This is a genomic window from Mycobacterium colombiense (assembly GCF_001665835.1).
GTDB lineage: Bacteria > Actinomycetota > Actinomycetes > Mycobacteriales > Mycobacteriaceae > Mycobacterium > Mycobacterium colombiense_A.
In genome coordinates this window covers 1-114,054 of record NZ_LZSX01000089.1, presented here as the reverse complement: position 1 = coordinate 114,054, position 114,054 = coordinate 1, and the positions used below count along the sequence as shown (strand labels likewise).

Annotated in this window: 107 protein-coding genes and 1 tRNA gene (1 of these 108 only partly in view); 62 read left to right on the top strand and 46 right to left on the bottom strand. The window is 66.8% G+C overall.

Features of this window, described 5'->3' with window-relative positions; translation table 11 throughout:
* The 4 genes in view from A5760_RS22435 to A5760_RS22420 are tightly spaced (at most 7 nt apart) and all read left to right on the top strand, a layout consistent with a single transcriptional unit that may run on beyond the window.
* Nucleotides 1-2,149: the 3' portion of an MFS transporter gene (locus tag A5760_RS22435; RefSeq protein ID WP_082279575.1), read on the top strand. Its footprint begins 1,133 nt before the window's first position; the window shows 2,149 of its 3,282 coding nt (coding positions 1,134-3,282); the start codon falls outside the window, past its left edge; the stop codon is at nt 2,147-2,149.
* The gene (locus tag A5760_RS22430; RefSeq protein ID WP_064884872.1) at nt 2,142-3,044 is read left to right on the top strand and encodes a DegV family protein; all 903 of its coding nucleotides are present in this window, start codon (nt 2,142-2,144) and stop codon (nt 3,042-3,044) included. The genes A5760_RS22435 and A5760_RS22430 overlap by 8 nt, the downstream gene beginning before the upstream one ends.
* Nucleotides 3,037-3,900 (top strand): DegV family protein, encoded by an 864-nt coding sequence (locus tag A5760_RS22425; RefSeq protein WP_064884870.1) that lies wholly within the window; start codon nt 3,037-3,039, stop codon nt 3,898-3,900. Before A5760_RS22430 ends, A5760_RS22425 begins: the two co-directional genes overlap by 8 nt.
* A gap of 7 nt (nt 3,901-3,907) precedes the next feature.
* The gene (locus tag A5760_RS22420; RefSeq protein ID WP_082279573.1) at nt 3,908-8,347 is read left to right on the top strand and encodes a protein kinase domain-containing protein; all 4,440 of its coding nucleotides are present in this window, start codon (nt 3,908-3,910) and stop codon (nt 8,345-8,347) included.
* Between the two features lie 3 nt (nt 8,348-8,350).
* On the opposite strand, the gene A5760_RS22415 is transcribed toward A5760_RS22420, so the two are convergent.
* Complete coding sequence (locus A5760_RS22415; RefSeq protein ID WP_064884866.1) at nt 8,351-10,348, bottom strand: ATP-dependent DNA helicase; 1,998 nt, start codon at nt 10,346-10,348, stop codon at nt 8,351-8,353.
* A 72-nt stretch (nt 10,349-10,420) separates the two neighbouring features.
* Entirely contained in the window at nt 10,421-11,737 is a 1,317-nt protein-coding gene (locus tag A5760_RS22410) for a nicotinate phosphoribosyltransferase (protein WP_064884864.1), read from the bottom strand.
* A gap of 66 nt (nt 11,738-11,803) precedes the next feature.
* On the opposite strand from A5760_RS22410, the gene clpS reads away from it, so the two are divergent.
* The 7 genes from clpS to rph all read left to right on the top strand — a co-directional run bounded on the left by clpS (nt 11,804) and on the right by rph (nt 16,990).
* Nucleotides 11,804-12,109, top strand: coding sequence for an ATP-dependent Clp protease adapter ClpS (gene clpS, locus A5760_RS22405; RefSeq protein WP_064884862.1), 306 nt, complete (start codon nt 11,804-11,806; stop codon nt 12,107-12,109).
* A gap of 24 nt (nt 12,110-12,133) precedes the next feature.
* Nucleotides 12,134-12,715, top strand: a complete 582-nt coding sequence (locus A5760_RS22400) for a DUF2017 domain-containing protein (protein WP_064884860.1) — start codon at nt 12,134-12,136, stop codon at nt 12,713-12,715.
* 10 nt (nt 12,716-12,725) lie between these two features.
* Nucleotides 12,726-13,775, top strand: coding sequence for a P1 family peptidase (locus A5760_RS22395; RefSeq protein ID WP_064884858.1), 1,050 nt, complete (start codon nt 12,726-12,728; stop codon nt 13,773-13,775).
* A 60-nt stretch (nt 13,776-13,835) separates the two neighbouring features.
* Entirely contained in the window at nt 13,836-14,519 is a 684-nt protein-coding gene (locus A5760_RS22390; protein ID WP_064884856.1) for a rhomboid family intramembrane serine protease, read from the top strand.
* Complete coding sequence (gene murI / locus A5760_RS22385) at nt 14,516-15,331, top strand: glutamate racemase (RefSeq protein ID WP_064884854.1); 816 nt, start codon at nt 14,516-14,518, stop codon at nt 15,329-15,331. The genes A5760_RS22390 and murI overlap by 4 nt, the downstream gene beginning before the upstream one ends.
* Before the next feature lie 72 nt (nt 15,332-15,403).
* A complete protein-coding gene (locus tag A5760_RS22380; protein WP_064885056.1) occupies nt 15,404-16,186 on the top strand; it encodes a cyclic nucleotide-degrading phosphodiesterase in 783 nt (260 codons plus the stop codon).
* 24 nt (nt 16,187-16,210) lie between these two features.
* Nucleotides 16,211-16,990 (top strand): ribonuclease PH, encoded by a 780-nt coding sequence (gene rph / locus A5760_RS22375; protein ID WP_064884852.1) that lies wholly within the window; start codon nt 16,211-16,213, stop codon nt 16,988-16,990.
* 95 nt (nt 16,991-17,085) lie between these two features.
* Here rph and A5760_RS22370 read toward each other — a convergent pair whose 3' ends face one another.
* Nucleotides 17,086-17,529 carry a nitroreductase family deazaflavin-dependent oxidoreductase gene (locus A5760_RS22370; RefSeq protein ID WP_064884850.1) on the bottom strand — a complete coding sequence of 148 codons (444 nt, stop codon included), beginning with the start codon at nt 17,527-17,529 and terminating at the stop codon, nt 17,086-17,088.
* Between the two features lie 160 nt (nt 17,530-17,689).
* On the opposite strand from A5760_RS22370, the gene rdgB reads away from it, so the two are divergent.
* Nucleotides 17,690-18,304 (top strand): RdgB/HAM1 family non-canonical purine NTP pyrophosphatase, encoded by a 615-nt coding sequence (rdgB, locus tag A5760_RS22365; protein WP_196772176.1) that lies wholly within the window; start codon nt 17,690-17,692, stop codon nt 18,302-18,304.
* A gap of 46 nt (nt 18,305-18,350) precedes the next feature.
* Here the strand turns inward: rdgB and A5760_RS22360 are convergent, their stop codons facing one another.
* From A5760_RS22360 to A5760_RS22350, 3 genes are read right to left on the bottom strand one after another with little or no spacing between them, the layout of a single operon-like run.
* Nucleotides 18,351-18,701 carry a DUF3817 domain-containing protein gene (locus A5760_RS22360; protein ID WP_064884846.1) on the bottom strand — a complete coding sequence of 117 codons (351 nt, stop codon included), beginning with the start codon at nt 18,699-18,701 and terminating at the stop codon, nt 18,351-18,353.
* Entirely contained in the window at nt 18,698-19,078 is a 381-nt protein-coding gene (locus A5760_RS22355) for a hypothetical protein (protein WP_064884844.1), read from the bottom strand. Before A5760_RS22355 ends, A5760_RS22360 begins: the two co-directional genes overlap by 4 nt.
* A gap of 16 nt (nt 19,079-19,094) precedes the next feature.
* Nucleotides 19,095-19,832 carry an LAGLIDADG family homing endonuclease gene (locus A5760_RS22350; protein ID WP_064884842.1) on the bottom strand — a complete coding sequence of 246 codons (738 nt, stop codon included), beginning with the start codon at nt 19,830-19,832 and terminating at the stop codon, nt 19,095-19,097.
* An 87-nt stretch (nt 19,833-19,919) separates the two neighbouring features.
* Here A5760_RS22350 and A5760_RS22345 point away from each other — a divergent pair.
* Together A5760_RS22345 and A5760_RS22340 are read left to right on the top strand one after the other, a co-directional pair.
* Nucleotides 19,920-20,004 (top strand) — tRNA-Leu (locus A5760_RS22345).
* A gap of 60 nt (nt 20,005-20,064) precedes the next feature.
* Nucleotides 20,065-20,424 (top strand): hypothetical protein, encoded by a 360-nt coding sequence (locus A5760_RS22340; protein WP_196772175.1) that lies wholly within the window; start codon nt 20,065-20,067, stop codon nt 20,422-20,424.
* 6 nt (nt 20,425-20,430) lie between these two features.
* On the opposite strand, the gene A5760_RS22335 is transcribed toward A5760_RS22340, so the two are convergent.
* On the bottom strand, nt 20,431-20,856 hold the full coding sequence (locus A5760_RS22335; protein WP_064884838.1) for a thiol-disulfide oxidoreductase DCC family protein: 426 nt from the start codon (nt 20,854-20,856) through the stop codon (nt 20,431-20,433).
* 258 nt (nt 20,857-21,114) lie between these two features.
* Between A5760_RS22335 and A5760_RS22330 the strand changes: the two genes are divergently transcribed.
* The 3 genes from A5760_RS22330 to A5760_RS22320 all read left to right on the top strand — a co-directional run bounded on the left by A5760_RS22330 (nt 21,115) and on the right by A5760_RS22320 (nt 26,627).
* Nucleotides 21,115-23,730: an ABC transporter ATP-binding protein/permease gene (locus A5760_RS22330; protein ID WP_064884836.1), complete on the top strand. Its 2,616-nt coding sequence runs from the start codon at nt 21,115-21,117 to the stop codon at nt 23,728-23,730.
* Nucleotides 23,727-25,463, top strand: coding sequence for an ABC transporter ATP-binding protein (locus tag A5760_RS22325; RefSeq protein WP_064884834.1), 1,737 nt, complete (start codon nt 23,727-23,729; stop codon nt 25,461-25,463). Before A5760_RS22330 ends, A5760_RS22325 begins: the two co-directional genes overlap by 4 nt.
* A gap of 87 nt (nt 25,464-25,550) precedes the next feature.
* The gene (locus A5760_RS22320; RefSeq protein ID WP_064884832.1) at nt 25,551-26,627 is read left to right on the top strand and encodes a phosphotransferase family protein; all 1,077 of its coding nucleotides are present in this window, start codon (nt 25,551-25,553) and stop codon (nt 26,625-26,627) included.
* 4 nt (nt 26,628-26,631) lie between these two features.
* Here the strand turns inward: A5760_RS22320 and A5760_RS22315 are convergent, their stop codons facing one another.
* The 3 genes from A5760_RS22315 to A5760_RS22305 are packed head-to-tail and all read right to left on the bottom strand — an operon-like array spanning nt 26,632 to nt 29,133.
* Nucleotides 26,632-27,060 carry a pyridoxamine 5'-phosphate oxidase family protein gene (locus tag A5760_RS22315; RefSeq protein ID WP_064884830.1) on the bottom strand — a complete coding sequence of 143 codons (429 nt, stop codon included), beginning with the start codon at nt 27,058-27,060 and terminating at the stop codon, nt 26,632-26,634.
* A gap of 49 nt (nt 27,061-27,109) precedes the next feature.
* Nucleotides 27,110-27,931, bottom strand: coding sequence for a mycofactocin-coupled SDR family oxidoreductase (locus A5760_RS22310; protein ID WP_064884828.1), 822 nt, complete (start codon nt 27,929-27,931; stop codon nt 27,110-27,112).
* Between the two features lie 29 nt (nt 27,932-27,960).
* Nucleotides 27,961-29,133 carry an acyl-CoA dehydrogenase family protein gene (locus A5760_RS22305; RefSeq protein ID WP_064884826.1) on the bottom strand — a complete coding sequence of 391 codons (1,173 nt, stop codon included), beginning with the start codon at nt 29,131-29,133 and terminating at the stop codon, nt 27,961-27,963.
* Nucleotides 29,134-29,256: 123 nt separating this feature from the next.
* On the opposite strand from A5760_RS22305, the gene fabG reads away from it, so the two are divergent.
* The 6 genes from fabG (at nt 29,257) to A5760_RS22275 (ending at nt 34,776) form a co-directional block, all read left to right on the top strand.
* On the top strand, nt 29,257-29,997 hold the full coding sequence (gene fabG / locus A5760_RS22300) for a 3-oxoacyl-ACP reductase FabG (protein ID WP_064884824.1): 741 nt from the start codon (nt 29,257-29,259) through the stop codon (nt 29,995-29,997).
* Complete coding sequence (locus A5760_RS22295; RefSeq protein WP_064884822.1) at nt 29,994-31,214, top strand: acetyl-CoA C-acetyltransferase; 1,221 nt, start codon at nt 29,994-29,996, stop codon at nt 31,212-31,214. The genes fabG and A5760_RS22295 overlap by 4 nt, the downstream gene beginning before the upstream one ends.
* The gene (locus tag A5760_RS22290; RefSeq protein WP_064884820.1) at nt 31,211-32,410 is read left to right on the top strand and encodes a CoA transferase; all 1,200 of its coding nucleotides are present in this window, start codon (nt 31,211-31,213) and stop codon (nt 32,408-32,410) included. Before A5760_RS22295 ends, A5760_RS22290 begins: the two co-directional genes overlap by 4 nt.
* 24 nt (nt 32,411-32,434) lie before the next feature.
* Nucleotides 32,435-33,628, top strand: coding sequence for an acyl-CoA dehydrogenase family protein (locus tag A5760_RS22285; protein WP_064884818.1), 1,194 nt, complete (start codon nt 32,435-32,437; stop codon nt 33,626-33,628).
* Nucleotides 33,629-33,632: 4 nt separating this feature from the next.
* Entirely contained in the window at nt 33,633-34,325 is a 693-nt protein-coding gene (locus A5760_RS22280; RefSeq protein ID WP_064884815.1) for a GntR family transcriptional regulator, read from the top strand.
* An 88-nt stretch (nt 34,326-34,413) separates the two neighbouring features.
* On the top strand, nt 34,414-34,776 hold the full coding sequence (locus A5760_RS22275; protein ID WP_064884813.1) for a hypothetical protein: 363 nt from the start codon (nt 34,414-34,416) through the stop codon (nt 34,774-34,776).
* Here A5760_RS22275 and A5760_RS22270 read toward each other — a convergent pair.
* Genes A5760_RS22270 through A5760_RS22245 form a run of 6 tightly spaced genes read right to left on the bottom strand, consistent with a single transcriptional unit; the run spans nt 34,752 to nt 41,753 of the window.
* Complete coding sequence (locus tag A5760_RS22270; RefSeq protein ID WP_064884812.1) at nt 34,752-36,293, bottom strand: class I adenylate-forming enzyme family protein; 1,542 nt, start codon at nt 36,291-36,293, stop codon at nt 34,752-34,754. The two genes, A5760_RS22275 and A5760_RS22270, sit on opposite strands and share 25 nt — an antisense overlap.
* Complete coding sequence (locus tag A5760_RS22265; protein ID WP_064885053.1) at nt 36,286-37,854, bottom strand: class I adenylate-forming enzyme family protein; 1,569 nt, start codon at nt 37,852-37,854, stop codon at nt 36,286-36,288. The genes A5760_RS22270 and A5760_RS22265 overlap by 8 nt, the downstream gene beginning before the upstream one ends.
* Nucleotides 37,844-39,313, bottom strand: a complete 1,470-nt coding sequence (locus A5760_RS22260; protein ID WP_064884810.1) for a class I adenylate-forming enzyme family protein — start codon at nt 39,311-39,313, stop codon at nt 37,844-37,846. Before A5760_RS22260 ends, A5760_RS22265 begins: the two co-directional genes overlap by 11 nt.
* Nucleotides 39,313-40,113 carry an enoyl-CoA hydratase/isomerase family protein gene (locus A5760_RS22255; protein WP_196772169.1) on the bottom strand — a complete coding sequence of 267 codons (801 nt, stop codon included), beginning with the start codon at nt 40,111-40,113 and terminating at the stop codon, nt 39,313-39,315. The genes A5760_RS22260 and A5760_RS22255 overlap by 1 nt, the downstream gene beginning before the upstream one ends.
* Entirely contained in the window at nt 40,104-40,916 is an 813-nt protein-coding gene (locus A5760_RS22250) for an enoyl-CoA hydratase/isomerase family protein (RefSeq protein ID WP_064884808.1), read from the bottom strand. Before A5760_RS22250 ends, A5760_RS22255 begins: the two co-directional genes overlap by 10 nt.
* Nucleotides 40,917-40,931: 15 nt before the next feature.
* Complete coding sequence (locus A5760_RS22245; RefSeq protein ID WP_064885049.1) at nt 40,932-41,753, bottom strand: enoyl-CoA hydratase/isomerase family protein; 822 nt, start codon at nt 41,751-41,753, stop codon at nt 40,932-40,934.
* Between the two features lie 122 nt (nt 41,754-41,875).
* Here A5760_RS22245 and A5760_RS22240 point away from each other — a divergent pair, with 122 nt between their 5' ends.
* Nucleotides 41,876-42,571, top strand: a complete 696-nt coding sequence (locus A5760_RS22240; RefSeq protein WP_064884806.1) for a hypothetical protein — start codon at nt 41,876-41,878, stop codon at nt 42,569-42,571.
* Nucleotides 42,568-43,476, top strand: coding sequence for an enoyl-CoA hydratase/isomerase family protein (locus A5760_RS22235; protein ID WP_064884803.1), 909 nt, complete (start codon nt 42,568-42,570; stop codon nt 43,474-43,476). The genes A5760_RS22240 and A5760_RS22235 overlap by 4 nt, the downstream gene beginning before the upstream one ends.
* 18 nt (nt 43,477-43,494) lie before the next feature.
* Here the strand turns inward: A5760_RS22235 and A5760_RS22230 are convergent, their stop codons facing one another.
* A complete protein-coding gene (locus A5760_RS22230) occupies nt 43,495-44,307 on the bottom strand; it encodes a TetR/AcrR family transcriptional regulator (protein ID WP_064884801.1) in 813 nt (270 codons plus the stop codon).
* Between the two features lie 192 nt (nt 44,308-44,499).
* On the opposite strand from A5760_RS22230, the gene A5760_RS22225 reads away from it, so the two are divergent.
* A complete protein-coding gene (locus A5760_RS22225) occupies nt 44,500-45,297 on the top strand; it encodes an SDR family NAD(P)-dependent oxidoreductase (protein ID WP_064884799.1) in 798 nt (265 codons plus the stop codon).
* A gap of 43 nt (nt 45,298-45,340) precedes the next feature.
* Entirely contained in the window at nt 45,341-46,357 is a 1,017-nt protein-coding gene (locus A5760_RS22220) for a dihydrodipicolinate synthase family protein (RefSeq protein WP_064884797.1), read from the top strand.
* A 61-nt stretch (nt 46,358-46,418) separates the two neighbouring features.
* Here the strand turns inward: A5760_RS22220 and A5760_RS22215 are convergent, their stop codons facing one another.
* Entirely contained in the window at nt 46,419-46,658 is a 240-nt protein-coding gene (locus tag A5760_RS22215) for a CsbD family protein (protein WP_064884795.1), read from the bottom strand.
* Between the two features lie 343 nt (nt 46,659-47,001).
* On the opposite strand from A5760_RS22215, the gene A5760_RS22210 reads away from it, so the two are divergent.
* Genes A5760_RS22210 through A5760_RS22185 form a run of 6 tightly spaced genes read left to right on the top strand, consistent with a single transcriptional unit; the run spans nt 47,002 to nt 53,813 of the window.
* Nucleotides 47,002-47,847 carry an enoyl-CoA hydratase gene (locus tag A5760_RS22210; RefSeq protein WP_064884793.1) on the top strand — a complete coding sequence of 282 codons (846 nt, stop codon included), beginning with the start codon at nt 47,002-47,004 and terminating at the stop codon, nt 47,845-47,847.
* Between the two features lie 30 nt (nt 47,848-47,877).
* Nucleotides 47,878-49,080 (top strand): amidohydrolase family protein, encoded by a 1,203-nt coding sequence (locus A5760_RS22205; RefSeq protein WP_064885047.1) that lies wholly within the window; start codon nt 47,878-47,880, stop codon nt 49,078-49,080.
* Nucleotides 49,081-49,111: 31 nt separating this feature from the next.
* Nucleotides 49,112-50,737 (top strand): acyl-CoA synthetase, encoded by a 1,626-nt coding sequence (locus A5760_RS22200; RefSeq protein WP_064884791.1) that lies wholly within the window; start codon nt 49,112-49,114, stop codon nt 50,735-50,737.
* Complete coding sequence (locus A5760_RS22195; protein WP_064884789.1) at nt 50,734-51,564, top strand: amidohydrolase family protein; 831 nt, start codon at nt 50,734-50,736, stop codon at nt 51,562-51,564. The genes A5760_RS22200 and A5760_RS22195 overlap by 4 nt, the downstream gene beginning before the upstream one ends.
* Nucleotides 51,565-51,566: 2 nt before the next feature.
* Nucleotides 51,567-52,613: an acyl-CoA dehydrogenase family protein gene (locus A5760_RS22190; RefSeq protein WP_064884787.1), complete on the top strand. Its 1,047-nt coding sequence runs from the start codon at nt 51,567-51,569 to the stop codon at nt 52,611-52,613.
* Entirely contained in the window at nt 52,614-53,813 is a 1,200-nt protein-coding gene (locus A5760_RS22185) for an acyl-CoA dehydrogenase family protein (protein ID WP_064884785.1), read from the top strand.
* A gap of 9 nt (nt 53,814-53,822) precedes the next feature.
* Here A5760_RS22185 and A5760_RS22180 read toward each other — a convergent pair whose 3' ends face one another.
* The 3 genes from A5760_RS22180 to A5760_RS22170 are packed head-to-tail and all read right to left on the bottom strand — an operon-like array spanning nt 53,823 to nt 57,416.
* Entirely contained in the window at nt 53,823-54,977 is a 1,155-nt protein-coding gene (locus A5760_RS22180) for a thiolase family protein (protein ID WP_064884783.1), read from the bottom strand.
* On the bottom strand, nt 54,974-56,185 hold the full coding sequence (locus A5760_RS22175; RefSeq protein WP_064885045.1) for a CaiB/BaiF CoA transferase family protein: 1,212 nt from the start codon (nt 56,183-56,185) through the stop codon (nt 54,974-54,976). Before A5760_RS22175 ends, A5760_RS22180 begins: the two co-directional genes overlap by 4 nt.
* Before the next feature lie 22 nt (nt 56,186-56,207).
* Nucleotides 56,208-57,416, bottom strand: a complete 1,209-nt coding sequence (locus A5760_RS22170) for a cytochrome P450 (protein WP_064884781.1) — start codon at nt 57,414-57,416, stop codon at nt 56,208-56,210.
* 131 nt (nt 57,417-57,547) lie between these two features.
* Between A5760_RS22170 and A5760_RS22165 the strand changes: the two genes are divergently transcribed.
* Entirely contained in the window at nt 57,548-59,056 is a 1,509-nt protein-coding gene (locus A5760_RS22165; RefSeq protein ID WP_082279571.1) for a coniferyl aldehyde dehydrogenase, read from the top strand.
* On the opposite strand, the gene A5760_RS22160 is transcribed toward A5760_RS22165, so the two are convergent.
* Genes A5760_RS22160 through A5760_RS22135 form a run of 6 tightly spaced genes read right to left on the bottom strand, consistent with a single transcriptional unit; the run spans nt 59,025 to nt 64,285 of the window.
* Nucleotides 59,025-59,849 (bottom strand): SDR family NAD(P)-dependent oxidoreductase, encoded by an 825-nt coding sequence (locus A5760_RS22160; RefSeq protein WP_064884779.1) that lies wholly within the window; start codon nt 59,847-59,849, stop codon nt 59,025-59,027. The two genes, A5760_RS22165 and A5760_RS22160, sit on opposite strands and share 32 nt — an antisense overlap.
* Before the next feature lie 7 nt (nt 59,850-59,856).
* Nucleotides 59,857-60,333, bottom strand: a complete 477-nt coding sequence (locus tag A5760_RS22155; RefSeq protein ID WP_064884777.1) for an SRPBCC family protein — start codon at nt 60,331-60,333, stop codon at nt 59,857-59,859.
* Nucleotides 60,334-60,373: 40 nt separating this feature from the next.
* Nucleotides 60,374-62,026, bottom strand: a complete 1,653-nt coding sequence (locus A5760_RS22150) for an acyl-CoA synthetase (RefSeq protein ID WP_064884775.1) — start codon at nt 62,024-62,026, stop codon at nt 60,374-60,376.
* A gap of 8 nt (nt 62,027-62,034) precedes the next feature.
* Nucleotides 62,035-62,655: a PaaI family thioesterase gene (locus A5760_RS22145; protein WP_064884773.1), complete on the bottom strand. Its 621-nt coding sequence runs from the start codon at nt 62,653-62,655 to the stop codon at nt 62,035-62,037.
* Nucleotides 62,652-63,281 (bottom strand): cysteine hydrolase, encoded by a 630-nt coding sequence (locus A5760_RS22140; RefSeq protein ID WP_064884771.1) that lies wholly within the window; start codon nt 63,279-63,281, stop codon nt 62,652-62,654. The genes A5760_RS22145 and A5760_RS22140 overlap by 4 nt, the downstream gene beginning before the upstream one ends.
* Nucleotides 63,278-64,285, bottom strand: a complete 1,008-nt coding sequence (locus tag A5760_RS22135; protein WP_064884769.1) for a Rieske 2Fe-2S domain-containing protein — start codon at nt 64,283-64,285, stop codon at nt 63,278-63,280. Before A5760_RS22135 ends, A5760_RS22140 begins: the two co-directional genes overlap by 4 nt.
* Nucleotides 64,286-64,370: 85 nt before the next feature.
* Between A5760_RS22135 and A5760_RS26360 the strand changes: the two genes are divergently transcribed.
* Genes A5760_RS26360 through A5760_RS22120 form a run of 4 tightly spaced genes read left to right on the top strand, consistent with a single transcriptional unit; the run spans nt 64,371 to nt 67,092 of the window.
* The gene (locus A5760_RS26360) at nt 64,371-64,508 is read left to right on the top strand and encodes a nuclear transport factor 2 family protein (protein ID WP_269199204.1); all 138 of its coding nucleotides are present in this window, start codon (nt 64,371-64,373) and stop codon (nt 64,506-64,508) included.
* A gap of 18 nt (nt 64,509-64,526) precedes the next feature.
* Nucleotides 64,527-65,666: a PHB depolymerase family esterase gene (locus tag A5760_RS22130; protein ID WP_064885041.1), complete on the top strand. Its 1,140-nt coding sequence runs from the start codon at nt 64,527-64,529 to the stop codon at nt 65,664-65,666.
* Entirely contained in the window at nt 65,666-66,046 is a 381-nt protein-coding gene (locus tag A5760_RS22125) for a nuclear transport factor 2 family protein (protein WP_064884767.1), read from the top strand. Before A5760_RS22130 ends, A5760_RS22125 begins: the two co-directional genes overlap by 1 nt.
* Nucleotides 66,043-67,092: a TIGR03857 family LLM class F420-dependent oxidoreductase gene (locus A5760_RS22120; protein WP_064884765.1), complete on the top strand. Its 1,050-nt coding sequence runs from the start codon at nt 66,043-66,045 to the stop codon at nt 67,090-67,092. Before A5760_RS22125 ends, A5760_RS22120 begins: the two co-directional genes overlap by 4 nt.
* Nucleotides 67,093-67,108: 16 nt before the next feature.
* Here the strand turns inward: A5760_RS22120 and A5760_RS22115 are convergent, their stop codons facing one another.
* A complete protein-coding gene (locus A5760_RS22115; RefSeq protein WP_064884763.1) occupies nt 67,109-68,605 on the bottom strand; it encodes an acyl-CoA carboxylase subunit beta in 1,497 nt (498 codons plus the stop codon).
* A 158-nt stretch (nt 68,606-68,763) separates the two neighbouring features.
* On the opposite strand from A5760_RS22115, the gene A5760_RS22110 reads away from it, so the two are divergent.
* From A5760_RS22110 to A5760_RS22090, 5 genes are all read left to right on the top strand, one after another.
* Nucleotides 68,764-69,984, top strand: a complete 1,221-nt coding sequence (locus A5760_RS22110; protein WP_064884761.1) for a cytochrome P450 — start codon at nt 68,764-68,766, stop codon at nt 69,982-69,984.
* 57 nt (nt 69,985-70,041) lie between these two features.
* Nucleotides 70,042-70,863 carry an SDR family NAD(P)-dependent oxidoreductase gene (locus A5760_RS22105; protein WP_064885039.1) on the top strand — a complete coding sequence of 274 codons (822 nt, stop codon included), beginning with the start codon at nt 70,042-70,044 and terminating at the stop codon, nt 70,861-70,863.
* 152 nt (nt 70,864-71,015) lie between these two features.
* On the top strand, nt 71,016-71,660 hold the full coding sequence (locus tag A5760_RS22100) for a TetR/AcrR family transcriptional regulator (RefSeq protein WP_064885037.1): 645 nt from the start codon (nt 71,016-71,018) through the stop codon (nt 71,658-71,660).
* Entirely contained in the window at nt 71,647-72,324 is a 678-nt protein-coding gene (locus A5760_RS22095; RefSeq protein WP_064884759.1) for a hypothetical protein, read from the top strand. Before A5760_RS22100 ends, A5760_RS22095 begins: the two co-directional genes overlap by 14 nt.
* A gap of 2 nt (nt 72,325-72,326) precedes the next feature.
* The gene (locus A5760_RS22090; protein ID WP_064884757.1) at nt 72,327-74,231 is read left to right on the top strand and encodes a YhgE/Pip domain-containing protein; all 1,905 of its coding nucleotides are present in this window, start codon (nt 72,327-72,329) and stop codon (nt 74,229-74,231) included.
* Between the two features lie 9 nt (nt 74,232-74,240).
* Here A5760_RS22090 and A5760_RS22085 read toward each other — a convergent pair whose 3' ends face one another.
* Both A5760_RS22085 and A5760_RS22080 read right to left on the bottom strand, forming a co-directional pair.
* Nucleotides 74,241-75,398, bottom strand: a complete 1,158-nt coding sequence (locus tag A5760_RS22085; protein ID WP_064884756.1) for a Zn-dependent alcohol dehydrogenase — start codon at nt 75,396-75,398, stop codon at nt 74,241-74,243.
* Entirely contained in the window at nt 75,395-76,627 is a 1,233-nt protein-coding gene (locus A5760_RS22080; protein ID WP_064884754.1) for a cytochrome P450, read from the bottom strand. Before A5760_RS22080 ends, A5760_RS22085 begins: the two co-directional genes overlap by 4 nt.
* Before the next feature lie 357 nt (nt 76,628-76,984).
* On the opposite strand from A5760_RS22080, the gene A5760_RS22075 reads away from it, so the two are divergent.
* The 3 genes from A5760_RS22075 (at nt 76,985) to A5760_RS22065 (ending at nt 80,561) form a co-directional block, all read left to right on the top strand.
* Nucleotides 76,985-77,944 carry an alpha/beta hydrolase gene (locus tag A5760_RS22075; RefSeq protein ID WP_064884752.1) on the top strand — a complete coding sequence of 320 codons (960 nt, stop codon included), beginning with the start codon at nt 76,985-76,987 and terminating at the stop codon, nt 77,942-77,944.
* A gap of 213 nt (nt 77,945-78,157) precedes the next feature.
* Nucleotides 78,158-79,306 (top strand): acyl-CoA dehydrogenase family protein, encoded by a 1,149-nt coding sequence (locus tag A5760_RS22070; protein WP_064884750.1) that lies wholly within the window; start codon nt 78,158-78,160, stop codon nt 79,304-79,306.
* 10 nt (nt 79,307-79,316) lie between these two features.
* Nucleotides 79,317-80,561 (top strand): acyl-CoA dehydrogenase family protein, encoded by a 1,245-nt coding sequence (locus A5760_RS22065; protein ID WP_064884748.1) that lies wholly within the window; start codon nt 79,317-79,319, stop codon nt 80,559-80,561.
* Here the strand turns inward: A5760_RS22065 and A5760_RS22060 are convergent.
* Entirely contained in the window at nt 80,558-82,525 is a 1,968-nt protein-coding gene (locus tag A5760_RS22060; protein ID WP_064884746.1) for a SpoIIE family protein phosphatase, read from the bottom strand. The genes A5760_RS22065 and A5760_RS22060 overlap by 4 nt on opposite strands.
* 282 nt (nt 82,526-82,807) lie before the next feature.
* Here A5760_RS22060 and A5760_RS22055 point away from each other — a divergent pair, with 282 nt between their 5' ends.
* From A5760_RS22055 to A5760_RS22045, 3 genes are read left to right on the top strand one after another with little or no spacing between them, the layout of a single operon-like run.
* A complete protein-coding gene (locus A5760_RS22055; protein WP_155764428.1) occupies nt 82,808-83,284 on the top strand; it encodes an oxidoreductase in 477 nt (158 codons plus the stop codon).
* 12 nt (nt 83,285-83,296) lie between these two features.
* Nucleotides 83,297-84,787 carry a molybdopterin-dependent oxidoreductase gene (locus tag A5760_RS22050; RefSeq protein ID WP_064884741.1) on the top strand — a complete coding sequence of 497 codons (1,491 nt, stop codon included), beginning with the start codon at nt 83,297-83,299 and terminating at the stop codon, nt 84,785-84,787.
* A 1-nt stretch (nt 84,788) separates the two neighbouring features.
* Nucleotides 84,789-85,112, top strand: coding sequence for a hypothetical protein (locus A5760_RS22045; RefSeq protein ID WP_064884739.1), 324 nt, complete (start codon nt 84,789-84,791; stop codon nt 85,110-85,112).
* On the opposite strand, the gene A5760_RS22040 is transcribed toward A5760_RS22045, so the two are convergent.
* On the bottom strand, nt 85,060-85,428 hold the full coding sequence (locus A5760_RS22040; RefSeq protein ID WP_196772174.1) for a hypothetical protein: 369 nt from the start codon (nt 85,426-85,428) through the stop codon (nt 85,060-85,062). The genes A5760_RS22045 and A5760_RS22040 overlap by 53 nt on opposite strands.
* Nucleotides 85,429-85,728: 300 nt before the next feature.
* Here A5760_RS22040 and A5760_RS22035 point away from each other — a divergent pair, with 300 nt between their 5' ends.
* Entirely contained in the window at nt 85,729-86,919 is a 1,191-nt protein-coding gene (locus tag A5760_RS22035) for a phosphatidylserine decarboxylase (protein WP_064884735.1), read from the top strand.
* A 79-nt stretch (nt 86,920-86,998) separates the two neighbouring features.
* Here A5760_RS22035 and A5760_RS22030 read toward each other — a convergent pair whose 3' ends face one another.
* From A5760_RS22030 to A5760_RS21990, 9 genes are all read right to left on the bottom strand, one after another.
* A complete protein-coding gene (locus A5760_RS22030; RefSeq protein WP_064884733.1) occupies nt 86,999-88,204 on the bottom strand; it encodes an amidohydrolase family protein in 1,206 nt (401 codons plus the stop codon).
* A 99-nt stretch (nt 88,205-88,303) separates the two neighbouring features.
* The gene (locus tag A5760_RS22025) at nt 88,304-89,335 is read right to left on the bottom strand and encodes a hotdog fold thioesterase (RefSeq protein ID WP_064884731.1); all 1,032 of its coding nucleotides are present in this window, start codon (nt 89,333-89,335) and stop codon (nt 88,304-88,306) included.
* Nucleotides 89,336-89,414: 79 nt separating this feature from the next.
* On the bottom strand, nt 89,415-89,777 hold the full coding sequence (locus A5760_RS22020) for a hypothetical protein (RefSeq protein ID WP_155764422.1): 363 nt from the start codon (nt 89,775-89,777) through the stop codon (nt 89,415-89,417).
* 95 nt (nt 89,778-89,872) lie between these two features.
* Entirely contained in the window at nt 89,873-91,390 is a 1,518-nt protein-coding gene (locus A5760_RS22015) for an HNH endonuclease signature motif containing protein (protein ID WP_064884727.1), read from the bottom strand.
* A 40-nt stretch (nt 91,391-91,430) separates the two neighbouring features.
* Nucleotides 91,431-92,936, bottom strand: coding sequence for a class I adenylate-forming enzyme family protein (locus tag A5760_RS22010; protein ID WP_064884725.1), 1,506 nt, complete (start codon nt 92,934-92,936; stop codon nt 91,431-91,433).
* Nucleotides 92,933-93,868 carry an acyl-CoA dehydrogenase family protein gene (locus tag A5760_RS22005; RefSeq protein WP_064884723.1) on the bottom strand — a complete coding sequence of 312 codons (936 nt, stop codon included), beginning with the start codon at nt 93,866-93,868 and terminating at the stop codon, nt 92,933-92,935. The genes A5760_RS22010 and A5760_RS22005 overlap by 4 nt, the downstream gene beginning before the upstream one ends.
* A complete protein-coding gene (locus A5760_RS22000) occupies nt 93,865-95,022 on the bottom strand; it encodes an acyl-CoA dehydrogenase family protein (RefSeq protein WP_172826177.1) in 1,158 nt (385 codons plus the stop codon). Before A5760_RS22000 ends, A5760_RS22005 begins: the two co-directional genes overlap by 4 nt.
* Nucleotides 95,019-96,116 (bottom strand): acyl-CoA dehydrogenase family protein, encoded by a 1,098-nt coding sequence (locus A5760_RS21995; protein WP_196772173.1) that lies wholly within the window; start codon nt 96,114-96,116, stop codon nt 95,019-95,021. Before A5760_RS21995 ends, A5760_RS22000 begins: the two co-directional genes overlap by 4 nt.
* A gap of 5 nt (nt 96,117-96,121) precedes the next feature.
* Nucleotides 96,122-97,201, bottom strand: a complete 1,080-nt coding sequence (locus A5760_RS21990; protein ID WP_064884716.1) for an acyl-CoA dehydrogenase family protein — start codon at nt 97,199-97,201, stop codon at nt 96,122-96,124.
* Nucleotides 97,202-97,277: 76 nt separating this feature from the next.
* On the opposite strand from A5760_RS21990, the gene A5760_RS21985 reads away from it, so the two are divergent.
* On the top strand, nt 97,278-98,138 hold the full coding sequence (locus A5760_RS21985; protein ID WP_064884714.1) for an LLM class flavin-dependent oxidoreductase: 861 nt from the start codon (nt 97,278-97,280) through the stop codon (nt 98,136-98,138).
* 3 nt (nt 98,139-98,141) lie between these two features.
* On the opposite strand, the gene A5760_RS21980 is transcribed toward A5760_RS21985, so the two are convergent.
* Nucleotides 98,142-98,858, bottom strand: coding sequence for an SDR family oxidoreductase (locus A5760_RS21980; RefSeq protein WP_064884711.1), 717 nt, complete (start codon nt 98,856-98,858; stop codon nt 98,142-98,144).
* A gap of 19 nt (nt 98,859-98,877) precedes the next feature.
* Nucleotides 98,878-99,699: a FadR/GntR family transcriptional regulator gene (locus A5760_RS21975; RefSeq protein ID WP_064884709.1), complete on the bottom strand. Its 822-nt coding sequence runs from the start codon at nt 99,697-99,699 to the stop codon at nt 98,878-98,880.
* Between the two features lie 94 nt (nt 99,700-99,793).
* Here A5760_RS21975 and A5760_RS21970 point away from each other — a divergent pair, with 94 nt between their 5' ends.
* A complete protein-coding gene (locus A5760_RS21970) occupies nt 99,794-102,187 on the top strand; it encodes a CaiB/BaiF CoA-transferase family protein (RefSeq protein ID WP_064884707.1) in 2,394 nt (797 codons plus the stop codon).
* Between the two features lie 18 nt (nt 102,188-102,205).
* Nucleotides 102,206-102,397 carry a ferredoxin gene (locus A5760_RS21965; RefSeq protein WP_064884705.1) on the top strand — a complete coding sequence of 64 codons (192 nt, stop codon included), beginning with the start codon at nt 102,206-102,208 and terminating at the stop codon, nt 102,395-102,397.
* A gap of 16 nt (nt 102,398-102,413) precedes the next feature.
* Here A5760_RS21965 and A5760_RS21960 read toward each other — a convergent pair whose 3' ends face one another.
* Nucleotides 102,414-103,712 (bottom strand): cytochrome P450, encoded by a 1,299-nt coding sequence (locus A5760_RS21960; protein ID WP_419538269.1) that lies wholly within the window; start codon nt 103,710-103,712, stop codon nt 102,414-102,416.
* A gap of 94 nt (nt 103,713-103,806) precedes the next feature.
* Between A5760_RS21960 and A5760_RS21955 the strand changes: the two genes are divergently transcribed.
* The 6 genes from A5760_RS21955 to A5760_RS21930 all read left to right on the top strand — a co-directional run bounded on the left by A5760_RS21955 (nt 103,807) and on the right by A5760_RS21930 (nt 108,566).
* Nucleotides 103,807-104,916 carry an aromatic ring-hydroxylating oxygenase subunit alpha gene (locus A5760_RS21955; protein WP_196772168.1) on the top strand — a complete coding sequence of 370 codons (1,110 nt, stop codon included), beginning with the start codon at nt 103,807-103,809 and terminating at the stop codon, nt 104,914-104,916.
* 18 nt (nt 104,917-104,934) lie between these two features.
* The gene (locus A5760_RS21950) at nt 104,935-106,521 is read left to right on the top strand and encodes an AMP-binding protein (RefSeq protein WP_064884701.1); all 1,587 of its coding nucleotides are present in this window, start codon (nt 104,935-104,937) and stop codon (nt 106,519-106,521) included.
* A 91-nt stretch (nt 106,522-106,612) separates the two neighbouring features.
* Entirely contained in the window at nt 106,613-107,038 is a 426-nt protein-coding gene (locus tag A5760_RS21945) for a nuclear transport factor 2 family protein (protein ID WP_064884700.1), read from the top strand.
* A 13-nt stretch (nt 107,039-107,051) separates the two neighbouring features.
* Nucleotides 107,052-107,585, top strand: coding sequence for an FAS1-like dehydratase domain-containing protein (locus A5760_RS21940; protein ID WP_064884699.1), 534 nt, complete (start codon nt 107,052-107,054; stop codon nt 107,583-107,585).
* The gene (locus A5760_RS21935; protein ID WP_064884698.1) at nt 107,582-108,043 is read left to right on the top strand and encodes a MaoC/PaaZ C-terminal domain-containing protein; all 462 of its coding nucleotides are present in this window, start codon (nt 107,582-107,584) and stop codon (nt 108,041-108,043) included. The genes A5760_RS21940 and A5760_RS21935 overlap by 4 nt, the downstream gene beginning before the upstream one ends.
* On the top strand, nt 108,036-108,566 hold the full coding sequence (locus A5760_RS21930; protein ID WP_064884696.1) for a maleylpyruvate isomerase N-terminal domain-containing protein: 531 nt from the start codon (nt 108,036-108,038) through the stop codon (nt 108,564-108,566). Before A5760_RS21935 ends, A5760_RS21930 begins: the two co-directional genes overlap by 8 nt.
* On the opposite strand, the gene A5760_RS21925 is transcribed toward A5760_RS21930, so the two are convergent.
* The gene (locus A5760_RS21925; protein WP_064884695.1) at nt 108,561-110,027 is read right to left on the bottom strand and encodes an aldehyde dehydrogenase; all 1,467 of its coding nucleotides are present in this window, start codon (nt 110,025-110,027) and stop codon (nt 108,561-108,563) included. The two genes, A5760_RS21930 and A5760_RS21925, sit on opposite strands and share 6 nt — an antisense overlap.
* Nucleotides 110,028-110,109: 82 nt before the next feature.
* Here A5760_RS21925 and A5760_RS21920 point away from each other — a divergent pair, with 82 nt between their 5' ends.
* The gene (locus A5760_RS21920) at nt 110,110-111,459 is read left to right on the top strand and encodes a hypothetical protein (RefSeq protein WP_064884693.1); all 1,350 of its coding nucleotides are present in this window, start codon (nt 110,110-110,112) and stop codon (nt 111,457-111,459) included.
* On the opposite strand, the gene A5760_RS21915 is transcribed toward A5760_RS21920, so the two are convergent.
* Nucleotides 111,442-112,593, bottom strand: coding sequence for an aromatic ring-hydroxylating oxygenase subunit alpha (locus tag A5760_RS21915; protein ID WP_064884691.1), 1,152 nt, complete (start codon nt 112,591-112,593; stop codon nt 111,442-111,444). The genes A5760_RS21920 and A5760_RS21915 overlap by 18 nt on opposite strands.
* 40 nt (nt 112,594-112,633) lie before the next feature.
* Between A5760_RS21915 and A5760_RS21910 the strand changes: the two genes are divergently transcribed.
* Both A5760_RS21910 and A5760_RS21905 read left to right on the top strand, forming a co-directional pair.
* The gene (locus tag A5760_RS21910) at nt 112,634-113,527 is read left to right on the top strand and encodes a MerR family transcriptional regulator (protein WP_064884689.1); all 894 of its coding nucleotides are present in this window, start codon (nt 112,634-112,636) and stop codon (nt 113,525-113,527) included.
* A 60-nt stretch (nt 113,528-113,587) separates the two neighbouring features.
* Nucleotides 113,588-114,054: DUF1906 domain-containing protein (locus A5760_RS21905; protein WP_155764421.1), on the top strand; the 467-nt coding region annotated here is incomplete at its 3' end.

Sequence of the window (114,054 nt, the reverse complement as noted above, 5' to 3'; positions counted from 1 at the left end):
GCATGGTTACCGCCTCATCATCATCGCCGGCGCGCTGATCTGGACAGGCAGCCTGCTGTGGTACATCGAACGCGTCGGCTCCAAACCCGATTTCCTCGGGCAGTGGTTGCCCGGCCAAATGCTGCAGGGCATCGGGGTCGGGGCCACGCTGCCAATGCTTGGCAGCGCCGCACTGGGTGGCCTGGCCGCAGGCGGCAGCTACGCCACCGCATCGGCGGTGGTCAGCAGCACGCGGCAGCTCGGAGCCGTGATCGGCATCGCGCTGTTGGTGATTGTGGTCGGAACGCCGGCTCACGGCGCCACTGAAGCGACGTTGCGACGAGGTTGGGTGCTGGCCGCGGTCTGTTTTGCGTTGGTTGCTATCGGTGGGGTGTTGTTAGGCCGCACCCGCCACGTCGCGGCGATTGCAGGGGAGTCTGAACCGCCGCCGCGACTGGGTTCGCCGGGATCGCGGTCGGCGCCGGGGCTCGTGTCTTTGCCCGCTGAGATCCGGCAGACGGCAGACGGCGAGGCCGACCCGCTCGGCGCTCTGCCGCTGTTTGCCGGCCTTGACCCGAGCGCTCTGGCGGAGCTGCGAGAGCACGCCGAGCAGGTTGAGCTGGAGGCCGGGTCGTATCTCTTTCACGCGGGCGAGGCGTCCGATTCCCTGTACGTCGTGCGAAACGGCCGCCTGCAGGTGCTCCAGAATGACGTCGTAACAACGGAATTGGGCCGCGGCGAAGTCGTCGGCGAGTTGGGATTGCTCATCGATGCGCCCCGCTCCGCATCGATTCGCGCGGTGCGCGACTCGACGCTGGTGCGGCTCACCAAAACCCAATTTCAAAGCATTGCCGATTCAGGCGTCCTAGGAGCAATGGTCCGGGTGCTGGCCACGCGGTTACACCAGGCTCCGCCGCCTGCGGTGCCGCGGGCGGCAACACCGGAGGCGGTCGTTGCGATCGTCGGCGTCGACGCCGATGCGCCCGTATCACTGGTGGCCACCGAATTGGTCACCGCGCTGTCGGGCCGGCTACAGGTTGTGGACCCGGGCCGCGTGGACCGCGACGGGTTGGACCGCGCCGAGCGGGTGGCGGACAAGGTGGTGCTGCACGCGGCGGCCAATGATGCGGACTGGCGTGACTTCTGCGTGCGGTCGGCCGATCGCGTGGTTCTGGTGGCGACGCGTCCGGCGCCACCAGTGGCACCGCTGCCGGTGCGTGCGGCGGGAGCCGACCTAGTCCTCGCCGGACCACCCGCAGCCCGTGAACACCGGCACTTGTGGGAGGAATTGATAACGCCACGCTCGGTGCATACAGTCCGCGCCGGGCACGCGACCGCCGATCTGCGACCGCTCGCAGCGCGCATTGCGGGACGCTCGGTCGGGCTGATCCTCAGCGGTGGGGCCGCGCGAGCTTTTGCGCACCTTGGGGTGCTGGACGAGCTGGAAGCGGCGGGGGTGGCCGTCGACCGTTATGCCGGGACCAGTATGGGGGCGATCATCGCCGCGCTCGCAGCAACCGGTAAGGATGCGGCTGCCGTCGACGCGAACATGTATGAGTACTTCATCCGCAGCAACCCGACAAGTGACTACACGCTGCCGAGCAAGGGACTGATCCGCGGGCGACGCACCTTGGGTGCTCTCGACAGCGTCTTCGGGGGACAGCTAGTCGAGGAATTGCCGAAGGAATTCCGCTGTGTCAGCGTCGACCTGCTGGCGCGGCGGGCCGTCGTGCATCGACGAGGTCAGCTTGCCGATGTCGTCGGCTGTTCCCTGCGGGTCCCGGGTTTGTATGCACCGGTCGTCTACAACGGGGCGCTACACGTCGATGGCGGTGTGCTCGACAACCTGCCGGTAATGACGCTGGCTCGCCACGAGGGCCCACTGATCGCAGTGAGCATTGGCACCGGTCAGCAGGCGACCCCCGCCTCCGCTACGAGGCTGCCGCGCTCGCCACGGGTACCTAACGTCGTCGACACGCTCATGCGCACGATGACGATCGGTAGCGCGATGGCATCAACGGCGGTTCTGCAACGGGCCGATCTGGCGATCCACCCCGACACCAGCACTATCGGATTCCTGGAGTGGCATCAGATTGACCGCGCCCGCGAGGCGGGCCGGATCGCGACGCGTGAAGCCTTGCCGCGGATCATGGAGGTGGTCGGTGGCTGACGTTGCGGTGGTTACCGACAGCACCTGCGCGTTGCCGCGGGCGCTCGTCGAGAGCTTGGACATCACGGTGGTGTCGCTGTATTACGACATCACCGGCGCCGCGTCGCCCACCGGCGGTCACGAGCTGCCCGGCCGGGGGGAGCGCGAGTCGGACTTCGACGGCGATTGGGCACGGTTCTTTGCCGAGCTGGACGCGTCGAAGACCGTCGCGACGACCGGGCCGCCCAAGGTCGAAGAGTTCGTCGCAGCCTATGAACGCCTGCTGCAGCACCACAGCGCCGTGGTCGCCGTCATGCTTGGCTCAAACCTCTCCCCGACGTGCGAGTTCGCACGGGAAGCAGCGGCGCGGGTGGACAGCGAGCGGATAGTGGTCTTCGATTCCGCCGGCGTGGCCGGCCACCTGGGCTGTCAGGCGCTGGCGGCGGCGCGCGCCGCGGCGGCAGGAGCCGACCTACAGGGCGTGACCGAGCAGGCGCGCCGGGCGCGCCAGGAGGTCAGGCAATGGGTCCTTGTTGACACGCTCGAGTATCTGAGGCGCGGCGGCCGGGTCGGCACCGCGGCCGCATGGATCGGATCCGCGCTCGACCTCAAGCCGATCTTGATGATCGAATCAGAGATGAAGGCCGTCGAACGTGTGCGCACGTTCAAGCGCGGGGTCGAGCGGTTGGTCGAGTTGATGCGACAGCGCCGCGCGGTGGGTGCCGATCGATGGTTCGTCCAACACGCCTATGCGCACGAGGACGCGCGGCGACTGGCCGAGCGTCTCGCCGGGCTGTTCGGCACCGAGCCGGAGTTCATCTCCGAGGTCGGGCCGGTACTCGCAACTCATACCGGTCCAGGGATGGTGACGGTCGGTGGTCTTCCCGGCGCGGCGTTGGAGGGTGCGTATGGCTGATGTCGCGGTGGTTACCGACAGCACCGGCTACCTGCCGCGTGCTCTCGTCGACAAGTTCGAAATCACGGTTGTCTCACAGTATTACGACGTCGGTAGCGGACCGCTGCGTGAGTCGGAGTTCGACGGTGATTTCGGACGGTTCTATGCGGAGTTGGACGCGTCAAAGAACATCGCGACGACGTCGGCGCCGACCATCGACGATTTCGTCGCGGCCTTTGACCGGCTGCTGCAGCAGCACGCCGCCGTTGTCTCGGTGCTCATCTCCTCTGGCGTTTCCGAGACCTGCTCGATGGCTCGGCAGGCAGCCGCAAAGCTAGAGGGCGACGGAGGCGCGCGAATCACGGTGATCGACTCGGCCGGCTTCGGCGGCCACCTTGGACTCCAGGTGCTGGCGGCAGCGCGTGCCGCCGCCGGGGGAACCGACCCGGAGGGCGTTATCGACCGCGTACGCCAGGCGCGTCAGGACGTCAAGGGCTGGGGCCTGGTGGATACGCTCGAGTACCTTCGCCGAAGCAACAGGGTGGGCACTGTGGCCGCATGGGTCGGATCGGCGCTCGACCTCAAGCCAATCCTGTCGATCGAATCGGAGCTCAAGGCCGTCGAACGCGTGCGCACGCACCGGCGCGGCGTCGAGCGGCTGGTCGAGCTGATGCGCCAGCGACGCGCGGCGGGCGCCGACCGGTGGTTCGTCCAGCATGTCCACGCTCCTGATGATGCGCAGACTCTAGTGGACCGGTTGGGAACTGAGTTCGGCACCGAGCCGGAGTTCGTCTCCGAGGTCGGACCGGTGGTGGCAACACACGTCGGGCCGGGGACGCTGTTGGTCGGCGGACTTCCCGGGGCGGCGTTGAGGTGACCGAGCCATGAGTGCGCCCGCGAGTGTCGAATGCAGCAAATGCGGGGCCGGGAACCGGCCGCAGGCCAAGTTTTGCAACAGCTGTGGTGCCCCGATTGTGGCCGAGGTCGCGTGCCCCGGCTGCGGCGCGCGCCAACCGGGCTCGCAACGCTTCTGCGACGAGTGCGGCACCATGCTGGGTGTCCAGGCTATGGCGGCGCAGCCGGCGGCACCGCCCGTGCCCAAGACACTTGCGGACGGGCGTTACACGCTCGGCCGCCTGCTCGGCGAAGGCGCGGGCAAGAGGGTGTACCTGGCAACCGACACGCGCCTGCAGCGCGAGGTGGCTGCTGCTCTGTTGAAGGCCGGCGGGACGGACGAGGCGGCGATGCGCCGCGCGCGCCGGGAAGCCGAGGCGATGGCGAAGCTTGGCGAGCACCCCAATGTCGTCAACGTGTATGACTTCGGCGACCAAGATGGGCAGCTCTACCTGATCAGCCAGTACATGGCCGGCGGTGATCTTTATGGCCTGCTCGCCGACGCGGCGGATCATCGGCTCGCCATCGAAGAGGTGGTCCGGATCGGCGGGGAGATCGCCAGCGGGCTCGCGCATGCGCATGCCCAAGGCGTCGTGCACCGCGACGTCAAGCCCCAGAATGTGTGGCTGGCGCCCGACGGCACCGCCAAGATCGGAGATTTCGGGCTCGCGGTCGCGGAGGGCTCAACGCGCGTGACGGCCGTGGGGACGGTGATCGGAACGGTCGCCTATATGCCGCCCGAACAGGCTCTCGGTCGCGGCTCCGACGCTCGTTCGGACATCTACTCCCTTGGCGTTTTACTGTACGAATTGCTTTGCGGGATAACACCTTTTGCGGGTGAGTCGCCGGCTGCCATTGTCTCCCAGCATGTTTCGACCGCTCCGGTAGCGCCAAGCGGGCATCGCTCCGGCATTCCAGCACCGCTCGACCAGTTGCTGCTGAGGATGCTGGCGAAGTCGCCGGAGGCGCGTCCCCAGCAAGCAGCCGAGGTTCGCGATGCGCTTGGGACGATCGCTGCTGCGGTCGCGAGTGGTGATGGCGCGACTCGGGATATGGCGGCGCTCGACCGGATCACCGACAGCACGTTCCTCGGGCGAGAACGAGAAACGCACGCGCTCCGCGCCGCGATCGATGACGCCATGGGCCGCCGCGGCCGCACCGTGCTGATAAGTGGAGAGTCGGGAATCGGCAAGACACGCCTTGCGTCGGAGGCCGCGGCATACGCCGCCCTTCGGGGCGCGCAGGTTCTGTGGGGCCGCTGCTATGCGGGCGCGGGTGCTCCTGCCTATTGGCCGTGGGTGCAGGTGATCCGCGACTATGCACGTAGTCACGATGCCGAGACGGTGGCTTCTGACCTGGGCTCAGGCGCGTTCGAGATCGCTCAGATCGTCTCTGAGATACGCGAGCGTATGCCGGAGATCCCCGAATCGCCACCGCTGGACGCCGAGCAGGCGCGCTTTCGGTTGTTCGACTCGGTGTCGCGGTTTCTGATCGGCGCCTCAGACCGCCAGCCGCTTGCGATCTTCCTCGAAGACCTGCAACAGGCCGACCACCCTTCGTTGATGCTGTTGGCGTTCGTCGTGCGCGAGCTGGCCCACTCGCGCGTGTTCGTGCTGGGCACTTATCGAGACGACGAGCTTCCCGACGACCATTACTTGAACGAGGTACTGACCGGGCTCAGCAAGGAGCGGGGATACGCACGCATCAAGCTGCGGGGTCTCTCCGATCAACATGTCAAGGCGATGCTCGAAGCGGTACTGCAGCAACCGCTGCAGCGACGAAATGAACTCGCACTTGCAGACGCCGTTTGCCGCGAGTCGGAGGGCAACCCGTACTTCACCGAAGAGATCGTCCGCCATCTGATCGACTCGGAAGTGCTCGACTGGCGCGACGGCCGGTGGGTTACCAACATTCGGGACGGCGAGGAGCTCGGCATCCCTCGGGGGGTCCACGAAGTGGTCTCCCGCCGGTTGGAGAAGCTGCCGGCCGAAACACTCGAGCTGCTGTCGACCGCGGCGGTGATCGGCCGCGAGTTCGATCTGCCGATCTTGACCCACGTCAGCGGGCTGGAGGCAGACGTTGCGTTTGCGCGGATGCAGCCGGCTCTGGATGGGGCGATCGTGCGGCAGGCCACCGGCGAGCCGGGCCGCTACGGCTTCGCGCACGGCGCGACCCGCGACGCGCTGTATGACGACCTGCCCGCGCTACGGCGCTCCCAGCTGCACATCGCCGCGGGCGAGGCGATCGAGGAGCTCTACGAGGACCGGATCGAATCTCATCTGTCTGCAATCGCATTCCACTTCGCGAAGGCGGCTCCATACGGTGATGCCGCGAAGGCAGCCGACTATGCCTGGTGGGCGGGGGAACGCGCGGCGGCGACGTATGCCTACGAAGACGCGGTCAGCCTTTACGCGACGGCGCTCCGCCTCTTCGACACGATCTCGGAGGTGGTACCGCAGCGCCGATGCGATCTGCTGCTGGCGCTGGGGGATGCGCGGTGGCGGGCCGGCGAAGCCGAAGGCGCTCGCAAGACATTCGGCGAGGCTGCGACCATCGCGCGCGAGCTGGCGCTCAACGACCACTTTGCCCGTGCCGCGCTCGGATACGGCGGCGGCCCGGGCGGCTTCTCGATCACCGATCGTGCCGATGAACAGCTGGTGGCGTTGTTGGATGAGGCGCTCGAGGTGCTGCCGGCACGTGATAGCGCGCTGAGGGTGACGGTGCTTGCCCGGCTGGCCCTCGAGCTTCGCCGCAAGGGCGCGCTGGCGGAAGCCGACCGAACCAGCGCGCAGGCCATCGAGATGGCCGAACGCGTCGGCGACACGAAGATCTTGTTGCTGGCCATGCATAGCCGTCAGTGGTCAACCTTGGGCCCCGACCGGACCGACGAGGCCATCGCGTCCGGCGAGGAGATGGCGCGGCTCGCCCGGATCGTCGGTGACCGTGACATGGAGTTCGAGGGCCACCAGCTGCGCCTGATCGCGCTTGCCCAGCTCGGCGACTTCCGGGCGGTAGATCACGAGATCGCGGCGTGTGACCGGCTGGCGGGCGAGTTACACCAGCCGCGCTACCTGTGGCAGACCGCGGTGTTCCGCACGATGCGGGCGCTGATGCAGGGTCGCTACAAGGAGTCGGAGCGTCTCGCGCAGACGGCGCTGTCGATCGGGCAACGTGCCGAGCCGGAGGTGGCGGCAGTGGTCTTTGGCGCGCACTCGTTTCTGACCCGGCTCGCGGATGGCACTCTGGAACAGCTGCGCGACGCCGCCCGCGAGGCCGCCGCGCGCTACGGGCAGGCGTGGCCGGCATCGTACGTGTGGCTGCTGACCGAGATCGGCCAGCTCGATGAGGCTCGCGCCAAGTTCGCGGAGTTCACGGCCGACGGCTTCGAGGCGCTCCGGCGCGGCAGTGACTGGTTGACTTCGGTCTGCGTGCTCTCCATGGCGTCGATCCCGATCGGTGATCGAGAAGCCGCAAGCGCACTCTACGAGCTGCTGGTGCCCTACGAAGACCGCTGCACTCTGTTTCTGGCCGGAGCCGGGTGCCTCGGCTCTAACCACACGTTCCTCGCCTTCGCCGCCGCGGCGGCGGACCGCCATGACGACGCCGTGCACCACTTCGACCTCGCCCTCGCGCGCAATGCTGAGATAGGCAGCGACTACGTGACACCCCGGGTCTGCTATGAGTACGCACGCATGCTGCTCGGCACATCTGAGCCGGCGGATCGGGACAAGGCGATGGGCCTGATCGACCGGGGGCTTGACCTCGCGCAGCGCAACGGCATGCGTGTCGAGGTCGAGCGACTCGTGCAGCTGCGCCGAGTTCACAAGGAGAGCCGGGCGCACCAGCTCGGGTGGTCGGTGATGGACGACGTTGCAGAGTCCGTCGAGGCGGACCGGCCCGACCTCAGCAAGGTGGCCGCCCCCGACGGAACGGTGACGATCATGTTCTCGGACATCGAAGGGTCGACGGTGCTCGCCGAGCAGCTCGGCGACGAGCGCTGGCTGAAGCTTTTGCATCGCCACAACGCGGTCATCCGTCGCCAGCTGGCCGCGCACAGCGGCTTCGAAGTCAAATCGCAGGGCGACGGATTCATGGTCGCGTTCGCCAGCGCCCGTAACGCGCTGCGCTGCGCGATCGCTATCCAGCGTGACTTGGCGGCGTATCGCGACCAGTCCGGTAGCCAGGTGCTGCGCGTACGGATCGGACTGCACACCGGAGAGGTGATCCGCGAGCAGGAGGATTTCTTCGGGCACACCGTCATCCTCGCGGCGAGGATCGGCGCGAAAGCAGACGGTAACGGGATCCTCGTGTCGGCGGTACTGCGCGGGCTGGTTGCCGGTAGTCACGAGTTCCGATTCGGCGAAACGCGCGAGGAACAACTCAAAGGGCTGCAGGATCCCCAGCGCGTCTATGAGGTCTGCTGGGAATAGGGCTCAGGCCGACAGGCCCTCTTCGGTTGCCGGGGCGGTGCGCAATCGCTGCAGCGCCTGGCGCACCTGGTCCCCGTTGGTGGTCTGCCAGAACGGCGGCAACGAGGCCCGCAGGTAGCCGCCGTAGCCGGCGGTGACCATGCGCGAGTCGAGCACCGCGACCACTCCTCGATCGGTGACGCGGCGCAACAGCCGCCCCGATCCCTGCGCCAACAGCAGCGCCGCGTGGTTGGCCGCGACGGCCATGAAGCCATTGCCGCCGCGCGCGGCGACCGCACGCTGCCGCGCACCCAGCAGTGGGTCGTCGGGCCGGGGGAACGGGATGCGGTCGATCAGCACCAACGACAGCGACGGCCCGGGCACATCGACGCCCTGCCACAGCGACAGCGTGCCGAACAGGGAAGTCTGGGGGTCGGCGCTGAACTGCTCGACGAGTGCCGACGTGCTGTCGTCGCCCTGGCACAGCACCGGCGTCGAGAGGCGTTCGCGCATGGCCTCGGCGGCTGCCCGGGCGGCCCGCATCGACGAGAACAAACCCAGGGTGCGCCCGTCGGCGGCGGCGATGAGTTCGGCGATCTCGCTCAGCTGCTCGGCCGAGCCGGTGCCGTCGCGGCCGGGTGGGGGCAGGTGCGCGGCCACGTAGAGGATTCCGGCTTTGGCGTGCTGGAACGGCGAACCGACGTCCAGACCACGCCACCGCGCGTCGTCGTCATCCTCGGCCGTCAGTCCCCACGCCGCGGCCATGGCGTCGAACGAGCCGCCGATGGTCAGCGTCGCCGACGTCAGCACCACCGTCGAGCGCGAGAACACCCGGGACCGCAGCAGCCCCGCGACCGATAGCGGCGCCACCCGCAACACCGGACGCGACGAACCCCGGATCTCCTCGTGCTCCAGCCACACCACGTCGGTGCGGTCGGGGATGGCCGGGCCGAACGATTCCAGCACGCGCGACGCGGTGTCCGAGATTTCGCTCAGTGCCGCAACGGCTTCGGCGCGCGCCGACGCCGCCCTGGGATCGTTGGTGGTGTCGATCGCCGAGCGCGCCGCGGTCGCCACGTCGCGCAGCGCCCCCAGGTAGGTCGCCAGCTCGTCGTCGAGGCGGTCGATGCGGCCCGGCGTGCCGTCGTGGATGACCGAGGCGAAATTCGCCGTCGTCGCCTCCAGGCGCTGGACCAATTCCGGGTCCACCAGTCGGGCGATCCGCCGGGCGGCCACCCCGAGGGAGGCCGATGTCAGCTCCGCGGTGGCCACCGACGTCACCCGGTCCACCAACTCGTGTGCTTCGTCGACGACCAGCAGCGCATGCTCGGGCAGCACCGCCGATTCGGCGACCGCGTCGATCGCCAACAGCGCATGGTTGGTGACCACGACGTCGGCGCGGCCGGCCTGCGCCCTGGCGCGTTCGGAGAAGCACTCGGTGCCGAACGGGCAGCGCGCCACACCGAGGCATTCCCGCGCGGAAACGCTGACCTGGGACCAGGATCGGTCCGGGACGCCGGGCTTCAGGTCGTCGCGATCGCCCGATTCGGTGCTCGACGCCCATTCGGTGAGCCGCTGCACATCGCGGCCCAGCGCGCTGACCGCCATCGGGTTGAAGAGTTCCTCCTGCGGCCGCTCGTCGCCTTCGTCACCGTCGGCCACCCCACCGTTGTGAATCTTGTTCAAGCACAGGTAGTTTCGCCGGCCCTTGAGCAACGCGAACTGCGGGCGGCGCGGCAGCGCATCGGCCAGCGCATCGACGAGCCGAGGCAGATCGCGATCGACGAGCTGGCGCTGCAGAGCGATCGTGGCCGTGGACACGACGACGGGGGAGTCGTCGTCAACGGCGTGCACGATCGCGGGTACCAGGTACGCGAGCGACTTGCCGGTGCCGGTGCCCGCCTGCACCACCAGGTGCTCCTCGGTGGCGAAGGCCCGCGCCACCGCGGCGGCCATCTCCTGCTGGCCGCCGCGTTCACTGCCGCCGAGTGCGGCCACCGCGGTGGCCAGCAGCTCGGACACGGAAACGTCGGACGTGGCTACCCTCTTCGCTGTTCGGGGCGGCGCTCGCGCCGCGGCATCTATAGGGCGGTGCTAGCGCCGGCCGCCGGGAATCTGCGTCGTCGTGACCGCGGGATCGCCGTGCGACAAGTTCAACCCCTCCCACGGCAGACTGCGCAGCCCGGAAGTTACCAGTTCGCGCGCCGCGGCGAGGTTCGGTTTGGACACCAGTTCTCCACCGCGGACCAGCGGGACGGTCAACACCCGGGCCGGATCGGAGACGACGGGCTGTTGGCCTGCCGGATACACGACCTCCTCGGTGATGATGCCCGAGCCGCGCGACAGGCGCAGCGCCTCCTTACGCCCGCCGTGAGATTCCTTGTGGCTGCTGCGCTTCTGGACCGGTAAGCCGTCCACCTCGACGAGTTTGTACACCATGTTCGCCGTCGGTGCGCCCGAGCCCGTCACCAGCGACGTGCCCACGCCGTAACTGTCCACCGGCTCGGCGGCCAGGGCCGCGATGGAGAACTCGTCGAGGTCGCCGGAGACCACGATGCGGGTCCCGGTGGCTCCCAGCCTGTCGAGCTGCTCACGCACCTGGCGGGCCAGCACGCCCAGCTCGCCGGAGTCGATGCGCACCGCACCGAGCCCGGTGCCGGCGGCGGCCACCGCATTGGCCACACCGGTCGTCACGTCGTAGGTGTCCACCAGCAGGGTGGTGTCCACGCCGAGCGCGTCGACCTGCGCCCGGAAAGCCGCCAATTCGGTCGATTCCGTAGGGCAGTCGGCGCGGGTATGCAGCATGGTGAACGCGTGCGCGGAGGTGCCCTCGGCGGGTATGCCGTAGCAGCGCTGGGCCTCCAGATTGGACGATGCCGCGAAGCCGGCGAGGTAGGCGGCGCGGGCCGCGGCGACGGCCGCCTGCTCGTGTGTGCGCCGCGACCCCATCTCGATCAACGGGCGTCCCCGCGCCGCGCTGACCATGCGTGCCGCGGCGGACGCGACCGCGGTGTCGTGATTAAAAATCGACAGCGCCAGCGTCTCGAGCACCACGCATTCGGCGAACGTCCCGCTCACCGACAGCACCGGGGATCCGGGGAAGTACAGCTCGCCCTCGGCGTAGCCGTCGATGTCACCGCCGAACCGGAATTCGCGCAAGTAACGCAACGTGTCCGGGTCGAGGAATTGCCCCAGCGATTGGCACGCCTGATCATCGAAGGTGAACTGAGGTAGCGCTTCGAGCAGTCGGCCGGTCCCGGCGACCACGCCGTAGCGGCGGCCTTCGGGAAGTCGGCGGGCGAAAAGCTCGAAAGTTGTCCGCCGATCTGCGCTGCCGTCTCGCAGCGCCGCCGCCAACATCGTCAACTCGTACTTGTCGGTCAGCAGCCCAGTAACGACCGGGTCGTTCATTCCATCACGGTATCGGCTGTGATCGGGGCTCGGAAACGTCGTCCAACCCTCGGTATCGTGTAGGCCATGGTTGTTATGTCAGCGCCCACTAAGCCGGGCACTACAGGACAACGAGAGTCCGCTCCGGTAGAGGTCACGTCGAGTCCGTGGGTCACGATCGTCTGGGACGACCCGGTGAATCTGATGACCTACGTGACATATGTGTTCCAGAAGTTGTTCGGCTACAGCGAGCCGCACGCCACCAAGCTGATGCTGCAGGTGCACAACGAAGGAAAGGCCGTGGTGTCCGCCGGCAGCCGGGAGTCCATGGAAGTCGATGTGTCCAAGCTGCACGCCGCCGGTTTGTGGGCGACCATGCAGCAGGACCGCTGAAACTCGAGGCGCTGGCGATTCCCTGTGCGCAAATGGAAGCGGGTCGAGACCGCGAGCGGTCCCCGTTTTCGGTCGTCCCTGGCTTCGCACGAGGCCGCCCTGCTCAAGAACCTGGCCACGGCGATGATCGGACTGCTCGACGAGCGTGAATCTTCTTCCCCCGCAGACGAACTCGAGGAGATCACCGGGATCAAGACCGGCAACGCCGACCCGCCGAAAGATCCCACGTTGCGTCGGCTGCTGCCCGACTTCTACCGGCACGACGACGAGGACACCACGCCGCCCGACGACGCGGACAGCCTCAACGCCGCGCTGCGCAGCCTGCACGAGCCCGACATCGTCGACGCCAAACGCGTTGCCGCACAGCGGTTATTGAGCACGATCCCCGAGGACGGCGGCCGTTTCGAGCTGACCGAGGACGACGCGAACTCCTGGGTCGCGGCGGTCAACGACATCCGGCTGACCCTGGGGGTCATGCTCGAGGTCGGGCCCGAAGGTCCGGAGCGCCTGCCGGCCGACCATCCGCTGGCCGTGCACTTCGACGTGTACCAGTGGCTGACGGTGTTGCAGGAGTACCTGGTCCTGGTGCTGATGGGGCCCCGATGATCGGCGACAGATGAATGCCATCACCGACGTCGGGGGTATCCGCGTCGGCCACTACCAACGACTGGACCCCGATGCGTCCCTGGGCGCCGGCTGGGCCTGCGGCGTCACCGTCGTGCTCACCCCGCCGGGCACCGTCGGCGCCGTCGATTGCCGCGGCGGTGCGCCCGGTACCCGGGAGACCGACCTGCTGGACCCGGCCAACACCGTGCGGTTCGTGGACGCGGTGTTGCTCGCGGGAGGCAGCGCCTATGGGCTGGCCGCCGCGGACGGTGTCATGCGCTGGCTGGAGGAACGCGAACGTGGCGTGGCTATGGACGGCGGGGTGGTGCCCATCGTGCCGGGAGCGGTGATCTTCGATCTGCCGGTCGGCGGCTGGGAGTGCCGCCCGACGGCCGAGTTCGGTTACGGCGCCTGCGCCGCCGCCGAGGACGGCGCCGCGATGGGTGTCGGGACCGTTGGCGCAGGCGTGGGGGCGCGCGCCGGCGCGCTCAAGGGCGGCGTCGGGACCGCGTCGAGGGTGCTGCCGTCCGGGGTGACCGTCGGGGCGGTGGCCGTGGTGAACTCCGCGGGCGAGGTCGTCGACCGGGGCACCGGCTTGCCGTGGATGGCGGATCTGACCCGGGGGTTCGGCCTGCGGCCGCCGCCGGCCGAGCAGATCGACGCGTTCGCCCGGTTGCCGTCCCCGTCGAATCCGGTGGACAACCCACTCAACACCGTCATCGCGGTGGTGGCCACCGACGCCGCCCTGAGCTCGGCGGCGTGCCGGCGGGTGGCGATCGCCGCCCACGACGGCCTGGCCCGCAGCATCCGGCCGGCGCACACGCCGGTCGACGGTGACACGGTGTTCGTGCTGGCCACCGGGGCGGTCGAGGTGGCTCCGGCGGCCAGTGCAAAACCGCTACCCGCCGCCTTCTCCCCGGAGACCCCGCTGGCCACCGAGGTGGGCATCGCCGCCGCCGATTGCCTGGCGGACGCGGTGCTGGGCGGTGTGCTGGCCGCGGAATCGATCGCCGGCATACCGAGTTACCGCGACGTGCTGCCCGGGGCCTTCGGTCGGTGAGATCGACCGGCCGCTGCGCCGGTAGCCTTGACATGCTGGAAACACGCTGGAAGGGCAGCCATGGGTAAGACGACCCCGCGGGGACGCCCCGGCGCGCGCGCCGCCCAGCCGACGAAGCGGTCCACCGCGACGGTGGGCGCCGCCACGATCCTCACCTTCGTGGCACTGCTGTACCTCGCCGAGCTGATCGACCAGCTGTCCCGGCATTCGCTGGACGTGAACGGCATCAGGCCGCTGGAAGCCGACGGCCTGTGGGGCATCATTTTCGCCCCGGTGTTGCACGAGAGCTGGCAGCACCTGGCGGCCAACACCGTGCCGCTGCTGATCCTGGGGTTCCTGATGACGCTGGCCGGCCTGTCCCGGTTCGTCTGGGCGACCGCGATCGTGTGGATCCTGGGCGGCGTCGGCACCTGGCTGATCGGCAACGTCGGCAGCAGCTGCGGCCCCACCGACCACATCGGTGCCTCCGGCCTGATCTTCGGCTGGCTGGCCTTCCTGCTGGTGTTCGGGATCTTCGTGCGCCGGATGCGCGACATCATCATCGGGCTGATCGTGATGTTCGCCTACGGCGGCGTCCTGCTCGGAGCCATGCCCGTGCTCGGCAGATGCGGTGGCGTGTCATGGCAGGGCCACCTGTGTGGGGCGATCGCCGGCGTCGTGGCCGCCTACATGTTGTCCGCGCCGGAACGTAAGGGCCGGACATCGAGGAACGCCGGCACCACCGTTCCGCGGCCCAAGACATGAGCTCGGCCTTGGCGCCCATCGGGGTCTTCGACTCCGGTGTCGGGGGACTCACCGTCGCGCGGGCGATCATCGACCAGCTGCCCGACGAGGACATCATCTACGTCGGCGATACCGGCCACGGTCCGTACGGCCCGCTGACCATCCCCGAGGTTCGCGCGCACGCGCTGGCCATCGGTGACGACCTCGTCGGCCGCGGCATCAAGGTATTGGTCATCGCCTGCAACACGGCGTCCGCGGCGTGCCTGCGCGACGCTCGCGAACGCTACGACGTGCCCGTCGTCGAGGTGATCCTGCCGGCCGTGCGCCGCGCGGTCGCCACCACTCGCAACGGACGTATTGGTGTCATCGGCACGCAAGCGACCATCAACTCGCACGCCTACCAAGACGCGTTCGCCGCCGCCCGCGACACCGAGATCACCGCGGTGGCCTGTCCGCGTTTCGTCGACTTCGTGGAGCGCGGCGTGACGAGCGGCCGTCAGGTGCTCGGCCTGGCCGAGGGCTACTTGGAGCCGCTGCAGCGGGAACAGGTGGACACGCTGGTGCTCGGCTGCACCCACTATCCGTTGCTGTCCGGGCTCATCCAATTGGCGATGGGTGACAACGTGACGCTGGTTTCCAGCGCCGAGGAGACCGCCAAGGAAGTGCTTCGGGTGCTCACCGAACGGGACCTGCTCCGGCCTCACGACGCGCCGCCCGCGACACGGGTTTTCGAAGCCACCGGCGACCCCGAGGCATTCACCGCTTTGGCGGCGCGATTCTTGGGTCCGACCGTATCCGGCGTACAGCCTGTTCATCATGTGCGCATTGATTAACGGCCGGACGAGATTCTGGTCACACCAATGCGGCCATGTTTTCGTCATGGTGCCATTGGGCATGGCACAGTGGTGTCCGTGCGAATAACCGTGCTCGGCTGCTCGGGCAGCGTGGTCGGTCCGGATTCGCCCGCGTCGGGTTATCTGCTCCGGGCACCGGACACTCCGCCGTTAGTCATCGACTTCGGCGGGGGCGTTTTGGGCGCGCTACAACGCTATGCCGATCCCGGTTCCGTGCACGTGCTGTTGTCCCATTTGCACGCCGACCATTGTCTGGATTTGCCCGGGCTTTTCGTGTGGCGCCGCTACCACCCGACGCGTCCGCTGGGTAAGGCGTTGCTCTACGGCCCGGGGGACACCTGGTCGCGGTTGGGTGCGGCGTCGTCGCCCTACGGCGGCGAGATCGACGACTGTTCGGACATTTTCGATGTTCGGCATTGGGTCGAAGGTGAGCCGGTGACGATCGGCGCGCTGACGGTGACGCCGCGAGTGGTGGCTCATCCGACCGAGTCCTACGGCTTGAAGATCACCGACCCCTCGGGCGCCTCATTCGTGTACAGCGGTGACACCGGCTTCTGCGATCAACTCGTCGAGCTGGCTCGCGGCGCCGACGTCTTCCTCTGCGAGGCGTCGTGGACGCACTCGCCGGACCGTCCCTCCGCGCTGCACCTGTCGGGCACCGAGGCCGGCCGGGCCGCGGCCGCGGCCGGCGTGCACGAACTGTTGCTGACCCACATCCCGCCGTGGACCTCGCGTGAGGATGTGATCAGCGAGGCCAAGGCCGAGTTCGATGGTCCCGTGCATGCCGTGGTGTGCGGTGAGACGTTCGATATCCGCCGCTCCGAGAGGGTCTGAGCCACCCGCGTTAGTGTTGGCGGCGTGACGAGACGAGAAGACGGCCGCCTTGACGACGAGCTTCGGCCCGTGGTCATCACCCGCGGTTTCACTGACCACCCCGCCGGTTCGGTGTTGATCGAATTCGGCCACACCAAGGTCATGTGCAGCGCCAGCGTGACCGAAGGGGTGCCGCGCTGGCGCAAGGGATCGGGCCTAGGGTGGCTGACCGCCGAGTACGCGATGTTGCCGGCGGCGACCCACACCCGCTCGGACCGCGAATCGGTGAAGGGCCGCCTGTCCGGGCGCACCCAGGAGATCAGCCGGCTGATCGGGCGGTCGCTGCGGGCGTGCATCGACCTGGCGGCGCTGGGGGAGAACACGATCGCCGTCGACTGCGACGTCTTGCAGGCCGACGGCGGCACCCGCACCGCGGCCATCACGGGCGCCTTCGTGGCGTTGTCCGACGCGGTGACCTATCTCGCGGCGGCGGGCAAGCTGTCGGATCCCCGGCCGTTGTCCTGTGCGATCGCGGCGGTCAGCGTGGGCGTGGTCGACGGGCGGATCCGGGTCGACCTGCCCTACGAGGAGGACGCCCGCGCCGAGGTCGACATGAACGTCGTCGCCACGGACACCGGGACGCTCGTCGAGGTTCAGGGGACCGGTGAGGGCGCAACGTTCCCGCGCTCGACGCTGGACAAGTTGCTCGACGTGGCGCTGGCCTCCTGCGACAAGCTGTTCGCCGCGCAGCGCGAGGCGCTCCAGCAGCCATACCCCGGTGTGCTCCCCGAGGGGGCCCCGACGCCGAAGGCGTTCGGCAGCTGACCCGCCTCCTGGTCGCCAGCCCTGACCGCGGCCCTAACTGCCCCGCGGTTTACCACCGCCGACACCGCGGCCAAGACGAGACCCCCTCCGGTCGGTCATGACTCGTCCTTCTGCAGCTCGAATATTGGGATGGTGCGCGTGGTTTTCGACTGGTAGTTCGCGAACGCGAATGCGGGTACGGTCGCGTTGATCTTGGGAATGATCGCCTGGCGTTCGGACGAGTCGAGCTCGTGCGCGACGACGTCGAACGAGTCGGTGGCGACTTCAACGCGCGCCCGCGGGTTGGCCCGCAGGTTGTGCACCCACCCCGGGTTGACGTCGGCGCCACCGTAACCCGCGACGATCAGCAGCTTGCCGTCGATACGGAAGGCCACCAACGGCGCGACGCGCGGCTCGCCGGACTTCGCGCCCGTCGTGGTGAGTAGCAACAGCTCGTTGCCCTCGAATCGCCCGCCGACCTTGCCGGCGTTGGCGCGAAACTCGTCGGTGATGTTGTTATTGAGCGCCTTGAGCGTCTCGGAATCGGGTCTTTGGCTCACCCTGGGGGAAGCTACTTCGTTGCCCTGTCTATTCCTTGTGGAGCGTGCCGTCTGCCGTGCCGGCACCGCTGAATGCATTCGCATCGCCAATGCATGGGCTCACAGTCCGTAATGTGGCCGGGGTGCATTGGCAACTGCCCCGACGCATGTTGAGGAATAGCTGGTGACCCGCGTGCTGGTCGCCAGCCGCAACCCGAAGAAGCTGGCCGAGTTGCGCCGGGTGATCGATGCGGCGGGCCTGACGGGATTGACGTTGGTGTCGCTCGACGACGTGGCGCCGTTCGAGGAAGCGCCGGAGACGGGCGCGATCTTCGAGGACAACGCTTTGGCCAAGGCGCGGGATGCCTTTGCCGCGAGCGGGCTGGCAACTGTGGCCGACGATTCCGGGCTGGAGGTCGCCGCGCTCAACGGCATGCCCGGTGTGCTGTCGGCGCGGTGGGCGGGTCGGCACGGCGATGACGCGGGCAACACCGCGTTGCTGCTGGCGCAACTGCGCGACGTACCCGACGGACGGCGCGGTGCGGCGTTCGTGTCCGCCTGCGCGCTCGTCTCGACCGCCGGCGAGGTCGTCGTCCGCGGCGAGTGGCCCGGGAGCATTGCCCGCGAACCTCGCGGCGACGGTGGCTTCGGCTACGACCCGGTCTTCGTTCCCCAGGGGCATGACCGCACGGCGGCGGAGCTGAGCCCATCGGAGAAGGACGCCGTCTCGCATCGCGGTCGCGCGCTGCGGCTGCTGTTGCCGGCGCTGCAAACGCTGGCCCGATCCGGGGGCTAGGGTCCAGCGGCACTCGCGGTGCCGTGCCCTTCGGTAGCTGCGGGGCTTACAACCCGAAACGCGCTTTGACGTCCCTGGTTTGGAAGTGTTCGACGATGATGCCGAGCAGCGGGATGGTCCCGGACAGCAGCACACCGACCGTCTTGCCGAGCGGCCAGCGCACCTTGACCGCCAAATTGAAGGCGGTCAGTACGTAGATGAAATACACCCAACCGTGGACCACTTCGATCCACCGGATCTCGTGGCCGAAGGCGAGGTGCGAGACGATCTCGTAGCACAGCGCGATGAGCCACAGACCCGTCGTCCACGCCATGATCCGGTAGCCGAGCAGCGCGGTGCGGATCTTGTCGACGGGCACTGCGGGCACTGATGTTCCGGGCGTCTCCGGTGTGGTCATGCGGTTGTCCTCTTCTGCTTTTCGGCGTCCTGCGCGGCGAGCTCGGCCAGGTAGGTGTTGTACTCGCGCAGCGCGGGGTCGTCGGGTGCCTGCGGCGCGGGCTTGGGTCGTTCGGGCAGCAGCCCGGCGGGTATCTCCGTCATCGCGTCTGTGCTCCGCGGCTGTGGTGGTTCCTCTTCATAGCGAACGAATTTGCGGTAGGCGTACACGCAGAATCCGGCGAACAGTGGCCATTGCAATGCATAGCCCAGGTTCTGAAAGGAGCCGGAGACGGAATTGAACCTGGTCCACTGCCACCAGCCCAGGGCCAGGCAGCCGCACGCCGCGACGATCACCAGCGCGATGAGCGCGGGCCTGCGACGATGCGTAGTGGACACCCCTTGACCGTACCGCTCATGATTTGGGCCCGACGAATTCGTCGAGCCGCGCTACCGCCGCCTTTCGATAAATGGCAATGACATAGCGGCTCGACCGGGTCCACGGGATGCCAAGGTTGTCGAGCGCTCCGGTGAACAACTCGCGGATGTCGTCGGAACGGTTCGAGAAGTGGTATCGGACGCTTCGAACCCCGCGGTCGTTGGCCACGACACGACATCCGTCGCTATCGATCAATCCGCGAATGAATTCCTCGGTGGCCTGCTCAACCAGAACCTGCTGCCAATGTTCCAGCCGAATCGGCCTTAGGTGCTTGCGGCCTGGGCCATGTTGAGGGAGCAGACACGGCCAGTGTTTTGAATACAGCGAGACGACGACACACCCAGTTGGCTGGGGATGGACTGCTGCATGCTGCCCAGGCATAACTAGGTTGACCGCGGTGCGGCAACGCTCGACGATCCCCGGGTACTTTTTGTCGAGAGTAATTCTTAGGTGCCATACGCGCTGAGATCGTGATACGTGGCCGTCGCCCAAATACAGGCCAAGCAGGTAGCAATATGCTGCCGCGGGGAGCGCGAGAAAATCATGACCGATGCCGCATCCTGGTCCGCTCATCAGCCTGGTGCGAATTTGCTTCCGCTGGCGCCAGTCCCGAATTGTCGTTCGTGGCACACCGACGTGTCTTGAAATAGCGCAGTCGTTTACGCCGGCCGCGATGAGGCGCCTGGCAGCGTCAAACTGTTCCCCGGACCGCATGCAGATACCTCTCTCCAGTTATGAGCAAAGCTAGGTCCCATGACCGACAGGTTGTGGAGTCGTCGAGGCTGTACGATCGCTACGCGCGCGGGCGTGGTGAAATTCGGCAAACACGCCGGCTTTAGGTGCCGGTGCTCGTGAGAGCTTGAGGGTTCGAGTCCCTCCGCCCGCACTGTCGACACCCGAGACGAAATCTTGAAGACGTAAGCGTCAAACCCTCCCTGGTGGGTATCTGGAACTCACGGGACACAAGGGAGACGCCATGCCCATCGGATACGAGCCCTCACCACGAGGCGAAAAAGCCTTCACCGCAGAAGATGTCGAACTCGCCGAACACGATGCCGCCGCGGCCCGCGTACGCGCCGCCCGGGCGGGGTTGTCTACCGCGCAGAGCTTTGAGGCATCCGCGGTTCGGCACGAGCGGGTCGCGAAAATTCAAGATCAAGCCGTTCAACAGGGCGTCTTGCACACGGACGTGCACCGCAGGTCTGCGCTCAAGCACCGCCAGGCGGCCGAAGAGGACCGCAAGCTCGCAGCGCTGAAGCGGAAGGAATCCCAAGCCGACCTCGCCGCGGCGCCGGGCATCGACTGATGCCGATCAGTCCGCCACGAAGCGGGCGCGAACCTCTGGGGCCGGCAGCGGACAACTGTCGTACTTGCCGCCGACGCGATAGCGGATCGCGGCGAATCGGTCGTAGAGCCAATCGCGCAGCGGAGCCGGAATGACGCGCGCGACCCCGAACATTCGCCACGGTCCGCCGAGATAATCCGCCACGCGCAGCACGGCCTCGAATCGGACGGCCACCCGTTCGGAGGGCCCGCCCGGGTCATCCACAAACACCACCGAGTCGACGCTGCCGATCTCCGGGTGCCGCTCGATGATCGCTTTGGCGAATACGCTCTCCAACGCCGCGAAGCGCAGCGGACCGCTGGGATCGAACCGAAGGATCGTGCGCACCGACCGGTTGCACACCCCGCAGACTCCGTCGTACAGCAGCACGGGCGCCGCCGACTCACCGCTCATGTGCCCCAGGTTACTGAGTGGGCGGGGCCGAGGTTGACCTATGGTAAGGCAACCCTTAGTTTGTGGGGGTAACGTACCAAGTCGTGACCGGCTGGCCGGCGATCCGCGGCACGGTGCCGCCTGCGTGGGGTCGTCGAATTCAGGGTGTGCGCGGCCCATGCGGGCCACATCGATCCGTGGCCTCGTGGCGGTGAACCCGTCCGGGTCGTCAGATCGGCGAGGCCTCGCGGCGCGAGGCGCCGCGAGAAAGGACCGCTAATGGCACGCGGATTCCAGGGTGTGATGCTGCGCAGCTTCGGCGCGCGCGACCACACCGCGACGGTGATCGAAACCGTCCGGATCGCGCCGCATTTCGTGCGGGTGCGCATGACGTCGCCGACGCTGTTCGAAGACGTCGATGCCGAACCGGCCGCGTGGCTGCGGTTCTGGTTCCCGGACCCGGACGGATCGAAGACCGAATTCCAGCGCGCCTACACGATCTCGGAGGCGGACGTTCCCGCCGGCCGTTTCGCGGTCGACATCGTGCTGCACGATCCCGCGGGCCCGGCATCGTCATGGGCGCGCACCGTGCAGCCCGGGGCGACCATCGCGGTGATGGCCCTGATGGGCTCGTCGCGATTCGACGTCCCCGACGAGCCGCCGGCCGGCTACCTGCTGATCGGCGACTCGGCGTCCATCCCGGGGATGAACGGGATCATCGGGGTCATCCCCGACGACGTCCCGATCGAGATGTACCTCGAACAGCACGATGACGACGACACCTTGATCCCGGTCGCGCAGCATCCCCGGCTGCGGCTGCACTGGGTTGCCCGCCACGACGAGAAGTCGCTGGCCGCGGCGATCGAGAGCCGGGATTGGTCGAACTGGTACGCGTGGGCGACGCCCGAGGCCACGACGCTCAAGCAGGTCCGAGCACGGCTGCGCGACGAGTTCGGCTTTCCCAAATCCGAGGTGCACGCCCAGGCCTACTGGAGCGCCGGGCGCGCGATGGGCACCCGGCGCGGCGACGAGCCGGACGCACCCGACAGCGCCACACCCAGCGTTTCCGCGGAAGACATTGCGGCGCAACTGGAGTCGGCTCCGCAGGCATCCGACGCGGCCCCCGTCCCGGCAGCCCGCGGGAACTGGCGTGCGCAGGGCGCCGGCCGGCTGCTGGCGCCGCTGCGGTCGGCGCTGATCGTCTCGGGCGTGCTGCAGGCGGTGATCACGCTGGTGCAACTGGCGCCGTTCGTGTTGCTGGTCGAGCTGGCCCGGCTGCTGGTTTCCGGCGCGCCCGCGTCCCGGCTGTGGGATATTGGCATCGCCGCGGTGGCCCTCCTGGGCCTGGGTGCGTTGCTCGGTGCCGCGCTCACTCTCTGGCTCCACGTCGTCGACGCACGATTCGCGCGCGACCTGCGATCGCGACTGTTGCACAAGCTGTCTCGGTTACCCCTGGGCTGGTTCACCGCACGCGGGTCGGGGTCGATCAAGCAACTGCTGCAGGACGACACGCTGTCGTTGCACTACCTCGTCACTCACGCCATCCCGGACGCGGTGGCCGCGGCCGTCGCACCGGTCGCGGTGCTGGTCTACCTGTTCGCCGTCGACTGGCGGGTGGCGCTGGTGTTGTTCGTGCCCGTCCTGGTTTACCTGGTGCTGACGTCGTCGCTGACGATTCAGTCGGGCCCGCGCATCCCACAGTCGCAGCGCTGGGCAGAGACGATGAGCGGCGAGGCCGGCGCATACCTGGAAGGCCAACCGGTGATCCGCGTCTTCGGTGGTGCCGCCGCATCCAGCTTCCGGCGCCGCCTGGACGAATACGTCGGCTTCCTGGTCGCCTGGCAGCGCCCGCTGGCCGGCAAGAAGACCTTCATGGACCTGGTCACCCGTCCCGCCACGTTCCTCTGGCTCATCGCGGTCACAGGAACTCTGCTGGTGGTCACCGGCCGGATGAATCCGGTGGATCTGCTGCCGTTCTTGTTGCTGGGCACCACCTTCGGCGCACGGCTGCTCGGCATCGCCTACGGCCTCGGCGGCGTCCGCGCCGGCATCTTGGCCGCGCGGCGCCTGCAGAACACGCTCGACGAGGCCGACCTCGCCGTGCGAGACCACGACGAAGCCCACCGGGATCCGGCCGCCACGGTGGTGTTCGACAACGTCGGCTTCGGCTACCGCCCCGACGTTCCCGTCATTCACGACGTCTCGCTGACGTTGCGGCCCGGCACGGTCACCGCGCTGGTCGGTCCCTCCGGATCAGGCAAGTCGACGCTGGCCGCCTTGCTGGCCCGGTTCCACGATGTCGGGCACGGATCCATACGCGTTGGGGGACAGGACATTCGGTCGATGACCGCCGACCAGCTCTATGCTCAGGTCGGATTCGTGCTGCAGGAAACGCAATTGGTGCACGGCACCGTGGCGGAAAACATCGCGCTGGCCGTCCCCGATGCCGGCGCGGCGCAAATCGAACAGGCCGCGCGCGAGGCACAGATCCACGACCGCATCATGCGACTGCCGGACGGCTACGACACCATGCTCGGCGCCGGCAGCGGGCTCTCCGGCGGCGAGCGGCAACGGCTCACCATCGCCCGCGCGATCCTGGCCGACACCCCGGTGCTCATCCTCGACGAGGCCACCGCCTTCGCCGACCCCGAATCGGAATACCTTGTGCAGCAAGCCCTCAACCGCCTGACTCAGGACCGCACCGTGCTGGTGATCGCGCACCGATTGCACACGATCACCCGGGCCCACCAGATCGTCGTGCTCGATCACGGCCGCATCGTCGAACGGGGCACTCACGACGAGTTGCTGACCGCCGACGGCCGGTACCGGCGGCTGTGGGAGGGCGGCCGCCGTGACCGGGTGCCCGCCGGCGCGACGGGCGAGGGGGCACGATGATTCGCACGTGGTTGAGTTTGGTTCCGGTGGATCGCCGCGACCGGGTCATCACCTACACGGTGCTGGCATTGATCTCCGTGGTGGTACGCGCGGTGGCCACCGTGCTGTTGGTCCCCCTGGTCGGGGCGTTGTTCAGCGACGAGCCGCAGCGCGCCCTGGTCTGGCTGGGCTGGCTGACCGTGGCGACCGTGACCGGCTGGGTCATCGACACCGCAACCGCGCGTATCGGTTTCAACCTGGGCTTCGCGGTACTGGATCACAGCCAGCACGATGTGGCGGATCGACTGCCCGGCGTGCGGCTGGATTGGTTCACCGCCGAGCACACCGCGACGGCGCGGCAGGCGATTGCGGCGACCGGACCGGAACTCGTCGGCCTGGTCGTCAACCTGCTCACGCCGCTGATCTCCGCCATCCTGCTGCCCGCCGCCATCGCGGTGGTCCTGCTGCCGGTCTCCTGGCAGCTGGGGGCTGCCGCGCTGGGTGGCCTGCCGCTGCTGTTGGGCGCGCTGTGGGCGTCGGCCCGCTTGGCGCGCCGCGCCGATGCCGCGGCCGCCGACGCCAATAGCGCGCTCACCGAGCGGATCATCGAGTTCGCCCGCACCCAACAGGCGCTGCGGGCTGCGCGGCGCGTCGAGCCGGCGCGAAGCCTGGTCGGCGATGCGTTGGCCGCACAACACGGCGCCACCATGCGCTTGCTTTCCATGCAGGTCCCTGGGCAGCTGTTGTTCAGCCTCGCCAGCCAGCTCGCGCTGATCCTGCTGGCCGGGACTACCACTACGCTGACCGTGAACGGGACGCTCACGGTGGCCGAGGCCATCGCGTTGGTCGTCGTCATCGTGCGCTACCTGGAACCGTTCACCACCATCAGTGAGCTGGCGCCGGCGCTGGAGAGCACCCGCACCACGCTCGACAACATCCGTTCAGTGCTCACCGCGCCGCTGATGAATGCCGGCGCCGGCACGCTGACGGGCGCCGCGGCGCCCCGTATCGAGTTCGACGATGTGGTGTTCCGCTACGACGGCGCGGGCGCGCCGGTGCTCGACGGGGTGAGCTTCGCGTTGGAGCCGGGCAGCACGACGGCGATCGTCGGACCGTCCGGTTCGGGCAAGAGCACCATCCTGGCGCTGATCGCCGGGCTGCATGAGCCCACCCGCGGCCGGGTGCTCATCGACGGGGTGGACGCGGCGACGCTGGACGGCGACGCCCGACGTGCGGCCAGCAGCGTGGTGTTCCAGCATCCCTACCTGTTCCACGGGTCGATCCGCGACAACGTGTTCGCCGGGGACCCCGGCGCCGGCGACGAGCGGTTCGCGCGGGCGGTGGCGCTCGCGCGTGTCGACGAGCTCGTGGGGAGGTTGCCCGACGGCGCCGACACCGTGGTGGGCGAGGCCGGCTCGGCACTGTCCGGTGGCGAGCGGCAACGGGTCAGCATCGCCCGCGCGTTGCTCAAGCCCGCGCCGATACTGCTGGTAGACGAGGCGACCAGCGCGCTGGACACCGAGAACGAGGCCGCAGTGGTCGACGCCCTCACCGCCGACCCGCAATCGCGCACCCAGGTGATCGTCGCGCATCGGCTGGCCAGCATCAGTCACGCCGACCGCGTCCTGTTCCTCGACAACGGCCGCGTTGTCGAGGCTGGAACGGTTGACGAATTGCTCGCTGCGGGCGGCCGTTTCGACGAATTCTGGCGCCAGCAGCACGAAGCCGCCGAATGGCGGATTCTGGCCGACTAGCGCACCGCGGTTGACCGCAACTCTTGCGGTATGCCTTACAGTTTGTCAGTCGGACCGAGCTGTCTGCGTACAGGAGGCGTGCTGCTTATGAGTGCTGTGCTGTCGATACCGCGATACCCCGGCGACGTGACCCCGCAGTGGTTGTCGGCCGCGCTGTCCGGCAGCGGCACACCCGTCGAGGTCGCCGGCGTGGACGTGGTCGCGATCGGCACCGGACAGACGGGGGCGACCTACCGGGTGACCGCTAGCTATGCGATCGATCCCGGGGATCTGCCGCAGACCTTTGTGATCAAGCTGCCCGCCCAGGACGACACGGTGCGCGACCGGGTGGTCATCGGCTACCGCAGCGAATGCGCGTTCTACTCCTCGGTGGTGGACCGGGTCCAGGTGCCCACACCGCGGTGCTTCTATTCCGAGATCACTGATGATGCAATGGATTTCGCCCTGCTGTTGGCGGATCAGGCGCCGGCGGTGCAGGGCGATCAGCTCGTCGGCTGCGGCGAAACCGAAGCGCGCCTTGCGGTTACCGCTCTGGCCGGGTTGCACGCGCCCAGTTGGTGTGATCCCGTCTGGCTCGATTTCCCGGGCATCGCGTTCGGCCGGCCGGACGAGGCCGGTGCCAACGGCATGGGCGAGGTGGCGAAGATCAGCGCAGACATCACGCTGGAGAAGCTGGGCGATCGGATGAGCGCGGAAGACCGCGACACCTTCACTGCGGCAATGGGATCGATCGCGCCGTGGCTGCTGTCCGAATACGACCGGTTCGCCTTGCTGCACGGCGACTACCGGCTGGACAACCTGCTGTTCGACCCCGAACGAACCAGGGTGAGCGTGGTCGACTGGCAGACGCTGGGGGTGGGATTGCCGGCCCGGGATCTCGCCTACTTCACGGCGACCAGTCTCGATTCGCAACTGCGCGCGGGCATCGAGGAAGAGCTCGTCACCGACTATCACCGCGCGCTGACGGCCGGCGGGGTCAGCGACTACGACCGCGAAACCTGTTGGCGCGATTACCGGCTCGGCGTTTTGCAGGCACCGCTGATCTCGGCCCTGGGTTTCGCGTTCGCCGCGGCCACCGAGCGCGGCGACGACATGGTGCTGGCCATGCTCAGCCGCGGCTGCCAGGCGATCCGCGAGCTCGGGACGCTGGACCTGATCGGCTGAGACCTCAGAGGTCGCCGGTGAAGTCGGCGCTCAGCCAGCGGTCGGGCCGGATGGTGAACAACACCTCCTCGACGCCTTCCATGCTGGCCGCGAATGCGCGCCCGCCCTCCTCGCCGAGGTAACGGATGGCGATCGATTCCTGCAAGTCGGCCGGGGCCGGATTGGTGGTCTCGACGACGGTGCCTTCCACCACCACGTACTGATACGGCGGCTCCTCGCGTTGGACCACCAGCGTCACGGCGCCCGCCTGCTTGATCAGGCGGGCCTTGCGGCTGGACGCCCCGGTCATGATCCGGACGTTTCCTCCGGGGGTGTAGTCGTACCAGATCGGGACGCTGGCCGGCGGGCGGCCTTCGGTGGCGGCGACGGACAGCACCGCCACATGCTTGTCGGCGAGGAACTCCTGGCGCTCGGATTCGCTGAAGGCTTTCATGACGAGTGCAAACGCCGGGGCGGTAGAGCTATTCCCGCGCGACCGATGATCAGTACTGCGTCGAGCCCTGATCGACCGGGATCTGCGCTGCGGTGACCTTGCGCGACTCGTCGCTGGCCAGCCAGCACACGGTGTCGGCGATCTCCTCCGGCTCGGCGACCCAGTCGGGCAGGAACGGCGTGAGGACGTGCGACAGCTGGGGGTTGGTTTCCATGGTCTTGCCCACCGCGTTGACCATGTCGCCGGAGCCCATCGCGGTGTTCACCGGACCCGGGTGCACGCTGTTGACCCGAATCGAATGCTTGCCCAACTCCGCGGCGAAAGCCCGCGCCAGCCCGGTGACCGCGTGCTTGCTGGCGGTGTAGTGAATCATGAACGGCTGCATCTTCATTCCCGCCGCGGAGCTGATCAGGATGATGGAGCCGCCGCGGCCCCCCTCGATGATCTTGTCCGCACCGGCCATCACGGTGTTCCAGGTGCCCGTCACGTTGATGTCCATGACGTCGCGGAAGTCCTCCGGCGTGATGTCGTCCCATGCCTGCGGAGCCGCGACCCCGGCGTTGGCCACGATGATGTCCAGCCGGCCCAGCTCGGCGACACCCTCCGCGACGACCTTTCGGAGACCGTCGAAGTCGCGGGTGTCCACGACCGACGAGATGATCCGGCGGTTCGCCGCCTCGACCAGGCGCACGGTCTCGCTCAGATCGTCGGGCGTCGCCGGGTCGTAGGGCACGCAGGACGGCAGCTTGCCGGCGATGTCGACGGCGATGATGTCGGCGCCTTCCTGGGCCAAGCGCACCGCGTGCGCCCGGCCCTGGCCGCGTGCCGCGCCGGTGATGAATGCCACTCTTCCGGCAAGCTTGCCGCTCATACTTGCTCCTCTACTGGGTTCGGCCACTCTTACCGCTGCGCGGCCTTGACGAGATTCGCCCCGATGATCAACCGCTGAATTTCACTGGTGCCCTCGTACAGTCGCAGCAGGCGCACATCGCGGTAGATGCGTTCGACGGCGACGCCTCGCATGTAACCGGTGCCGCCGTGAATCTGCACCGCGAGATCCGCGACGTTGCCGGCCATTTCGGTACAGAAGACCTTGGCGGCCGACGGCGCGATCCTGCGGTCCTCGTCGGCGACCCACAGCCGGGCGGCTTCGCGCACCAGCGCACGTCCGGCCATCACCCCGGTCTGCTGGTCGGCGAGCATGCCCTGCACCAATTGGAAGCTTCCGATCGGCGTCCCGCCCTGGGTCGCGGTGGCGGCGTACGACACCGATTCGTCGAGCGCGCGTTGGGCGGCGCCCACCGCCAGGGCGGCGATGTGCACCCGCCCGCGGGCCAACGAGGTCATGGCCGCGCGGTATCCGTGGTCTTCACTGCCGCCGACGAGGGCATCGGGGCCGACGCGGACGTCGGTGAAGTTGACGTCGGCCGTCCAGGCGCCCTCCTGGCCCATCTTGGCGTCCTTGGCGCCCACCTCGACGCCGGCGGCGTCCGCGGGGACCAGGAAGACGGCGATCCCCGGACCCTGGTCGTCCGCAGGCCGGGTGCGCGCGAACACCACGAAGAGATTGGCGACGGGCGCGTTGGTGATGAAGCGCTTCTGCCCGGAAATGACCCAATCATCCCCGTCGCGAACGGCTTTGGTGCGCAAGCCGGCCGGGTTCGATCCGGCGCCGGGTTCGGTCAGTGCGAAGGAGGCGACGACGTCTCCGGATGCGATCGATTCCAGCCAGCGGGATTTCTGTTGGTCGGTGCCGAACCCCACCAGCACCTGTCCGGCGATGCCGTTGTTGGTGCCGAACATCGACCGCAGCGCCAATGACGTGTAGCCCAACTCCATCGCCAGCTCGACGTCCTGCATCAGGTTGAGGCCAAGGCCGCCCCACTCCTGGGGAATCGCGTAGCCGAACAGGCCCATCTTCTTGGCCTCGTCGCGCAGGTCGTCGGGGACGCGATCGGTGTCGAGGATCTCCTGCTCGCGGGGGACAACGGCGCTGCGGACGAATTGCCTTGTCTGAGCGAGGATCTCGCGGAAGTCCTCGTCGGAGACTTCCGCGACTTCGGCGGTGGCCATGGGCTCCACACTCCTCTCTCGATCCGGGGCACCCCGGTTCAGGGCAGGATCCTATATCAAATATGATATTTGCCTTACGGGTGCCCGGTGGAGGCGATAACAGTGAAGGGTGTGTGATCGACAGTGGCGTTGTTGACAGGTCAGACCGCGGTAATCACGGGCGGAGCGCAGGGGCTGGGTCTGGCCATCGCGGAGCGCTTCGTCGCGGAGGGTGCGCGAGTCGTGCTCGGTGACGTCAACCTCGAGGAAACCCAGGTCGTGGCCAAGCAGTTGGGTGGCGATGATGTCGCGGTCGCCGTTCGGTGCGATGTCACCCAGTCGTCCGACGTCGAAACCCTGATCCAGACCGCCGTCGAGCGTTTCGGCGGCCTGGACATCATGGTCAACAACGCCGGGATCACCCGGGACGCGACGATGCGCAAGATGACCGAGGAGCAGTTCGATCAGGTGATCAACGTGCACCTGAAGGGGACCTGGAACGGCACCCGGCTGGCTGCCAACGTCATGCGCGAAAACAAGCGCGGCGCCATCATCAACATGTCCTCGGTGTCCGGCAAGGTCGGCATGATCGGCCAGACCAACTACTCGGCGGCCAAGGCCGGCATCGTCGGCATGACCAAGGCGGCCGCCAAAGAGCTGGCCTATCTGGGGGTCCGGGTGAACGCGATCGCTCCCGGCCTGATCCGCTCAGCCATGACAGAGGCCATGCCGCAGCGCATTTGGGATTCCAAGGTCGCCGAGGTGCCGCTGGGAAGGGCCGGTGAGCCCAGCGAGGTCGCCAGCGTGGCGCTGTTCCTGGCTTCGGATCTGTCGTCGTACATGACCGGCACCGTTATGGAAATCACCGGCGGCCGCCACCTATGAGTGCCGACGCCGTCGTCTGTGAACCTGTTCGGACCCCGATCGGCCGCTACGGCGGAATATTCAAATCGTGCAGCGCCGTCGACCTCGGCGTCACCGCCCTCAAAGGGCTGCTCGAGCGGACCGGGCTGGCGCCCGACGCCGTGCAGGACGTGATCCTCGGACACTGCTATCCCAACAGCGACGCACCGGCGATCGGGCGCGTGGTGGCGTTGGATTCCGGTCTGCCGGTGACGGTTCCGGGCATGCAGGTCGATCGGCGTTGCGGCTCGGGCCTACAGGCGGTCATCCAAGCGTGCCTGCAGGTGGGCGCCGGGGACAACGACCTCGTCGTCGCCGGGGGCTGCGAGAGCATGAGTAATGTCGCCTTCTACTCCACCGACATGCGTTGGGGCGGCGCGCGCAACGGCGTACAGGTGCACGATGGGCTGGCCCGGGGACGCACCACCGCCGGCGGCCGGAACTACCCGGTGCCGGGCGGAATGCTGGAGACGGCCGAGAATCTGCGCCGCCAGTACGGCATTTCACGCCAGGAGCAGGACGAGCTCGCGGTGCGATCCCACCAGCGCGCCGTCGCCGCGCAGAAAGACGGCGTCCTGGCCGAGGAGATCATCCCGGTCGCGGTCCGCACCCGCAGCGGCGAGGAACTCGTCGACACCGACGAACATCCGCGCGCCGACACATCGGTCGAGTCGCTGGGAAAGCTCAAACCCGTTCTGCTGAAGGATGATCCGGACGCGACGGTCACCGCCGGCAACGCCAGCGGGCAGAACGACGCGGCATCGATGTGCGTGGTCACCACACCGGAAAAGGCCGACGAATACGGCCTGAAGCCATTGGTGCGCCTGGTCTCGTGGGGCGTGGCGGGGGTCGCCCCCAACGTCATGGGCATAGGACCGGTACCCGCGACCGAGGTCGCGCTGGCCAAGGCAGGCCTGCAGCTGTCCGACATCGACCTCATCGAGCTCAACGAAGCCTTTGCCGCGCAAGCGCTTGCGGTGATGCGGGAATGGAACTTCAGCGCCGCCGATCACGAGCGGACCAACGTGCACGGTTCGGGTATCTCGCTGGGCCATCCGGTAGGCGCGACGGGCGGCCGGATGCTGGCCACCTTGGCGCGCGAACTCCATCGCCGCGAGGCGCGCTACGGCCTGGAGACCATGTGCATCGGCGGCGGCCAGGGCCTGGCGGCCGTCTTCGAACGGGTCGCATCGCGATGACCGGTTCGGCGTTGCCACTGGACGGCCTCACCGTCGTGGAGGTGTCGAGTTTCGTCGCCGCTCCGCTGTGCGGCATGACCCTGAGTCAGCTTGGCGCAGAAGTCATCCGAGTCGACCCGATCGGCGGCGCATCGGATGTGCAACGCTGGCCACTGGCGGCAGATGGCACCTCGATCTATTGGACCGGCCTGAACAAGGGAAAGCGTTCGGCCACCATCGATCTGCGTTCCCCGGAGGGCCACGAACTGGTCCAGCGGCTGATCATCGAGGGCGACGGCATCGTGGTGACCAACGCCGCGGGATTGTCCTGGCTCAGCCACGAAGTGCTGGCGGCCAACCGCCCCGACGTGATTCACGTTCAATTACTCGGGCGCGGCGACGGTTCCACCGGAGTGGACTACACGGTCAACGCGGGTCTCGGCTATCCGCTCGTCACCGGTCCGGCCGATCATGGCGGCGCGATCAATCACGTGCTCCCGGCCTGGGACGTGTGCTGCGGGCTGTACGCCGCGCTGGCGGTCGTCACCGCCGTCCGACACCGCGAGCAATCCGGGACGGGAGCGCGGATCAGCCTGGCGTTGGAGGACGTCGCCCTGGCCACCGCGGCCAACCTGGGGTTGCTGACCGAACCGCAAGTCAATGGGACGCAACGCGAACGGCTGGGTAACGCCATCTACGGCCAGTACGGGCAGGACTTCGTCAGCGGCGACGGCGCCAGGTTCATGGTGGTTACCTTGACCGGCAGGCACTTTCGCGACCTGCTCGCGGTGACGGGCACCGGCGCCGCGGTGTCGGCGCTCGCCGAGGCGCTGGGCGCCGATTTCGGGTCCGAGGGCGACCGCTACCGCTACCGTGACGTCCTGTCGAGTCTGTTCGCCACCTGGTTCAGCGATCACACCGCCGACGAGATCACCACCACGCTGTCCGCCACCACGGTGCTATTCGAGCAGTACCGCACCTTCGCCGAGGTCGCGGCGGGACCGAAGGTCACCGACAATCAGATGTTTTCGCGATTGCGCCAGCCCGGTCTCGGCGATTACTTCGCCCCGGGCCTGCCGGTCGCGTTCGACGGCACACATCCGGCCAGCGCGCCCGCGCCGGCCCTGGGGCAGGACACCGCCGACGTCCTTGCGCGTCTGGGGTTGGGCGCCGCCGACATCGAGCGCCTGACCAACGCCAAGACCATCGCCTGCTGAGCAGCCGGAAGGGAATCACAGCACATGACCAAACTCGCCCAGACCCTCGGATTGACCGAGGTGCAGACTGAGATCATCGCCACCGTAAGGAAATTCGTCGAGAAGGAAGTCATTCCCCACGCGGCCGAACTGGAACGCAGTGACACCTACCCGCAGGCGATCGTCGACCAGATGCGCGAGATGGGCCTGTTCGGCCTGATGATTCCGCAGGAGTACGGCGGGTTGGGTGAGTCGCTGTTGACCTACGCCCTGTGTGTCGAGGAGCTGGCGCGCGGCTGGATGAGCGTATCCGGCGTGCTCAACACGCATTTCATCGTGGCGTACATGCTGCGCCAGCACGGCACCGACGAGCAGAAGCAGCGGTTCCTGCCGCGGATGGCAGTCGGTGAGACCCGCGGCGCCTTCTCGATGTCGGAGCCGGAGCTGGGTTCCGACGTGGCCGCGATCCGCACCCGGGCCCGGCGGAACCCCGACGGCAGCTACGCCATCGACGGCCAGAAGATGTGGCTGACCAACGGCGCCACCTCCACGCTGGTGGCGGTGCTGGTGCGCACTGACGAAGGGTCGGACAAACCCCACCGCAACCTCACCGCGTTCCTCGTCGAGAAGCCGGTCGGTTTCGGTGAAGTCGTTCCCGGCCTGCGCATTCCGGGCAAGATCGAGAAGCTGGGCTACAAGGGCATCGAAACGACGGAGATGATTTTCGACGGATACCAGGCTGGTGCCGATGACGTGCTCGGCGGCACCACCGGCCAGGGCTTCTTCCAGATGATGGACGGCATCGAGGTCGGCCGCGTCAACGTGTCGGCGCGTGCGTGCGGTCTCGGGATTCGTGCGTTCGAGCTCGCGGTGCGCTACGCGCAGCAGCGCGAGACCTTCGGCAAGCCGATCGCCGGGCACCAGGCCATCGCCTTCCAGCTCGCCGAGATGGCGACCAAAGTCGAAGCGGCACACCTGATGATGGTCAACGCGGCGCGGCTGAAGGACTCGGGGGAGCGCAATGACGTCGCCGCCGGGATGGCCAAATACCTGTGCAGCGAGTACTGCACCGAGGTCACCCAGCAGAGCTTCCGGATCCACGGCGGCTACGGCTATTCCAAGGAATACGAAATCGAGCGGCTGATGCGCGACGCGCCGTTCCTGCTGATCGGCGAGGGCACCAGCGAGATCCAGAAGAACATCATCAGCAAGCGACTGCTCGCCGAGTATCAGGTGTAAGCGGATGAGCGTTCCGGAATTCGCTGCGCGGCCTCAACTTTCCGAGGACGTCGCGCGGATCATCCGCGGGCGGATATTCGACGGGGCGTACGCGGCCGGATCGTACGTCCGGTTGGACCAATTGGCCGCGGAGTTGGGTATCAGTGTCACACCGGTGCGTGAGGCGCTGTTTGCGTTGTGCGCCGAAGGCCTGATCAACCAGCAGCCGCGCCGGGGCTTTGTGGTGTTGCCGGTCACCGGACGCGACGTCACCGACGTGGCGAACGTGCAGGCGCACGTGGGTGGTGAGTTGGCCGCGCGGGCGGCGCTCAACATCACCGATGACCAATTGCACGAACTCAAGGAGATCCAGGCGCAGTTGGAGGACGCCTATGCCGGCGATGAACACGAACGCACGGTGCGGCTGAATCACGAATTTCACCGCGCCATCAACGTCGCGGCGGACTCGCCCAAGCTCGCTCAGCTGATGTCGCAGATCACCCGTTATGCCCCCGAATCGGTGTTTCCCGCCATCGAGGGCTGGCCCGAACAATCGATGCAGGACCATCGGCGGATCCTGTCCGCGCTGAAAAAGCATGACGACCAGCTTGCCCGCGCGGCGATGTCGGAACATCTTGCCGCCGGCGCGGTGCCGTTGATCGATCACCTGATCGCGCGCGGGGTGGTGGCCGACGGGGGCGGTCAAACGTCCTCGTGAACCCGCACCCGGCGGCAACTCTTGTTGCGTGCGCGCACCGAGGCATACGCTGCAACGCAAGGGGGCCAACCGAGCAGAGCGAGGAAGTATGTCCCCACCGCTTCGCGCATCGGCAGTTTTCGTAGCCTGCGTTTCGGCAATCGCGTTCGCGGCACCGGCTCATGCCGATCTGCTCGACCCCATCCCCGGCAACGGTGTCTTCGTCGTCGGGCCTGACATCGTGCCGGGCCTCTACCACACGAGTGGGTCGGGGTCGGCGTTCGGAGTGTGGATCAACAACGTGCCGACCCAGGACTCGATGTGCTCGTGGTTCACCTACAGCACGCCGGATGCGAACAAGGACCATGTACTGCAAACGAATACCTCGATCGGCCCGATGTTCGCCAACATCAACTCTTCGGTGCAGGCCTTCGAGTCGCAGAACTGTCAGCCCTGGACGCGGGTCCCCTGAGCCTGGTCTGACAACATCTCGCGCAGCCGACGGGTGTCGACCTTTCCGGTGCCGCCACGCGGAACGTCGTCGTCGGAATCCAGCAGCACCCACACCGTCGGGACCTTGAAGGCGCTCAGCAGAGCTCGGGCGGAGCCGCGCAGCTGCTCGGCACTCAGCGCACGGCACACCACCGCCGCGCCCACCCGATTGCCCGCAGCGCCCGGAACATTGGTGACGAAGGCGTTGTCGACACCTTCGATTGCGCGCAGGGCGCTCTCGACTTCGCTGGGGTAGACGGTCGCGCCGCTGACTTTGAACATGTCGTCGGATCGCCCGTGGTAGAACAGGAATCCATCGTGGTCGAGGTGGCCGAGGTCACCGGTGGGGTAGAAGCCGTCGGCGGTGAACAGCTCCTCGCGGGTGCGCCCGCAGATGCCGCGCAGCGTGTGCGGTCCACGGATGTGGATCATGCCGGTGGCGCCCGCCGCGACGGGCGCGCCGCTGTCGGTGTCGACGATGCGGACCTCCATGCCGGGGAACGGTTTTCCGCAGCTGCCCCACGCCGAGGCGGGCATGTCGGTATCGGCGGGGTAACCGCAGTACGGGCCGAAGGCCTCGGTCATGCCGAACAACGTGGCGCGCGCGCCGGGCTGGGCGCGCTGCTCCGGCGGTAGCAGGGCCTGCAGGCTCCCCGCCTGTAGCGCCGACAGGTCGGCGCCGGCCTCGCCGGCGTGCCGTGCCAATGTCTCGGCCTGGTCCGGCCAGCCCCGAAACAGCGTGACCCGTTCGTCTTCCAGCAGTTTCAGGGTCGTCTCTGGTCGGGGGATTTCTTCGGTCACCAGGGTGGCGCCGGCCAGCAGGGCCGAGAGAATTCCGCTGCCGAAGCCGCCCACCCAGAAGAACGGCATCGGCAGGTACAGGCGGGTCTCGGCGGTGATGCACCGCGCCGCAAGGCCCGACCGGACGGCGCCCAACGCGTTGCCGTGCGAGTGGATGACCCCCTTGGGCGATCCGCTGCTGCCCGAGGTGAACATGATCACCAACGGGTCGGCCGGGGTGACCGTCGCCGTCATGGGGTCGACGATGTTGCGGGCCTGTTCGCCCGCGACGGCGTTGTCGAGTCGGTCGACCGGCCAAACCTGCCGTAATGCAGGAAGTTCGGTTCCCCGCATCGTCGCGAGGTCGTCGAGGTAGCGGTGGCCGCGGAATTCCTCGACGCTGACCACGAACTGCACCGCGGCCGCCCGCAGTTGCGCGGCCAGCTCTGCGGCCGTCAACAGGGTGCTCAGTGGTACCAGCACCGCGCCGATACGGGTCAGGGCGATGGCGACCTGCACCCAGCGCGTGCTGTTGGGCATGATGAGTCCCACCCGGGTGCCCTTGCCCACGCCGGCCTCGATAAAGGCGGCGGCCAGATCCATTGTGGTGGAGTCGAGTTCGCGGTAAGTGATCCGGAAGGTGGGATCGATCACCATCGGCGTGTCACCGTCGTGACCTGCCCGCAACCGCACCAGCTGGTCGATGGTGCTAGACATCGAAGAGCTCTCTGAGTCGCCGCGTGTCGACCTTGCCACTGGACAGCAGCGGAACCTCGGCGCCACGTAGGGCGATGAACCGCTTGGGAATCTTGTAGGCGGACAGTTCCGTTTTGAGCAGCGCGACCAGTGCGGCTTCGTCGAAAGCCGCGGCACCGTCCGGCTGGACAACCACCGCGGCGACGACCTGCCCGCGCCGGGCGTCGGGAATGCCGATCACATAAGCCGGCGCCCCGTCGGTGACCCTGCTGATGGTCTTTTCCACCTCAGCCGCCGAGACATTGGCGCCCGCCGTTTTGATCATCGCGTTGCGTCGGCCGACGAAATAGACGAATCCGTCGGCATCGATGCGCACCAGATCGCCGCTGTGGAACCAGCCGTCGGCATCGAAACACTCTTCCCGGCTGCGCTTGTGGTAGTGCTGCATCAGGTACGGCCCGCGGAGGCACAGTTCGCCGGCCTCGCCGACGGGCACGGTGTTCACAGTGTCGGGATCGATGACCTTGGTCTCGAATCCCGCTGCCGGCTTGCCGAACGAGCCGCGCCGGTGTTCGGGTTGGTCGGATTCGTCTTCATCGATCAGCACGACGCTGCCGGCCTCGGTCATGCCCAACATGTTGTGCCGCAGTTCCGGGTCGGCCGGGCGGGCGCCGGGAGCCATGATCGGGTACAGGTTGCCGCGCCGCATCGACGACAGGTCGCGTCGGGGGAAGCTCGGGTGGTCGGCCAGGTGGGCGATTCCTGCCGCGAATCCGTTGGTGACGGTGGGCTTTTCGGCTTCTAGCAAGTCAAGCGTCGCCCCCGCATCGCTGGCGTTGGAACACACCAAGGTCGATCCGGCCATCAAACTCGCGAGCAGGCCGAACGCGAGCCCGCCGATCCAGAAGAACGGCGAATTGCAGAACAGCCTGTCGTCGGCCGTCAAACCCCGGATTCCATTGAGGTTCCGTTGATGCGCGAGCAGACTGCCGTGCGTGTGCACCACTCCCTTGGGGGCGCTGGTGGATCCCGACGTGTACACGATCGCCAGCGGATCACCTTCCGCGACATCAGCTTCGAGCGCCGTCAGCAGTGCCTGATCGACGGTATCGGCCAGCCGGTACACCGGCTCATGAGTGATCGCCACGTGGCGCAGCTGTGGTGCTGCGGCACACATCAACCGGGAACCGAGATCGGCACCGGAGAAGATCTCGGTCAGTCGCTGCACGTAATCGTGAGAGCGAAACGATGCGGCAGTCAACAGGATTCCCACGTCGCTGTCGACCAGTTGCTCGCGCAGCTCACGGGCGGTGACGAAGGTGGAGAACGGGACCGCCACCGCACCGATTCGCGCCGCGGCCAGCATCCCGACGACGAACTCGGGTCCGTTCGGATAGAGCAGCCCCACATGGGTTCCCTTGCCGGCGCCCAGGCCGATCAGACCGCGCGCGAGTCCCGCCGACCGGGCGTCGGCCTCGGCGTAGCTGATCCGGTCGGCATCGCTGACCAGAAGCGGGTGATCGCGGCGTAAACGGGCTTGCCGTCGCAGAAGCTCGGCGACCGTCAATGGATCAACGGGCATGGTCGCGCGGCACCGCGGGCTCACGGAAGAAGCCCCGAATCGCACCGAGATCGGCCTTTCCCGAAGGCGTTCGGGGGATGGTGTCGACGATCGCGATTTCAGTGGGTATCTCGTAGCGCGCCAGCCGCTCGCGCAGATACCCCACCAGCGCGTCGGCGTCGGCGTCGGCCCGTTCGCGTAGCTCAACCATGGCGACCGGTGTCTCGCCGAGGCGCTCATCGGGTCGGGCGATCACGGCCGCACCGGCCACGGCGGGGTGGCTCTCCAGTGCGATGCGGACGTCGTCGGGCATCACCTTGAAACCGCCGCGGATGATCGCCTGGTCGGCGCGGCCGACGATCCAGAGAAACCCATCGGCGTCGATCCGGGCCATATCCGTGGTCCTCATCCATTCCGCGGCAGGTCCCAGTTGGCCTGGCTTGACCTCCAGCAGGCCGACTTCGTCTGGGCCCAAGGGGGTTCCGTCCTCGGCGACCACCCTGAGCTGAGCGCCCGGATTGGCCCGCCCGACACTGCCCCGTTTGGCGTGCCAGTACCGCTGGTAATCGGGAAGGGTCCAACCCGCCACACCACCGCCGAATTCAGTTGCCGCATAGGAGGTCAACACCGGGATGCCGTACTTCTCGGTGAAGGCGTCGGCATCCTCGGCCGACAGCGGCGCCGTCCCGCAGGTGACGGCCCGCAGGCTTTCCAAGTCGGCGCGCGGAACATCGGAGTGCAAGACGGTGCGCAGTGCGGCCGGTACCAGCGACGCCGCGCGGGGCCGATGCTTGCGCACCGCCTCGGCCCAAGCGTTGAGTTCGAATCGTTCCAGCAGCACGAATGGTCGCGCCTCGGCGATGCATTGCAGCACCCGGAATACCCCGCCGATATGCACCAGCGGCGAGTTCACGATCGCGACGCCGCGGCGCAACTCTTGCGGCGGCGCCGCCTGATCGGGATCCGGCCCCATCACGCTGCGCGCCAGCATGTCGTAGCCCAGATCGATTCGCTTGGGCGGGCCCGTCGTGCCGCTGGTCAGCATGCGCACCGCGACACCGGATGGCGAAGCGGCGTCGCCTGCTGGGGGCGCGGACACGTCGGCGTCATCCAGCAGGCCCGAAATCGCGACCGCCGGCGTGCCCGCGGCGACCAGCGTCGTCAGATCGTCACTCTCGCCGACGATCACGGGAAGCTGCAGTCTCGCGATGTCGGTCTTGGTGCGCTCGTCACCGCGAGAGGGGTTGATGACCACGACCGTGCCGCCGCCCAGCAGCACGCCCAGAAACGCGGCCACGTGTCCCGGCCGGTTGCGCAACAGCATCCCGACCTCGGCTCCGGCGGTCACGTCGGCGATGCGTTGTGCCGATGCGGCGAGCCGAGCCCAGGAGATCCATTGGCCGCCATACTCGATGGCGTGCGCGTCCGGCTCCAGGTCGAGCACGTCGGCGATGCGTTGAACCAGCGGGTTACGCGGCATCAGCGAATCTTCGGTTTGCGCGCGGAGCCCCGGGCTTGGGAATCGCTTTGAGCGGCCAGCTCGGCGCTGCCCAGCGGATTGCCCAGCCGGGTGTAGATCAGGTTCTGCTCCATCGCGGCGCGGTAGGGCTTGTCCAGCGACTCCCAAATCGCTTTGACGGTGCCCGCGGTCGCGGTCGGCGGCTTGGCGGCGATGGACGCCGCGATCTCGTGGGCGCGATCCCACAGCTGGTCGGCGGCGACGACCTCGGAGACCAGTCCGATCCGCAGCGCCGTGTCGGCGCTGACCCGTTCGTCGTTGCCCATCAGGGCGATGCGCAAAGTTTCACCCAGGCCGATCCGCCGCATCAGGCCGACCGGCTCCAATGCGCAGACCAGGCCCGCCGACACGTGAGAGTCGAAGAACGTGGCGTTTTCTGCGCAGATGACCACGTCGGATTCGTTGACGAAGTAGAACGCGCCCGCGGTGCACATGCCCTGGACCGCGCACACCACGGGCTTCCACATCTTCTGCCACTTGGGGCTCAGCAGCTCCCCGGGATCCTCGTGGTTCCAGATGTTTTCGGGCTGGCCGTAGGGCGTCTTGATGTCAAGCCCGGCGCTGAACGCCCGGTCGCCGGCCGCGCGCAGCACCACCGCATGCACCGACTCGTCGAGTTTGACCGTGCGCCAGGCGCGGGCCATCTCCTCGCACATGGTGCGGTTGAACGCGTTCAGCTGATCGGGCCGATTCAGCGTGATGGTGGCGACGCGGCTGTCCGCGTCGACGTCGAGCAGAATGGTTTCGAAGGTCATCGGCATTGCCAATTCGGTTTGCGTTTCTCGACGAACGCCCTGGGGCCTTCGGCCGCGTCCTCGGTGCGCAGCACGCGTTCGCGGAAGGTTTCGGCGAGTATCTCCGCCTCGTGCAGTGGCACGTTCAGGCCCTTGAGAATTGCCAGTCGGGTCCCCCGAACAGCCAGCGGCGCATTGGAATTGACGATGTCGGCGATCTCGTGAGCCCGCTCCAGCAGGTTATCGTGCTCGACGATCTCGCTGATCAGCCCGAGCTCGTAGGCGCGTTGTGCGCTCATCCGCTCGTGCTTGCCCATCAACGCCATTCGCAGCGCGATCGAGCGGGGCAACACCCGAGACACCCGCACCAGCTCCCGGCCGGCCACCAGCCCGATGCTGACGTGCGGATCGAAGAAGGTCGCCTGCGCGGAAGCGATGACGATGTCGGTCGTCGTGACCCAGTCCATCCCGGCGCCACAGCAGATTCCGTTCACCGCGGTCAGCACGGGCTTGGCCATGGTGCGAAACGGCGGCGTGCCCTCCTGCGGCGCCTCCCACTGGTCGTACGTCGACAGGTACGGCCGCTCGTAGATCACCTTGCCGTCTTCGGGAATCTCTTTGACGTCGGCGCCGGTGCAGAACGCGCGGCCGGTGCCGGTCACGATGGTCAGCCATACGTTGTCGTCGTTTTCGGCTTCATCGTAGGCCGCTCGCAGCTCGGTGATCATGTGCGGGCTGAGCGCATTGAGGGCATCCGGGCGGTTCAGGGTGACGGTCGCGGTGTGCCCGTCGACTTCGTACTTGATCGTGTCGAACGAATCAGTGGGCATTGATCATCCCTTCGATCATCGGCCATCGAACTTCGGTGGGCGTCGCCGCCGGAAGGCCTCCAGGCCCTCCTTGAAATCACTTGTTCGGCAAGACAATTCCAGGTTGAACAGCTCCTGGGTCAGTGATTGGCTCAGCGTTGCATGCTGGCCGAAGTTCAGGGCCTGTTTGGCCAGGCCGATCGCGGCCGTCGGCCCGGCGGCCAGTCGGCGCACCAGCTCCTCGGCGGCGTGGTCGAGGTCGGGGCCGCCTACGGTCTGGTGAATCAATCCCCAATCGGCCGCGTCCGGCGCGCTCACCTTCTCGCCGAGCAGCAGCATGCGTTTGGCCCGCGCCAGGCCGGCCAGCCGGGGCAGCAGCCAGGTGGATCCGGAATCCGGGCTGAACCCGCGGTCGATGAAGGGTTCCCAGAACACCGCATCGTCGGCGGCCACGGTGAAGTCGGCGGCCAGCGCGAGGTTGCAGCCGAATCCCACGGCCCAGCCCCGCACGCTGCACACCACCGGCAGCTGGATGGTCGCGACGAGCTCGATCACCCGGTGAGCGGCGTGGGGGATCCGTCGCACCAGATCACCGGTGCGTGGACGTTGCCCGCCCGGATTGTTGGCGGCCACCCAGTCGGCGCCGGCGCAGAAGTCGTCACCCGCACCGCGGATGTGGACGGCCCGCAGCGAATCGTCGGCGGCGGCATCGGTCAGCGTTTCGACCAAAGTCCCGATCATCAACTGGGTCAACGAATTACGCCGGGATGGGCGGTCGATCGTCACCAGTAACACCGCACCGTCGCGGTGCACTGTTACCGAACCCTCGGCACCGGCCGTGTCGGCCCCCTGACTCACCGTCGAATCCGGCCTTTCTTCGCCGATACGGTTACCCATACAGTAGGCAATACGATTGATACGCTGTATAAGTTAGCAAGGATACGCTGCCTGCGAAACAACTCGGGGTGAAAGAGGGAACCATGGCTTTGTCGGAGGGGCATGCCGCGCCCGCGTCGGCGAGCAACGGCGACGCCAGATTCGGCGAGGCGCCGCTTGCCCAGACCGTCGCCGCAGCTGCCGCCATGCGGCGCCTGAGCTCGCTGCTGGTCTCCCTCGAGCACCCGCACCGGGCGGTCGACGCCATGCTGCAGAAGTTCGCCGAGTGGGAGGGCGAACTGTCGGCCGCGGCGCCGACGGACAATGCGCCGCGCATCGGCGAACTGCCCGACGATCCTCGCCGCGTCTACCTCAACCACGCAACCGATATCGGTGCGTACAATCCGTGCTTTCCCGAATACCGGTTCGACCGACTTGATGCCGAGAATGCAACGGGCAGTGTCGAGTTCCCGCTGGTGTACGAGGGTCCGCCGGGACTGGTGCACGGCGGATTCCTGGGCGTCTTCTTCGACTGCGTCATTCAGCACCACAACTGCGTCACCGGCCTGTCCGGCAAAACCCGATCTCTGGTCGTGACCTTCCGCCGGCCGACACCGGTGCTGACGGAGCTGCGATTCGACATCGCCCGCTCCGAGGGTGAGCGCGGCATCACGTCGACCGGGCGGCTGCTGCTCGACGACGAAGTCCTGTCTACCGGCGAGGTCAACACGTTGGCGTCACGGCCGGAGAAGCTTGCCGGATCGCGATTCGGCAGGCGCCGAAAGGAGTCCGATACATGACCGCCTCGAGCACCTCAGACGATCGCGTGCTCTTCGACGTCGATCCCGATCGGCGAATCGCGACCATCACGCTGAACAATCCCAAGCAACGGAACTCTTATGACGCGTCGATGCGTGAGGCCGTCGCCCGTTGTCTGGACCGGGTGGCCGAGGACGACGACCTGACGGTGGTGTTGCTGCGCGGTGCCGAGGGGGTCTTTTCCACCGGAGCCGACATGAACAACGCCTACGGCTGGTATGGCTCGTCCGCGCCACAGAACCAGGCGGCCGGCGACGACCGGGCGGCCAACCGACGCCCCAGCCAGCGCCGGCGACTTACCGTGGACCGCAAGTCTTTTGGCTTTTATCACAATTTCATGGGCTTCCCGAAGGTGACGGTGGGGGAGATCGCCGGCTACGCCCTCGGCGGCGGCTTCGAGATGGCGTTGATGACCGACATCTCGGTCATCGCGCGCGACACCAGGATCGGCATGCCGGCAACCCGTTTCCTCGGGCCCGCGCTCGGCAGCCTGCACATGTTCTTTCACCGGCTCGGGCCTGTGCTGGCCCGGCGACTGCTGCTGACCGGCGACATCATCGAGGCAGCTGAGATCGAACACCTTGGAATCTTCACCGACACCTGCGCGCCCGGCGCGGTGACGGCCCGGGCGCGATATTGGGCCGAAAAGGCGGCGAAGATGCCCGCCGACGGGGTCGTGATCGCCAAGGAGGCATTCCGGCTGGTCGAACAGAGCCAGGCGTACCAGGGCGAAGAGGTCGCCAGCTATCTGTTCCACGCCTTCGGCACCAATCTGCAATTCGGGCCAGACGAATTCAACTTCGTCAAAACCCGTGCGCAGCACGGCGCCAGGGAAGCGTTTCGGTTACGCGACGAGCACTTCCACGTACCGGAACCCGAAGACTGACAAGCGGTTCGGGCCAGGTTAGCGGGACGCTGCCGCCTTGGCCCGGCTCCCGGTCGTAGCCGACTTGGCCGGCTTGCGCTGGCGTGACGGCGCAGCCTTGCTGCCCTTCGACCCATTGCTCTCGTCGATCAGCCGGCTGGCGTGGTCGAGAATGCAGGTCAGGCCGTACTCGAAATTGGTTTCATCCGGAGCGCCGATGCGGTGACCTATCCGGGTCACCTGAGCCAGGAGCGGGGTCTTTTCCGGGTCGATCGTCACGGCGTCCTCGATGGCGCGGGGGCCGACGTCCGACGACTGGTTCTTTTCGTAGAGCCGTTGCAGCACCACCGATCCGCGGACGTGAACCGAAATCGCCGAATAGGTGTCGAACGCATCCTCCGGTGACAGGCCGGCCTGCACCAGATTGGAGACCGCCTTTTCCATCTCCTGAGCGCCCATCCGCGCCGCCTTCGGGGAAAGGGCCGCCCGAATCAGAATCAGGTCGCACAGAATTGGGTTCCCCATGAACGTCTTACGCATCAACCGCGCGTGGTTGGCCAACGTTTCGCGCCAATCACTGGCCTCGACATAGGGAGTGGCGAACACGTACTTGCTCAGGGCGCGGTCGGTCATCGCGTTGAGCAGGTCGTCCTTCTTGCGGAAGTACCAGTAGATGCTCGTCACACCGACACCGAGATGTTTGCCGAGCAGCGGCATGCTCAGGTTGTCGATCGACACCTGCTCCGCGAGTTCGAATGCGCCGCTGATGATGTCATCGGGATTGATGGATCCGCGTTCCCGTCGCTGGCGCTTATCGGCGGTTGCCTGTTTTGCCACTACGGGCACCTCCATCAAAATCTGTTTCGTGCATGCGGTCTGGCAGCCGTGCTGCCGGTAATATCGAATTTACCGGCACTTCTGATCTGACCTGCGTATACGCCGTCGTGTCGCATTCTTCCTCTGCTACTGTAATACCTATCGTAGGCTTTTTGGTAAACCGGCTGGACAGGCGAAAATGACCGGACTAGAGCTACGGATTAAGCGATGGATCTAGGGCTGGCGAATGCCACTGCGGTGGTAGTCGGCGGTAGCCGCGGTATGGGATTGGCGACGGCACGCTGCTTCGCCGACGAAGGCGCCCGGGTGGCGGTGGTCGGGCGTAGCCGAGATGCCCTCGATGCGGCGGTGACCGATCTCACCCAACGCGGCAGCCCGGACGCGATCGGACTGACCGCCGACATCGGGGACGACGATGCGGTCGGCGCGGTGTTCGGCGGGCTCGCGCAGCGATGGGACGGCGAACTCAACGCTCTGGTCATCACGGTGGGGCCGGGCGCCGCGGGCACGTTCGAAGACCTGACCGACGACCAGTGGCGCGAGTCCGTCGAAGACGGCGTGCTGGGCATGGTGCGCTGCGTGCGTGCCGCGCTTCCGCTGCTGCGCCAGGCGCAATGGGCCCGCATCGTCACCTTCTCGGCGCACTCGACTCAGCGGCAAAGCGTCATGCTGCCGGCCTACACGGCGGCGAAGTCGATGCTGACCAGTGTTTCGAAAAACCTGTCCCTGCTGCTGGCCAAGGACGAGATCCTGGTCAACGTGGTATCGCCCGGCAGCATCGCGTCGGAATCCCTGGTCGGCTGGGCGAAGTCGGTGGGGGTCGACGGCAACGACCCCTACGCCCTGATGGAGGCCATCGCCAAGCATTTCGGCCACCCCGCACACATGCCGCGTGCGGGCCTGCCGGACGAAATCGGCCCGGTCGCCGCGTTCCTGGCCTCGCGACGCAACTCCTACATGACCGGAGCCAACATCAACGTCGATGGCGGCTCAGACTTCACCTGACCACGGGTTCAAGAAATCGATTGGCAGACAAAAGGAGTCGACCATGGCTACGGCAGCAGAGGCGCGCGCGTGGGCGCCCGGCGCATTGCGGGGGATCGGTGACTCCCTCTATACCCCGTTCTGCGGCACCGACGGCGATGACATCGATTGGGACGCCTACCGGACGCTGGTGCGCTACTGCGTGGGTGATCTCGGGCATCCGATGTTGTGGTGCACCAGCGGAATCGCCGAGTTCTGGTCGCTGACCCTCGACGAGCGCAAACGCCTGCTGGAGGTGGCGGTCGAGGAGGCGCGCAGCATCAATCCCGACGTGGTGGTGCAGGCCTGCACGGCGGCCATGTCGGCGAAGGACTGTGTGGACTTGACGCTGCACGCCCAGGAGGCGGGTGCTGACATCGCCTACATTCAAACGCCGATGATGGAGGCGCACGGCGGCGACGGCGTGCTGCGCTTCTTCAAATACGTGGCGGCGCGCACGAATATCGCGTTGGGCATGTTCAATTCGCCCTCGTCGGGTTACGTGCTGACACCGGCCGAGAGCGCCCGGATCTACAACGAGGTGCTTGCGGTGTGCGCCACCAAGGAGGGCGCCTTCCGGCCGGCGAGCAGCCGGATGCTGCATGAGCTGGCGCCAGGTCTGGCGGTGTGGGAATGCGACAGGACGGTGTACCGGGCCGGTTGGCTGCGCGACGGGATCGTCTGTCCGGCACAACTGGGTACCGCGGGTTACCTTTTCGAAACGCCCACGCGGCGATTGTTTTCCGAATATTGGGATCTGATTCAGAGCGACAAACTCGTCGAGGCCATGGATTACGGCCGCGAGTCCGGCCTGGACCAGTTCGACCTCGACGTCGGACCCTGGTGGACTTGCTACCCGGGGCGCGCGGACTACTTCACGCACTGGGGCGGGGCGTTCAAGTACGCCGCATCGCTGCTTGGGCTGCCAATCGGGGCCTATCCGCATTCCCGTCCTCCGCAGGCCGAGCTGCCCGACGAGGCGAAGGTCCAGATCGAGAACGCCTACCGGCGCCTGGGTCTACTGGAAACCGTGTTGCAGTAGCAGGGATTACACAGCGAAGCGGGCCCGGTCAGTGACCGGGCCCGCTCGATTGGCCGGGCGTCTACTTCTGCTCGGCCCGCTCACGCTCCTCGTAGGCCTTGGCCTTGCCGCGGGCTTTCTCAGCGGCGGTTTCCTTCTTGCCGGCGTTACGCTGCGCGTCCGCCTTGTCCTGCTGAGCCTTACCCTCTTCGATCAGGCCGTTGTTGCCGATGATGATCCCGATGACCTGCTTGGTCTTGCCGAGGGCATCTTCGACGATGCCCCGAACGAGTTCGACCGGGCCGCTCTTGACGTCAACCATTCCATCTACCTCCCATTGTCGGCTGGCTCCTGATGGGTTTCCCGATCGCGCGAGGGACGCAAACGTGGCTCCAACGTGTCCCACACCACAAGAATCAAGTCTTGCCACGTCGCCGGGCGTTTGTCCGCCGAAAAAGAATTGCCGGCGTTCGGTTACGGCACCGTCAAATTTGTTGCCCGCGGGGCCGTCGATCCACCGGTGGCTGGAGCGACGGTTCGGCGCCCGAAAGCGCAGATTAGTAGGGGTTTCGCACCCGACTGGCGCCGGTTGTGGAATGCAGTACCGATAGGTATACAGTATGGGTACAAACTCGCCTGCTGGTCAGCTATGAGGGGACGGTCCGATGAGCGCCGCCGACCGTGTGGTCACCGATGAGGCGGTGCTGTATGAGACCACTGAAACCGGTGTTGCAATTCTGACGTTCAATCGCCCGGATCGCCTCAACGCCTGGGGCCCCGACATCGCCGCCGGGTTCTACGCGGCGATCGACCGCGCCGAGCAGGACCCGGCCGTCCGGGCCATCGTGTTGACCGGCCGGGGCCGGGGGTTTTGTGCGGGCGCGTATTTGGGTGCGCCGAGTTCAGCACCCAGCTACGGCGAGACGATGGAGAAGGCGGGTCAGACCAACCTGGCCGACCTGGTCGGGGAGCGCCCGCCCCACTTCGTCACGACGCTGCGCAAGCCCGTCATCGCGGCCATCAACGGTGCGTGTGTCGGCATCGGCTTGACCCAGGCGCTGATGTGCGATGTCCGGTTCGCCGCCGTCGGCGCGAAGTTCGGCGCCGTGTTCGCGCGCCGCGGTCTGATCGCGGAGTTCGGGATTTCCTGGATACTGCCGCGGCTGACCAACTGGGGCGTGGCTCTCGATCTGTTGCTGAGCGGGCGGACCTTCCTCGCCGAGGAGGCGGCCGAGCTGGGCCTCGTGAAAGAGGTTGTCGCTCCGGACAGTCTGATGAAGCGTGCGCTGGACTACGCCGAGGACATCGCAACGAATTGCTCCCCGGCGTCGATGGCGGTGATCAAGAGGCAGGTTTACGGCGACGCGACCCGCGACGTCGAACAGGCCAATTCGCTCGCCGAGGTTTTGTTGCACGAGGCCATGCCGCGCCCGGACGTGATCGAGGGCATCACGAGTTTTCTCGAGAAGCGGCCGCCGCAATTTCCATCGCTCGATTCGACCGACGCTTAGTGTTCGCCGGCAATGGCGGAAAGGATGATCATGGCTGACTTGGGTTACCAGGCGATCGACGTTGACAATCACTACTACGAGCCCCTGGACTCGTTCACCCGCCACTTGGACAAGAAGTTCAAACGGCGCGGCGTCCAGATGGTCAATGAGGGCAAGCGGACGTGGGCCGTGATCGGGGATCGCGTCAACCACTTCATCCCCAACCCCACCTTCGACCCGATCATCGTGCCGGGCTGCCTCGACCTGTTGTTCCGCGGCGAGATTCCCGAAGGCGTCGACCCGGCCTCGCTGATGAAGGTCGAACGGTTGGCGGACCATCCCGAGTATCAGAACCGCGACGCCCGGATCGCGGTGATGGACACCCAGGACATCGAGACGGTGTTCATGCTGCCGACCTTCGGGTGCGGGGTCGAGGAGGCGCTCAAACACGACATCGAGGCGACGATGGCGTCGGTGCATGCGTTCAATCTGTGGCTCGACGAGGACTGGGGCTTCGACCGGTCCGATCGCCGAATCATTGCCGCGCCGATCATTTCGCTGGCCGACCCGGCCAAGGCCGTCGAAGAGGTCGAGTTCGTGTTGGCGCGCGGCGCCAAGCTGGTGCTGGTGCGTCCGGCGCCGGTTCCCGGCCTGGTCAAGCCGCGATCGCTGGGCGATCCCAGCCACGACCCGGTGTGGGCCCGGCTGGCCGAGGCGGGGGTCCCGGTGGGATTCCACCTGTCCGACAGCGGTTATCTGCACATCGCGGCGGCGTGGGGCGGCAAGGCGACGTTCGAGGGCTTCGGCGCGAAAGATCCACTGGACCAGGTGCTACTCGACGACCGCGCCATCCACGACACGATGGCCTCGATGATCGTGCACGGGGTGTTCACCCGTCATCCGAAACTCAAGGCGGTCAGCATCGAGAACGGCTCATACTTCGTGCACAGGCTGATCAAGCGGCTGAAGAAGGCGGCGAACACCCAGCCCCAGTGGTTCCCCGAAGACCCGGTGGAGCAGCTGCGAAACAACGTGTGGATCGCCCCCTACTACGAGGACGACCTGCCGGAGCTGGCCGAGGCCATCGGCGTCGACAAGATTCTGTTCGGTTCCGACTGGCCGCACGGAGAGGGTCTCGAATCGCCGCTGTCGTTTGCCGAGGAGCTGAAAGGCTTCAGCGAGTCCGACGTTCGAAAGATCATGCGGGACAACGCGCTAGACCTGCTTGGCATCCAAGTCGGCTCGGCTGCCTGATCGACTTGAATACCCAAGGCCGGCTACGCCCGTGAGCGAATGGACCATTGGGGCGGTTCTCGACGAAATCGCCGACGTCATCGGAGACCGGACGATGACGGTGTGCGGCAACCGCCGCAGCACGTTCCGCGAGTCGGCGGAGCGCACCCGCAGGCTGGCGAACTTCCTGGCAGGCAACGGGTTAGGGGCGCATCGGGAACGCGCATCCCTGCAGAACTGGGAATGCGGGCAGGACCGGGTGGCGCTGGTCATGCACAACGACCTGTACCCGGACATGGTCATCGGCTGCCTCAAGGCCCGCACCGTCCCGGTGAACATCAACTACTACTACGCGCCGCGCGAGGTCGGCGAGCTGCTCGACTACGTGAAGCCTCGAGCGGTCATCTACCACCGCGCCCTGGGCGCAAAATTCGCCGACGTGCTGACCGGCGCCGGCGTCGACGTGCTGGTGTCGGTCGACGACGGCAGCGGGGTCCCGGAGCTACCCGGCGCGGTGTCGTTGGATGACGCACTGGCACAGGGGGATACCGACCAGAGCGTGACGGCGTCCCCGGATGATCTGCTGATGATCTGCACCGGCGGCACGACCGGCCGGCCCAAGGGCGTGCTGTGGCGACAGTCCGACATCTACGTGTCGTCGATGGTGGGCGCGGACCACGCCTGCGCCCAGGAGATCCACGACAAGGTGCGGGGTGACGCCGGTGCCCCGTGGTTCGCCGTCTCCCCGCTGATGCACGCGGCCGGCATGTGGACAGCGTTCGCGGCGATCATGGCGGGCACGCCCGTGGTGCTCTACGACACTTCGAAAAGGCTTGACCCGCATGTAGTCTGGGAGACGGCCGAGCGTGAAAAGGTCGGCATGATGACCATGGTCGGGGACGCCTACGCCGCACCGCTGGTGGCACAGTTGCAGGGCGGTTCCTACGAGCTGTCGTCGCTGTACGCCATCGGCACCGGCGGTGCCGCGACGAATCCGAAGTATCAGCAGGCCCTGTTGGAGTTGCTGCCCCACATCACCCTCATCAACGGTTACGGCTCATCGGAGACCGGGAACATGGGCTTCGGTCACAGCCGGCGCGGCACCCAGGCCGACACCTTCACGCTGCGCGAGGGCGGATTGGTGCTGTCCGAGGATTACAGTCACTTCCTTCCCCCCGGCGAGCGCGAGGTGGGCTGGGTCGCCAGGGAAGGCCGAATACCGTTGGGATACTTCAATGATCCCGACGCCACCCGCAAAACCTTCCCCGAGATCGACGGCAAGCGCGTGGTGATATCCGGTGACCGGGCGGGGCTGGAACCCGACGGGGCGTTGCGGCTGTACGGCCGTGACTCGCTGGTGGTCAACACCGGCGGCGAAAAGGTTTTCGTCGAGGAAGTCGAAGAGGTGCTGCGCGCCCACCCGGCGATCGCCGACGCACTGGTGGTCGGCCGGCCCAGCGAGCGCTGGGGCGAAGAAGTCGTCGCCCTCGTCGAACTCCGTGATGGCGCCGCAGCGGCCGCCGAGGAGCTGCACACGCTCTGCACGTCGCGACTGGCGCGGTTCAAGGCGCCCAAGGAGTTCCTCGTCGTCGAGCAGGTCCAGCGGTTGGGCAACGGCAAGGCCGATTACCGTTGGGCGAAACGTCACGCAACAGCAAAGGCGCCGATGTCGACATGAAAGCTATCGATTGCCTGGTCAACGTGCACTTCGGCGAGACCGAGCAGCAGCCGACCTGGATGCTCAAGGTGCGGGACGACTACTTCAAGGGCCCGGAGTCGATGTTCGCGCCGGTCGAGTTGTCGAAGTTGCTCGAGGAGATGGACGCTCAGGGTGTGCGCAAGGCGATCCTGATGGACAACCTGGCCAAGCCGTCGGTGACCGCGCGCAAATTCGTCGAGGAGAAGCCGGAACGTTTCGCCCTGGCGATGGGTGGGGTGAACCTGCTGCGCCCGATGCCGTCCCTGCGCGAACTTTCCGCCATCGTCAAAGACCTGCCCGTCGCCTATGCCGCTGTGGGACCGAGCTTTTGGGGAGACGGTCAGTACCCGCCCAGCGACGCCGTCTATTACCCGCTGTACACCAAGTGCGCCGAGCTCGAGCTGCCGCTGTGTATCAACACCGGCATTCCCGGGCCGCCCATCCCCGGGGAGGTGCAGAATCCGATCCACCTGGACCGGGTCTGCGTGCGATTCCCGGAATTGAAGCTGTGCATGATTCACGGCGCGGACCCGTGGTGGGACGTGGCGATCAGGCTGTTGATCAAATACGCCAATTTGCGGTTGATGACGTCGGCGTGGTCGCCAAAGCGGTTGCCGGACAGCCTGTTGCACTACATGCGGACCCGCGGGCCGAACAAGGTCATCTTCGCTTCCGACTGGCCGGTGCTCAAAATGCATCGCGTCGTTCCCGAAGCCGCCGCGCTTGACCTGCCCGCCGACGTGCTCGACAACTATCTCTACAACAATGCCCAAGAATTCTTCTTCGGTGGCCAGGAGGAAGGCTGAGGATGGACCGCTATGAACTACGTAGGCTCGACTACAGCCTGACGTCGGATCACGAGGCGCTGCAGGCCGCCTATCGTGATTTCTTCAAGACGCATTGTTCGATCGAAACCGTGCGCGCCGCGGAGGAAACCGGCTTCGACAAGAACCTGTGGGAACGGTTGTGCGCCATGGGTGCAACGACCATGGCCGTCCCGGAATCCGCGGGCGGAGACGGTGCGACGATCGTCGACCTGACCTTGGTGGCCGAGGAGATCGGCCGGTCACTGGCGCCGGTACCGTGGATCGACCAGGTCTGCACCGCACGGCTGCTCGCCCGGCTCGGCGCAGCCGAGCCCGACGTCGTCCACGGCAAGCGACTCGCCGCATTCGATCCGCAGCACGACAGCGCATCCGGTGCCCGGCTCCTGCCCACCGGGTCGATCGCCGACCAGATCATCGTTCGTGACGGCGACGACGTCGTCGCGCTGACCTTCGGGACGCGCCCGACCAAGGTGGACAACATCGGCAGGTTGCCGATGGCCTGGGTGGATCCGGCGACCGCCGACACCCGCACCGTGCTGGCCAGCGGATCCGACGCGTTGACGGAATACCAACGGGCGCTAGATGAGTGGCGGGTGCTGAGCGCCTCGGCGCTGGTGGGCCTGGTGGAGGAGACGATGACCATCGCGGCCGAGTTCGCCAAGACCCGCTACACGCTGGGTGTGCCCATCTCGACGCTGCAGGGCATCTCTCATCCGCTGGCCAACATCGCGATCACCGTGCAGGGCGGCCGGAACCTGGCGCGGCGCGCGGCCTGGTTCCTGGACAACGAGCCGCAGGAGCGACCGGAGCTGGCGCCCTCGGCGTTCGTGTTCATGGCGGAGGAGGCAACGAAGGCCGCGACCATGGCGGTGCATATCCAAGGTGGACTTGGTGTTTCGGCGGAGGCCGCAGCGACGGCGTACCTGGTGCGTGCCCGCGGCTGGGCACTGGCCGGCGGGGACCCCGGCGCCAGCGCCAAGTACATCGGCGAGCTGGTGGCCGCACGTGAAAGTGGAAAGGGCGCCTAAGTGGATTTCTCACGGGTCACGCTGTCCGACGACGATCAGCGCTTCCTCGACGAAGCGTGCGATTTCCTGCGCACGCATGTGACGGAAGATGTCAAGCGCCGGGACCGGGAAACGGGTGACAACTTCGACGAAGGAGTGCACCTGGCGTTGGGTGCCGCCGGTTACCTCGAGCGCGAATGGAAGCCGGAGGCCGACGGCGGCTTCAGCCGGTTGCGTCGCCGCATCTGGGAGCTGGAGAAGCGGCGCGCGCACGTGCCCTGGGTGACCTGGGGCACCACCGCCATGGTGGCCCGTTCGGTCGCGAGATTCGGCTCTGCCGAGCTGCAGGACGAAGTGCTACCGGGCGTCTTCAGCGGGCACGTCCGGCTGTGCCTGGGCTACACCGAACCCGAGGGCGGGTCCGACATCGCCACCTGCAAGACCCGCGCGGTGCGGGAGGCGGATGGATCGAGCTGGGTAATCAACGGCTCCAAGATGTTCACCACCGGAGCGCACAACTGCCAGTACGTCTTCCTGATCACCAACACCGATCCGGGCGCCCAGAAGCACAAGAGCCTGACCATGTTCCTGGTCCCGCTGAACTCCCCGGGCATCGAGATCCAGGGCATCCGCACCGTCGACGGTGACCGCACCAACATCGTCTACTACAGCGACGTGCGCGTCGACGACAAATACCGCCTGGGCGACGTGAACGCGGGCTGGACGGTGCTGCGTGAACCCCTCAACACCGAGCACGGCGCGGTGGCGGCCGCCCCGGACGGGCTGCAGGACGTGTCGATCATGATGCACCAGGCCGGTTTCATGGCCGATGCTCTGGACAAGGCCGCGGCCAAAGTCGCGGAGCGGGATCCCAACGGGCGCAGGCTGATTGACGACGCCGCGGTGGCATATCGGTTGGGGCGCAGCGCCGCGCGGATGGAAGCGTCGCTGAGCGCGCCCAGCATCTTCGGGCGTGTCGCCCTGGCGCAGACGATGCGTGACATCTCCCCGGACCTGATGGACATCCTCGGCACAGCCGCCACGCTGCCGCTCGGCACCGACGGCGCCGCCGACAACGGGGCCGCGGAGTACGTGTACCGGTTCGCCCCGCTGGTCGGGATTTACGGCGGCACGCTCGAGGTGTTCCGCAACATGATCGCGCAATACGTGCTTGGCCTGGGCAAGCCGGCATATGCGTCGGTCGCGAAGAAAGCCTCCTAGCGCCGGCCGTCAGGTCGTGAGGATGGTCGCCGCGGCGGTGCCCGGTGCGCCGTACAGCTGGGTGAATCCCACCTTCGGGTTGCCGGGCACCTGCCGCTCGCCCGCCTCACCGCGGAGTTGGCGCACGATCTCGTGGATCTGCCGCAGGCCGGAGGCGCCGATCGGCTCCCCGTTGGCGATCAGCCCGCCGTCGGTGTTGACCGGCATCGCGCCGTTGATCTCGGTGGCTCCATCGGCCAAGAGCTTTTCCTGATCGCCGTGCGCGCAGAACCCGCATTCGGCCATGTGGATGACCTCGGCGCCGGCGTCGGTGTCCTGCAACTGGATCACGTCGACATCGTCGGGCGCGATGCCGGCCTTCTCGAACGCGGTCCGGGCGGCGTAAACCGTTGGGGCCATGTCTTCTTCGACCGGCGCGCAGGTGGTGTTGACCTCGTAGGCCCCGTAGCGGCGGGTGCGCACCTCCACCGCCCGCAGATAGACGGGCTTGGAGGTATAGCGGTGCGCGATGTCCGCTCGGCACATGACCACGGCGGCGGCGCCCTCGTCGGGCGCGCAGAACATGTATTGGGTCAGCGGATAATTCAGCATCGCCGAGTTCAGGATGTCTTCTTCGGAGATCGGCTTGCGGCGAAATGCGTTGGGGTTGATGGCCCCGTTGCGGAAGTTCTTCGCGGCGACCTTGGCCAGGGTCTGCTGGGAGATGCCGTGCTCGTGCAGGTAGCGGTTGGCTTTCATGCCGAAGAACTGGGTCGTCAGATACTGCCCGTTCTCGGCGTACCAGCGCGGCATTCCGACCAGCGCGGGGTCCTCCGTGAATGCACCGCGCGGATGCTTGTCCAGGCCGACGGCGATCCCGATGTCGTAGTCGCCCAGCCGGATGCCGTCGGCGCACGCCTTGGCGGCGCTGGCGGCGGTCGCGCATGCGTTGAACACGTTGGTGAACGGGATGCCGGTCAGGCCGACCATGCCGACGATCGCGTCCGGGTTGGCAACCGTCCAGCTCCCGCCGGAGGCGAACTGGACGTCCCGCCAAGCGATACCGGCGTCGGCGACCGCGGCGAGAATGGCGTCGACGCCCATCTGCATCGCCGACTTGCCCTCGAAGCGCCCGAATGGGTGTAAACCCACGCCGATTATGGCGACATCGTTATTGGAGGTCACGCAATGGCTCCCGCATTCTTGAGTTCCTCGATCCGGTCCCAGTCCATGCCGAGCTCCATCAGGACCAGCTCGGTGTGCTCGCTGGCCTGCGGCGCCCGCGTCGTCGTCAACGGCTCGTGGTTGAACTGGACGGGGCCGCGGACCACGCGGAACGGCTTGCCACCACCGGCGAGCTCGACCTCGGCGATCATGTCGTTGGCGATCGCCTGCTCGTCGTCGACCAGGTCGATGAGGCTCTGGAATGGCGCCCACTGACCCTTCATGGTTTTGAGGTGCTGTCGCCAATAATCAAAGGGCTTGGTGGCAAAGGCCTTTGAGATCAGTTCCGCGGCGGCGTCGGCGTTCTGGATCAGCGGGAGCACGTCGGAAAAGCGGGGATCGTCGGCCGCCTCGGGAATGCCCAGGTGTTCGAACGTGTCGCGGATCAGCCCGGTCGGGCTGATGATGCACAGGTTGATGGTGCCGCCGTCGGAGGTTTCGTAGTTGCCCATGAAGGGATTCACCGAGGCGCCGGAGCCCGGCATGGGCGTGCGCATGACCTCGCCGGTCTCCATGCCCTGCGTCACGCTGGCGCCCGCGGCCCACCAGGCCGTGCTCAGCAGCGACACGTCGAGCTCGACGGCTTCGCCGGTGCGCTCGCGATGCAGCAGCGCGGCCGAGATGCCGCCGGCGATGAACATGCCGCCGATCGAATCGCCGAATGCGGGAATGCCTTGTCCCAGTGCGCCGCCCAGCTCCTCGGGGGTCAGGGCGCACCCGATGCCGCTGCGCGTCCAGAACGCCGTGCCGTCATAGCCGCCGGTGTCGCGTTCCGCCCCCTTGTCGCCGTAGGCCGAGCCGCGGGCGTACACGATGTTCGGGTTCACCGCGCGAATGTGCTCCACGTCGAACTTGTGCTTCTGGCGCTGCGCCGGCATGTAGTTGGTGAGGAACACATCCGCGGTCTTGGCCAGCTCGTAGATCACTTCCTGACCGCCCGGTGTGGACACGTCGATCCCGACGCTGCGCTTGCCGCGGTTGGGATGCTCCATCAGCGGGTGCCGTTCCGGATCGACTTGAATGCCACCCATATTCAGGAAGCCGCGCTGGGTGTCGCCGCGCGCCGGGTGTTCGACTTTGATGACGTCGGCTCCCCAGTCGGCCAGGATGGCTCCCGCCGCGGGCACGAAGGTGAACTGCGCAAGCTCCAGGACCCGAAAGCCCGTCATGACTTTGACCATTTCGCCGACCCTACTTCGCGTCGAACGTCACCGGAAGCGCATTCGGTGACCGGAACGGTTGACCGTGGATGTGCGGGTCGTCGTCGGTCAGCAAGGTGACGTTGGTCAGCCGGTCCAGCAGGCATTCCATCGCGACGCGCGTTTCCAGCCGCGCCAGATGCAAACCCAGGCAGGTGTGCTCACCGGCGGCGAAGGAGATGTGGGGCACGTGCTTGCGGAAGATGTCGAACTCTTCGGAGCGTTCCCAGCGCCGTTCGTCGCGGTTGGCCGAACCGATGCACACTCCGATCACCGAACGAGCCGGAATCTTCACGCCTTCCACCTCGGTGTCTTCGGTGGTGAAGCGTTGCACGACGGTCAGCGGCGTCTCGTAGCGCAGCCCTTCCTCGATGGCCGGCGCCAGCAACTCGCGGTCGGCTTGCAGCGCGGCGAACTGCTCCGGGTGCGTCAGCAACAGGTACAGCAGGTTTCCCGACGAGCGGTAGGTGGTTTCCAGGCCGGCGGGCAGCAGCAGCCGCAGGAACGAGTAAATGGCTTCGTCGGTGAGCTTTTCGCCGTCGATCTCCGCGGTGACCAGGTCACCGATGATGTCCTCGGTGGGCTTGGACTTGCGCTGTTCGATCTGTTCGAGGAAGTAGTCCTTGAGCGCGGCCGACGCCTCGAAGGCGCCTTCGTAGTTGATGTGGTAGCTGATCAACTGGACGGCGCGCTTGCGGAACATCGGCAGGTCGTCGGCCGGCAGTCCCAGCAGCTCGGCGATGACGCGGGTGGGGAATTCGAAGGTGAAGTTCCGGATCAGGTCGGCGCGACCGGTCTCGATGAACTCGTCGATCAGGGCGTTGCAGATCGGCCGCACGATGGTGGGGTCCCAGCGTGCCAGCGCCTTGGACTTGAACGCCGCCGAGACCAGGTTGCGGTGTTCGCGGTGCTTCTTGCCCTCCATCGCCAGAATCGTCGGCCCCATGAACAGGCCGATGGTCTTGTCGTACGGCTTGGAACTGAACACCCGGCCGTCCCGGAACACCGTGTTGACCGCGTCGAACGACATCGCCGAATATTCCTGCTTGGGCATCAGGGACTCCGGCGTCTTGGAGTAGTCCATCACCGTGCCGGCGAACACGCCGGCCTCCCGCCGCTTGCGGGCAAAGAACGGGTAGGGGTCACGCAGGCTGACGGTCTCGTCGCCGGCACCGGCGGCGGTGTGCACGTTGGTCGTCACCTGATCTCCAGCATCTTGATCTCAGCACGATCGAACACTTACTTCGTAAGATCGTACTGTAATTATTACAGTAGGCAATATGGGCATGACCATGCGAGGCCGCTCGCCGGTCCGGACACCGAAGGTGAGTCATGAGCACACTTGACGAACACGCTCACGGCACTGCCGAACAGTGGGCCGCTGAGCTGGACGCGGTCCTGCAGCGGCAGCGGCGTGCCTTCGCGGCTGAGGGGCCGCCCAGCCTGGCGGCGCGGCGCAACCGCATCGACCGGTTGATGGCTCTGGTTCTCGACAACACCGGCGCGTTCGTGGACGCCATGGCCGCCGACTTCGGCACGCGCTCCAAGGCGGCAACCCTGTTCACCGAGGTCATCGGGATGTTCTCGGTCATCGAGCACACCAGATCCCATGCCGCTCAGTGGATGCGGCCAACCAAGCTGATGCGCACGGCGCGGCTGTTCGGCCTGCGGGCCGAGGTCCAGCCCTCGCCACTCGGGGTGATCGGGATCATCGGTCCGTGGAACTTTCCGCTCAATCTCGTTGTCCTGCCCGCCGCCACCGCGTTCGCGGCCGGCAACCGGGTGATGATCAAAATGTCGGAGGTCACCTCGCACACCGCTGACCTGATGGCATCGCTGGCGCCTGAGTACTTCGACTCGGACGAACTGCACGTCGTCACCGGCGGTCCCGACGTGGCGGCCGCCTTCGCCGCCTTGCCCTTCGACCACCTCTTCTTCACCGGCTCACCGTCGGTCGGGGCCCTGGTCCAGCGGTCGGCGGCGCAAAATCTGGTTCCGGTGACGTTGGAGCTCGGCGGCAAGAATCCCGTCGTCGTCGCGCCGGGCGCCGACATCCGCCGGGCGGCGACACGGATCGCGCAGGCCCGCATGGTCAACGGGGGCCAGGTCTGCGTGTGCCCCGATTATGTGTTCGTGCCCGAGGGGCGGCTGGACGCCTTCGTGGACGTCGCCCGGAATGCCCTGCGCGAGATGTTCGGAAGCATCGTGTCGAACAAGGACTACTGCTCGAGTGTCAATGATGCGAATTTCGACCGGGTCATCGGGCTGATCGAGGACGCCCGCCACAAAGGTGCAAGTGTGGAAACCGTTGCGCCGGTGGGGGAGTCGCTACCGGACCGTGCCTCGCGCAAGATCGCACCCACCATAGTTCGGGACGTCGACGAGCGCATGAAGATTGCAAGGGAGGAGATCTTCGGCCCGGTCCTCGTGGTGAAGGCGTACTCGGGCCTGACGGAGGCCATCGACTACATCAACGACCGACCGACGCCACTGGTGGCGTACTGGTATGGACCCGACGACGCCGACTTCCGCGCCTTCGTCCGCAGCACCCGCAGCGGCGGCGTCGCCCGTAACGACTTTGCGGCACAGATGATCCCGTCGGCGGCGCCGTTCGGGGGAGTGGGCCGCAGCGGGATGGGCGCCTACCATGGCAAGGCCGGTTTCGACTCGTTCAGTCATTACCGCACCGTGGTGGGCAACGATCTGCCTTTCAGCATCACGGGGAACGCGGCGCCGCCGTTCGGCCGCTCGTTGCGGCTGGGCGCCGACGTGATGATGCGAATAACGAAGGCCCGCAACCGCCGTCGGCTCAGCGCGAGTCGGTCAGTTTCCCGGCCCTAGCCAACAGGCCCGCGTAGCCCGCGCCGAGGAGGCGCGGCATCGCCGCCATCACGCGGCCGTCGGCTCCGATAAGGATGCGGGCGCGGTTCTTGTCGGCCCCGCGCAGGATCAGCCGGGCGGCCTTGGTGGCGGAGGTCAGGGCCGCGCGATCGAACATCTTGGTCGCCATCTCGGGATCCTCGGTGTCCGCCGTGCGCATGTTGGCCCCGAAGTTGGTGCGCACCACCCCGGGGTGCACGCAGTGCACGGTCACCGGACGGCTCTCCATGATCATCTCCTGACGCAGCGCCTCGGTGAGGCCGCGCACCGCGAACTTGGACATGCTGTAGGCGCCTTGGTACGGAACCGCGATCAGCCCGAAGGCGCTGGACAGGTTGATCAACCGGGCGGGACGTCGCGTCGTACCCGCTTCGATGAGTTGTGGCAGAAAGGCTTTGGTCCCGTTGACGACGCCGCCGACGTTGATTTCCATCAGCCAGTCGAAGTCCTTCCAGGACATCTCCGCCACACCGGCGAACAGGTCGACCCCGGCGTTGTTGAACACCAACGAGGCGGGCCCGTGCTGCTCGCGCACCTCGTCGGCGAAACGTAGCACCGCATCACGGTCGGCGACGTCGACCCGGTACGGCGTGACCTGCCCGGGCAGACACGCGGCCTGGGTTTCGGCCAGTCCGTCCGGGTTGATGTCGGATGCGGCGACGTGCGCACCATCCCGGGTAAGCGCCTGGGTCAGGGCGCGGCCGATGCCGGAGCCGGCACCCGTGACCACAGCGACACGACCTTGGTACTTCATGAGTTTCTCACGCGTCCACTCCTGCCTCGACAATGCTGCGGATCCGATCCACCGAGACGTCGAGGTTCTTCTGCAGATCCCCGCGACGATCCCGGACGAACAAGAACAGATGCTCGAAGGCCACCGCGCCGAACGGCAGCGGCACGCACATCCGGACCATTTCGGTGAGCCGCGTCGTGCCGGCGGTGGGACCGGGCTCGATGAGGTACGTCCATTGCGTCCAGTCGCCACCCATCGCCTGAACGACGAAGGAGAACCTGTGCCCCGGTTCGGCTTCGACAACGTTGGCGACGGTGCGCCACCGGCCCAGCCGCCGGCGGTTCCAGGCCTGAAAGCGATTCGGCGCCAACCACTCTGCGCGCGTCGTCTCCGGGCTCCACTCCGGAATGCGGGTGACGTCGGAGATGACGGCATAGACCTGATCCGCACCGGCACGCACCTCGGTCGATGCCATCAGCGTCTCGTCCTTTTGCAGCAACGACATGGTCTACCGCCTTCCCGCGGGGGGCCGCCGGGATCACCGGTCAGCCACTCACCGCCTGCTCGCGCGCCCACCGGTAGTCGGCCTTACCCGACGGGCTGCGCTCGATGACCGAACGGAACACGATGGCTTTGGGGAGTTTGTAACGCGCCAGCGTCTGCGCTGCGTGCGCCACCAGTTCTTCGGATTCGGCGCTGGCTCCCGGTGCGAGCGCCACCACGGCGATGACCTCCTGGCCCCACCGCTCGCTCGGCCGACCGGCCACCACCACGTCGGCCACCGCGGGATGCGACGCGATGGCCGTCTCGACCTCTTCGACGAAGATCTTCTCGCCCCCGGAGTTGATGGTCACCGAATCCCGGCCCAGCAATTCGATGGAGCCGTCGTTGCCGTGGCGCGCGCGGTCACCGGGGACGGCGTACCGGACGCCGTCGATCACCGGAAATGTCTTGGCCGTCTTGGCCGCATCGCCCTTGTAACCGAGCGGAACGTAGCCTCGCTGCGCCAGCCAGCCCATCCCGTCGTGGCCCGGTTCCAGGATTGCCGCCAGGTCCTCGGCGGCCACGAAGGTGTCCGGCCCGGCGTTGAACGTGCCGGTTGCCACCGCTCCCGATGTCGACATGTGGTGCATCTGCGCCCCGGTCTCGGACGAGCCGACGCCATCAACGACAACCGCGTTCGGCAGCGTTTCGATCAATCGCTGCTTGACGTACGGGGTCAGCAGCGCTCCGCCGTTGGCGACGACCGCCAGCGACGATACGTCGGCGATCCCCTTCTCGATCGCGGCGACCAGAGGGCGCGCCATCGCATCGCCCACGACGGTGACGACCATGACCTTTTCCCGCTCGATGGTGCGCACCACGTCGTCGGCGTCCAGGTGATCGACCACCGTCGGAAAGACGACGGACTGCCCCGTCGTGATTGCGGTCATCACACTCCACTGGGCGGCGCCGTGGATCAGCGGGGGCAGAATCATCAACTTGGTGCCCGGGCCCGACGCGGCGCGTTCGACGATCTCCTCGAGGGAGCTCGACGGCTCGCCTGTCATCATATTCCGGCCACCGAACGACGTCATGAAAATGTCGTGCTGGCGCCACAACACGCCCTTCGGCATGCCCGTCGTGCCACCGGTGTACAGCACGTACAGGTCGTCGGCGGAGTGCTGAACCGGCGGCGGCTCCGGGGACACCGAGGCCAGGGCGGCCTCGTAATCGACTGCGCCCTCGAGCAAGTCGTTGCCCGAGTCGTCGGCGATCTGGATGAGCACGCGCAGCTGTGGCAGATCCGGCAGGACCTCGGCCACCCGCGGCGCGAACGCGGCGTGGTAGAGCAGCGCGGTCGCCCCGGAATCCGCCAGCAGGTATTGCAGCTCGCTCTTCACGTAGCGGAAGTTGACGTTGAATGGGGCGACCCGTGCCCCGAAGCTGCCCAGCAACGCCTCGACGAATTCGTTCCCGTTGTAGGCGTAAAGGCCCAGCAGGTCTTGGCCCACCTCGTGGCCGCCCAGCGCCGAGCGCTCGGTGTGGCAACCCAATCCCTGCGCGTGCAGATACGCGGCCAGCCGGTTGGAGCGCTCGATCACCTGCCGGTAGGTGTAGCGCCGGTCCCCCTGGATGATCAGCTCCCGATCGGGGATCGCGGCGGCGACGGCCTTCGCGACGGCCGGAACCGTGAATGTTGTTGTGGTGTCGGACATCGTGCCTCTCACGGCTGGTGGGGTAACAAACGAACCATCAGGCCGTTGGCTTCGCTGAGCAAGGTTCCATCGGCGGCTATCATAGTAGCGTCAATGAAAACCTTCCTTCCGTCGACGCTGGTGATGCGGCCGTGAGCGGTCAGTGGCTGGTCAATGGGGGTGATGCTGCGGAAGTCGACGTGCAGGTAGGCAGTGCGCGTCGGCCGGATGTCCGCGGTCGTCACGACCATGCCGAACAGCCAGTCGTAGAACAGCGGGATCATGCCGCCGTGCACGGCCCGGTTCCCACCGATGTGGGCGGTGCTGAAATGACCGGCCATCCGCACGCCGTCGGGACCGGACTCCGTCACCATCCAGGGCGGTATCAGCGGATGGGCCAAACCCGGCAGGTTCAGCACCCGGCCGGCCACCGCCTGGGTCTCGGGGACCTGGTGGCCGTCCAGCAGCGCGCAGGCGTTCTCCAGGTGCGTGGTCGCGGCGGCCCACAGCGCGGGGTCGGGCTTGGTGGACACGGTCAGGTCCTGCAGGCGGCGCAGCGCGGCGACGAACGGGCCCAGTTCCTCGGGTGCGTCCTCGACGGGTCTGACGTCGGGGAATCCGCCTCGAACTTCCGGCGCAGTTTCGGTCATCGCGGTCCTTCGTCCCAGGCCCGGAGCAGATCGTCGGTGCTGGTGATCGTGGCCAGCAGCGACAGGGTGTTGGCGATCATCGCTGCACCATAGTCGGCGGGCACGCCGGCCACCGCGTCGCGGGGCAGGACCACCCGGTAGGCGGCGTTGACGGCATCCATGACGAGGTTGGGAATCGCGATGTTCAGCGAAACACCCACCACGACAATGGTCGACGCCCCGAGATTACGCAGCACCGCGTCCAGGTCCGTGCCGCCCATCGGGCCCACGCCGTGCCACCGGCGCAGCACCAAATCCGAAGGCTCCGGCCCTAATTCGGGCAGCAGCTCCGCACCCGGCGTGCCGGGTGTGATGTCCACCTTGTTGCCGCCGCCCATCGCGAAGATCTTCGCGTTGTGGTTGGAGCCGAGCCCGTCGGGCCGCCGCTGCACCAGGCAGTGCACGACCCGCACCCCGGCCGCGCGGGCTGCGGGTAGTAGCCGCGCGATGTTGGGCAGCGCCTCGCGGCGCGCCTCCTCGGCGAGCATCGCCAGTCCCGCGTCGGGACCCATCACCGCGCCCTGGCACTCCTGGGTGACGATCGCGGTGTGCTCGGGTGCGGCCAGCCCGGCCAGTCGGTCCGTCATGCGGGGGCGCCCACCGGGGTGACGTCATAGAACTGTGTCGCCCACTTCCGCAGCGCCATATAGCCTTTCGCGTCGACTTTCGACAACGCGGGGTGTTCCACGTACTTCTGGTAGCGCCAGATCTGCAGATCGTCGAACACGGTGGACAGGAATTGTTTCTCGATGACGTCCCGCAGTTTGCCTTCCGGGACGTCCGCGGTATCGCCGGGGAGCCGCGGCCACCAGATCGAGTAGAACAGGTCCGAGCATTCGTCGTCGACCGGTGTGCAGGTGAAGATCAGCCGATGGTTCTGTGCGCCCTCGAAGACGCTGATCGCTCCGCCGAGGCCGAACAGGTGGCTGTGGAACCGCAGCGCGAGGTCCTCGGGGTTGTCGCTGCTCGCGTCCGGCCAGCCCGCGATGAACTGCCATTCCTGGTCGACGATCTTCCAGTCCAGCACCCTGGGCGTGACGGTGGCGTGGTGCACGTACTCGAAATGTGCGCTGTCGGGGGCATTCTCGGCGACGATCTGCGGATGCACCGGTTCGCGCTCCGCGCGCCGGGAGAACTCCGGGTACGCCCGGTAGTAGGCCGCCGGGTCCGTCTCGAACTGGGGGAACTTTCCGAAGATGTCCGGCATCTCCCACTGCGGCTCTTTTCCGTCCGGGTGGTGCCAGACGAAGACGCAGTCGTACTGCTCCTGCACCGGAAACACCTTGAGACGTAACCCGCGGTTGGGCCGGTCCGGCTGGTAGGGGATGTATCGGTTGGTGCCGTCCGGACCCCAGCGCCAGCCGTGGAAGGGGCACTGGACGCAGTCGCCGACCACCTTGCCGCCGTGACCGATGTGCGCGCCCAGGTGTTTGCAATGTGCTTCCAAGACGTGCAGCTCACCCTGCTCGTCCCGGTAGGCCACCAGATCCTCGCCGAAATAGTGCAGCGGCCGGACCTCGCCGACGGGAAACTCCGGAGACCAGCCGACCATGAACCAGCCGGTGACTTTCCAGGTGAATGGGACTTTCACACGAAGCCTCTCGATTCCTGATAGATACTAAGTCCGTTACAGTATAGATTTCAGCAGTCAGGTCCGTAAGCGGCAAGGGAGTGCGATGACTGAGGCGGCTGACGAGCTGGAAGCCATCCGGCAGCTGAAGGCGCGCTACTGCCGTTTCCTGGACACCAAAGACGTCGGGGCGTGGCGTGACGTTTTCGCCCCCGGCGGATACACCGGTTTCAAACTGGCATAGCTGGCGAAGGTGGGCGAGATGGCGACGGCGCTGAGCGGGCTGGGCCTGGCCAGGGATGTGGTCCGTGAATTGGGAATGCTGGCGCCGCGCACGGTGGCCGGCCTGCAGGAGTCGACCGGCTGGGTCCCGCTATCGCCACGCGGTGCACGCCAGTTCGGCGAGGCGATGCTCGACGAACTGGTACTGAGCGCCTTTTCGCTGCTGGGCGGAAGCCCCGCCCCGTTGCGGCCACTGGACGCGTGCACCGCGGCCGCCGAGGAGCTCTCCTCGCTGGGTATCGACCGGGCGCACGCCGACCCGAAGCCGTTGCGGGCCAGCTCGATACGCAAGCGCAGTATCCCGGGTCTGGCGTATGAACGGATGGCCTTCGAGCACGACCCGGCATTGCCGGCCACGCTGGAGGCCGATGGCCTGGGCGGCCCGGCACGGGCGGTGGTGCATCTGTGCCGGCACCGCGATGAGCCCAGGCCGTGGCTGGTCTGGGTGCACGGCGCCGGCCAGGGTGGCACCGAGGACCTGTTGTTGTCCCGGATCGGACACATCCATCACAAGTTGGGCTTCAACGTTGCACTGCCCGTGCAGCCCGGCCACGGGTGCCGGCGGGGCCAATGGCCGGTCTATCCCGACCTGGATCCGCTGGGCAACGTGGCGGGCATGATGCGCGTGGTCTCCGAGGTACGCGCGATCGTGCGCTGGGTGCAGCCGCAAGCCAGCGCCGTTGTGGTGGCAGGGATTTCGATGGGCAGCCCGGTGGCCGCGCTGGTTTCCCACCTGGAGAAGCAGGTCGACGCCGTCGCCCTTTACACGCCGATCCTGGGGCTCAACGCGATGATCGCGCGCCACCTGCAGCGATGGGGATCGTCGCGCGAGGGATTCCGCGAGTTGCTGGAATCGCCCGTGGCGACCCAGCTGACTTCGGTGATCGATCCACTGGCGGTCACCCCGTCTCCGCCGCCGGATCGCCGGCTGATCGTCGGGGCGTGGCACGACCGGATGGCGATGCGCGAGCCGGCCGATGCGTTGCAGGAACGCTGGGGCGGCCAACTGTACTGGTACGACGGCAGCCACGTCGGGCACATCTTCTCGCGGCGGGTGCAGCGGATCACCGACCGATTCCTGCGCGACGTGGCCGCGCAAAAAGCCGTGGTGCCCGACTGATGGCACCCACGTGGACCGCGCGAACGGTGGTCGAGCTCTACAACCTCGTCGTGTGGAACGAATGCAACATCGACCTGGCCGACGAACTGTTGGCCGACAACGTGATTCGGCACGAGGTCGGTGGGGTGCGGACGCTGACCCACGCCGAAGCCGTGCAGCGGGTGGTGGACATGTGGGAGCTGGCCGACTCGTTGCACTTCGACCTCAACATCGTCATCGAGGGCGACGACGGCGAGCACGTGGCGATCGTCTACGACTCGACGATCGTCACCAAGGACGGCACCGAGACCAACATCGCCAGCATCGAGGTGTTCCGCGTCGTAGATGGCAAGATAACCGAGGTTTGGAACTGCGGCTACCAGCAAGGGGTTTGGAAGTGAGTGACCGAACGCTTGATGAATTGGGTTTCTACCTGCTGGCCGGGGCCGGCGGTGAGGGCCCGGCAGCATTGATGGACGAGGCCCGCCGCGGCGAGGAACTCGGCTTCGGCACCGGCTTCATCTCCGAGCGGTGGAACGTCAAGGAGGCGTCGTCTCTGGTCGGGGCGGCATGCGCGGTGACCAACCGGATGCAAATCGCTACCGCCGCAACTAATCACAACACCCGCCATCCCCTGATCACCGGGTCGTGGGCGACCACGATGCATCGCCTGTCGGGCGGCCGGTTCACTTTGGGCGTCGGCCGCGGCATCGCCGCGATCTACGGGGCCTTCGGCATCCCGGCGGTGACGACGGCGCAGATGGAGGACTGGGCCCAGGTGATGCGCCGGCTGTGGCGCGGCGAGCTGATCTTCAACCACGACGGCCCGATGGGCAAGTACCCCATCCTGTTCCTCGATCCCGACTTCGACGAGGACATTCGGCTGGCGCTGGTGGCCTTCGGGCCCAACACGCTCGCACTCGGCGGACGCGTGTTCGACGACGTCATCCTGCACACCTATTTCACGCCGGAGACCTTGCAGCGCAGCGTCAACACCGTGAAGTCGGCGGCGGAGAAGGCCGGCCGCGACCCGGACAGCGTGCGGGTCTGGTCGTGCTTCGCCACCGTCGGCGACCACCTACCCGAAGAACTGCGGCTGAAGAAGACCGTGGCGCGTCTGGCCACCTACCTGCAGGGTTACGGCGACCTGCTGGTCAGCACCAACAACTGGGATCCCGCTGTGCTGCAACGGTTCCGCGAGGATCCGGTGGTCACCTCGATCGCGGGCGGGATCGATCACAAGGGCACGGCCGAGCAGATCGAGCACATCGCGACGCTGATTCCCGACGAATGGCTGGAGCCCTCGGCCACCGGGTCGGCGCAGCAGTGCGTGGATCGGATCCGCAAGGAATTCGACTACGGGGCCGACGCGCTCATCATGCACGGCGCCACACCCGACGAGCTCGAGCCGGTCGTCGCGGCCTACCGCGCGACGGATCGGCTTTAGCCGCCCGGCGCGCCACTCACGGCATGATGACGGTCCGGCTCACCGGCTGGGCGGCGGCCTGCCTGCTGGACAGGCCACGCTTCAGCGAGGCGAGCAGGACATCGCGCGTCTCACGGGGATCGATGAGTTCGTCGAACCCCATGTGCTCGGCAGACCGAAAGGACGCCTGCAACTCGGCCTCACGCAACTTTGCGGTGACGTCCTCGCCGGCGTGCGTCGCCCGGCCCAGCGCGGCCGCGCTCATGGCACCCATCGTCGCGCCGGGGAAGGCGAAGGTCGCGGACTGGCTGTCGAAACCCAGCAGGGACATGACCATGGAGCCGAACCCGTACGCCTTGCGCAGCGTCACGTGCAGCTTCACCGTGGTGGCCGTGGTTTGGGCGGCGAACATACGTGCGCCGGCGCGCAACACACCGCTGCGCTCGGACCGGCTGCCGGGCAGCATGCCGGGATTGTCGGCTAGGAAGACGAGGGGCAGGTGGAAAGAGTCGGCCACCATGATGAAGTGCGCCGCCTTGTCCGCGGCCGCGGCGTCGATGGAGCCGGCGAGCACCTGGGGCTGGTTGGCCACCACCGCGACCGGGTGACCACCGAGATGGGCCAGCGCGCAAATGATCGCCTTGCCGTACTGCGGCTGGACTTCGAACCAGTCGGGCCGGTCGAAGATCACGTCGAGCACGGCGCGCATGTCGTAAACGCGGCGATTGTCGCGGGACACTATGTCGAGCAGCTCCGGCGTCGCACGTGGCTCGCTGTCCTCGTCCTGCGGCAACGATGCCGGGTACGACCACGCGCTCGGCGGAAAATAGGACAGGTAGCGCCGGACCTCGTCGAGGACGGACTCATCGTCCTCGGCGACATTGTGGATCACCCCGCTGGGCAAAGCGACATCCGGCCCACCAAGGTCCTCCTTCGAAATGTCTTCTCCGGTGGACTCTTTGACTACGGGCGGCCCGGCAGTGAAGATCGCGCCCTGCCTGCTCATGATCCGGAAGTCGCAGACCGGGGCCACCAGCGCGCCGTGTCCGGCCGACGGCCCGAATACGGCACCGACGGTCGGGACGCGGCCCGAGCACTGCGCCTGGGCCAGTAGGTCGGTGGGGGTGCGGCCGTAGTGCCCGCCGCCGGGACGAAAGCCTGCGCCTTCGAGCAGCATCACCAGCGGGATCTTGTCGCGCAGTGCCAGTTCGGCGATTCGGTATCGCTTGGAGTTGCCGCCGGGCCCGATGCTGCCCGCCATGGTGGTGAAGTCTTCGGCGCCCAGCATCACCGGTGAACCGTTGATCGAGCCGGAGCCGACGACCAGGCCGTCGGCAGCGATCTCACCACCGACCAGGGTGCCGAGCTCGCGGAACGTGCCCGGGTCGAGGAGGTACTCGATTCGTGCGCGGGCATCGAGCTTGCCCTTGTTGCGGTGCTTGTCGAGTCGCTCCGGTCCGCCCATGTCCCGCGCGTGCTGACGGCGCCGCTCGAGATCCTCGAGCGTTTCTCCCCAATCCTGGGCTTTCGGCATGCCTATGTCCTACCTCATGGAGATTCGTCGCGCGACCAGATTTGTAGGGTCACATACTGGATTGCTTACTGTAAAGTTACCCGCATGTCTGACGCCGCCCGTCCGGAGGTCGACGGAGCGGCCCAAATCGAGGAGTCTCAGCAGTGAGCGCAACGACGATGGACGAGGCCGCGAAGCTATTGGCAGACCCGTTGGCGTACACCGACGAGCAGCGGTTGCATGCGGCGCTGACGCACCTGCGCGCCAACGCCCCGGTGTCCTGGGTCGAGGTGCCGGACTACAAGCCGTTCTGGGCGATCACCAAGCACGCCGACATCATGGACATCGAGCGCGAGAACATGTTGTTCACCAACTGGCCGCGCCCGGTGCTGACCACAACCGCGGGCGATGAGATGCAGGCCGCCGCCGGTGTGCGCACACTGATCCATCTGGATGATCCACAGCATCGGGTGGTGCGGGCGATCGGCTCGGACTGGTTCCGTCCAAAGGCGATGCGCGCGTTGAAGATGCGCGTCGACGAGCTGGCCAAGATCTACGTCGACAAGATGTTGGCCGTCGGGCCCGAGTGCGACTTCGTCCAGCAGGTCGCGGTGAACTACCCACTGTTCGTGATCATGTCGCTGCTGGGTATCCCGGAAGCCGACTTTCCTCGCATGCTCAAACTCACCCAGGAGCTGTTCGGAAGCGAAGACAGCGAATTCAGGCGTGGCGATTCGAACGAGGATCAGCTGCCCGCGCTGCTCGACATGTTCCAGTACTTCAACGGCGTGACCGCCGCGCGCCGTGAGCACCCGACCGAGGACCTGGCCTCGGCGATCGCCAACGCCACCGTCGACGGCGAACCGCTCTCGGACATCGACACGGTGTCGTACTACCTGATCGTGGCCACCGCCGGTCACGACACCACCAGCGCGACCATCTCCGGCGGCCTGCAAGCGCTCATCGAGAATCCGGACCAGCTCGACCGCCTGCGCGACAACCTCGACCTGATGCCGCTGGCGACCGAGGAGATGATCCGCTGGGTCACCCCGGTCAAGGAGTTCATGCGGACCGCCGCCGAGGACACCACCGTGCGCGGGGTGCCGATCGCCGCGGGGGATTCGGTGCTGCTGTCCTATGTTTCGGCCAACCGCGACGAGGAGGTCTTCGGCGATCCGTTCCGCTTCGACGTCGGGCGTGACCCCAACAAGCATCTGGCCTTCGGGTATGGCGTGCACTTCTGCATGGGGGCTGCGCTGGCCCGCATGGAAGTCAACAGTTTCTTTTGCGAGCTGTTGCCGAGGCTCAAATCGATTGAGCTGACCGGCGATCCGGAGTTGATCGCCACCACCTTCGTCGGTGGTCTCAAGCACCTGCCGGTGCGCTACTCGCTGACCTGAGTGCGGCCGCCCCCTTCGATCGGGGCCCTCGCTACACTCCCGGTGGAGGTCGAGGCAATGGCGCGTAGGACGATCGTCATCACCGGTGCCAGCGACGGCATCGGCGCGGCGGCGGCCCGCCGGATCAGCCGCGGCGGCGACAACCTGGTGCTGGTGGGACGCTCGGAGAGCAAGACCGCGGCCGTGGCCGCGGAGCTCGATGCCGACTACTTCGTCGCCGACTTCGCCGACCTGTCCCAGGTGCGGGCCCTGGCGGACAAGATCCGGTCGGAGTATCCGCGCCTCGACGTGCTGGCCAACAACGCCGGGGGAGTGTTCTCCAAGCCCCGGCGGACGGCCGACGGCCACGAGATCACCCTTCAGGTCAACTACCTGGCGCCGTTCCTGCTCACCACGCAGCTGCTGGAGGTGCTGGTCGGTTCGCGGGCCACGATCGTCAATACCTCCAGTTCGTCTCAGCGGCTGCTGCGCAAAGTCAAGCTCGCCGACTTCGACGCAACGGACCGGCGCCGGCCCAGCACTGCCTATGCATTGGCGAAGCTGGCAAACATCTTGTTCACCAAGGAATTACACCGGCGCTTTTCCGCCGACGGCCTCGCGGTGGCGGTGGTCCACCCGGGCTTCGTCAACACCAACATCGGTCACTCGTCCGGTTCGCGGTTGTTGACCACCATGCAACGCACACCCGTCAGCCGAATGATCAAGACCGCCGATCACGGCGCCGACCAGCTGGTCTGGCTGGCGACCAGCGTGCCCGGTGTCGACTGGGCGGCCGGCGAATATTACGTGAAAGGCAAGGCCGCCAAAGCCAATCGGGCGGCCAGCGATCCCATCCTCGCGCGTGAATTGTGGGATCACACGATGGCCAAGCTCGCCTAGGCAAACCCGGGTGCGAATTCGACTGCGGCGGCGCCGAGTCGGTTCCGTCGGACACCGTCCCGCCGCGGATAACCAGCTCAACGCCGGCCATCTCCTGCCATCCCTTCGATACTCGTTAGTATCCACTCGATACTGTCAAGTATGCTGTGACCATGTCGCCCGTCAAGCCACTCCGAACCCGCCCCACCCGCGGCGAGGTCCGTGACCGGATCCTGGACGCGGCGTCGAAGGTTTTCGCCGCCGAGGGGTTCGCCGGCGCCACCATCGACGCGATCGGCCAGTCCGCGGGCTTCACAAAAGGCGCGGTCTACTCGAACTTCGAATCCAAGGACGGACTGTTCCTAGCGCTGCTCGACCGCGAGTTCGAGCTCCGCGGCAAGCAGATCGCCACGGCGCTGGACAGCAGCGGCGGCGACACCGGTGCAGCCGCACGCGAATTGAGCCGGTCATGGCTCGACTCAGTTCGCGACCATTCCGACTTTTACGTGCTGTTCGTCGAATACTGGCTGCGCGCCCAGCGCGACCCCCAGCTGCGCGAGCGCCTCATCGAACGTCGCCGCGCCGCCGCCGCCGACCAAGCGGTGCACATCGTCAACTCCACCCCCTCCGTGGCGTCCGATCGGGAGCTGGCCGACGTCGCCCAGCTCGTCGTCACGATCAACCTCGGCATCGCGATGGAGGAGGTCCTGCGTCCCGGGACCATCAACCCCGACCTGCTCGCGCAGCTGATCACCGCGGTGCTGGAATCGGTCCCGGTTTCCGCCGATCAGGGAGAGCCTCACCATGGATACAAATGACGGGCCGGAGCCTGCGGCGCCGGTGATCACCGCCCGCGGTTTAGGCGTCGACGGGGAGCACGGCCCCCTCTTCTCGGATATCGATCTCGCGCTCCCACCGGGTTTTCACGCAATTCGGATGCCTGGCGGACCAGGGCAGACCACGCTGCTGCTGACGCTCGCGGGACGTTTCAAGCCGAGCCACGGCACGCTGACCGTCCTCGGTCAAACAACCCCGCGCGCGATCCGCCGGAACTGCTCGATCGCGGCCTTCGACGACATCGACGAGCTCGAGGAATCGGTGACCGTGGAGACCGTGCTCGCCGAGCAACGCCGGTGGCTGGCGCCGTGGTACTCAGCTGTGCCACTGCAAGCCGGCCAGGCCGAGCTGACCGAGGTTTTCGGCGAGATGACCCCGCCGCCCCATGACACGTACATCGTCGAATTGTCAGACCTGGAACTGTTTTTGCTGCGAATCACGCTGGCGTTGCTCTCGAACCGTCCGATCCTGGTGGTCGGCGACCTCGAGCAGGTTCGGGACAACTCCCGACGGGCGATCGCGGCCGACCGGCTGGGCGTGATCGCGAAGCAGCGCACCGTCGTCGTCGGGGTGACCAACCCGCTGGGCGCGGACGCGCCCGACCATGAACTTCACGATCACCGCATCCTGACCGGAGAGGAATGACGATGCTGGCTGGACTCGCCTTTGGCTCGGAGATCAAACGTTTCGGCCGCAGCCGATTGACGCGCGTGGCCATCGTCGTACTGATGCTGCTGCCCCTGGTGTATGGGGCGCTGTACCTGTGGGCGTTCTGGGATCCCTTCGGCCACACCAACAAGATGCCGGTGGCGCTGGTCAACTCCGACCGTGGCGCCGTCGTGTCCGGGCAGCAGTTCAACGCCGGCGCGGAGATCGCCAAGAGCCTGACCGCGGACGGCGGGCTGGACTGGCACGTCGTGGACTTACCGGAGGCACGCAACGGAGTCGACCACGGCAAGTACTACTTCATGGTCGAGTTGCCGCCGGACTTCAGCGCGGCGATCGCTTCGCCGGTGACCGGGCAACCCAAGAAGGCCAACCTGATCGCCGTCTACAACGACGCCAACAACTACATCTCCACGAGTATCGGTCGTACCGCCATCGGCCAGGTTCTCAACGCCGTGTCCAGCCGGATCTCGGGACAGGCCGTCAATCAGATGCTGTCGGTAGTGGTTTCGTCGGGATCGGGTATCAAGCAGGCCGCAGACGGGGCCGCTCAACTCGATGACGGCGCCGGTCAGCTGGTGGCCGGTCTGGACACCGCGCGGTCCGGCTCGGCAACGCTTGCCACCGGTGCCAAGCAACTGTCAGACGGAATCAACCAGGCCACCGACCCGCTGCTCGCGGTGACCAAGGCGGTGTCGCAAATCGGCGGCAGCACACAGCAACTGCAACAGGGCGCAACCGCGCTTCAGCAGGCCAACGACCAGATCGGTGCCATCGCCGCGGCGCAGGATGCCGCCGCAAACTCGCTTTCATCGGTGATCGATCAGCTCTCCGCACGACAGGATCCGCTGGCAAACAACCTGCGGAGCGTCCAAGATCAGCTCCGGGGTCACCAGTTGACGCCCCAGATCCGCCAGCAGCTCACCGACGCGCAGAACGCGGCGATCGCCATGACATCGGGGTTGCGTAACCCGGGCAGCCCGCTCGGGTCCGCGCTCGACCAGGTCGGCAGCAAGGGACAGGACCTGACGAACAAGCTCACCCAACTGCGCGACGGAGCCCAGCAAGTTGCCACCGGTAACGCCGAATTGGCCGGCGGCATCGCCAAGCTCGACGACGGCGCACGACAACTCAAGACGGGATCGGCCGAACTGGCGACCAAACTCGCCGAGGGGGCCAAGCAGGTACCCAACTGGACAACCCAGCAAAAGGATGCGGTCGCCGACACCATCGGTGGTCCGGTGCAACTCGAGGCCTCACACGAGAACGCCGCGCCCAACTTCGGCACCGGGATGGCTCCGTTCTTTGTCACGCTCGCCTTGTTCTTCGGCGCCCTGGTGCTGTGGATGGTGCTGCGGCCCTTGCAGGCTCGCGCGATCGCCGCGGAGGTGCTCGCGCTCCGCGTGGTGCTGGCCAGCTACCTACCTGCCGCCGTGATCGCGGTATTCCAAGCCGTCATTCTCTACTGCGTGGTGCGGTTCGCCCTCGGTATGCACGCCGTGCACCCGGCGGCGATGCTGGGGTTCATGGTGCTGATTTCCGCCGCGTTCGTAGCCGCGACACAGGCGATCAATGCGCTTGTCGGTCCAGCGGTGGGCCGGGTGCTGATCATGGCCCTGCTCATGTTGCAGCTCGTCAGTGCGGGCGGCATGTATCCCGTGGAAACCACGTCACGGCCATTCCAGGTCCTGCACCGCTTCGACCCGATGACCTATGGCGTCAACGGACTCCGGCAGCTGATACTCGGCGGCATCGACGCCCGACTGTGGCAGGCGATCATCGTGCTGGTTGGGATAACGGCTGTCGCACTGGCGATCTCCTGCCTGTCGGCGCGAAGGGACCGGCTCTGGAACCTGAGCAGGCTGATCCCCGCGATCAAGATGTAGGCAGAGCCTTCAGGCGACCCCGAAATCGATGATGCCCCGGACGATTTTGCCGTTGAGCAGATCGTCGTAGGCGTCGTTGACCTCGTCGAGGCGATAGCGTTTGGTGATCATCTCGTCGAGCTGAAGCTGGCCCGTCTCATAAAGCCTGGCCAGCCGGGAGATTTCCGCCTTCGGGTTGCACGAGCCGAATATGGTGCCCGCCAACGTCTTGTTCATCAAGATGAAGTCCTGCAGGTCGATCTTGACCGACCGGGTCAACTGCGACGTCATGCCGGTGAGCACGCAGGTGCCGCCCTTGCGGGTGAGCTTCACGGCGTCGCGGACGTCCGCCGGCGTGATCAACGAGGGCGAGACAACCACCGCGTCGGCCATCACCCCGTAGGTCAGACCGCGCACCAGATCCAGCGCCTCGTCGATCGTCGCCGCGCTGTGCGTCGCGCCGAACTGCAGCGCCGACTTCTGTTTGAAGTCAACCGGATCCACCGCGACGATCTGCGCGGCGCCGTTGATGCGGGCTCCCTGGATCGCGCCCGTGCCGATTCCGCCGACGCCGATCACCACGACCGTATCGCCGGCGCGCATGTTGGACCGGTTGGCGACGGAACCGTAACCGGTCGGGATGGCGCACGACAGCAGAGCGCTCGATGTCAGTGGCAGGTGTTGCTCGATCTTCACCAGGGAATTCGTCGATACCACGGTGTGTTCGGCGAATGCACCGATCTTGGCGATGTGGCCAAGGTTGCGGCCGTCGGCGGTGTGGTGGCGGAACGTGCCGTCCGTCGGCATCCCCGGGATCATGGTGCCGATGCCGACGTCACACAGGTACTCGATTCCGCTGGCGCACCAACGGCATTGGCCGCACACGGCCACGAACGACATCACCACGTGGTCACCCGGCGCGAAGTCGGTGACACCCGGGCCGACCTCGCGCACGATGCCGGAGCCCTCGTGGCCACCGATCGTCGGGAACATGGTCGGCAGCCCCATCGATCGCATCACCTCGTTGGGCGCCGACATGTCACCTTTGAGGATGTGATCGTCGGAATGGCACAAGCCGGCCGCCGCCATCTGCACCAGGACCTCACCGGCCTTGGGGGGGTCGAGCTCGAATTCCTCGACGGACCACGGGCCGCCGACGTCGTGCAGGATCGCTGCGCGGCTTATCATGCGGCGGGGGCGAATGTCACCGGAAGCTTGTTCGGCGACCGGAAGGTGAGCCCGACGATCTTGGATTCCTCGCCGGTTCCGTCGTCGGGCACGAACGCCAGATTTTCGACGCGGTCCAACAGGCTGTTCAACATGACCCGGGTTTCCAGCCGGGCCAGGTGCATGCCGAGGCACATGTGGATACCCCCGGCGAAGGCGATGTGGGATTGCCGCGGCCGGCGGATGTCGAACGTGTCGGGATCGGTCCAGCGGGTCTCGTCACGGTTGGCCGAGCCCATACACATGTCGATCTGGGCCTCGGCAGGGATTGTCTTACCGCCGATTTCGACCTCTTCGGTCGTAGTCCGCATGACCATGGTCAGTGGCGTTTCGAACCGCAGGCCCTCCTCGATCGCCATCGGTATCAGTGACCGGTCCTGGTTGACCATCGCGAGTTGTTCGGGGTGGGTCAGCAGCAGGTAGAGCAGATTGCCCGATGAGCGATAGGTGGTCTCCAGGCCGGCCGGGAGCAGCAACCGCAAGAAGGCGATGATGGCCTCGTCGGTGAGTTTCTCGCCGTCGATCTCGGCGGCGACCAAGTCGCCGATGATGTCATCGGTGCGCTTGCGCCTGCGCTGCTCGACCTGTTTGAGGAAATAATCGTAAAGCTCTGCGGCGGCGTTCAATCCCGCCTCGATGTCGGTCGGAATCGAAATCAGGTCCAGGGACAGACGCCGGAAGAGGTCCAGGTCCTCCGCGGGCAGACCGAGCAGTGTCGAGATGATCCGGGTGGGAAATTCGAAAGTCACCGCCTTCACCAGATCGGCATGACCGTCGTTCTTGATCTCGTCGACCAGTCGCTCGCAGACCGGCCCGATGACAGACGGTTCCCAGCGTTCCAGTGCGGTCGCGCGGAACGCCTTGGCCACCAGGTTGCGGTGATCGTGATGCTCCCGGCCGCCCATCGCCAGGATGGTGTGTCCCATCACCAATCCGATCGTCTTGTCGTAGGCGGCCGACGTGAAGATCCGGTCGTCGCGAAAGGCTTGGGATACACCGCCGTAATCGAACAGGACCCACTCGTCACTGGGTTGCAGCTCTTCCGGCAACTGGGTGTTATCGCTCATAGAACCGTGCCACACCGGGTCGGTGTGACGCATGTGTTGAAAAAACGGGTAGGGGCTGGTTTCACCGGTGAAATCGAGTGAGGGTACGACGGGCTGACCGTTCGGGCCGGTGCTGAGCGTCATCAGCGCTCCTCCTGAAGCAACGGATAAGGCGGTTTACGCGGACCGGACGACGAGTGCCCGCGAAGTCCACGGCGGGTGGGTACTGAGCGGAAAATAGCTATCATAGTATAGATAGCAACGAAGCCCAATGGCTGGTGCTCGCCCGGCCGACCGGCTACGGATCCGCGGCGCGCCGAAGGCCCACTCGATGTGGCCCCATTTCTACCGCGGCCGGCCCGCCGGGCTCGTTTCGCGGCGCCGAGCACCTGGTGTGCCACCGCCTAAAAGCGCAGGTCTACCTTGAAGGTGGTTTACGGTAAGGCTGACCTTCCGGGACCGCCGATGAGCCCGCACGACGAGCCCGAAAAATGAGTTGATATGACACAGACGAACCTGGCCCGGCCGCACGGCCTCAGTCGCATCGATCCGGTGCTGCGCGATGCCGCCGTGGAGTTGGGCGCCTTCGAATTCCGCACCGAGACACTGCCCGCCGAGCGCGAACACGCCAACCTGCTGGCCGCGCAGCGCGCCGCAGCGGCCGATGCCACCGGCGTCCCCATCGATTCACGATCCATCGCCGGTCCGGACGGTCGGCAGCTGGGCCTGCGGTTGTACCGCGGCCGCACCGAATCCTCCGCGCCGCTGGTTCTGTACGCGCATGGCGGCGGGTTCGTCACCGGGAACCTGGAGACGGACCACGCGCACTGCGTGGAGCTGGCCCGTGACGGCGATTGTCTGGTGATTTCGGTCGACTACCGACTGGCCCCCGAAAATCCTTGCCCGGCGGCGCTCGACGATGTCGAGGCGGCCTTCCGCTACGCCGTCGAGAACAGCGCGGAGCTGGACGCCGACGCGAGCCGCATCGCGGTAATGGGCCGTGATGCGGGCGCGGCGCTGGTCGCGGGTCTGACCCAGCGCATGTTCGACCAGGAAGGTCCGGCGATCCTGATGCAGATCCTGCACCAGCCGATGCTCGATTCCGATGCCACGCCGTCGCGTCGGGAATTCCAGCGCACCCCAGGTCTCAACGGTCCGGCCGTGAGCCGGGCGTGGAACCACTATCTCGGCGACGCCCGGGCCAACGGTCAGCACGTCCCCGCGCACCGGGCCAATCTCGAAGGCCTGCCGCCCACGTTCGTCAGCTGCTCCGAGATCGATCCGTGCCGGGACGAGGCCATCGACTACGCCAACCGGCTGCTACACGCGTACGTCCACACCGAATTGCACGTGATCGCCGCGACCTTCAACGGCTTCGACTCGATGGTCCCCGATTGGGTTGTTTCCCAGGAGAATAGGGCGCTGCACGCGCAGGCGGTGCGGCGCGTGTTCGCCATGTAGCGCAACCGTGTGCGAGTGACCACGCCGACCGTCTCGACTTGCGTGCTCGTCCCCGCTTTTACCGACTGAACTCCGGTATCTCTTACCGTATCCAGCGTTGCTAACATCAGAATCGGCAGCCAACCGAGGACCGATCGGGCGGATGATCAAACACTCAAACCGATTCCGTTGCAGCCGCAGCGATCGAATGTCAAGAAGGATCCCCTCGGCACTATGACCACCCTCGACTCTCCCGAAAAGATCCTTTTCACCTCGACCACCCAGGCGTTCCTGGAAAAGGAAGCGCCGCTGCGCCGGGTGCGGGAGCTGCACGCCGCGGGCACGTCATTCGACCCCGCGTGGTGGCAGCGCGCCGCGGAGCTCGGCTGGACGGGCCTGCTCGTGCCGGAGGAGCTGGGCGGCGGAAGCGTCTCGGAGAACGGCTTCGCCGATCTGGCGATGGTCGCCGAGCAACTCGGCAAGACGGTGGCGCCCGGACCGCTGTACCCGGTCAGCACCGTGCTGGCCGGGCTTGTCGAGTGCACAAACTCGGGCGAGCACGCCGACGCCATCGAGGCGCTGATAGCGGGTGAATCCGTGGCGTCGTGGGCGGTCTGTGAGCCGGGCCCGGGCTGGGCACCGCTGGATCCGTCGGTCACGGCCACCGAAACCGACTCCGGTTACCGCATCGACGGCATCAAGGATCGCGTCGAGGCGGCCGCCCAGAGTGCGCTGCTGCTGGTGGTGGCGCGCTGCGGCGCGGATGCCGAGATACGTCAGTTCCTGGTCGCGACGGACGTGCCGGGGGTCCGGATCGAGCCCCAGCAGTCGGTCGATCTGGTCAAGCAATACGGCCGCGTGTACTTCGACGGCGTCGTGGTGCCGCGGTCGGCGGCCGTCGGCACCGCGGGCGAGACGGCTGCGCTCGTCGATCGACAAAGCCAGATCGCCCAGGTGCTGCAATGCGCCGAGGTGGTCGGCGCCCTGCAGACGGTGTTCGACCTCACCGTGCGGTGGGCGCTGGACCGTCACACATTCGGTCGCCCGTTGGCGTCGTATCAGGCACTCAAGCACAAGTTCGCCGACATGAAGCTCTGGCTGGAAGCCTGTCGCGCCACCACCTCGGCGGCGGTCGCCGACGTGGCGGCCCGCGCGCCGGAGGCGAATTTGTCGGCCAGCATCGCCAAGTCCTACGTGGGCGAGATGGCGGGTCAGATCGTCCAGGCGTGTGTGCAGATGCACGGCGGCATCGGCGTCACCTGGGAGCACGACCTGCACCTGTACCTTCGCCGGATTACGTTGTACCGCGGCATGTTTGGGACGCCGGAGGAGCATAATCTGCGCGTATACGAGTTTGAAAAGGCGGGTCGTTCGGCGAAATGATGAAGATCCGATGACCTCGACCGAATCCGTTGCGGAGTTCGCCGCCCGGGCCAGGGCCTGGCTGGCGGCCAACATGCCCGCAATCGACAGTGAGGCCCCGCCGGCCGCGCCACGTGACGAGGAACGGTCCTGGCTGAGGGCCAGAGAACTGCAAAAGCGTTTGTATGAAGGCGGATTCGCCGGCATCTGCTTCCCCCGCGAGTACGGCGGTCTCGGGCTGGACTACGAATACCAGAAGGCCTTCGACGTCGAATCCCTCGACTACGAGATGCCGCTGATTCTCAACACCCCGACGTTCACCATCTGCTGCGCCACCCTGCTCGACACCGGCAGCGAAGACCAGAAGAAGCAGCACATCGCCGCGGCGCTGCGCGGTGAGGAAGTGCTGGTGCAGTTGTTGAGTGAGCCCAGCGGCGGATCGGACCTGGCCGGTGTCCTCACCCGGGCCGAGCGGCGGGGTGACCGTTGGATCATCAACGGCGCCAAGACCTGGAGCACGAGCGCGTTCGCCGCCGATTACGGCCTGTGTCTGGCCCGCACCAACTGGGACGTGCCCAAGCACGAGGGGCTGACGATGTTCCTGGTGCCCATCGCGCATCCGGGAATCACGTTGCGGCACATCACGATGCTGAGCGGTTCCACCGAATTCTGCGAGGAGTTCCTCGACGGCGTCGACGTCGGAGATGACGCCGTCGTCGGCGAGGTCGACGGCGGCTGGGCGGTGGCGTCCCGGCAGCTGTACCACGAACGCCGCGCGGTTGGGCAGGGGTCCGAGTTCGCCAGCGGCAGCGGCAGCGAGGGCGGCAACACGATTCCGGTCGACTACGTGGAGCTCGCGGAGAAGACCGGGCAAGCCGACAACGAACGCGTGCGCGAGATGGCCGGTCGCGCCCTGGTGCACCGCGCGGTGGCCGAGCAACTGATCGGTCACGTGTACCGCAGCGTCAGAGACGGGGTGCTGCCGCCCGCCGCCGGAACGCTCATCAGGCTGTTCCACTCCGAGACCACGACCACCAACGTCGACACGGCGCTGGCGATCGCCGGAAGCGCCGGCGTGGTGGGGGAGCAGGGCGCCGGTCTCGAAACGGGCCTGCGGTATCTATCCCGGCAGACGGTCGCCATCGGCGGCGGCACAACGGAGATGGCCCGCAACGTGATCGGCGAGCGGGTGCTGGGCTTCCCCCGGGAATACGCTGCCGATCGCGGGGTTCCGTTCAGCCAGGTGCGGCACGGCGAGCGAGCCGACCGGCCCTAGCCCTCGGCGACGACGTTCTCGGCGAGGCCGCTGACCACCGGGATCTGCACCAGCGACAGCACGTGGTGCGCCGGGCGGCCCGGCGGGGCCACCAGCACGTACTCGCTGCCCTGTCGGCGCGCCCGCTCGCGGGCGGCGGCCAGCGCGCTGACGCCCGCCGAACCGAGGTGGGTGACGGCGGTGAGATCGACCGTCAACGGTGCGACGCCGGAACGGCTTTCGACCGCGATCTGACGGTCCAGGGTGGAGGCGGTGTTGGAGTCGACGTCGCCACTGACCACGATGCGGCCCGGTTCGCTGACCTCGGAGACGAATTCCGCATTGGCTGTCCGCCGGTCGGCCGCCCGGCTGACCACTGAGTCGGTGACGAAGTTCGCCGGCCGCGAGAGTTGGTGCGTCAGACTGGCGGTCGTCCCGTCGGCGCCGTGACTGACGTGCGCCTCCGACACCAGGGCCTCGGCCATCGCGAGGCCGCGGCCGCGACCGGTCTCGCCCTCGCGGTGGTCCTTCCACCGTCCGCGGTCGCCCACCGAGGCGTGCAGGTTGCCATCGCCCGACAGCGTCGCCTCGATGACAACGCCGTCGGGGACCTCGGTGGCATAACCATGCTCGACCGCGTTCTCGACGAACTCCGAAATCGCGTGCACCACATCGGAGATGTCGTCGGCGTCGGCGCCGATCTCCGACAGCCACTGCCGCAGGCGGGTGCGTACCGCGCGCGCGGTCCGGATGGTCGCGTCCAGTGTCAGGTGTAGGGGTGCCGCCGGTGTCCGGCGTTGCGCCGCAAGGAGTGTCACGTCGTCGCTGTAGCCCGTCGAGCGCAGCAGTAATTCCAGTGTCTCCGAGCAGATTCGGTCGATCGGCCGCACGGATGACTCGATGACGAAGCCGCGCTGGCCGCCGACGATGTTCGCGGCCAGCTCGGCGAATTCGGCGGTGCTGGCGCCCAGCGGCCGGCCGGGCCGTTCGATCAGGCCGTCGGTGTACAGCAGGATCGAGTCGCCCACGTCGAGGAATTCGGTACGTACCGGAAAGCCGGTGCCGCTGCCGAGCGGACCGCCGCCCGAGGGCTCGAGATAGCGCGCGGTGGCGTCCGCCGTGACCAATAGCGGCGGCGGGTGTCCGGCGGTGCAGTACCGGAATTCGCCGGTGCCGAAGTCGAGCGAGCCGACGCAGATGGTGGCCGTGTTCGACCCGGGGACGTGCTTGCGGAATCGGTCAACCGCCTCGAGCGCCTCGGCGATCGGATATCCGGCGACGACCTGCATGCGCAGCGCGGTCCGCAGCTGCGACATCACCGCGGCCGCTGCCACGCCGTGGCCGACCACGTCTCCGACGACGAGCACCAGCCGGTCGCCGAGGGGTATCGCGTCGAACCAGTCGCCACCGGCCGCGGTGTCCTCCGCGGCGACGAGGTACTGCGCGGTCACGTCCGCGCCGGGGACGACGGGTACCGACGGTGCCAGGAGCGCCTGCTGCATGACGGTGGCGGAATCGCGGACGTTGCGGTACCGCTCGGACATCTCCTCGAGGCGCGCTTCGGCGGCCATCCGCGTCTGCACCCGGCTGGTGACGTCGACGAAGGCAAGCTGGACGCCCTCGATCGAGCCGTCCTCTGCGCGCCGCGCCGTGACGATGAAGTCGAAGAAGTGTTCCTGGGCGCGTCCCTCGCCCTCGAAGTCGGCCTGCACTCGCCATTCCGTGCCCGACTGCGGTTCGCCGGTTTGATATACCCGGTCGAACATCTGCAGGATTTCCTGGCTTTCCAGCTCGGGATAGACGTCGCGCACAAATAGCCCGATGGAGTCAATTGGCGGACTGAGCGTGCGGTAAGCCGCATTGACCGCGACAAATCGGTGGTCCGGCCCCTCGAGCCCGACCAACAGCGCGGGGACGTTCTCGAAGACGCGGCGTACGTCGTCTGCCGCACCGACGCTTCTGTCCCAGTCGTTTTCGGCCACCATCTGGCCGTTCCTCCTAGCAGCCTCCGAGCGGCCCGCAAAGCGGGACCGCTCGAAACCGGGTCAAATGGGCTGACCTATTTGCACACGTTATTGTTCAGATTAGCAATCGTTCTTGCATTCGTATTGCAACGGTTTGGTACGGTCTGATCGGTGTCGGCACATTTGCCGACAAATCCAATTGACGACTGCGAAAATCGCGGCCCGTAAACGGCCGAACAGCCCCGTTTGCGGACGTGCGGGGCAGGGTACCTCGCAGTCGTGGCCGATCTGGTGGAGCGACGCATGTCGGCGCTCTGGCGGCGCTTCCTGTCGTCACGGGTGCTGACCTTGAACGGCTGGGTGGCGTTCAACCTGCCGCGCACGGTGACCGCGCTGGGCGGGGGGCTGCTCGCCGGGTTGGTGGCGGTGCACGTCTACGTGCTGGCCACCGAGCCGGACCTGCCCCAGTATTTCGCCGCCTACGCGCTGGTGCTGGCGGCCGCGTGCGTGACCGCGGCGAGCGCCATGGTGGTGCGCATCACACCCGCTGTGCCCCAGGCCGGTTGGTATCTCGGAAGTTTGGTTTGCTTGGGCTTTCTCGCCTTGTATCTGGTCACTCGCTGGGTCAGCTTGCCCGGGCTCGTCGCGGTGACCGCCCGATGGGACTTCGCACCCGGGACGTTGGGGATGGCTTGCGCGGCGGCGTTTATCGCCGTGCACACGACGGTGCTGTCGGGCATCAACGTGGCCTATCCGCGACGCCAGCAGTGGTACGACTGACGGGGCCCAGGCATGACAACGTTGGACTATCCGGTATGGCTGCGCATCGATCATTGGCTGAACGTTTTGTTCGTGACGCTGATCTTGCGCAGCGGTCTCGAGATTCTGGCCACCCACCCGAAGCTGTACTGGCACGACGACAGCAAGCCGGGCACGGAGTGGGCGCGCTTCACCCGAAAGGTGATGCCGCGGGACAGGATCTACGACACCCTGGATGAGGAAGAGGACTACAGCCCGTTCATTTCGTTGCCAGGCCGCGCGCAGCTCGGCGTGGGTCGCCACTGGCACTTCTTTGTGGTCATCGGCTGGATTCTGCTTGGCCTGTCCTATTACATCCTGTTGTTCGCAACCGGCCAGTGGCATCGCTACTGGCCCGCCTCGTGGTCGATCTTCCCCGAAGCGTGGGACGACATCGTCACCTACCTGACGTTCAATCTGCCGCCGGTGTTGCCGGGTGAACCGCTGGACGCCATCCAGAAGCTGACCTACGCCGGGATAATCTTTATTCTTGCGCCATTTCAGATCCTGACCGGGGCCGCTCAGTCTCCGGCGATCGAGGCGCGATTCCCGTGGTATGTCCAAATGTGGGGCGGCCGGCAATGGGCGCGAAGCTTGCACTTCCTGGGCCTCATCGCGTTCCTGGTCTTCATCGTGATTCACCTGTCGATGATTTTCTTCTGGGGCTGGGGCAGGCTCACCGCGTCAATGATTTTCGGTGCCGTCCGCAATACCTATTGGGCGACCACCATCTCGCTGCTGATCATTGCGGCGATCATCGTCGTCCATGTCGCGGCGACGGTCTGGAGTCTGCGCAACCCGCGGTCGGTGCAGCGCGTGCTGGGCGCGGTGGTCACCGCGGCGCGCCTGCTGCTGCTGCGGCCGCTGAACTCGCGGCAGAACTATCCGGCGCACAAAATTTCCAAACAGCACCGCATCAACGGAAAGCCGCCCACCAGCACGGAATACAAGGTGATGGCGGTGCACAACTTCGTGGACTGGCGGCTGCGGGTCGGCGGGCTGGTGGAAAACCCGGTGATCCTGGACCTCAACGCGCTGCGCACGCTGGCCGAGTCGGAAACGCAATGCGTGATGCACAATTGCGTTCAGGGCTGGACCAGCATCGGCGAATGGACCGGCGTTCATCTGCATCAGCTGGTGGACCTGGTGCGGCCGCTGCCGCAGGCGCGCTACATCTGCTTTTTGACGATGCAGGACAACAGCACTGACGAGCCGGCGTCACACGGCGGAGGCCAGTTCTATGAGGTGCTCGACCTCGAGTTCGCCGACAAGCCGCAGACCCTGCTCGCCTATGAAATGAACGGCGCGCCTCTGCCGATCCAGCACGGTGCGCCCTTACGCCTGCGGGTGGAAACTCAGGTGGGCTTCAAAATGGCCAAGTGGATCAACCAGATCGAATTCGTCGAGGACTATGCCGGGATCGGCATGGGCACGGGCGGGTGGCGCGAGGACCGCGTGTACTACGACAAGGACGTGGAAATCTGAGATGACCGACATGGCGACCGAGGGAGTCGGGGTACGCCCCGAGCTGATCAGCTTGGATGCGGTGGCGCACCATCGCGTACTCGAGCAGATCGCGGCGAAGGGCGGGCACTGTGAAGCCTGCGGCGCAACGGATTTCGCCGTCGGCGGCGCCCTGTACCTCGGTTTCCTGTTCTTGAACGAGGATGCCGATGCCTACATGGTCGCGCTCACCTGTCGCAACCCGGACTGCCCCAAGCCGCGGACCGCGATCAGATTGCGCGACACAGACTTTCTCACCTACGCAGGAAGCGACTCGGACGCTTTCGGCGGCGACGCCCCCGGCTAGTTTGACCGTCCGTGGATCCTGGGAGCTGCGGCCGTGCGAGGTCGAATCGCTCTATCAGCGGCGACAATTCGCGTAGCTGGTCGCACAGCGATTGAAAGCGCCGCTGATCGTCGTCGCCGAGCTGCCCCAGCGAATCGTAATGCGCCACGCGTGGCAGCCGTCCCGCGAGCGCGGCGCCCCACCTGATGCTCAGGTCGTAGATCTCTTCGTCGTCGACGTCGTCACGCTGCCCGAGTCGTTGCAGCGCCTCGATCTGCTCGGTGAGGAGCGCGACGTCGTCATCGATACTGACCGGCGTCCGGCCTTCCGATGTCACGCTCATCTACCCTCCTCGTCCCGATGCACGTGCCAGTGACCGCAGGATCACGCACCTTGGTGGCGTATACCCCTTTCGGGCCGGGCGGACGCGCACATAACCGACGCAGGATCGCCGCGAAGTGCGGCGACGGGCATACGGCGTCCCCGCTCCCGCCGGCTGCGCTCGTTTACGTGGGGTGCCGGGGGGTACCTGTCGGACACTGTGCAGGCCGACCTGGTCGATAAAGCGTTCTGCGGCGCTTGCGGCCCCGGGAAGGCCCCCTTCAACCGCGCGAAGCACCGCGCAAGGAGTAGTGCGATGAGCGACCCGGACCGAATCATCAAGCGATTGCGCGCCGTCCTCGACGGGTCAGAGGGCTTGGCCGATCTGCTCGAGCAGTCACTGGCCCAGGCCCGAGCCACGGCGGAGACCCAATTGCGGCCCGACCTGTTCGCGGCGCTCGAGTGGCCGACGAACACCGCGGAGTACGAGGACTACCTCAAAGACTTCATCAGATGGGTGCCCAAGCAAACGAACGCGGAGGCGTGGCAGGAGCAGGCTCCTGAAGGACGGCAAGCCAAGGAAGTCAACGACCGGACCGCGCACTTCTACTATCTGGTCGATCAGGAGATCGATGGCGCGGCGCCGCAGGGCTCGCAGCGGTTTCGCGAGTGGATGACCGAATTCTCGCGGCAGTGGGGCGGTTTCCTGGACACCGCCGACTCGTTCAGCCCGGAGATCCTGCAGTCGTTCATCGACAACGCTCCGGAATACCGCATCCACGAGTCATTGGTGAATGGCGTCCCCAATATGCCCAGTGGATGGTTGACGTTCAATCAGTTCATCGGGCGCGAGCTCAACGGCGGCTTACGTCCGATCGCGGAGCCGTCCAGCAACGCCGTGGTGACCTCGCCAGCTGACTGTATTTTCCAGCACTCCTATGACATCGACGATGAGTCGAACATCCCGGCCACCACGATCAAGAACACCCACAAGTACGGCAACATCACCCAACTCATCGGGGGCAGTCGCTACGCCGAAAGCTTCGCGGGTGGAACGTTTGTCCACTACATGCTGCCGCCGTCGGCCTACCACCGTTTTCATCTGCCGGTGGACGGACTTGTCGAAGAGTCGTTTTTGATCAGCGGAAAAGTCTTCATGCGGGTTGCGATCGAGGACCGGGAATTTCAGTCCAGCGACAGCACCACCAGCGGTTTCGAATTCAGCCAGAACCGCGGCGTCGTCACCATCGACACCTCGGGATCCGACTGTGGCGACGTCGGAATCGTCGCGGTCATCCCGGTCGGCATGGCGCACGTCTCCTCGGTCATGCTGACAGCGGTCGAGGGCCAACACATGGCCAAAGGCGAAGAGTTCGGGTTCTTCCAATTCGGCGGCTCCGACATCATCGTCCTCTTCCAAGAGGGTGTGGGCCCGCAGGTCGACACCAGCAAGGAATACCGACTCGTGGGCACACCGATGGCGCGATGCGACCGCCGACCTACCTGATTCGCTTTCGCCTTCGTCGTATCCGCTACCGCTGCAACGCCTTCCGAGCCTCCCGGCTTGCCGGGCAGCGGTCAAGCGATCAGGCCGAGACCGGCTTCTTGGCCGGCGCGGACACCTTCATGAGCTTCATCAGGTTGCCGCCCATGATCTTGGCGATGTCGTCTTCGGAGAAGTCGGTGAGCTCGTCGACGAAGCTGATCGGATCTTTCAGGCCCTCGGGGTGGGGCCAGTCGGAGCCGAACAGCACCCGGTCGGTGCCGACCATGTTGACGATCTCGGTGAACCGGTCCTCCCAGAACGGAGTGATGTAGACGCACCGCTTGAACGCCTCGATCGGGTCCTCGCTGAATGACTGCGGCATCTTCTTGTAGACGCCCTTGAGGCCCTTGAACAGGTCTGGCACCCAGTCGGCGCCGTTCTCGATGGAAAGGATCCGCAGCTCCGGGTTGCGCGACAGGGCGCCGTGGCATACCAGCGCACCCATCGCATCCAGGATCGGCCGATGGCCCATCGCGAAGCTGCGGAAGGCGGTCGGCTTGAACGGCAGGAACTCGTCGCCGGGCTCCCACACGTTCGCGAACTCGGAGTAACCGCTGTCCGAAGCGTGCATCGAGACCGGGATCTCGGCCTTGATGCAGGCCTGCCAGAACGGGTCGAACTCCTCGAGGCCGAACGAGCGGCTGCCGCGGTACCCGGGCACCGGCGCCGGGCGGACCAGCACAGTGCGCGCGCCGCGCTCGAGACACCACTGAAGCTCTTCCAGCGCGCGATCAACGATCGGCAGCGTGATCACCGGGGTGGCGAAGATGCGGTCCTGGTAGTTGAACGTCCACTGCTCGTGCATCCACTCGTTGAGCGCGTGGATGACGTCGTGGGTCATCTCCGGGTCGTCCTTCATGCGCTCCTCGACCAGGCTGGCCAGCGTCGGGAACATCAGGGCGTAGTCGATGCCGAGCTCGTCCATGACCTCCAGCCGCGCGCCCGGTTCGCGGAAGGCGGGAATGGCCTTCATCGGCTCGCCGAGGATCTCGCGGTAGGTCTTGCCCTGCGCGCCGTTGCGGAAGTAGTCCTCCTGGGCGCCTGGCTTGGCGACCTTCTCGAAGGTCGGGTTCGGGATGTACTCGCTGATGTGGCCGCGCACAACGATCTTGGTGCGACCGCGAACCTGCACGTAGTCGATGACGTTCTTGCGCTTGTCCGGAAGGTACTTGGTCAGCGCTTCCTGCGGCTCGTACATGTGGTTGTCGGCGTCGAAGACGGGGAAGGAAAGTTCGCGAGAGGGCATGGCGATCTCCTTGCAGAAGCCTTAAATTCTCACTGTGTGGTAACGACGTTACCACTTACGCGGAATTAGGTGTACCGGATCTTTGGTCGGCCCGCCGGCTCAGGCGTCCGGCCAGCTTGGGAGCTTTGGTGTGGTCCCCTCGATCACGGCGAAGTTGACGGTCGCGGTCGCCAGGAGGTCGTCGTCGCCGTCGCCGTATATGTCCACCTGCATCACCATCGCTCGTCGCCCGGAGCGCAGCATCGTGGGCACCGCGAAGGCCGAGCCCTGGCGGACCGGCCGCAGGTAGCGGATGAACAGATCCGCGGTGGTCATCGTGGTGCCCGGTTGCAGATAGTCCAGCCCGAATTGTCCGCCAGCCACGTCGACGAGCGTGGCGATCAGGCCACCCTGCAGCGCGCCGGACGTGTTGACGACAGCGGGGCTGACCGGCATGGTCATGGCGAATTCGCCGTTGCGGGTGCCCGGGCGCATGCCGATCTGGGCGAACAGCTCGGCCAGCGACGGGGCGGCCGATTCTTCGTCGGTGTCGCGGATGCCCAGGGCGCGACTGCAGAAGTCATACAGCTGGCCGGCGTCGACCGGTGATCCATTCAATTCCGAACCGAGCCAATGCAATCGCTGCGCACCCATTATTGTCTGCATGACGATGGCGGCCGCCGCGCCGACGTCCAAGCCGGGGTTGAAGACTCCCTCGGTGATGCCCTGCCCGACGATGTCGCGAATCAGGCCGTGCAGGGGAGAGAGCACACGCGCGTATTCGCGGGGCCGGGTCTCGGCCAGGTGCTGGTTGTAGAGGGTCAAAGCCCGGTTGAGGCTGTCCTGCGTGCTCGACTCCGGCTGCTGGCTGAGCCGGTCGATCAGCAACTTCAGTGCCGAGGTGCTGTCCAGCCCCGTGGTTTCGGTGCGCCACGCCTGCACCGATTGGGCGATGGTTCGGTCGAACAGCGCCAGCAGCAGTGCATCCTTGCTGCTGAAGTGTTGGTAAAAGGCGCGCAGCGACGTCTTGGAGCGCGCGACCACCTCTTGCACGGTGAAGTCGGTGCGGCCCGTCTCGCCCAGTATCGCCACGGCGGTCTTGATGAAGCGGTCGCTACGGGTGATCTCCACGTCGTCGCCGGGGTCGGCCATGAGCGATCGGTCCCTTCCCTAGCGCGCTGCTCGCGCTATGAGAATGAGGTTACCGCGCCTGGCGGCCGGGAGGTGGCGCTTAGGCCTTGGGGCAGAAGATCCCGAGTATCTGCTGGCAGTTGTCTCTGGTGATGAGTGCCGGCGGTGGCGGGGGCTTCGGCGGCGGGTTGTCCCCGTCCCAGATCATGTTGGAGACGTTGCCCATGCCCGGCCAGAGGTAGTAGTAGGTGTGGCAGACGCTCGTGTCCCAGCCGCGGAAAGGGTCCGTGACGTGGTTACCGGTCGCCGGTAGCGGTTCGCCTGGGCACCAATGGTGCGCCGGGCCCCAGTCGGGGTTGTCGGCCCGGGCGGTGCCTGCGGCGAGCCCCGCACCGGCCATCGCCAGACCACCCGACATCAAGGCGCCGGCGATGAGCTTTTTCATGATGTGGATGCGGGCCACGACGCGTTCCTTTCGCTGCTGTCGGTCGTAGTGGTTGCCGACGATTGGCAAAAGTCTTGCGCTTGTTTTCCGCTACCGATCCCAAATTGCAGGAACTAGAAGGGCGGTGGTTCCGGGTCGGGCGGATGACCTTGAGTGGTGAGCGGTTGTGCCCCCCGACTCGTTTCGGAGGTGACGCGGGATGCGCGGTTATGCCGGCGTTCGCCGGCGATGTACTTCGCGCGGTTGTCCGCGCGGGTGCGCTGCCGTCGCGGCATCATCGCGCCACGATCGGTGAGGCGGTCGGGCTGCCGAGGCCAGGCGATCTCACCGGTGGGCGCGCACAAGGACGGAAACAGCAGCGCGCTGCCCGGGGTGGTCACGTAGGTGTGCCCCGACGGGGAGCGCCAGATCACCGTGCCGTCAGGCAGCTGCTCGTCCTGCCATCCCCAGAAGGTTTTGATCAGATGATGTGTGCGGCAAAGGCATTTCAGATTGGAAGCGTGCGTCGCACCGCCCTGAGAGTGCGGGATCGTATGGTCGAGATCCGCTTCGGTCGCGGGGCTGTCGCACCCGGGGAAGCGGCACGTCAAATCGCGGCAGCGCACGAAGTCGGCCAGCGCCTGTGAAGCGACGTACCCGCGCTCCGGCGGTGCGTCCCCGGGATGCGCCAGCGGTCGCAGTCTCGACGAGTCGGCAAGTTGCGCAACCAACTCCGCAGGGACGAGCACGTCGGTGCCGATGATCGAGCCGGGGTCTGGCGAGGCGCCGTCAATGGTGGATTGGCTGGCCACCACGTGGATCACGGCCGGGCGGGGCACCGAGCGCGCGCCGGCGGAACACGTCGGCTGCCCGCAGCGGCAGAGCAGCCGTTCGGCGCCGGCCGCCAATGCCCCCATTGCATCGGCGCGACGCTGCTGCAGAGTTCGCGGATCACCGTCACAAACAGTGCCGGCCAAGGCATTCAGCCGAGCGTCCACGGCATGGGCATCGGTGGCGAACAGCCTTGCGTGAACCTCTGACAGGCCGTCGCCTCCGTCCCAAATGGAGAACTCACGACTCGCTTGGTGCTCGCGGCGTCGCCGGACCGCGTCGCGATCGGCCCGGGCCACCACCCGATCCACCGCAGCGGCCAGTCGCCCGCGCGTCATTGTCGGCCACCGTTGCACTCGTAGCGCGAGCGTGGCATCGACCGCGGCCATCACCTCAGCATCGTTGATCAAGTCGGTGCGGAACACAATCGTCTGGAACGTCGAATAACTGATGTCACCGGAAACCAACGCGGAGCCCACTTTTGGTAGCCGATTGCGCATGGCGCGCGAATAGTTCAGGTAACTCGACGCCAGCGCCTGGCTGATTCCCAGCGCGGCGGCGATCTCTGCGGATATGGAATCCCACGTGTCGGTCACCCAGGTCTCGCGTTCCCCGTACTGGCGCAGCCGCAGCATGTCGAGTTCGCCAATTGCCACCAGGCGGTCACCGGCCGCTTGGTTCTCCGCGCGCGACGACGAACAGATCCGTTCCAGCAATGCCGCGGACTCGGGCGTAGCGGCCGGACATAGGCGCGCGAACATGGCGTCAAACCGAGCGATCACCTCTGGTGGCGATCCGCGGCCGGTGGTCGCTTCGAACATACATTCGACTATACGGCGTAGCTCTGACAAGCCTTCGCGCTCAGCCGCCCCGGGCCTCGATCATCGCCGAGCGGTTGACCTTGGTCGCCGCGGTCCGCGGAATCGCGTCGACGAACTCGACGGTCTTGGGCGCCTTGTACGGAGCGAGGCGATTCTTCGCGTACTCGATCACCTGCTGTTCGCTCAGAGGCGCGGCGCCGTCGGCGTCGGCGCGCTGAATAACCGCGTGCACCCGGCGACCCCACTGCTTGTCGGCCAGCCCGATCACGACGACGTCGGCGATGCCGGGGTGGCCGGCGAGCGCGGACTCCACCTCGGCCGGAAAGACGTTGGCGCCGCCGGTGACGATCATGTCGACGCGGCGGTCGACGATGTAGAGGTAGCCGTCCTCGTCGAGGTGGCCCATGTCGCCGGCCGAGCGGAAGCCGTCCTCGGTCGACGGCAGTGGGGGCGCCCCGCCCAGGTAGCGGTATCCCGCGCTCATCGGCGCCCGCAGGTAGATGTCCCCGTCCTCGCCGGGGCCCAGCGGTCGTTTGTCGGCGTCCAGGATCCGGATCTCGGTATCCCGGAAACCGCGGCCCACACTGCCCGGGTGGGCGAGCCACTCGTCGCCGCGCAACGCGGTGAGCCCGAGGTTTTCGGTCATGCCGTATGCCGTCACCATCTGCTCGGGGCTGAGCAGTTCGAACCAGGTGTGCAGCAGCGACGGCGGCATCACCGCGGCGCCCTGCAGGACGAACACGATGCTGGACAGGTCCCGCTGCCGCACGTCGGGCCGGGCGGCGATGCGCGCCAGCATGGTGGGGGTGGCGGTGAAGTTGGTGATCCGGAAACGTTCGATGACATCGAGAACCAGTGCCGCATCGAACTTTTCGAGGATGACCAGATGGTCGCCGGCCAGCATCATCAGGAAGGTGGCGAAGCCGTTGGTGTGATACATCGGCGCGGGCACCATGATGGTTTGCGGCTGCGCCACCGGTGTCCAGTTCGAAAGGAAGGGTTCGCCCTGCTGCGGGATCCACAGCGACGGCGCCAGATTCAGGATCACTTTGGGCACACCGGTGGACCCGCTGCTGCAGATCCCGTTGGCGGTGGGGGAGACGGCGACCGGTAGGGCATCGGCGGACTCGGCGGCCGCGCGGGCGTCGAGCTCCCAGCGGCTCTGCTCGTCGACGACGACGGCGGGGTCGATCACCGCCCGCACCCGATCGCGCTCCCACTCGGGCAGATCCCAGTGCATGGGGACGGGAACCGCGCCGATCTTCCAGCACCCCAACGTGGCGAGTACAAGATGCCGAGAATTCGGGATAGCAAGCGCGACAAAAGAACCCGTTTGGGCGCCGCTGGCGGCCAGAGCCCGTCCCCACTGGTTGGCGCGGGCGTCGAGGTCGCCGAAGGTCAGCGGCTCCGCGGTGCCATCGAGCGCGACGATGGTGACGCCCGGATCGTCGCGCCGCTCTTCGGCCAGCTGCTGCAGTTTGATCCCGAATGGGACTCCCTCGTCGAACGGATTCGGCGTCATCGCGGCCGCGGGGGATTCGGTCATGCCGATACCGGCTCACTGAACAGCGTCTCGAACGACCCGTCCGACACGCAGGGCATCAGGCGCACGGCGAGCTCCTCGGTGCCCAGCGGCAGCCGCATCAGCGGTTGGGTGTGCCGATCGAGCACGCTGACGTCGGACTCGTCGCAGAAGCCCAGCGCTCCGAGCAGCTGGTGGGACGAGCGCATCACCTGCCGTGCCGTGTCGGCGGCCTTGAGCCGCAGGATCAGGGCGTCGGCCGAATGAATCTGCGCGGGAAGCGAATCCGAGCGGCAGATGGTGTACTTCGCGAGCTCGTGCAGTCCGCGGACCGCGACGGCCGCATCGGCGACGGCGAATCTGACGGCCTGAAAGTCCGCGAGCGGCTTGCCGAACTGAATCCGGGCGCGCACATGCTCGGTGACAATCCGCAACGACTGCTGCACCGCTCCCAGAATCCGCCATGATCCCAGCACGAGATGAAGGTTAACGTCGCCGGCGGGCACGGTGCCCTCGGGTGCGCTCAAGGTGGCCGGGACCAGGAACGGCCCCAGCTTGGCGCCGGTCCGCGAGCCCGGCTGTGGCCGGTACCGATTGCCGTCCAGGTCCGCGGCGACCCAGTCGCCGGCCAGGTCGCCGTGGTCGATACGCGGGCCTTTCGGATTGACCAGGGCCAGGCGCGCGCCATCGATCGCGAGCAGTTCCTCCACCAACGGGTAGGGGAGCACGGTGGCGCCGGCGGCCTGACACAGCACCGCCGCGGCCAGCAGGTCATCCGGCGCCGAGCGGACGTCGAGGTCGAACGCGCCGACATCGTTCAGCGCGGCACGCGCCGCATCCCGGATGGCGTCGTCGGTCTCGGCGCGCAGCGCGGCCGGCGGACCGCCCAGCCGGGTGAGCCGCTTGCCGGCGACGGCGGCGAAGTCGCTGATGTCTTGTGGTAGATCGGTTTTCACCTGTGTTCTCCCAATACGTCTCGTGCCACCAGCATGCGCTGCACCTCGATGGTGCCCGATGCGACGGTGGCCGCTTGCGCGTAGCGCCAATGGTCTTCGATGGCTCCGTGCAGTGCCGCGGAGGTCCCGCTGTCCAGCGCCGTCGGGCCCAGCACGTCGAACAGCAACTCCGCGACGAGTTGATCGCACGTCGTGGTGATGATGCGCGCGGCACTGGCGGCCGCCCCCGCCGCCGGGTCGTCCTGCAGTGAGACCGCGCGATAGGCCAGCAATCGGGCGACCCGTAGGTCGACAAGCGCCCGCACCCACCGGGTGCGGATCGTTTCGGGCAGCTGATCCCAGTCGTCGCCGAGCTGGGCGCGCATGCGTTCGAGCAGCGATTCACAGCGCGCGTAGCGGGCGATGCCCACCCGCTCGAACGCCAGCGCTTCGCGCATCACCCGCCATCCGTCGCCGACCTCGCCGAGCACGTCGCCGGGGAACGCCTGTACGTCGTCCAGGAACATCTCGTTCAGGTGGTGCGGTCCCAGCATCGACGGGATCGGCCGGACGGTGAAGCCGGCCCGGTCCATCGGGATCAGAAACAGGGTGAGCCGCTTGTGTTTTGGAGCCTCGGGGTCGGTGCACGCCGCCAACACGCACCAGGATGCCATCAGCGCGTACGACGTCCACACCTTCTGGCCGGTGATGCGCCACCCGTCACCGTCGGCGACGGCGCGGGTACGCAACGACACCAGGTCGGTGCCGGCCTCCGGCTCGGAAAAGCCCTGGCACCAGATCACGTCGCCGGAGGCGATGGCCGCCAGGTGCTTGGCCTTCTGTTCGGCCGTCCCGTATCGCATCAGCGCGGGCCCGACCCAGTTGATCCCCATGTACTGCGGACCGCGCGGCTCGTGCTGGGCCCACATCTCCTCGCGCAGCACCGTCTGCTGCCAGACCGAACCACCGCCGCCGCCATGCTCTTTCGGCCAAGCCAGCGCCAGCAGCCCCTCGGTGGCCAGCAGTTTGCAGAACGTCTCGGTGGTGGCGAGGTCCTGCGGGTTCTCGGTGCAGGCACCCAGGAAGTCGGCGGGGATGTGGTTGGCAACCAGCTCGCGCAGATGGCCGCGCAGTTGCCCGGCGTCGTCGCCGAGGTCGTAATCCATTGTCGTCATCCCTTCGGCAACCCGAGCAGCCGCTCGGCGATGATGTTGCGCTGAACCTCCGACGTTCCGCCGTAGATCGTTGCGGCCAGCGCGTCCTGACGTTCGAACAGTAGATCCGGATCGGTGGCCGAATCGGGGCCTGCGGCGGCCGCACTCAGTTCCCAAACACGCTGCAAGGTAAGCGATCCGAGCAGCTTCATGGTGTCGGCTTCCGGGCTTTGACGTCCCGCGAGTTCGTTGCCCAGAGCGCGATATCCGGTGGCGCGCAACGCTTCGGCGTCCGCGAGCAGCGAACCGAGTTCGGCGTACACGTCCCGGCTCGAGTCCGTGGCGCCGGCCTCGCGCACCGAGTCGAGCCCGCGTTTGATCTCGACCCAGTTCATGATCCAGATCATCTGGCGCTCATGGTGCAGCGACGACAGGGCGACGTTCCAGCCGCCGTTCAGCGGTCCCAGCAGATTCTCGGCAGGCACCTCGACGTCGTCGAGGAAGACCTCGCAGAACGTCTCGTCGGAGATGGACGCCATCCGGATGGGCTCGATCGTGACCCCGGGGGAATGCAGATCGAGGATGAGGCAGGAGATGCCCCGGTGTTTCGGTGCTTCCGGATCGGTGCGGGCATACAGGGTGCACCAGCGCGACAGGTGCGCCTGGGTGGTCCAGATCTTGTGGCCGTCGACCCGAAACGCGTCGCCGTCGCGCACCGCGCGGGTGCGCAGGGCGGCGAAATCCGACCCCGCCTCGGGCTCGGACATGCCCAGCGCCCACCACTCGTCGCCGCGCAACAGCGGAACGAGCAGACGCTCGATCTGGGCGGGTGTGCCGAACTGACGAATTCCGGGTGCGGCGACGCCGGGGCCCTGAACGTTGGGCAATTTGGGTGCGGACCGAAGCGCCGCCTCGATCCGGACTTCCATGGCGTCGCGCAGGCCCAGCGATCGACCGCCGTGCTCGCGAGGCCAGGTCGGCTGCAACCAGCCGGCCTCGAACGAGGCGCGCTGGTAATCGCGCCGCAGCCCCAGATCCCAGCGGTATTGCCGATAGTTCGCGTAGTAGTCGTCGGGCAGAAACTCCGCCAACCAGGCGCCGAATTCCTCCACCACCGCGCTCACGCGGCACCCCCGCAGAATCGGCGGCCCACCTCGTAGTACAGGGAGCGGCTGTCGCCCAGCATGGCGGCACCCTGCCAGGCGCGCCGGACATAGAGGTGGGCGTCGTGCTCCCAGGTCTGCCCGAGGGCGCCGTGCACCTGGACCGCGGTGCGTGCACAGCCGGTCGCCGCGTCGTTGGCCGCCGCCTTGGCCAGCGCCGCGGCGGTCCATAGATCTGCCGGGGGCGCGGTCGGGTCGGCGAGCCGGGCCGCCGCGGCATAGGTCAGGCTGCGGGCACGCTCGACGCTGACGTAGTTGTCGGCCAGTGCGTGCTTGACGCCCTGGAACGCGCCGATCGGCCGGCCGAACTGGCGCCGTGATTTCGCGTACTCGACCGAGCGGTGCAACGTTGCGCTCGCCACGCCGAGGAGGTCGGCGGCCGCGGCCACCCAGGGCGCCGCGAAGGCCGACTCGAGGTCGACCGGCGCAATCGCGATGGGCTCGGCGTCGATCTCGGCGCCTGCCAACGGATGAGCGGGATCGGTGGATTCGGCCGCCGGCACCGCGGTGACGCCGTCGCCGCAGCGGGCCACGGCCGCCACGGTGTCACCGGCGCCGGAGCGGGCCAGGGTGACGACGAGCTCCGCGCGCGACAGGTTGGGGACGGCAACCGCAGTGCCGCGCAGGCGTCCCTGGCGCAGCGTCATCGGCGCCCCGGGCAGTCGGGATCCCGGGGCGTGGACGGCCAGGGTCGCCACGACGCCGCCGGCGATGTCGGTCAGCACCGAGTCGAGCCCCGTGTTGCGCAGCAGGCCCGCGGCCAGTCCGACGCTGCCCAGCAACGGAATTGGCGCAATCGCCGCACCGCATTCCTCGAGGACCACGGCCAGTTCGACGGGGCCGTAGTCGCCGGCCCCTTCCTCTGAGGGGGCGGCGAGCTCGGTCCAGCCCAGGTCGACGACCGTCTTCCACAGGGTGCGCCAGCGCTCCGGATCGGTGATCGCTTGACGTGCGGCGTCGGGCGGGCACTCCGTACGTAATATGCCGCGTACGGTGTCGCGCAGCGACAGCTGCTCCGAGCTCAGTCCGACATCCATAAGACCTCTAACATAGTAAAGATAATAAACTAGCCGTGCCGTCGCAATCGCACGGAACCCGACGTTGAGGTGGCGCATGGCCGAGTGGTATCTGTTCCTGCCGCAGGTGCGATTGTCGGTGGCCGACATCGCGGACCGGGCACGTCACGCCGAGGCCAGCGGCTTCGACGGGATCGCCTTCATCGATCACCTCGAGGCGCCCGGGCTGCCCGACGAAAGCATCTGGGAGGCAATGGGCGTTGCCACCTGGGTAGCGGCCAAGACCGAGCGGCTGCGGATCGGTCACCTGGTGCTGTGTGACGCGTTTCGGCATCCTGCCGTGCTCGCCAAGCAGGCGGTCACGTTGTCGGAGGCATCCGGGGGCAGGTTCGAGCTGGGCCTCGGGGCGGGATCGTGGCCCTCGGAATTCGCGAGATTCGATGTCGGCCAACAAGATCCGCGGGCCAGGGTCGAACAACTCGGCGGCCACCTGGAATTGATCAGGCGGTACTGGGGCGACGCAGACGACCAATCCGGCCCGGCCCCGCAGGCTCCGCGCCGGTCCTACCCGATACCGCTGGTCCTGGGTGGCAGCGGGCCTAAGATGATGGAACTCGTTCGCAGATACGCAGATTGGTGGAATCTGCCGGCGAACCAGCTCGACCGGCTGCCGAAGCTCGCCCCGGCCGCGGGAACGGCCCGGATGTCGATTCAGCAGATGGTCGGCTTCGTGCGGTCGGGCGGCGACCCCGACCGCGTGCGCGAGGTGAGCACCCGTCGATTCGGCAACCTGGGGTCCGGGCTGGTCTGCGGCGATGCCGACGAGCTGATCGGGCACTTCCGCGGTTTGGCCGCCCAGCGGGTCGAGCGGTTCTACGTGTGGTTCGCCGACTTCGCGGCCCCGGACTCCCTGCAAGAGTTCGGTGAATCGGTGATCAAAGCCTTCCCGGCGGCGTAGACCTCACCCTCGTCGCGCGCGGCGCCGCGCCTCGGTCGGCACCACCGGCGGTCGCGCGAACGGACCGCGCTCCACGGCGGACAAGCGGATCTCCGGCAGATCGACCGACGGATCGACGGTGTCCAGCCAGGCAACCGCCTCGGCGACGTCGGACACCCCGATCGCGTACATCTCGAACGGAACGTCCTGCAGCATCTCGGTGGCCACCGGTCCCGGCGTGACGATGTGCACGCTGATGCCGTCGCGGTCGACCTCCAGTGCCAGGGCGCGGGCGAACGCATTCATGCCGGCTTTGGAGGCCGAGTAGGCGGTGCGGGCCGGCATCGGCTCGTGTGCCGCCGACGACGAGATGAACACCAGCCGCGAGCCCGCCGTCATTTTCGGCAGCACCGCAGATGTCACCACGAAGCACGAATCCAGATTGGCCGACATGATCGCGTGCCACTGTTCGAAGGTCTGCTTGCGCGCGTAGGTTCCGCCCAGTGCACCGGCCGCGTGAACGACCAGGTCGATCGTCTCCAATGTGCTTATCGCAGCGGGGAATCCGCTGGGGTCAGACGCGTCGGCCACGATGTGCCGGGCACCGAGCTCCTCGGCGGCGGCGCGTAACGGGGCCTCGCGGCGCGCCGAGAGCACCACGTCGTAGCCACGCTCAACCAGCTTGCGGGCGCATCCTTTTCCGATCCCGCCGCTGCCGCCGGTGACCAATGCGGTTCGCATGACCGTTGCAGGCCGCTCGTCAGGAATGCCGGATATCCCGCGGCCGCGACAACGCCTGCGGGGAGAGCGCATAGATGCGTTGATCGTGCTGACCGGACAGGACATAGGTCTGCGTGTCGGCCAGATGGCGACCCGCGATGCGGCGAGCCCGGTCAACGTTACCCTCGGCGATGGTCTCGGTCAGCTTGACGTGCGTGTTGAGCACCGCGCGGCGCTGGGTGAGCGACGGGTAGGTGCCGCGGGACGCACTCTCGTCGGCCCATTGCCGTTCGTGGCTGGTCCACAGCGTCTCCAGGCTGCCCACGACCGCGATGATCGTGTGATTGCCGCAGCCGCGGACGACCTGATCGTGGAATTCGCGCCCGATTTCGGTGAAAAGCCGTCCGTCGTCCAGGTTTTCGGCCATCGACTCGTTGATTCGGGTGAGCTCGGGTACCAGGGTGTCCGCCCGGTCCGGCCGGCGGGCGGCCAACGCGGCGCAGGCGGGCTCGAGTTCCTGCAGGGCCATGCCAAGATCGGCGAGCTCGACGGACTCGCTCTGCAGCAACAACCCGAGCATGTAAGCGGCGCTGGTCTTCGCCGGGGCGTGGACGACGGCGCCACCACGGTTGCCGCGCCGCACCGAAACCAGCCCCTCGGTCTCCAGGATCCGCAGGGCTTCGCGCAGCGACACCAAACTCACGTTGAATTGTTCGACGAGCAGCTCTTGGCGCGGCAGGAGATCACCGTCCGCGAGCTCGCCGTCGATGATCTGACGGCGCAACTCATCGGCTACGATTTCGGCGATCCGCGGCGCCGACAACCGGCGCCGGGCGTCGGGGCCAATTCCCAAGGCGGTCATCCGATCCTCGAAACAAATGCAACTCGCTGGCTTAGCTATTTTAGCAGTAATGATATAAATAGCTTCTCTGGTCGCATGTCGATCGGAAGGGCGGGTGCAATTGAGCGAGCGGTCCGAAAGCCGGCCGACACCGCTACACGATTTGCGTGTCGTCGAGATCAGTGACCGGATAGCGGGCAGCTACTGCGGGAAGCTGCTGCGCGATGCCGGCGCGCAGGTGCATAAAATCGAACCGCCGCAAGGGGATTGGTTGCGGCGCTACTCCGCCAGTGCTTCCTCGATTCCCCAGGGACACAGCGGGCCGTTTTTCAGTTACCTCAACGCGGGCAAGCGCAGCATGACTTTCGCCCCCGACTCGCAGCGCTATCGCGACGAACTGGCCGGCGCCGACGTCGTCGTCGTGACGGCGGGCCGGGCGCGCGCCGCGGCGCTGGGCATCGACCCACAACAGCTGCTGGAACACTCGCCGCGAGTCATCATCGTCAGCATCTCCGACTTCGGCTGGACCGGACCCTACGCGGACCGGGCCGCCACCGAGTTCACCCTGCAGGCGTGGGCGGGTTCGCCCGGCTTCCGCGGCGATCCGGCCGGGCCGCCGATCTCCATCGGCGGCGATCTGGGCGAGTACATGGGCGGCGTGTTCGCCGCGTTCGGCGCCCTGGCGCTGCGCCGTCGCGTCGAGCGCGGCGGGCCCGGCGAACACCTGGACCTGTCCATGCTGGAAGCGTTGACCACGATGCAGAGCAGCGAATGGCTGCATTCGCAGCTGCTGCGCGTCCCGCCGATCCGGCGCACCACGGAGGTCCCGTCGATCGAACCCGCCAAGGACGGCTACGTCGGGATCACCATGGTCACCGGTCAGCAGTGGCTCGACTTCGCCGCGATGGTCGAGTGCCCGCAATTCGAGGAGATCGAACAGCTCCGATTTCAAATCGGCCGGTGGCAATACCGCGACCTGATCCGCGAGCAGATTCGTCCGTGGCTGGCCGAACGCACCGTCGCCGAGATCGTCGAACTCGGACAACTGTTCCGGCTGCCGATCGCCGCGCTGGGTAACGGCTCCACCATCCGGGAGCTGGAGTACGTGCGCGAGCGAGAGGTCTTCACCCGCAACCCCGCCGGGTTCGATCAGCCCCGGCCGCCCTGGCTGATGTCGGTGTGCGCGCCAGCACCCGTGGGTGACACGCCCCTTCGTGGTGAGGCCGACGACGAGACCCCTTGGCGCCGTGTGGAATCCGACGTCGAGCCGGCGCTGGACGGGCTGCCGCTGGCCGGTGTTCGCATCGTCGACCTCACCGCGTTCTGGGCCGGGCCGGCCGCGACCCATCTGTTGGCCGCCTTCGGCGCCGACGTCGTCAAGATCGAGTCGATCCAGCGTCCCGACGGCATCCGATACTCCGGCGGGATGCGCACCGACGTGGACGACTGGTGGGAGTACGGCTGGGTGTTCCACGCGATGAACACCAACAAGCGTTCGGTCACACTGGATTTGGGCTCCGAGCAGGGCCGTCGCCTGTTCACCGAGTTGGTCGCCGGTGCCGACGTCGTGATCGAGAACTTCTCGCCGCGGGTGATGGAGCAATTCGGGCTCACCGACGACGTGCTGCGCGAGGTCAACCCGAAACTGGTGTTCGCCCGGATGCCCGCGTTCGGTGTCGAGGGGCCATGGCGGGAACGCGTCGGGTTCGCTCCCACCATGGAACAGATCGCCGGCTTGGCCTGGGTGACCGGCCTGCCCGACGCCCCACCGGTGACACCGCGCGGGGCCTGCGATCCCCTGGCCGGTGTGCATGCCGCCTTCGCCGTGCTGGCCGCGCTGAGCTTCGCCGAACGCACCGGGACGGGCCAGCTGGTCGAGCTGCCGATGCTCGAAACCGTGCTCAACGCCACCGCGATTCAGGCGATCGAGTCCGAGGTCTTCGGGGCGACGCTGAGCCGTCGCGGCAACCGCGGCCACGGTGTGGCGATCCAGAACATCTACCGCTGCGCCGGATCCGACGACTGGATCGCGATCACCGTTCGCGACGACGCGCAGTGGCGCGCGCTGGTGGACGTGATGGATCGGCCGGCGTGGTGCGGCGACGACGAGTTGTCCACCGTCGCCGGCCGGCACGGTCGAGCCGACGACATCGATGGCCGGCTGGCGGACTGGTTCGCCGGGCAGCCGCTTGGCCCGACGGTGGATCGGCTGGCCGGCGCGGGTGTTCCCGCGGCCCCGGTGGTGTCGCCGTCGCTGGTCACCGACAATCCGCAACTGCGCGAGCGCGGCTTTTTCGAGTCGTTGCATCATGCGAGCACCGGCCTCGGCCTGTACCCCTGTCCGCCGTTCGCTCGGCTCGCCGGTCAGGATCAGTGGCTGCTGCGGCCGCCGCCCAGGTTGGGCGAGCACAATGAAGAGATCCTGCGCGATCGGTGCGGGCTGACCGACGGAGATCTGACACGCCTCGCGACCGGCGGGGTGATCGGGACCCGACCCAAGGGCCTCTAGAGAAGTGGAGGGCATTTGATGCGCGTAACGGTCGACGAGAACTTGTGTGAGGCCAACGGCTTCTGCGAATCGCTTGCGCCGGAGGTGTTCGAGCTGGGTGACGAAGACGTGGTGCAGATCGCGGACGGCCCCGTGCCGCCGCGCCTGGAAATCGACGTGCGCGCCGCGGTGGACCAATGTCCCAAGGCCGCGTTGCGTCTGCAGGACTGACTGCCTATCGGCGTGCTCAGCGCCGCTCGGTCAGCGAGATGGCCATCTCGTCGTAGATCGACATGTTGGTGGTCAGGTTCGGATGGGCCACCTTCGCCGGGCCGATCTCGATGTCATCGCAGCGCAGGAACAGCTCGTCGAGGACCGCGCGGAGTTCCGCGCGGGCCAGCATGGCGCCCAGGCAGTGATGCGGTCCGCCGCCCCCGAATGCCACGTGGGGGTTGGGCTGCCGGCCGATGTCGAAGGTGAACGGCGACTCGAAGACCTCCTCGTCGCGGTTGGCCGAGCGCAGCGTCGACACCACCCGGTCGCCCTTGGCGATGTGCTGGCCGTCCATCTCGACGTCGACCTTTGCGGTGCGCGTCCAGTAGGCCACCGGCGACGCCCAGCGCAGCACCTCCTCGACCGCGCCGGCCCGCAGCGCTTCCTCCTGGCGATAGCGTTCGATCTGCTCGGGGTTGGCGACGAACGCCTGCAGCCCGATGGCCAGTGCGTTCTTGGTGGTGTCGCTGCCGGCGAACGCCAGCACGAAAAAGAAGAACTCGAGTTCGTTCTCGGGCAGGCTGAACTGCTCGCCGTCGTCGCCGGTGATCACCGCGGTGGCCAGCGTGCTCCAGATGTCGTCTGTCGGGTTGCGCCGCTTGTCGGCGGTGAGCTCCGTCGCGTAGCTGAAGACCGAGCCGAACAACTCGAGTTCCACCTGGCCGCTCGGGCCCGCCTCGGGCGCAAGCGCCTTGAGGATGCGGTCGAAGATGTCGAATATTCGCGGCCGGTCCTCGTCCGGGATGCCGATGATGTCGCCGATCACCGTCATCGGTAGCGCGTCGGCGACGTCCTCGATCCAGTCGCCACCGCCGTTGGCGAGCAGACCGTCGATCATCCGCGCCGCGCGCGCCCGGATGCCGTTCTCCAGCTTGGCGATCGCACGCGGGTTGAAGGCGTTCGAGATCAGTTTGCGGCGCTTGTTCAGGTCCGGCGGGTCCAGCGTGATGATCGTGGGGGACGCCGAGAACATGGCGACCGGCTGGATGAGCGGGCCGTCGGCCGCGGTGAACGACTCGGTGTCGCGGTGCAGGCGGACCGCGTGCCGGTGTTTGGTGGCGACCCAGAACTGGCGCCTGACGGTGTCGGCGACACCGGGTGTCAGGTCGTGCTTGAAAAGCGGCATGGTGCGCCGCAGGTCGGCGAACAACTCGTCGGGAAAACCGTTACGCCACAAGGCGAAGTCGGAAAGGTCCACCGCAGCGGCCGTCATGCGAACCCCCATTGGCTCAGGCACCACGCGACCACCGGCCGGCGTCGCGTTGACGTTCAATGTCTAAAATAGTAAAAATAGACTTTAGTCGTCGAAACGCGGTGAGGTAAGAGCGGCCCAAAGTGCGCCCGGTCGCGTGGGAAACGGAGTTCTCGTGACGAATACGATTCCAGAGTCAGACCCTTCAGAACGGGAGTTCGGCCCGGGCGGCATCGCCCTGTCGACCTACCGTTTCCCGACGGGCTGGTTCATCGTCGCCTTCGGAACCGACCTGGCTCCCGGCCAGGTCAGACGCGCGCACTACTTCGGTGAGGAGTTGGTGCTGTTCCGCACCGCATCGGGCCAGGTTCACGTGATGGAGGCCTACTGCCAGCACCTCGGCGCCAACCTCGGGGTCGGCGGCACCGTGGAAGGTGAAAACATCGTCTGCCCCTGGCACGGCTGGCAGTGGCGCGGCGACGGCACCAACGCGCTGATTCCCTACAGCAAGATCGGCTGCAAGAACAACGTCCGCATCCGGACCTACCCGAGCATGGAGTGGTACGGCTTCATCCTGGCCTGGCACGAGCGCCACGGCCGGGCGCCGTATTGGCAGCCGCCGGTGCTGCCGGAACTGGAAACCAACGAGTACTACCCGCTGCACCCGCACACCCAGATGCTCAACCGCGTCAAGGTGCATCCGCAGATGATCATCGAAAACGCCGCCGACCCCTACCACGTTCAGTACGTGCACAAGGCCGCCAATCCGGCCACCACGGCGTCGTTCGAGGTGGCCGGCTATCACCTGCACGCCACCGTCAACGCCCATTTCGGCGGCGGCCGGGCGCAGACGTGGCTGACCCCCAACGGTCCGGTCGACGCCAAGATCATCTACGACAACTACTCGCTGGGCCTGGGCGTGGTGCGCTTTCCCAGCGAGCTGGTGGCCACCGTGCAGGTCACCGGCCAGACGCCGGTCGACGAGGACTACACCGACTACTTCTACACCCAGGCGTCCGTACGTGAACCGGGCGACAGCGGTGCCGTGCCCACCGGACGTGCCGCCCGGTTCCTCGCCCTGCAGCAAGAGGTCATCAAACAGGACTTCTTCACCTGGGAGAACATGAAATACCTGGAGAAGCCGAACCTGGCTCCAGAAGAGGCGCACGACTACGCGGCCCTGCGCCGGTGGGCGCACCGCTTCTATCCGGGGGAGGAGCCGTCGCCCTCCGACTTCGGTTACAGCGCCGATGGCGCGCCCGACCCGGCGGCCGCCAAAGCTTGACCAGAGCCAACCAGCCTGATGTGCGCTGACCGCAGCGGGCCCGCGCAGCCCTCCGATTACGGCGCCGAGCGTTTCACCGTGCCGGCCGTACTCGATCGCCGCGCACAGCAGTACCCCGATCGGGTGATGATGTCGATCGCCGGAGTCGACGTGACGTTCGAGCAGATGCGCCAGCGGTCCTGCGCGGCGGCAAACCTGTTGACCGACTTGGGTGTCGGACCCGGTGACCGCGTCGCGTTGTTCACCGGCACCTGTCCGGAATGGGTGTACTTCTGGCTGGGCGCCGCGCGGATCGGGGCAGTGAGCGCGGCGATCAATGCCGCGAACAAGGGCGACTTCCTGCTGCACGCCCTTCGGCTGTCGCAGGCCAAGGTGATGCTGACCGACGCCGAACGCCGGCCCCGCGCCGCCGAGGTCGCCGACGCGGCGGAATTCCTGACGAGCATTGTGGTGCAAGATGATTCACTGACCGCGACGCTTTGTCAGGACACGGACCGCGCACCGGCCGACAGCGCCGGGGAGCCGGGCGACCTCGGCTGCTTGTTCTACACGTCGGGCACCACCGGCCCGTCCAAAGCGGTGGCCACGACCTGGCACTACCTGTTTTCGGTGGCCGCGACCGTCTCATCGGCCTGGGAATTTCGCGAGGGCGAGGTGCTGTGGACGGCGATGCCGCTGTTCCACCTCAGCGCGGCGCCCAGCATCTTGGCGCCCATGCTGGTCGGCGCAACGACGGTGCTGGCCGGGGCTTTTCACCCCGGCGAGGTGTGGGACGACATACGTGCCCGCGGTGCCGTCGGATTCGCCGGCGCCGGGGCGATGGTTTCGATGCTGCGGAATCTGCCCGCGGATCCGGGCGACGCGCGGCTGCCGTTGCGGTTCATCTCCGCCGCACCGATCGACGCGGGCTCCTACCGCGACATCGAAAAGCGCTACGGCTGCCGCATCGTCACGATGTACGGGCTCACCGAGGCGTTTCCGATCGCGGTCAAGGCGCTGGCCGACGACGGGGTTCCCGGAACCTCGGGGCGGCCGAACCCCGATTTCGACGTGCGCATCCTCGACGAACAAGGAAACCCATTGCCCACCGACATCGTGGGTGAGATCGCCTGTCGGCCCAGGCATCCGCACGTGATGAGCGAAGGCTACGTTGGCGCGGATTCGCAACTAAAACCGCATCCGGAATGGTTTCGCACCGGCGACCTCGGGCGGCTCGATCGCGATCAGAATCTGACTTATGTGGATCGAATCAAGGATGCGTTGCGCCGCCGCGGTGAGAACATCTCTTCGGTCGAAGTGGAGAGCGTTGTCATGCGCCATCCCGCCGTGGTGGAGGCCGCGGCGGTCGGCGTGCCCAGCGAGCTGGGAGAGGACGACGTCCTGGTGGTCCTCACGGTGCAGCCCGGCGCCACACTGGATTTCGCGGAACTCCTCGACTTCTGTGCGGCGCGCATGCCCTACTTCTGCGTGCCGCGATTCGTGGAGACGGTGAGCGAGCTCCCCAAGAATGTGATCGGCCGGATTCGTAAGGACCTATTGCGTGAACGGGGCGTCAATCCGGGAGCGTGGGATCGTGAAAATAGGGGGTATATCGTTAGCCGTTAGGTTCCATTAATGTCACGCAATAGTCGTCAAGTTGCCTTAGTGTTCCATCAGCCGATTGCTGGCAGTCATTTCCGAGAGAGGCTGGAAAGCGATGACCATGACCTATCAGGAACAGCAAATGCTCCAAGCCGTCACCGGGCGCGCTGCCATCCTGAACCTGAATGCTCGGCACAATCGGGCCTATTCCGACGGCAACCGCAAGCGCTGGATCGCGACCTTCCGCCACTCCGGTGCCAGCTACACCCGCGATGGCGAGGTGTTCGACGATCTGAGCGCGGCCTTTGATGGCGGTGACGGACAGCGCATGATCACCGTCGACCACGAGATCCAAGTCGACGGGGTCGATGCGGTCCAGCATTGTGTCGTCGTGTTGTTCGCCAGCATGTTCGGCGACATCGCGCTGCGGGCCACGGGCACCTTCAAGGACAAGCTGATCTACGAGCGCGGTGGCTGGTATTTCACTTCCCGTGTGCTGGAATGGGATTCGGTCCCGAGTCGGCACCCGCTCGTCATGTGAGCGACACCGATACGTGGATCAGGATTTCAGTCAGCGGCTGGCCTTCGGCACCTATGAAGATGCGCTGCGGATGGTCGGCACGAAAAGCGAGCCGCGCACGGCGGCGACCGCGGTCAGCGCCGCACGCATCCAGTTGTTCGCCGCGATGGTCCGGGACGGCAATCGCTCGTATTGGGATTCAGAGTTCGCCCGGCAGCACTGGGGAGGCCTGCTGGCGCCGCCGGCGCTGTTGATGGGCTGGCTGATCACACCGCCGTGGCAACCTGGGGGTCGAGGGACGGCTTCGTTGATCGCCCTGCGGGTGCCGCTGCCCGGTACCACATTCATCAACGCGGCCAACGAGGTTGAGTTCCCAGAGCCCATCGTCGAGGGTGACGTGCTGACCGTTGTCGACGAGCTGGTCTCGGTGTCACCGGAAAAGCAGACGCGGCTCGGCGTCGGTCATTTCGTCGAGACGCTGGAGACCTTTCGCCGCCAGGACGGGACCGTGGTGGTGGCCACCTGCCGCAATACCTTGTTCCGGTTCACTCCCGAGGCCTCCTCATGAGCGGCGACGGCCTGGACTGGAGCCATCTCACCGTTCCGGTGGAGCTGCCGGAAGTTGTCGACCACATCAGCTACCAGCGGGTGGTGGAGAACGCCGGAGCGACATGGGACTATTTCCCCGGCCATTTCGATCCGAATTATGCTCAGGCGCAGGGAAATCCGACGATCTACGTGAACACGATGCACCTGGCCGGGTTCGCCGACCGCGTCGCGACGGACTGGGCGGGTCCGCGGTCGCGGGTGGTGCGCCGATCCATGCGGCTGGCCGGGTCGGTGTACGCCGGCGACACGATGATCGGCCGGGGCCGGGCCGTGGCGAAGCGCCGGGACACCTCGGTGGACCCGCCGCGCTGCCTGGTCGACGTCGAAATCCAGGTGACCAATCAGCATGGTGCGCTGTGCTGCCCGGTCGAGCTGACCCTACAGGTGCCCGAGTCCCCGCGCGACAGCGATGGATGAAGTCGGCGAATTGCACCTGGCGGTGTGCCGTCGCTTCGGTGCGGCGGTCGCCGCGGCGGACGGCAAGTGGGACCGTCCATCACCGTGTGATGCGTGGGACGCCCGGGGAGTGCTCGAACACGTGATTGGGTTCCATGATGTTCTTCTGTTGCGTCCCTTGGCGTTGAAGCCCGACCGGCCACGCGACGACCCTGGGGCGCGATGGCAACTCACCCATGACTCGTTGACGAAGGCCCTTGGATCCGGTGGAGCGACTCAGCTCGATGGGTACCGGTTGATGCCGAACCTGACCCGTGATGTCCTGGTGCACACCTGGGACCTCGCCCGCGCGGTGGGCGCCGACGACGGCCTGGACCCCACGTGGTGTGAACTGTTCTGCTCCGGCCTACCGGAGGACCCCCAGGGCTTGGCCGCGTCCGGGATGTTCGGTGCGCCAATCGCCATTGGCGACGAAAGCGCTTCGCAAGCAAAGCTTTTGGCGCGGCTTGGCCGCGACCCATGGTGGAGGCCGGAAACGCTATAGCGGCGGTAGCTGGCCCTTGCATATCAGCGTCTGCAGTTCGACGTACTCGTGCAGGCCCTCGGGCCCGAATTCACGCCCGATGCCGGACTGCTTGAAGCCGCCGAACGGTGCGCCGATGTCCAGGGTGTACATGTTGATGCCGTAGGTTCCGGTGCGGACCGCGGCCGCGACGTCCAGGCCGTGTTCGATGTCGGCGGTCCACACCGAACCGGCCAGGCCGTAGTCGGTCTCGTTGGCGATGCGGATCGCGTCGTCCTCGTCGCGGTAGCGCAGCACCGTCAGCACCGGCCCGAAAATCTCCTCCCGGGCGATGCGCATGTCGTTGGTGGCGTCGGCGAACAGCGTCGGCTGGACATACCAGCCGCGCTCGGACGGGCTCTGTTCGCCACCGAGCACGACGCGCGCGCCTTCGCTGCGGCCCGACTTGATGTAGTCCTGGACGCGGCGCTGTTGTCGTTGGGCCACAAGCGGTCCGATGTCCGTCGACTCATCGGCCGGGTCGCCGACATTCAGCGCCGACATCATGTCGGCCAGCGCGTCGACCACCTCGTCGTGCTTACGGTCGCTGACCAGGATCCGGGTCTGCGCGACGCAGGCCTGGCCGTTGTTCATCAACCCCGCGGACTTCAGGCCGGCCACCGTCTTGGCGATGTCGGCGTCGTCGAGGATGATCGCCGCGGACTTGCCGCCCAGCTCCAGACTCACCCGTTTCAGCTGCTCGCCGCACAGCGCGGCGATCCGGCGGCCGACGGCACTGGAACCGGTGAACGCGACCTTGTCCACTCCGGGATGGCGGACCAGCGCCTCACCGATCTCGGGACCGCCGGGCAGCACGGACACCACGCCTTCGGGCAACCCGATCTGCTCGATCATCTCGGCCAACCACAAAGCGTCCAACGGCGTTTCGGGCGCGGGCTTGATGATGACCGTGCAGCCCGCGATCAGCGCCGGGATCAGCTTGGGCATGATCAAGAACTGCGGCACGTTCCACGGCACAATCGCCCCGACCACCCCGACCGGGGCCCTGCGCAGATGGACTTCGCCGAGCACACCCTGGCGGCGTTCCTCCCACGGGAACTCGCGGGCGGCGGCCAGCGACAGGTGGATCAGGGCCGCGGCGGCCGCCCCCTGGCCCATCCGGCTGAAGCTGCGCGGTGACCCCATCTCGTCGGTGATGAGATCGGCCATCTCGTCGGCGTGGCCGGCGTAGATCCCGGCGAGCTGTTCAACCTTGGCCATCCGGTCGGCATGGCTCATCCGCGGCCACGGACCGTGATCGAAGGCGTGCCGTGCGGCGGCGACCGCGGCGTCGACGTCCTCGGGTCCCGCGACCTGGACATGCCCGACCGGCTCTTCGGAGTGCGGCGAGATCACGGCGAGCTGCTGGGGATTGGCGGGCTTGCGCCACTGGCCCCCGATGAACAGCTCGTTATAGGAGCGATGGCCGGAAGTTTCTGTCATCGGGCACTTCCTCAGGGGATCGGACCGCGACCGCAATTTCGCTATTCACGCTAACATAGCGAAAAAAGCAGCGAGGCCCGATATGACCAGCGATTGGCGCAGTTACCCGTTTCAGTTGGTGCCCGGCGACGGCCAGCTGGAGTTTCCCGCCGCCGAAGGCGAACACCCCGATCAGGAGTCGGACACCTGGTTCATCGCCGGTCAGCTTGACGCCGCCGAGACCGATCGGTCGTTTGCCTTCCTGACTATCTTCAACAAGAACCGCCCGGGCGGAACCATCGTCGCGGACTTCTACACGATGGCGCTGTTCGACCTCGACACCGGCGACTACGGCACCTTCACCGACTACGACATGCCGCCGGCCAATATGGAGCCCGGCGCCCAGCGCAAGCTGGCGATGGCATCCGGCCATCTCGACATCAACTACCACAGCAGCGCGGGGACCGCGTCGTGGACGACCAGCCGCAACGGTGATGGTGAACTGCTGCCCTACACCTACCGGGTCAGCCTGGTCGGGCAGGACCAATCCGGGCGGCGCATGCGGCTGGACCTGGCCGTAACGCCAACGCGCGCACCGACACCGGTGGGCGCGTCGACGTACAACGGAAAGATCGTCTGCTTTGGTCAAAGCGACACCTACTCCTATTTCCAGACCGGCATGGCGATGACCGGCACCCTGCGCTGGGGAGACGTGGTGCAGCAGGTGTCCGGCGCCAGCGGGCACGTCGATCGGCAGTGGTTCCCCAAGTACGCCGGCGGCGGGGGATCGGGCGGAGACCCGCGGGCCAGGTCGCACGAATGGCGCACGATCAATTTCGACAACGGTGTCGACCTGAGCATCTGGCGCCAGTTCGACCGCACAGATGGCAATGCGCTGCAGCCGTTTACCGGTATCACCACAAGCCACCCGGACCCCGCGATCGCGCCGGAATGCGCCGAAGACATCGAGGTCACGGTGAGCAGCTACGTGCGATGGCCGGAGGCCATGCGGCCCTTGGTGCGACCCCTCGCCCCGGCCCGGTACATGCCCGACCGGCACCGGATCACCTGTCCCACACTGCAACTGGACCTCATCGGCGAGCCGCTGGTGGCTGCCCCGGCGCACGGCCTGCCGATCGAGTACATGGAGGGCCCCTATCGCTACCGCGGAACGATGTGGGGGGAGCCGGTGACCGGCTTCGCGTTCAACGAACGCTCGCTGGCGCTGTACCGGGATTGGGAACTCGTCGACGTGCTGTCCACCACCGTGGCGAGCCTGGCACCGCCGGAGCCCACTTTGCAGGCCATGGTGGATCAGGTCGTGCCGCTGGTGGCGGCCGGCCGGCGCAAGGATGCCGTCGAGCTGCTGTTCCGCTCCGCACCCGTCGAAAACGACACGCTGGCAAAGCTTCTCGACGATCTGATCGCGGTGCTGTCAGCCGACCCCAGCTGACTGTGACAGCGCTCGGGCCCACGTGATGTGGCGATGCTGCAAGCCCGGCTCGTTGCGGCCGAACACCAGGTGGTCGCGGGCTCCCGACTCGAGATTGGCTTGCAGCCCCTCGGCCAGCCGGTAATCCTCGTCGCGAACGGTGGCGTGCGCATAATCGAAAACGGATTGGACGGCGGCCGCCACCGCGTCATCGGAGACGTCCTGCGGTGTTGCGTTCTGGTGGACGGTGATTGACCTGCCCGGCCGATCCCCGGGGTACACCCGAAACAGCTCACCATTGGCGATTGTCACCGAAAGCACGATATTGGGGAACAGCGCATAGATCACCACCACGTTGTAGAACGGACTCCACTGATCCTCGGGCATGTCATCGAGGTCGCGGATGGTGTTGAGCGGAAAGATCAGCCGGTGGTGCGGCCCGTAGGAGTCGAACACCGTGCAGTTGCTGCGCGCGATCGTGCCGAAGGTCTGTTGATGGACGGTGGCGAAATGATAGTTCTCGGCGAAGGTGTCGATCGCCAGCTTCCAATTGATCGGGGAGTCCAGCACCTTCTCGCCGAGCGGGGACCAGCGCCCGATGCCCCACGAGTCGAGTTCGTCGGCGAGCGGGCCCAGGTGTGCCGCCACGTCCAGTGTCGCGCCGGGATCCAGCGCCACCCACAGGAATCCGGCGAATTCGGTGGCCGGGAGCTCGGTCAGCCCGTCGGACTCGATGGCCACTTCCGGGAACCCCTCGCGTCCCGGAAGCGCCACCAAGTGCCCCGTGTTGTCGTACGTCCAGGCGTGGTACGGACAGGTGAACCGCCTGGCGGTGCCGCAGCCCGAGACCACCTGCGACTGGCGGTGCAGACACACGTTGTTGAACGCCTTGACCGTTCCCCGCGAGGTCCGGGTCAGCAGGATGGACCGTCCCATCACCGTCTTCGTGCAGTACGCACCCGGGGCGGGAAGTTCCGAGACGTAGCCGACCAGCTGCGGACTGGCCAGCAGCATGGCCCGATCCCGGTGGTGCCGCTCGATACTCGTGTAGTCACTCGCGTCGACCGTGTGCTGGGCCGAAGCGAGATCGGTCGCCTTGTCCCGCGCCAACTTCAACGCGCGCCGCGTCAGGTCGATGAGCTGGTCGTGCTCCATCCGCCCAGTACAGACCTTGTCACAGTTGTAAGGTCAAGGGGTGGCTGAGCAGTTGCTGATCGGCGACGTCACGGCCTTGACCGGCATCGCTTCCGGGCGCATTCGCCATTACGAGAAAATCGGGTTGCTACACGCGCATCACCTGTCCAACGGCTACCGGGTCTTCGACGTCGAGCAGGTTCTCGACTTGCTGCGCATCGATCTGATGCGAAGCCTCGGCGTCGGTATCAATGACATTGCGCGGTTGATCGAAGGCGGGCACAGCACGCTGGCGGGCCTGCTCGACGAGCACCGCGCGCTGCTGATGCGGCAACGGGAGCGGATCGACCACCTGATCCGGGCCATCGATGCGGCCACCGAGTGCGGCGACGCGGACCTCAACGAGGACATCCTGCACCGGTTGGCGACCACGCACCGCGACAGCATTGGGGTTATCGGGCGGCTCAGCGCCCCGCTGCCGGCGCCCGTCGCCGCGATGTACGCCGACCTGTTCGACGAATGGGACCTGCCGGTTCCCGCGTTGTTCGGGCAGATGGTGCTTCCGACGGCGGCCAGCACCCTGCTGTCGCAACTGGCCGAGACCCCGGGCCACGAGGTGCTGTTCGATCGGTTGCGCAGCCTGGCCGCCGACGTGATCGCGCTGGGCGAAGACGATACTGCGGCAACGGAGCTGGCGGGCCGCTGGATCGACCAGCAGCTGGCCGACCCCCTGCCCGACGAGGTGGTCGGCGTGCTGCGGGGTGTGCAACCGCTGCTGGAGCGCGATCCGGTGATCGTGCAGGGATTTCGCACCTGGGCGGGATCGATCAGCCCGGCGGCTGCCGACTTCATAGAGGAGATCGCCCAGCAGACCGCCCGGCGCGGAGTGGAGGCCGTGAGCGTCATCGTGCTGCCCGCGCGGCAATCCGTTCAAACGAACGATGCGGCACTGTGATGCACACGTGACCGGTGTGATCAACGTGTCATATGGGGTTTGTGTCGTACCCTGTGGCTTGTGTCATCCGTTTCGCGGCGCGATCTGCTCAAATTCGCGGCCGCAACCCCTGCCCTGCTGGGCCTGGGCGCGGCCGCCGCGTCGCTGAGCGCGGCGCCCGCATCGGCGTCGCTCGGCACCCTGCTGGACTACGCGGCCGGCGTCATTCCGGCCAGCCAGATCCGGGCCGCGGGCGCCGTGGGGTCGATTCGGTACGTCTCGGACCGTCGCCCCGGCGGCAACTGGATGCTGGGCAAGCCGATCCAGGTTGCCGAGGCGCGCGACCTCGATAGCAGCGGACTGAAAATCGTGTCCTGCTACCAGTACGGCAAGGCCAGCACAGCGGACTGGCTGGGCGGTGCCAACGCCGGCCTGCAGCACGCGCAGCGCGGGATGCAGCTGCACGCCGCGGCCGGTGGGCCTGCCAGTGCACCCATTTATGCCTCGATCGACGACGACCCCTCCGACGCCTGTCTCTTATACACATC

Bases quoted from the DNA above. Each gene is read 5' to 3' on its own strand.
- A5760_RS22240 (WP_064884806.1), top strand. From the start codon at position 41,876: ATGGCTTTGTCGGAGGGGCATGCCGCGCCCGCGTCGGCGAGCAACGGC.
- A5760_RS22205 (WP_064885047.1), top strand. From the start codon at position 47,878: ATGGCTGACTTGGGTTACCAGGCGATCGACGTTGACAATCACTACTAC.
- A5760_RS22195 (WP_064884789.1), top strand. From the start codon at position 50,734: ATGAAAGCTATCGATTGCCTGGTCAACGTGCACTTCGGCGAGACCGAG.
- A5760_RS22280 (WP_064884815.1), top strand. From the start codon at position 33,633: ATGAGCGTTCCGGAATTCGCTGCGCGGCCTCAACTTTCCGAGGACGTC.
- A5760_RS22110 (WP_064884761.1), top strand. From the start codon at position 68,764: ATGGACGAGGCCGCGAAGCTATTGGCAGACCCGTTGGCGTACACCGAC.
- A5760_RS22175 (WP_064885045.1), bottom strand. From the start codon at position 56,185: ATGACGGGCTTTCGGGTCCTGGAGCTTGCGCAGTTCACCTTCGTGCCC.
- A5760_RS22225 (WP_064884799.1), top strand. From the start codon at position 44,500: ATGGATCTAGGGCTGGCGAATGCCACTGCGGTGGTAGTCGGCGGTAGC.
- A5760_RS22045 (WP_064884739.1), top strand. From the start codon at position 84,789: ATGACCGACATGGCGACCGAGGGAGTCGGGGTACGCCCCGAGCTGATC.
- A5760_RS22275 (WP_064884813.1), top strand. From the start codon at position 34,414: ATGTCCCCACCGCTTCGCGCATCGGCAGTTTTCGTAGCCTGCGTTTCG.
- A5760_RS22215 (WP_064884795.1), bottom strand. From the start codon at position 46,658: ATGGTTGACGTCAAGAGCGGCCCGGTCGAACTCGTTCGGGGCATCGTC.
- A5760_RS22360 (WP_064884846.1), bottom strand. From the start codon at position 18,701: ATGACCACACCGGAGACGCCCGGAACATCAGTGCCCGCAGTGCCCGTC.
- A5760_RS22150 (WP_064884775.1), bottom strand. From the start codon at position 62,026: ATGTCCGACACCACAACAACATTCACGGTTCCGGCCGTCGCGAAGGCC.
- A5760_RS22000 (WP_172826177.1), bottom strand. From the start codon at position 95,022: ATGACGACAATGGATTACGACCTCGGCGACGACGCCGGGCAACTGCGC.
- A5760_RS22115 (WP_064884763.1), bottom strand. From the start codon at position 68,605: ATGCCGAAAGCCCAGGATTGGGGAGAAACGCTCGAGGATCTCGAGCGG.
- A5760_RS22035 (WP_064884735.1), top strand. From the start codon at position 85,729: ATGAGCGACCCGGACCGAATCATCAAGCGATTGCGCGCCGTCCTCGAC.
- A5760_RS22100 (WP_064885037.1), top strand. From the start codon at position 71,016: ATGTCGCCCGTCAAGCCACTCCGAACCCGCCCCACCCGCGGCGAGGTC.
- A5760_RS22095 (WP_064884759.1), top strand. From the start codon at position 71,647: ATGGATACAAATGACGGGCCGGAGCCTGCGGCGCCGGTGATCACCGCC.
- A5760_RS22090 (WP_064884757.1), top strand. From the start codon at position 72,327: ATGCTGGCTGGACTCGCCTTTGGCTCGGAGATCAAACGTTTCGGCCGC.
- A5760_RS22310 (WP_064884828.1), bottom strand. From the start codon at position 27,931: ATGAGCGGCAAGCTTGCCGGAAGAGTGGCATTCATCACCGGCGCGGCA.
- A5760_RS22230 (WP_064884801.1), bottom strand. From the start codon at position 44,307: ATGGAGGTGCCCGTAGTGGCAAAACAGGCAACCGCCGATAAGCGCCAG.
- A5760_RS21980 (WP_064884711.1), bottom strand. From the start codon at position 98,858: ATGCGAACCGCATTGGTCACCGGCGGCAGCGGCGGGATCGGAAAAGGA.
- A5760_RS22130 (WP_064885041.1), top strand. From the start codon at position 64,527: ATGGCGACGGCGCTGAGCGGGCTGGGCCTGGCCAGGGATGTGGTCCGT.
- A5760_RS22390 (WP_064884856.1), top strand. From the start codon at position 13,836: ATGGGTAAGACGACCCCGCGGGGACGCCCCGGCGCGCGCGCCGCCCAG.
- A5760_RS22315 (WP_064884830.1), bottom strand. From the start codon at position 27,060: ATGAAAGCCTTCAGCGAATCCGAGCGCCAGGAGTTCCTCGCCGACAAG.
- A5760_RS22235 (WP_064884803.1), top strand. From the start codon at position 42,568: ATGACCGCCTCGAGCACCTCAGACGATCGCGTGCTCTTCGACGTCGAT.
- A5760_RS22255 (WP_196772169.1), bottom strand. From the start codon at position 40,113: ATGCCGATGACCTTCGAAACCATTCTGCTCGACGTCGACGCGGACAGC.
- A5760_RS22425 (WP_064884870.1), top strand. From the start codon at position 3,037: ATGGCTGATGTCGCGGTGGTTACCGACAGCACCGGCTACCTGCCGCGT.
- A5760_RS21920 (WP_064884693.1), top strand. From the start codon at position 110,110: ATGACCAGCGATTGGCGCAGTTACCCGTTTCAGTTGGTGCCCGGCGAC.
- A5760_RS21990 (WP_064884716.1), bottom strand. From the start codon at position 97,201: ATGGATGTCGGACTGAGCTCGGAGCAGCTGTCGCTGCGCGACACCGTA.
- A5760_RS21985 (WP_064884714.1), top strand. From the start codon at position 97,278: ATGGCCGAGTGGTATCTGTTCCTGCCGCAGGTGCGATTGTCGGTGGCC.
- A5760_RS22320 (WP_064884832.1), top strand. From the start codon at position 25,551: ATGAGTGCTGTGCTGTCGATACCGCGATACCCCGGCGACGTGACCCCG.
- A5760_RS21915 (WP_064884691.1), bottom strand. From the start codon at position 112,593: ATGGAGCACGACCAGCTCATCGACCTGACGCGGCGCGCGTTGAAGTTG.
- A5760_RS22010 (WP_064884725.1), bottom strand. From the start codon at position 92,936: ATGACCGAATCCCCCGCGGCCGCGATGACGCCGAATCCGTTCGACGAG.
- A5760_RS22335 (WP_064884838.1), bottom strand. From the start codon at position 20,856: ATGAGCGGTGAGTCGGCGGCGCCCGTGCTGCTGTACGACGGAGTCTGC.
- A5760_RS22140 (WP_064884771.1), bottom strand. From the start codon at position 63,281: ATGACGGACCGACTGGCCGGGCTGGCCGCACCCGAGCACACCGCGATC.
- A5760_RS22015 (WP_064884727.1), bottom strand. From the start codon at position 91,390: ATGTTCGAAGCGACCACCGGCCGCGGATCGCCACCAGAGGTGATCGCT.
- A5760_RS22050 (WP_064884741.1), top strand. From the start codon at position 83,297: ATGACAACGTTGGACTATCCGGTATGGCTGCGCATCGATCATTGGCTG.
- A5760_RS21935 (WP_064884698.1), top strand. From the start codon at position 107,582: ATGAGCGGCGACGGCCTGGACTGGAGCCATCTCACCGTTCCGGTGGAG.
- A5760_RS22105 (WP_064885039.1), top strand. From the start codon at position 70,042: ATGGCGCGTAGGACGATCGTCATCACCGGTGCCAGCGACGGCATCGGC.
- A5760_RS22420 (WP_082279573.1), top strand. From the start codon at position 3,908: ATGAGTGCGCCCGCGAGTGTCGAATGCAGCAAATGCGGGGCCGGGAAC.
- A5760_RS22070 (WP_064884750.1), top strand. From the start codon at position 78,158: ATGACCACCCTCGACTCTCCCGAAAAGATCCTTTTCACCTCGACCACC.
- A5760_RS22265 (WP_064885053.1), bottom strand. From the start codon at position 37,854: ATGCCCGTTGATCCATTGACGGTCGCCGAGCTTCTGCGACGGCAAGCC.
- A5760_RS22210 (WP_064884793.1), top strand. From the start codon at position 47,002: ATGAGCGCCGCCGACCGTGTGGTCACCGATGAGGCGGTGCTGTATGAG.
- A5760_RS22165 (WP_082279571.1), top strand. From the start codon at position 57,548: ATGAGCACACTTGACGAACACGCTCACGGCACTGCCGAACAGTGGGCC.
- A5760_RS22220 (WP_064884797.1), top strand. From the start codon at position 45,341: ATGGCTACGGCAGCAGAGGCGCGCGCGTGGGCGCCCGGCGCATTGCGG.
- A5760_RS22030 (WP_064884733.1), bottom strand. From the start codon at position 88,204: ATGCCCTCTCGCGAACTTTCCTTCCCCGTCTTCGACGCCGACAACCAC.
- A5760_RS21950 (WP_064884701.1), top strand. From the start codon at position 104,935: ATGTGCGCTGACCGCAGCGGGCCCGCGCAGCCCTCCGATTACGGCGCC.
- A5760_RS22145 (WP_064884773.1), bottom strand. From the start codon at position 62,655: ATGACCGAAACTGCGCCGGAAGTTCGAGGCGGATTCCCCGACGTCAGA.
- A5760_RS22295 (WP_064884822.1), top strand. From the start codon at position 29,994: ATGAGTGCCGACGCCGTCGTCTGTGAACCTGTTCGGACCCCGATCGGC.
- A5760_RS22025 (WP_064884731.1), bottom strand. From the start codon at position 89,335: ATGGCCGACCCCGGCGACGACGTGGAGATCACCCGTAGCGACCGCTTC.
- A5760_RS22060 (WP_064884746.1), bottom strand. From the start codon at position 82,525: ATGGTGGCCGAAAACGACTGGGACAGAAGCGTCGGTGCGGCAGACGAC.
- clpS (WP_064884862.1), top strand. From the start codon at position 11,804: ATGGTTGTTATGTCAGCGCCCACTAAGCCGGGCACTACAGGACAACGA.
- A5760_RS22065 (WP_064884748.1), top strand. From the start codon at position 79,317: ATGACCTCGACCGAATCCGTTGCGGAGTTCGCCGCCCGGGCCAGGGCC.
- A5760_RS22190 (WP_064884787.1), top strand. From the start codon at position 51,567: ATGGACCGCTATGAACTACGTAGGCTCGACTACAGCCTGACGTCGGAT.
- A5760_RS22410 (WP_064884864.1), bottom strand. From the start codon at position 11,737: ATGAACGACCCGGTCGTTACTGGGCTGCTGACCGACAAGTACGAGTTG.
- A5760_RS22350 (WP_064884842.1), bottom strand. From the start codon at position 19,832: ATGCGGTCCGGGGAACAGTTTGACGCTGCCAGGCGCCTCATCGCGGCC.
- A5760_RS22250 (WP_064884808.1), bottom strand. From the start codon at position 40,916: ATGCCCACTGATTCGTTCGACACGATCAAGTACGAAGTCGACGGGCAC.
- A5760_RS22285 (WP_064884818.1), top strand. From the start codon at position 32,435: ATGACCAAACTCGCCCAGACCCTCGGATTGACCGAGGTGCAGACTGAG.
- A5760_RS22305 (WP_064884826.1), bottom strand. From the start codon at position 29,133: ATGGCCACCGCCGAAGTCGCGGAAGTCTCCGACGAGGACTTCCGCGAG.
- A5760_RS22055 (WP_155764428.1), top strand. From the start codon at position 82,808: ATGTCGGCGCTCTGGCGGCGCTTCCTGTCGTCACGGGTGCTGACCTTG.
- A5760_RS21945 (WP_064884700.1), top strand. From the start codon at position 106,613: ATGACCATGACCTATCAGGAACAGCAAATGCTCCAAGCCGTCACCGGG.
- A5760_RS21925 (WP_064884695.1), bottom strand. From the start codon at position 110,027: ATGACAGAAACTTCCGGCCATCGCTCCTATAACGAGCTGTTCATCGGG.
- A5760_RS22075 (WP_064884752.1), top strand. From the start codon at position 76,985: ATGACACAGACGAACCTGGCCCGGCCGCACGGCCTCAGTCGCATCGAT.
- murI (WP_064884854.1), top strand. From the start codon at position 14,516: ATGAGCTCGGCCTTGGCGCCCATCGGGGTCTTCGACTCCGGTGTCGGG.
- A5760_RS22330 (WP_064884836.1), top strand. From the start codon at position 21,115: ATGGCACGCGGATTCCAGGGTGTGATGCTGCGCAGCTTCGGCGCGCGC.
- A5760_RS22155 (WP_064884777.1), bottom strand. From the start codon at position 60,333: ATGTCGTTGCTGCAAAAGGACGAGACGCTGATGGCATCGACCGAGGTG.
- A5760_RS22125 (WP_064884767.1), top strand. From the start codon at position 65,666: ATGGCACCCACGTGGACCGCGCGAACGGTGGTCGAGCTCTACAACCTC.
- A5760_RS22085 (WP_064884756.1), bottom strand. From the start codon at position 75,398: ATGATAAGCCGCGCAGCGATCCTGCACGACGTCGGCGGCCCGTGGTCC.
- A5760_RS22260 (WP_064884810.1), bottom strand. From the start codon at position 39,313: ATGCCGCGTAACCCGCTGGTTCAACGCATCGCCGACGTGCTCGACCTG.
- A5760_RS22080 (WP_064884754.1), bottom strand. From the start codon at position 76,627: ATGACGCTCAGCACCGGCCCGAACGGTCAGCCCGTCGTACCCTCACTC.
- A5760_RS21975 (WP_064884709.1), bottom strand. From the start codon at position 99,699: ATGACCGCCTTGGGAATTGGCCCCGACGCCCGGCGCCGGTTGTCGGCG.
- A5760_RS21965 (WP_064884705.1), top strand. From the start codon at position 102,206: ATGCGCGTAACGGTCGACGAGAACTTGTGTGAGGCCAACGGCTTCTGC.
- A5760_RS22270 (WP_064884812.1), bottom strand. From the start codon at position 36,293: ATGTCTAGCACCATCGACCAGCTGGTGCGGTTGCGGGCAGGTCACGAC.
- A5760_RS22160 (WP_064884779.1), bottom strand. From the start codon at position 59,849: ATGAAGTACCAAGGTCGTGTCGCTGTGGTCACGGGTGCCGGCTCCGGC.
- A5760_RS22290 (WP_064884820.1), top strand. From the start codon at position 31,211: ATGACCGGTTCGGCGTTGCCACTGGACGGCCTCACCGTCGTGGAGGTG.
- A5760_RS22395 (WP_064884858.1), top strand. From the start codon at position 12,726: ATGAATGCCATCACCGACGTCGGGGGTATCCGCGTCGGCCACTACCAA.
- A5760_RS21930 (WP_064884696.1), top strand. From the start codon at position 108,036: ATGGATGAAGTCGGCGAATTGCACCTGGCGGTGTGCCGTCGCTTCGGT.
- A5760_RS22325 (WP_064884834.1), top strand. From the start codon at position 23,727: ATGATTCGCACGTGGTTGAGTTTGGTTCCGGTGGATCGCCGCGACCGG.
- A5760_RS26360 (WP_269199204.1), top strand. From the start codon at position 64,371: ATGACTGAGGCGGCTGACGAGCTGGAAGCCATCCGGCAGCTGAAGGCG.